Raw genomic sequence first — 110,813 nt, forward strand, 5'->3', positions numbered from 1 at the left:
GTGCACATGGCACAAGGCTCGAACGTGGTCACCAGCGTGCACTGCGCCAGGTACGCGCCTGGCCAGTTGTCCGCGGCCGTGCGCGCCAGCGTGGACTCGGCGTGGTTCACCGTGTTGATGTTGCCCTGCTCGGCCAGCACCGTCTCGCCGTCGGGCGCCACCAGCAAAGCACCAAACGGGTGCCGGCCCATGCCCGCAGCACGCACCGCCACCTCGTTGGCGCGCCGCAGATGCCGAAAAACCTGATCGGCGTTCATTCGGCTCTTCTGTGTGCCCAACCCGTGGTGTGCTTTTCAACGAAGCTGAACAGCTCGTACATGGCCATGGCCATGGCACCCACCACCAGCAAACCGCTGAAGGCCAGGCCCATCTGCATGGAGCTGCCAGCCGAAATCAGCAGGTAGCCAATGCCTTCGTTCGATGCCGTCATTTCAGACACCGTGGTGCCCACAAACGCCAGCGTGATGGCGACCTTGAGTGAGCCGAAGAAGTAGGGCATGGAGCGTGGAAGGCCCACTTTGGTGAGCACGTCCCAGCGCTTGGCGCCCAGTACCCGCAGCACGTCTTCCAGCTCCGGTTCCAGCGTGGCCAGGCCGGTGGCAATGTTGACCATGATGGGGAAGAAGCTGATCAGAAAAGCCGTGAGGATGGCCGGGCCCACGCCAATGCCGAACCACACCACCAAAATGGGCACAAACGCGGCCTTGGGCAAGGCGTTGAAGGCCGTCATGAGCGGGTACACCGCGGCATAAGCCAGGCGCGAGCTGCCAATCAAAAAGCCCAGCAGCACGCCCACCACGATCGCAATGCCAAAGCCCGCCATCGTCACCCAGTAGGTGCGCCAGGCGTGGCCCAGGATGGTGGTCTTGTGCTCCAGCGTCTGTTCCCAGATGCGCGACGGGCTGGGGAAGATGAATTCCGAAACACCAAAGCCGCGGGTGATCACTTCCCAGATCACGATGATCGCGACCAGCAGCAGAAAGGGCGACCAGCGCTCGACTTGTTTTTTGTTCATGGCGAGAGTTCCTTGAGGTATTCAACCGGGAACACCGCGGAACCGGCTTTGCCGGGCCGCTGGTGTTGCCCCCTGGGGGGGTGACGGCCAAAGGCCGGCGCGGGGGGTCATTGGTTCATTGGCGTGCCGGCTTTTCGCATGGCACCAATATGGCCACGCAACTCATGCACGATGTCGGTGAAGTGCGGCGTGTAGGTCACTTCCAGATCGCGCGTGCGCGGAATGTCGATCTCTCGCTTCACCACAAACCGCCCTGGGCTGCGGCTCATGCAATACACCGTGTCGGCCAGAAACACGCTCTCGCGCAGGTCGTGCGTCACCAGAATCACGTTGAATTTTTGCGCTTCCCACAGGTCGCGCAGCGTGCACCACAGCTCTTCGCGCGTGAACGCATCGAGCGCGCCAAACGGCTCGTCCAGCAGCAGCATCTTGGGTTCGTGGATCAGCGCGCGGCAGATACTGGCGCGCTGCTGCATACCGCCTGAAAGTTCCCAGGGAAACTTCTTTTCCATGCCGCCCAGGCCCACGCTGGCCAGCAGGCGGCTGGCACGCTCTTCAAACTCCTTGCGGCGGTCTTTGAACTGGCTGCGAAACGGCTCCACGATTTCCAGTGGCAGCAGCACGTTGTCGAGCGTGGTGCGCCAGGGCAGCAGCGAAGGCGCCTGAAATGCCATGCCCGAAATCTTGAGCGGACCCGTGACCGGCTGGCCGTCGATGGTGATCTTGCCCATGCTGGGCATCTTCAGCCCGGTGGTGAGCTTCATGAAGGTGGACTTGCCGCAGCCCGACGGGCCGACGATGGCGATGAATTCGCCCTGCCGCACCTTGAGGTTGATGTCTTCCACCGCGAAGGTGTTTTTGGCCAGCAGCTCGTCGTTGTAAGCCAGCCAGACCTGGTCGAATTCAACAAAGGGCTTGTCGCTGGTCGCGGCTGCGGTGGGGGTTTCTCGCATGGGAAAAGTCCTGAAAAAAAGACCAGCGCCCGATGAAGGGCCGCTGGCCCAGGCCAGAAAAAAGGCTTTGTGCGTGTTACTTCTTCGCAGCCGGCAACGCGTTGAGCGCAGCGGCCGGCGGCAACATCGAGCCGTCCCAGATGGCGGCCGGGTTGATGCGGGTCTTGGTGGCGTAGGCGTCAGACACCTGCGAGGCCATCAGCGAAAGGCGGCCCGGGTTGACCTGGCCGAAACCTTCCTTGCGCGCATCGGGGCTGGCCACCACGGAGTCAATGGCCAGTTGCAGGCGGCGGGTTTCCAGCGCCACGTTGATGATGCCGTCGCGCGCTTTCACGGTGGCAATGCTGCCGGCCGGGTCAGCCATCACTTCTTTGGCGCCTTTGGCGAAAGCCGCGAGGAACGCTTTCACAGCCGCCGGGTTTTCCTTGATCAGCTTGGGGCTGGCGATGATGGCGTTGCCGTAGAGTTTCACGCCGTTGTCGGCGTACGGCATCATCACCACGTCCTCGGCCTTGACGCCGCGCGCTTCCAGGTTCAGCAGCGAGGTGAAGCCGAAACCGGTGATGGCGTCGATGTCACCGCGCACCAACATGGTTTCGCGCAGCGGTGGGTCCATCGAAGTCCAGGCCACGTTGCTCACGTTGTTGGCCTTCTGGAAGATGGGGAACGCCTTGCGGCCCGCGTCAAACACGGGCGCGCCCAGCTTCTTGCCGCTCAGGTCGGCGGGCTTGGTGATACCGCTTTTCTTCAAGGCCAGCACCGCCGCAGGCGTGTTGTTGTAGACCATCATCACGGCCACGGGCTTGTTGGGCGCGTCCGGGTTGTTGGCGTGGAATTCCATCAGCGCGGCCATGTCGGCAAAGCCCAGGTCGTAGGTGCCCGAGGCCACGCGCGTCACCGTGCCGCCCGAGCCGTTGCCGGAGTCAATGGTCACGTCCAGCCCGGCGGCCTTGAAATAGCCTTTGGCTGCGGGCTGCAGAAACAAGGCGGCAGGGCCTTCAAAGCGCCAGTCGAGCTGAAACTTCAAGGCGGTTTGGGCGTGGGCACCACCAAAAGCGGCAGCGGCGGCCAGTGCGGCGGTGGTTTGCAAGAAGTGGCGCTTGTTCATGGGGTCTCCAGTGGGCTGACGGGGTGGGGTGTGGCAATGCGGCGGTTCCGCGTGTACAAAAACCACAGCAATATCGGTGCCAGCTTTTGGTTCAAGCCAGCGTTTGCTGCGGTGCGCTCCCGCAGTTTGAGCACAGAATGTGTATACACATTGTTCTTCGGCGCCAACCGGTCGTCATCATGGCTAACCCTAGATGGTGCGTTTTTGCACCGTGGCGCACCAAACATGTGCGGTGTCTGCCCGTTGCTGTGTGTGCATGCCCCATGCAAAAAGGCCCACGAGGGGCCTTTTTTAAAGAGGCAAACCCCGCTGGGGTCTGCGCGCAGGGGCTGGCGCTCAGTGCGCGTCGGCTTGTTTGGCGGCTTCAACCGCAGCCGAGGCATCGCCCTTGCCGCCGTTGAAATACAGGTTGAGCAGCACGGCGCTGAGCGACGCCAGCAAGATGCCCGACTCGATCAGCGGGTGGATGGCGTGTGGCATCCACTGCAGGTACTTGGGCGCGATCAGCGGAATCATGCCCATGCCGATGGAGATGGCGACGATGAACAGGTTGTTGCGGTTGCTCTTGTAGTCCACAGCTGCCAGGATGCGGATGCCGGTGGCGGCCACCATGCCGAACATCACCAGCCCGGCGCCGCCCAGCACAAAGGTAGGCAGCGACTCAACCAGCGCCGCCATTTTGGGCAGCAGACCCAGCACGATCAGGATCACGCCACCGGCCACGCACACCCACCGGCTCTTCACACCGGTCACGCCAACCAGACCCACGTTTTGCGAGAAGCTGGTGTAGGGGAAGGTGTTGAAGATGCCGCCGATCAGCGTGCCTAGGCCGTCGGTGCGCAGGCCGGCGGTCAGCATTTTCTGGTCGATCTTTTTGCCGGTCAGGTCGCCCAGCGCGAGGAACATGCCGGTGGACTCGATCATCACCACGATCATGACCAGCGTCATGGTCAAGATCAGGATGGGGTCAAAGATGGGGGCTGCGATCTCGAAGGGCAACACCAGATCGAACCAGCCGGCCTTGGCGACCTTGTCGAAATTCATCAGGCCAGCGGCCGTGGCCACCACACCGCCCACGATGATGCCGAGCAACACCGAGATGTTGGCAATGAAGCCCTTGGCGTACTTGGCGATCAGCAGGATGGAAGCGAGCACGATGGCGGCGATGCCGATGTGCGACAGCTGGGCGTATTTCGGGTTGGGCACCGTGCCCACGATGTTCATGCCCTGGGGCACCGGTGGCACGGCACCGCTGGCGGAAGCCTGCTTGGCCGCTTCCAGCCAGGCCAGGTGTTCCGGGCTGGGAATGCTGGGGGCGGTGGGGCCGAAGGGGTTGCCAAAGATCCAGTTGATACCGACCCGCATGAGGCTGATACCAATGACCGCAATGATGGTGCCGGTGACCACCGGCGGGAAGAACCGCAGCATGCGGCTGACGATGGGTGCGATGAGTATCGAGATGGCACCCGCACCGATGATGGCGCCAAAGATCAGGCCCGCGCCCTGCGTGCCGGGGTTGTTGTTGGCCATGGCCACCATGGGGGCGACCGACGCAAACGTCACGCCCATCATCACCGGCAGCTTGATGCCGAACCACTGCGTGGCGCCGAGCGACTGGATCAGCGTGACGATGCCGCAGCAAAACAGATCGGCCGAAATCAGCATAGCCACTTGCTCGGGACTGAGCTTGAGCGCGCGGCCCACGATCAGCGGCACCGCAACGGCGCCCGCATACATCACCAGCACATGCTGAAGGCCCAGGGCCGTGAGCTTGCCGGTGGGCAAAACCTCGTCCACAGGATGAACGGTTGTTGTCATGGGAAGTCTCCTCAAACGACGAAGCGAATGGATGGGCAGTGTTTGCGTTTAACCGTGCAGGATGCAACGGCTTCGTGTGCAAAACTGTATACAAAGTATGTGTACGATTGAATACGGGGCGCATAGGGAGAAACCCGGCAATCGCACCCTTTTATCGCGACAAGAGGTCAGCAAAAAGTAAAAAAAGGGACGCCGAAGCGTCCCTTGTGGTGCGAGGCTGAAACGACTCAGCGCAGCGCGTTGGCAGCGGCCAGCGCCGTCATGTTCAGCACCCGGCGCACCGTGGCCGCCGGCGTGAGGATGTAAGCCGTGGCGGCCGCACCCATCAGCACCGGGCCCACCGTCACGCCGCCGCTGGTGGTGGTTTTGAGCACGTTGTACAAAATGTTGGCCGAATCCAGATTGGGGCAGATCAGCAGGTTGGCCGAGCCGCTGAGTGTGGTTTCGGCCAGGTAGCTGGTGCGTATTTCTTCCTGCAGCGCGGCATCCCCATGCAGCTCGCCGTCGCACTCAATCTCGGGGTGCTGGGCGGCAAAAATGTCGCGCGCGGCCCGCATTTTCTTGGCCGACGCACGCTTGCTCGACCCATAGCTGGAATGCGACAAAAACGCCACCTTGGGCGGCAGGCCAAAGCGCTGCACTTCCTGCGCGGCCATCCAGGCAATCTCGGCCAGTTGTTCGGCGGTGGGGTCTTCGTTCACATACGTGTCGGCCACAAACAGGGCGCCACGGTCGGTCATGAGCGCATTCACCGCAGCGTAGTTGCTCACGCCCGCCTTCTTGCCCAAGATACTGTCGATACGCTCCAGGTGCGTCATGTAGCTGCCCACCAGGCCACAAATAAGCGCGTCAGCTTCACCCAACGACACCATGAGCGAACCGATGATGGTGTTGGAGCGGCGCACCGCGGCCTTGGCCACTTCGGGCGTGGCGCCGTTGCGGCCCATGAGCTTGTGGTAATGCTCCCAATACTGCCGAAAGCGCGGGTCGTCTTCGGGGTTCACGTTTTCCACGTCCACACCCAGGCGCATGCGCAAGCCCGCCTTTTCAATGCGCGCGGCAATCACCGAGGGGCGGCCGATCAAGATCGGGCGGGCCACCTGCTCGTCAATCGCCATTTGCGCGGCGCGCAGCGCGCGCTCGTCTTCACCGTCGGCATAGGCCACGCGCTTGGCTTGGGGCGGCACGGCCTTGGCGGCGTTGAAGATCGGCTGCATCAAGATGCCGGTCTGGTACACAAAACGCGACAGGGTTTGCTTGTACGCGTCCATGTCGGTGATGGGCCGCGTGGCCACCCCCGAGTCGGCCGCGGCCTGCGCCACGGCGGGCGCGATGCGCAGAATCAGGCGCGAGTCAAACGGCTTGGGAATCAAATAGTCCGGGCCAAACACCAGGTCTTGCCCGGCGTAGGCGCTGGCCACTTCGTCGCTGGTTTCGCTCTTGGCCAGGTCGGCAATCTGGCGCACGCAGGCCAGCTTCATTTCTTCGGTGATCTTGGTGGCGCCGCAGTCCAGGGCGCCACGGAAGATGTACGGGAAACACAAGACGTTGTTGACCTGGTTCGGGTAGTCGCTTCGACCGGTGGCAATGATGCAGTCGGGCCGCACCGCCTTCGCCAGCTCGGGCCGGATCTCGGGCTCGGGGTTGGCCAGCGCCAAGATGATCGGCTTGGGCGCCATGGTCTTTACCATCTCCGCCGTCATCACGCCCGGGGCCGAGCAGCCCAGGAACACGTCGGCGCCGTTCACCGCGTCGGCCAGCGTGCGCTTGTCGGTCTTCTGGGCGTAGCGCGCTTTCGATTCGTCGTAACCACCGGGGCGGCCCTCGTAAATCACGCCCTTGGAATCGCACACAAAAATGTTGGCCGGCGCCATGCCCAGGCCCACCATCACGTCCAGGCAAGCCAGCGCCGCCGCGCCTGCGCCAGACACCGCCAGCTTCACCTCGCCAATCGGCTTGTTCACCAGCTCCAGGCCGTTGAGCAGCGCAGCGGCCGAAATGATGGCCGTACCGTGCTGGTCGTCGTGAAACACCGGAATGCCCATGCGCTCGCGCAGCTTCTTCTCAATGTAGAAGCACTCCGGCGCCTTGATGTCTTCCAGGTTGATACCGCCCAGCGTGGGTTCCAGCGCGGCAATGATCTCCACCAGCTTGTCCGGGTCGCGCTCGTCCAGCTCAATGTCGAACACGTCAATGCCCGCAAACTTCTTGAACAGGCAGCCCTTGCCCTCCATCACCGGCTTGCTTGCCAGCGGGCCAATGTCGCCCAGGCCCAGCACCGCCGTGCCGTTGGTGATCACGCCCACCAGGTTGCCCCGGCTGGTGTATTCGGCCGCCAGCGTCGGGTCTTTTTCAATCGCCAGGCAGGGGTAAGCCACCCCCGGCGAATAGGCCAGCGACAGGTCGCGCTGGTTGGACAGCGGCTTGGTCGGGTTGACAGAAATCTTGCCCTTGTTGGGCGAGCGGTGGTAGTCGAGCGCGGCGTCGCGCAAAGCTTGTTCGGCGGGTGTCATGTCGGGTCTCCTTCGGGGAAATCATTTTGACATGGCACCTGCACCCTCAGGCTTGAACAAGGCCAAGCCGGGCTGCCAGCGCCATGAAGGTTTCAGGCTGCCGTTCAGGCGGGCGCCAACAAGTCCAGCAGCGTGCGCGCCACCACCTTGGTCGCCCGGCGCAGGTCTTGCAGGTCCAGGTTTTCGTCGGCGCGTTTGGCGTTGGACTCGCGTACCGTGCGCGGGCCGGCGCCGTAGATCACGCCGGGAATGCCGTGTTCGCCATAGATGCGCACATCGGTGTAGAGCGGCGTGCCCACGGCGGGAATGGCTTCGCCAAACACCGCCTGGCCATGCTTTTGAATCGCTTCAACCAGGGGCTTGTTGCCAGGCAGGGGCTTGAGCGCGCGGGCCAGCAAGATGCGCTTGACCTCCACGTTGATGGCGCTGCCACCCCGAGGCGGCTGGAAGCTGGCGGCGGCTTGCTCAATGGTGCGGCGCAGCGCGGCTTCCACCTCGGCCGGGTCTTCTTCCGGGATCATGCGGCGGTCTACTCTGAGCACCACTTTGCCTGGGATCACATTGGTGTTGGTGCCACCGCTGATCTGGCCGACGTTGAGGTAAGGGTGCGTGATGCCCTCGACGTTTGAGGTGACGTTCAGATAGTCGGCATTGAGCGCATACAGCGCGTTCAAGATGTGCACCGCGCCTTGCAGCGCGTCGGTACCGCTGTCGGGAATGGCGGCGTGCGCCATGTCACCGTGCACGGTTACTTCCAGTTGTAGGCAGCCGTTGTGGGCCACCACCACCTGGTAGCTGAAGCCTGCGGCAATCATCAGGTCGGGCTTGGTCAGGCCTTTTTTCAGCAGCCAGTCGGGGCCCACTTCGCCGCCGTATTCCTCGTCGTAGGTCACGTGCAGTTCCACGCCGCCGTTGAGCGGGGCGCCCAGCGATTCAAGCGCGCGAATGGCGAAGGTGAAGTTGGCGATGTCGCACTTGCTCACCGCCGTGGCGCGGCCGTAGATCTTGCCGTCCACAATCTCGCCGCCGTAGGGGTCGTGCGTCCAGCCTTCGCCGGGCGGCACCACGTCGCCGTGTGCGTTCAAGGCAATGGTTTTGCCGGTGCCGTAGGGGCGGCGCACGATCAGGTTGGTGATGGTTTCCAGCCCGGCGGCTTTCACCTCGGCTTCGGGCACCGCGTGTTTTTCGGCTTGCAGCCCCATGCCCGCCAGCAGCTCGGCCGTGCGCTCGGCGTGCGGTGCGTTGTTGCCGGGCGGCGTGTCGGTGGGCACGCGCACCAGTTCCTGCAAAAACGCCACTTCTTCGTCAAAGTGCGCGTCAATCCATTGGTCGAGTTGTTCGTAGTGGGTGGTCATGGTGGTCATGGTGGTGTGGTGGTGTGGTGGTGAGGGCTTCGACAGGCTCAGCCCGAACGGAAAAAAATGGCTCAGCCCGAACGTTGAAAAGGGGCTCAGTGGCCGGCGGCAAGTTGTTCCAGCAGGTGCGAAAAAGCGCGCACGCACAGGTCCATGTCTTCGCTGGTGGTGGCTTCCAGCGGGTTGTGGCTGATGCCGCTGTTGAGGCCGCGCACAAACAGCATGGCTTGCGGCATCACCTCGTGCAGCTTCATGGCGTCGTGGCCGGCGCCGCTGGGCATGCGGTGCAGTGGCACGCCCAGGGCACTCACAGCGGCTTCCCAGCGGGCTTGCCACGCGGGGGCGCTGGGCGCTGCGGCGGCGCGCATGGTTTCTTCGGTCGCAAAGCGCACGCCGCGGCGCTCGCAAATGGAGCGCAACTGCGCCAGGACGTCGCGCTCCAGCGCGTCGCGCTGCGCGTTGCTGGGCGCGCGCAGGTCCAGCGAAAACAGGCAGCGCCCGGGCACCACGTTGATGGAGCCACCGGGCACCTGCAGCATGCCCACCGTGGCCACCGAGTCGCCATCGGCCCCGGCGCGCTGCTCGGCGTACAAGGCCAGCTCGGCCACGGCGCAGGCCGCGTCGCGGCGGCGGTCCATGGGGGTGGTGCCGGCGTGGCAGGCCATGCCCACCACCTCGCACTGGTAGCGCACGCTGGCGTTGATGGAGGTCACCACGCCCAGCGGCAGGTCCAGTTCGTTCAGCACCGGGCCTTGCTCAATGTGCACCTCAACAAAGCCGAGGTACTGGGCCGGGTCGCGTTGCAGCGCTGCAATGGCTTCCAGCGTGCCCGGCAGGCCGGCGTGTTGCATGGCGGCGCGCATGGTGATGCCGTCGGCGTCTTGCTGGTCGAGCCAGGCCGGGTTGAAGTGGCCAGTGAGCGCGCCCGAGCCCAGAAAAGTGGCCTTGTAGCGCTGGCCTTCTTCTTCGGCAAAGCCCACCACTTCAATGGCAAACGGCAGGCGCCGCTGTTGCTGGTGCAGTTGCTGCACGCAGGCCATGGGCACAAAAATGCCCAGGCGCCCGTCGTACTTGCCGCCGTTGCGCACGGTGTCAAAGTGGCTGCCGGTGAGCAGGGTCTTGGCTGGCTCGTGTGCGCTGGCCGAGCCCGTGCGCTCCGTTCGGGCTGAGTCTGTCGTAGCCCTTGCGAGCCCTTCGACAGGCTCAGGGCGAACGGCATTTTGGTCGGCGCGATAAACACCCACCACATTGCCCACGGCGTCGATGTGCACCTCGTCAAACCCGCAAGCCAGCATGCCGCGCTGCAGGTCGGCCGCGCAGGCGCGGTGTGCGTCGGTCAGGTAGGTCACGGTCAGCTGGCCGTTTTCTGCAAACCCCGGGTCGCTGTGGCGGGCCAGGTCTTCGTGCCAGTCCCACACCTGGTTGCCTAGCGCGGGCTCCAGGCCCAGCTTGTCGTTCAGCCGAATCTCGGCAATGCGGTGGATGTTGCGCAGGCACTCGGCGCGCTCAAAGTCCACCGGGTTGTGCAGGCGGCGTTCAAAGGTGCTGATGATCTCGCGCTTGCTCAAGCCCGTGCCGCGCGGCCCGCGCACCGCCAGGATGAACGGGAAGCCAAAGCGGGCGTTGTAGTCGGCGTTGAGCTGCTGGATGTGCGCAAACTCTTCGGGCGTGCAGTGCGTCAGGCCTGCCTTGGTTTGCTCGTTGGTGGACTCGGCCGTCAGCGTGTTGCTCACCATCGCCTTGCCCGCCAGCTCCGGGTGGGCGCGAATAAGCGCCAGCTGCGGCTCGGTGCCGGCATCGTTGAGCACGCGCACCATGGCGTGTTTCAGCGCGGCGGGCGAGGCAAAGGGCCGCTGCAGCAGCGCCTGTTCGGCAATCCAGGGCGAGTGCTCGTACAAGCCGTCCAGCATGTGCGCGGCGTCGGCCGGTGCAGCGGTGTTGATGTGGTCCAGGGTGATGGGCATGGCAGATCTTTTAAAGAGAAACAGGGTGGGTGGCTTTCCAGTGGCGCGCAATGTCCAGGCGGCGCGCCACCCATACGTGGTCAAACGACTGCACATGGTCCAGAAAACGCTGCAGCGCGGTGATGCGACCGGGGCGCCCCAGCAGCCGGCAGTGCATGCCCACGCTCATCATCTTGGGCCGGTCCAGCCCGTTCGGGTCGCCCTCGGCATACAGCGCGTCAAACGTGTCTTTCAGGTATTGGAAGAACGGGTCGGCGTGCGAATAACCCTGGGGCAGGGCAAAGCGCATGTCGTTGCAGTCCAGCGTGTAGGGCACGATCAGCTGGTGTGCGTCGCTGCCGTCGGTCTTCTTCACTTTCATCCAGAACGGCAGGTCGTCGCCGTAGTAGTCGCTGTCGTATTCAAAGCAGCCAAAGTCCGCCACCAGCCGGCGCGTGTTGGGGCTGTCGCGGCCGGTGTACCAGCCCAGGGCGCGCTCTCCGGTGATGCGCTCGATGATCGCCATGGCCTCGGCCATGTGCGACCGCTCGGTGGCCTCGTCGATGTTTTGGTAGTGGATCCATTTCAGGCCGTGACAGGCCATGTCGTGCCCCAGCTCGCGAAAGGCAGCGGTCACGTCGGCATGCTTTTCCAGCGCCGTGGCCACGCCAAACACCGTGAGCGGCAGGCCGCGTTTTTCAAACTCACGCAAGATGCGCCACACCCCCGCCCGCGAGCCGTATTCGTAAATGCCTTCCATGCTGATGTGGCGGTCGGCAAAGGCGGGCGGGTTGAACATTTCAGACAAAAACTGCTCCGACCCCGCGTCGCCGTGCAGCACCGAGTTTTCGCCGCCTTCTTCGTAGTTCAGCACAAACTGCACCGCCACCCGGGCGCCACCCGGCCAGCGCGCATGCGGCGCGTCGCGGCCATAGCCGATCAGGTCGCGGGGGTAGGGGGCGGTGGTGTCGTAAATCGTCATGGGCAATACAAACAGTGGGCAGAGGGGCAGGGTCGTTCACCGGGAACACCGCGGAACTGGCTTTGCCAGGCCGCAGGTGTTGCCCCTTGAGGGGCGGAGCGGCTACGCGAAGCGAGCAAGCGATGGGGGTGTTCTATGAAAGTGCCATAGAGATGTCGTTGGTGGGCACCTTGCGGTCAAAGGTCAGGTTTTCTTCCACATGCATCAGGTGTTCGTTCATCAATTGCACCGCCAGCACTTCGTCTTTGGCGGCCAGCGCTTTCACAATTTCGGCGTGCTCTTCGTTCGAATGCTCGGCCGCGTGCGCGCTCTGGTACATGAGCGTGATGAGGGCGCAGCGCGAAATCAGCTCGCGCAGCAACTCGGCCAGCACCTGGTTACCCATCAGCTCGGCCATGCGCACATGAAAGTCGCCCAGCAGCTCGGTGCGGCCCGGCACGTCCTGGTTGCTCACGGCCAGTTTTTCTTGCGCCACATGCTCGCGCAGCGCCTTGATCTTGCCGGGCGTCACGACCTGCACAAAGGCGCGCGTCATTTCGGCTTCCAGCATGCGGCGCACCGCAAACACCTGCTTGGCCTCTTCCACCGAAGGCGCCGCCACAAAAGCTCCCCGCGCGGGTTCCAGCCGGATCAACCGGTTTTGCGACAACTGAAACAGCGCCTGGCGCACCAGCGTGCGCGACACGCCGAAGTGGTCGGCGAGTTTTTGCTCGGCCAGCTTGGTGCCCGGGTGCAAGCGGTGTTCCACGATGGCGCGGGTCAGCGACTCGACAATGTGGTTGGTGCTGGACGTGAGGCTGGCCGCAGTGGTTGAGGTTTCCATGGATTCATCATATCCAGAAAAACAAAAAGTGTATACACTTTCGGTCGACCATTCATTTTTGAAAGAACCCCATGGGACTGAGTACACACGTTCTGGACACCATGCACGGCTGCCCCGCTGCGGGCATGGCGGTCGAGCTTTACACCACCGAGGGCGATGCCGCCACCCTGGTGAAGCGCTTCACGCTCAACAGTGACGGCCGCAACCCCGACGGCCCGCTCTACGACAACGCCAGCCTGAAAGCCGGCACCTACCGCCTGGTGTTTGACGTAAAAGGCTATTTCGCCAGCCGCGGCGTGGCCCTGCCCGAGCCCAACTTTTTGAACCGCGTGGCGCTCGACTTTGGCGTGGCCCACACCCACGAGCACTACCACGTGCCCCTGCTGGTGAGCCCCTGGAGCTATTCCACCTACCGGGGGAGTTGAACTGGGCTGCCCCCGCGCCGCCTGCGGCGTCACCCCCCTGGGGGGCGATGCGTGTGGCCCGGCAGCCGGTTCCACCGCATCCTGGGTGGAGGCACGTGGTGCCATGGGCGTTGAAAGAGCCCTCACCCCAACCCACACAGGCGGGAGAGGGGGTAAGAAATAGATGGCGCTGGTCCATACGAAAAAAGCCCGCTGCAAGCGGGCTTTTTTCATGGGGCGGCTTGCGCGTTCAGCGCAAGCGTTGGCCTTCGGTGAGCGTGTCCAGCTGGAAGTTACCGCTCTTGTCCCACAGCCACACCTCGGTGTAGGTCACTGCGCCCAGGCGCACCGGCGCTGGAAACGGGGCCGCGGCGTGCACCGTGCGTTCAATCTCGCGCATCACGTCGGGCGCGTGCGAGGGCGCGCGCATCCAGTTCAGTTTGCGCACATTGCCGCGCCCGTCCAGGTCCACCTGCAACACGCCCACCGCGTGCATCAGCGGAGGCAGTTGGCCCTTGTGGATGCGGTGGCCGTTGTGTTTGTAGATGTGCCTGGCGCCGTCCTGGCGGTAGTCGCGGGGCGAAGCGGCGTGTGAAATCAGCGAGGGGGCGGGCGCCACTGCGGCGGGCGGTGGCGCGGGCACGGGTGCTGGCGGGGGTGGTGGTGCGGGAGCTGGTGCGGGTGGCAGCGGCGTGGCGCAGGCGGCCATCAAGGCGGCGGTGGCCACACCCAGCCAGGCCCAGCGCTGGCTGCGGGGCTCGGTCTGGTTGGTGGGGGCGCTGGCCAAAGCCGGTTGAGGAGCGGGGGTCATGTCTCTCATGGTGTTTGCCTGTGTTGCGCTGCAAGGGCCGTTTGGCCTTGCGTGGGGCGGCCATACGGACGAACGGATCGAGTGTATTGTGATTCGGGAAGCTCGATTTGCACAGCTGCCCCGATACTGGTGGCTCTTTACCGCGTTTACGTTTTTACACACATTCTTGGTGTGTTAGCCACAACCCAACGCCCTTTTTCTCATCATTTTCATGGCGCACCCCTTGAACGCGTTTTTGGCCCAGCTGAGCCGCGAGCCTGCCGTGCTGGTGACGGTGCAGCACACCCAGGGCTCGGTGCCGCGCGAGGTAGGCGCGTGGATGGCGGTGTTTGCTGCCGGTCAGTTTGGCACCATTGGCGGCGGCCACCTGGAATGGGACGCTCTGCGCCAGGCCCGCGAGCACCTGGCTGGGGCTACCAGCACCCCCGCATGGACGCAGCGCACCGTGCTCGGCCCCCGGCTGGGCCAGTGTTGTGGTGGTGCGCTCGAACTGCGGTTTGAACCTGTCAGCGCTGAACACATCGAACCGCTGGCCCAGCGCCTGCAACCGCGCCTGACCCCGCTGGCCCTGTTTGGTGGCGGGCATGTGGGCCACGCCATCGTGCAGGCGCTGGCGCCGCTGCCGTTTGCCGTGCACTGGGTCGACAGCCGCGACGACGTGTTTGCCCCTGACACGCCATTTCAGGTAAGCACCGAGCATTCCGACCCGGTGCACGCCGCCGTGCGCCACCTGGTGCCCGGCTCGCGCGTGCTGGTCATGAGCTTTTCGCATGCCGAAGATCTGGACGTGGTGGCCGCCTGCCTGCAGCGCCAGCGCGAGCGCGGCGACCTGCCGTTTGTGGGGCTCATTGGCAGCCGCACCAAATGGGCCACCTTTGGGCACCGCTTGCTGGCGCGCGGGTTCAGCCCGCAAGAGCTGGCCCACGTCACCTGTCCCATCGGCCTGCCCGGCATCACCAACAAAGCGCCCGCCGTCATTGCCGCATCGGTTGTGGCGCAGTTGTTGCTTCATACCGCAGCAGGGCCTGATTGACCGGTGCCGGCGGCATACGGGTTTGCCCGGTGTCAAGTGTCTGCAGAAACTGTATACACTTTGGCCGTACCGGTCGCAGCGGAGCGGGTGTGAAGCCACACACTCAATCGCGGCCCTCAGCCGACTCAGAGCGCCCGCGGTGGTGAGTCGCAAACCCTGACGGGCTTCCCGTTGTGTTGAGGTGCCATGGAAACCTATTTGCTGGATTGGGCCAACCTGCTGCTGCGCTGGTTGCACGTCATCGTCGCCATCGCCTGGATCGGCTCTTCGTTCTATTTCGTCTTTCTAGACAGCAGCCTCACGCCGCCTGAAGACGAGCAACTCAAAAAAGACGGCGTCAGCGGCGAGCTCTGGGCCGTGCATGGCGGGGGCTTTTACCACCCCGTCAAATTTGCCGGCGCCCCGCCCAAGCTGCCCGGCCACCTGCACTGGTTTTACTGGGAAAGCTATTCCACCTGGCTTTCCGGCTTTGCGCTGTTCTTCATCTCCTACCTCTGGAGCCCCAGCGTCTATTTGATCGACCCCAACGTGATGGCCTGGAGCCCCGCCGGCGCCATCGCCGCCGCGCTCGCCTTTTTGGTGGTGTTCTGGTTGCTGTACGACGCCATTTGCCGCACCCTTGGCCAAAGCAAAAATGGCGACGCCAAGGTGGGCGCGCTGGTGCTCGTGCTGGTGTGCATAGCCGCCTACGCAGCCACACAAATGTTTGCCGGCCGCGCCGCCTTCCTCATTGTGGGCGCCATGATCGCCACCGCCATGAGCGCCAACGTGTTCTTCTGGATCATCCCCGGCCAGCGCACCGTGGTGGCCGACATCAAGGCCGGTCGCCCGGTGGACCCCATTCACGGCAAGCGCGGCAAACAGCGCAGCGTGCACAACACCTACTTCACGCTGCCGGTGCTGTTTTCCATGCTGAGCAACCACTACAGCTTCACCTACAGCCACGAACACAACTGGGCCATCCTCATCGGCATGATGTTCGCCGGCGCCGCCATCCGCCAGTTTTTCGTGCTGCGCCACGGCTTCAAGCTTGGTCGCAACAGCCACCCCTGGCCCTACGCGGCGGTCGGCGTGTTCGTGCTGCTGGCCCTCATCGTCTGGCTGCGGCCAGCGCCCGTGCAAGCCGTGGCCGTGCCCGACACGGTGAGCTACGCCCAGCTCAAACCGGTCATCGAACAGCGCTGCGTCATGTGCCACGGCGAAGCGCTTGCGTCCAAAAACGTGCGGCTCGACTCCCCCGAGGCTGTGAAGCAACACGCCCAGACCGTTTACCAGCAAGTCGTGGTCACCAAGCTCATGCCCATGAACAACGCCACCGGCCTCACCGAAGAGGAGCGCGCCCTGTTTGCGCAGTGGTTCAAGGGCGGCGCCAAGGTGGACTGAAACAGCCTTCAGGCATGAACTTCCGCACACGTTGCATGTAACGCTGTCGATGCGTATGGTGTTGCATGTCACCCAACAGGAAGATTCAGATGGCAACCACACACGTCAATGCGCGGGTGCAAAAGTACCGCGATGCCATGCGCATGGCGGGCCTGCGCCCGGTGCAAATCTGGGTGCCCGATACCCGGCACCCAGACTTCGCTGAAGAATGCCGCCGCCAGTGCCGCATAGCCGTGCAGGCCGACATGGCCGACACCGACATGCAGCGCTTCATGGATGAGGCGCTGGCTGATGTGGACGGCTGGAACGCCTGATGCAAGGCGATTTTGTGACCGTTGCCATGCAAGGTGGCTTTGGAAGACCCCGGCCCGCCTTGGTTATCCAGGCCGATCCGTTGCAGCCGATGCGCTTCTGCCGCGCAGGCTCCTATAGATCCAGCCCGGTTTTGTCTTCACTCCCTCTCCCGCATGCGGGAGAGGGTTGGGGTGAGGGGCATTCAAACTTCACCGGGCCGGATCAATAGGTCCCGCTTTTGGTCGCATCGACCCCAATGCCATGGTGGAGGTTGAGCGCTGCTTGGTCGTCTTCTTGGGCATTGCCAAATATTGATACGATCCCATGAAGTAGAAACCGTTCGGGCTGAGCCTGTCTTTCGACAAGCTCAGGATGATCGGAATTCAGGGCTTCGACAGGCTCAGCCCGAACGGAAAAAAATGGCTCAGCCCGAACGGAAATGAAGACTTCACCGGGCCGGATCAATAAGCACCTGTAGCGACACAAAAGCCAGCAGCGGCATCTTGTTCGGCCAACGCAGTGGCCTTGCCCGTTGATCGGGTTCCGTTCAAAAATCCCAAGCCCATCGGTGTGGCCCGCTGGTGAACATGACGCGTGTGCGGGTTGCCTTGCAGTGCCAGGTTTGCTTGGTGCACTCCAGACCCACTGCGGGTTCCGAGAGGCTGTCCGGGTCGAACACCACGGCACACTTCTGGCCAGGTGCCCGCACCGACTCGTACGCCAGCCACTGAACGCCGTGGTTTTGCGCCTCAGCCGCAACCGCATGTGTGTCCGTGTAGTTGGCGCCATCCGTCCACGCGGCGCGAGCCGTAGCCCACGGGGGTGCCATCAAGTCGATGGCGCGCCCCGATAGGGCACCCTGGAAAAACGTGTGTTCGGTCAACAGTTCCTGTGCGACCAGGCCAGCGCTTTCCAAAATGAACCGGTGGCGCCAATAAGCCACCTCAGCGCACGCCGCTTCCAGCTCTTGGGCGCCATACCACTGGCCCCTGGCATGGGCTGGCCTGAAACGGCTGGTTTGTGCTGGGCGGTATCTGAACGGTGTTGCCAGCAAATAGTGCTTGGGTTGTTGTGTGAACGGCAGTTCAGGCTTGCTGCCCTCAAGCAGCTGTTCGAGCAACGCCTGTTCATCTGGTGTGTCCACCAAGCGCATGGTGGACACCACGTGCTGGGCTTCCACACCGCGCCAAGCCAGCTGTTGGCTGTGTTGGATCGAGCCCTTAAACCATGCCTTGGTCCACCCATTCATGACGGTGCGCGCATGCCGTCCAGGTAGTTGAGCGTGGCCACCAGACCCGCTGCGGTTTGCACCAGGCGCTGCGGCACACCGCCCAGCGCTCTGTTGTGCGTGGTCATCCAGGCCATGCGCTTCTGGTCATCGGTGCCCACCAGCGCGTCCAAAGAGCGAAACACGCGCACCAGCAGCATGGCCAGTTCACCTTCCTTGCTGTCGGGTGCCAGTGGCTTGTCCCCACGCACCAGCCGCGAGATGGTGGGCTCGCTCAGACCGAGCGTGCGAGCCAGAGACGCACCAGAAAGGCCAAGCATCTTGCTGGCCCGCGTGGTGGCCTTGGCCAGCACCATGCCTGTATCGGGTTTGACGACCACTTGCTCCATGTCTGTTCTCCCATTGAAAAGCGGTTTCCTAGGCTTTCTAGGTTTCTTAGGAAAGAATATAGCCTTAAAAGTAAAAAATGCAATATGGGTTGAAGGGTCCGCCTCACCCCCGGTAGCCGTTCGGGTTCCCGCTCTGCCAGCGCCAGGCGTCGGCACACATCTCATTCAGCGTGTGCCGCGCTTCCCAGCCCAGCAGCTTTTTCGCCAGCGTCGCGTCCGCGTAGCACTGCGCCACGTCGCCCGCCCGCCTTGGGGCAAACGCATATGGCACTGGCCGCCCGCTGGCCGCTTCAAACGCTTTCACCACCTCCAGCACGCTGTTGCCCCGGCCCGTGCCCAGGTTCACCGTGAAGCTTTCGCCCTGGCCCAGCAGCGCCTGCAGCGCCGCCACATGGCCTGCGGCCAGGTCTTGCACGTGTATGTAGTCGCGCACGCCGGTGCCGTCGGGTGTGGCGTAGTCGTTGCCGTATACATTCAGGCACGGCCGCTGGCCCACCGCCACCTGCGCCACATACGGCATCAGGTTGTTGGGTATGCCCGCCGGGTCTTCGCCGATGAGCCCGCTGGGGTGCGCGCCCACCGGGTTGAAATAGCGCAACACCCCCACCCGCCACACCGGGCTGGCCGTGCGCAGCGCCGCCAGCATGTCTTCAATCACCAGCTTGCTGTGGCCATACGGGTTGGTGTGGCTGCGCGGAAAGTCTTCGGTAATGGGCACCGAAGCCGGGTCGCCATACACCGTGGCGCTGCTGGAAAACACCAGCGTGGGCGCCGCCAGGGCCGTGCCGTCGGCGTGCACCGCCGCCATGGCGCGCAGCAGGCTCACCGCGCCGCCTATGTTGTTGTGAAAGTACTTCAGCGGCTGCGCCACGCTTTCGCCCACCGCCTTGTCGCCCGCAAAGTGCACTACGCCCACCGGCTGGTGGCGGCGCAGCACCGCTTCCAGCCAAGGTGTGTCCAGCACATCGCCGCGCTCCAGCAGCACCGGCTGGCCCGTTATGCGCTCCAGCCGCTCCAGCACCGCCGGGTGGCTGTTGGCAAAGTTGTCCAAAATGACGGGCTCAAACCCCGCCGCACGAAGCGCCACAAACGTGTGGCTGCCGATGTAGCCGGCACCGCCGGTGAGCAAAATTTTGGTTGGCATGACGTGATCGACGAGAGTTTGGAAAGCCTGCGAACAGGCATTGCTTCATGCCGTTCTGCAGGTTGTTATGCAGCTTTTGAAAGCGTCACAGGGTCATTTGAAGAAACTTGGAAATCCAAATGCAGTTCCAAGTTCATATCTGGAGCGGCCTCTATGTGCGCTGCTGCCTGGGCTTCTGCCTGGCTTAAGGCGGGGGCCGCTTTGGGCCACGCCACCCCGGCGCGCCAGCCTGTGCCTTCCATGGCGCGGTAAAAACTGCCATTGATCTGGCTCGTTTCCTTTAGATGGCGCACAAACTGACCCAACAACCTGGCATCGGGCTTGGCCGAGCGGGCTTCATTCCAAAAGGCGTCCAGGCTACCCTGGTAACTGAGGCCCGGTAGGTTGTAGATCGCATCACCCATGGCTTTGGTGCCCACCCCATGGCGAAGCGCTTGCAGCCCTACCGTGCTGTTGATTACTACCACACCTGTGGCATGGTCCAGCAAGGTGGGCAGGTGTTGGTCGTGTATGTAAAAACAGCGTTTGGCTAGCCCCAGTTGGCCGGCAAGCTTTGCTATGAATTGGCTGTAGTTGGTGTAACCCCGGTCCATCGGGTGGTGTTTGATCACCAGCGCTGTGTGTGGCGCAGCGCTGGCGGCAAAAGACCGCATCACCTCTTCAATAAACGGCTCAACTCCCTCGTATTGAGAATGCACATGCACCTGCGTGTCGTTGTGCACCTGCAGTGGCACCACAAAAAACCGCCCGCTGCGGTGTTGCAGCAGGTGGGGCAACACCCCGCGCTCTGTGAATCGGTACCACACCTTGCGCCACGCCGACCTGAGCCAAGGCAGCGCCTCCAATATGTTGAGCTGCCTGTGGTGTACCCGGTGCGGGAACCAGGGTTTGCCCAGCGCACCCACCGTGAAATAGCAAAACCCCCACCACACCATGTGCCAATAGGTGCTGGGTACCGGCCGCGCTTTTCTTTCTGTAGCGTCGTTTGACTCCGGCAGGGCCAGGTAATGTTGCGGGCAACGCGGCAGGTCTGAATGACCGTTTACGCCGTTGCGCTCCAGCGTGATGTGGTTAGGACGCAGGTAGCCCTCTTCAAACACACCAACTTCCACCCCCCGCGCCGTGGCAATGGGGTGTGCAGCGGCGTGCACCGGGCGGCAGTCGCCAAACAGCAGTACCACATCAATTTGCCACTGGTTCAACAGCTTGGTGAAAAAAGCCGGCCAGGCCGCCAGAGGCTGGTCAAAAGCCACTGCGCCCTGACGGTAAAAAAGCCAGTCGCCAGCGTTGAAGTTGACCTTGTAAACCTGGGCACCCACCGAGCGCAAATCTTCAGCCAAGCGGGCGAAAAAAGGCCCCACCGGCCCTTGCAGCAGCAAGACCTTCTTTCCTTTGTACCCATCAATCCCTTGTCGAAGCATGGTTCTTATTGTCGCCGTTAGGGAACCCAGCCGGCGCGCGCGGCCTTGTGGGTCAATTGGATATGTTCAAAAAACAACCGTTTTGTACTTTTTAAACCCAGGCTCCCGCGCCTGTTGCACAAGCTTTTCATCATCGAATCCAAAAAATCCCCTTGGGTTGACGCGGGTTTATACACGGCTCGTCCATGCCCGCCACAACACACCCAGCTTGCGCCCCTGGCGGCGCAGCCAGCCGGTGCGCAGGCTTTCCAGCCGGGGCCCTTGCTCCAGCGCGGTGCGCTCGGTCAGTAGCGTGTTTAGCACCGCTTCACACGTGGTGTATCCCTTCAGCGTCCAGTCCCAATACACCGGGTAATGCAGCAGCGTACCCGCCACCAGCTCGTCCAGGGTCAGCCGCCGGGTGCGCCGGGCCAGCGCGGGCGTGGGCATGCCGCCCTCGCGCGCCCGGTCATGCGTGAGGCCCCAGCCTGCGTAAAAGGGCTGGCCATAAGTCACCACTTTTTTGCCGCGCAACAGCGCGTCAAAGCCCGTCAGCGACGTCATGGTGTGCACCTCGTCACAAGACTCCAGGCAGCTCACCACCGAAGCGCTGGTTTCTACATGGTCGGCCCAGCGCATCGCCTCGGCCAGCGCCAAGCGGCCCGCGCGGTTGCCGCTCACCACGTCGGGGTGCGGCTTGTAAACCACAAACGCGCCCGGCTGCGCCAGCCGCGCCGCCTGCAGCAGGCCCACATTGGTATTGACCGTGGTGCAGCCAAAGCGGATCGAAGCATCGTCTTCCACCTGCCCTGGTACCAATACAACCCGGCGCCCGTTGCTCGCCCACTGAACCGGCTGACGTGGCTCCAGGTTGTATTTGGTCAGCCCGTTGTTCACCATGAACTGGCGCACGTATTGGGCGCGCGCCATGTCTTGCTGCGTCACGCTCTGCGTGTTCAGCAGGTTCTCCAGGTCCGACGGTTGGGTGGGGTCAAAATACAAACCCGTTTCGTCCAACACCAGCGAGTGGGGGCGAATCAGGTCCGAGCCCAGCCCCACAGAGCGCACAAAACCGTCTTCAAGGCGCACCAGCCGCGCCTGTGTGGCTCGCGCCAGCGCTGCCAGGCCAGGCGGGGGGGTGCGGCCCCAAAACACCAACCGGTCAGCTGCCCCAAGCGCCAAGCGGCTTGCCGCTTCAGCGTGCGGCACAAAGCTCACACTGGCGCTGTTGAGCGACAGCATGGGTTTCAAATTCGCCGCTTTCCAGCGCCTAAACCCCACCCCCACCGTGCGCCCCGGCGCAGCAGCAGCCATGCGCCGCTGGCGTACCAGCCAGTCGATCACGTCAAAAATGCTCCCCCGCTCGTGCGTGACCGGATTCAGGTAACGGGTGTAGTGAAAGTAAGCCGCCGCGAACAGCTCGTCCACGGTTCTCGTGCGTGTGCGCCGAGGGCAAGTTTGGCGGTCGTCCGTGGCGCCCCAGCCGGCGTACCACGGCACACCAAACACCGAAACTGGTTTGCCCGCCAGCAAAGCCTCAAACCCCATGGTCGAAGTCACCGCATACACCCGGTCCATCTGCTCAATCAGGCTCAGCGGGTTGATGGCCTGGCGCAGCACCACCGTGCGCTGCCCGCTGTCGGCCACCCCATCCTGCGTCTGCGTCAGGTAACCCCCCTTACGGCCTGAAGTTACCTCTGGGTGCGTCTTTACAAAAATGGTGGCCAGCGGGTTTTCAGTGCGGGCCGTTGCCAGCATGGCCGAAAAAGTGTCCGCATTGGCTCCACCCAGCGCCACGCTCATGTCACCCGCAGTCTGGTCAATCACCAGCACGCGCTTCACTTCGCTCCCCGCTTGCACTCCTTCCCCCCTTGGGGGAAGGCTGGGATGGGGGCTCCCCCGCTCCCCCGCCCAGTCTGGCGCATGGTTGTACTTGCTTAGCCCATGCGCCAACACCAGCGCCTTCGCCCGCGCCACGTCGCCCGCCAAGCCGTCCAACACATCTGCATCAGAAGCCAGCAGCGCCTCTAGCGCGCTCGGCCGGGTGCTGTCGTAGTAAATGCCCTGGTCATCCACCACCAACGCAAGGGGTGGGAAGTGTTGGCCTGTGCCGAAAGAGCGCAGAAAACCGTCTTCTAAATAAAGTTTAGATTGATTACCCACCCTTGCATAAAACCCCGCTAGTTTTCCGCTTCGTTTGCAGCCCCAACCCAACCAGCGCACGTTATGGGTAAAACACCAAGGAAAAAACGACGCACTCGGAACCTGTTCAAGCAGAACCCCAAGCATCGAAAGCCCTCGCAGTCCAATGCTAAATATCGGAATCTTATAAACTGTCTTCGTCCGCATAAATAATCATCTGCGCGCAAAGAAACGCGCTACGGCCCGTAATATTTGAAAGCGGGAGTCTGAAAAAAATGCCATGGGTGAAATTAAAAATTTTCGAATCTTCTTGCTCAAAGGCCGAGATACGCCTTGCTCATTATCTTTAAGCCGATTGGCTTTTTGCAAGCACTCAGCCAGCGTGGTTGTAGACTCCGCTAATCCAGAAACATCGTGTGCGCGGTAAATGTCAAACAATACGCTTTGTCGTAAATCAAAAGCATCCCTCTCTACCCTGTCATGTAGTTGTGCTGCTATTGCCTTCTCTGCCGCCATTCTCATATTTCTACCGGATGCAAAAGGGCTGCGCCAAGCCAGCTTTTCATGGTGCAAATGCAGCGCATACAGGCCGTGCCGGGCCATAAATTCACCATGTAGGCGGTGCAGAGCTCGCCAGCCTTCATAAGCCAGAGTATCGTTCAGGTTCCAGGTCTTGGTGCTCTTGAAGTTTGAAGGCAGTGCAATTTTTGAATTGTTGTACAACAAGCGAAATATGAAATCACGATCTTCGCCACCCCACCCTGCAAACCTCTCGTCATAGCCTTCTATTCGCAAAGCCAATTCCCGACTCAAGGCAATAACGCCGCTCGCTGGTGCATAATTTTCAACCACGTTATTGGTTAAGGAGCCTTTGGGGCTTTCCAGCAACAATGCGGTAACAATTTTTGTATAACTGGTATCAACACAGTTCTCCTCGAAAATACGAACGCTGGCATTCTTAGTTAGATAAACAGCAGGAACGCTTAAAAAATTAAATGGAGTTTCTGGTAGTAACGCCATTTGAGCGGCAACCGCTTGAAAAAAATCACGGCGGTACACCAGGTCTGCATCATCCATATAGACAGCAGGACTGCTTGCTTCCCGTATGCCAGCGTTGCGAGACCGCGCCAGTGAGAATGGCTTGCCTGCCGTTTCAAGCCGAAGGTATTTAAAGCACCGTTGGTCACAAAACCTTGCAATTTCAGCAGCAGCATTAGGCGGGCTTCCATCGTCAATAACGATGGTCTCAATATCGACCAAATCAAGCGCGGCGCGCAGCGCCAGCCGTTTTCGGTAAAAAGAAAAATCCGCCGCCCGTACAGGAACCAAGACAGATAGTTTTGCGGCCATTACGTCGTGCCTAGACCGGCAGGCAAACCCGGCAAGCCGGTTGTGCCGGGTGCGAGCACCTCAAACAGATCACCAGCATGGGGCTGCCGCTGCAGTTCAGTATCTGCCAAGCCGGAGCGAGCGGTGGACACAAACAAACGGTCGAAACGTGGCCCCGCAAAGCACACATTGGTCGCGTTGCTAGCCGGCACAGCAATGCGCCTTAATAGTTGCCCATCGGGTGCGAATCGGCTGATGCAGCCTGCGCCCCAGTGTGCTACCCAAAGACCGCCCTCGGCATCAAAACACATGCCGTCCGGGTAACCCTCGTCTTCAGTGAACATCTTCCAGACCCGTTTGTTGCTTAAATTGCCCGCAGCTGCATCCAGGTCAAAAGCGTAAATGGTGCGGCGCCCACTGTCGGTGTGCAGCATCAGTGTGCTGTCCGCATTGATGGCTGGGCCGTTCGCCACCGTGTAGCCAGTGTCCTTTACAGACAAGTCGCCCGCCGGCCCCAAGCGGTAAAGGCAACCTTGCGGCTGGCTCTCGTCGTTGTTGTTTAAGCTACCGGCCCACACGGCCCCTGTTGCATCGGCCTTGGCGTCGTTCAGGCGCAAAGCGGGGTTATGCGAAAACGGCTGGTGTAACCACTCAAAGTTGTGGGGAGCGGCGCTGTCAGCCAGCGCAAACCCCCCTTGCATGCCAAGTAACAATTTCCCAGCTTGCGCAGTCGGCAACACCCACCCCACGCGCTGCGGCAGTGACCAGACTTGGGGTGAAGGGCTGGACAAGTCCCAGCACCACAAGTGCATGCCGTGAATGTCTACACCCCAAAGCCGCCGGGTGCTTGTATCCCAGTGCAACCCCTCGGCTAGTTGTGCGTTAAGGATTAGACCCACTCGAGTTTGGGAGTCTGGCTTCATATCAACTAGCATTGAATGTACCTATGGGATTATCACACTTATATGGGACGGTTTACTTTCAACGTTAGTTGTTGTAGACTAGAATCCTACAATTAAACCCCGAACATAGGCAACGTCATCTGGGTTGCAAATACATTTGGTCTCAACCGCTCGTAGATAACTGTCCATTGCTGCACGTTTGTACGTGAAGAAGTTAGCCTCAATACGGGCTAGTTCTGTGTAGATTCTCAGCGCTTTTCCATATTCTTTATTTTGCGATAGTTGATTGGCTTGCTTGAACATCGCGGTCAACGTTGCCTGGTCGTGCTTTTTGACAGCAGTTCCTTTCATCAGAGTTTCGTAGTCAACTCTTTCAAATACTTCTAAAGATCCCCCGATAGTAGCGTTGTATATCTTCCTTCCAGTAGCTTCGTATACCAGCTTCGCCTGTTTATAGTTTAAAGCGACTCGATCCAGCTTCGGATCCTTCCAAGTTTTTCCTTTCCCAAAATAGTCTTTGTGAAAATGATTCTGGTCGTCGCTGTCAGACAGTAAGACATCACCAGTGCGTTTATGAGATTCAGGGATAACATAGCTGAAATCCATACCAATCAGATACACCTCCGTAAAGCCCATGAAATAGGCTAACTGGAGATTGATGTATGTAACCGACTGTCCGCAATAGAGTACTTTTGAAGCGTCAGTAGAGAAGCGAGGAACCACAAAATTAGGTGACGACTTTTCATAGAATCCACGATTCATACGAAAGAAAAGAGTATTCGGTTGCTTCGGGTGGAGAGTTTTGTAGTTGGTGGGGAAGAATTTATAAGGCGTATCAAATTTGCGAATTTCTTCAATATTTTCCTTCATCACCGAACTATCTTCTACAACATAGAAGTATGGCTTGAAGCCAGTTTCGCGCGTCTTATAATAAAAAGAATTGACGCCAAACGTATATTCGTCCTTCAGTAGCATTAAATCATGCTTGTTTAGGGAAGGTCCGTTTCCAATGATAAAGCAGCGTTTGCCCTTGAACGCATTGTATAGTTTCGCCAATTCATCTGAATCTGGCTCTGGTGTATTAGCGTACAACTCCTTTGCTGCATAGTCTGCAAGAGAGGTGAAGTCTGGTGGAAAAATTACGTTGTGGATTGTTTGCATTTTGTTATCTATACTAACTATTCCATTTATTGATATCTTAGCCGCGTGTTTGTAGAGGTTAATATCCCCAAAGCTCGATTCCCTTTCGATTTTCAATCGAAGTGTATCCGATGCGGTAGCATGATTGCATTTGGAATGTATAAAATCGAAAGGTCCAAGTGATGGCTCATATTTGCAGCCGTAGTAAGACGTAAGATGTTCATATATTTCCTTGAACCGAACGCGTGCCCCTTTATCAGCCGCATGATGTAGATGAACATACGCATGTCCTGCAATTCGAATGCGCGCTGGAGGCAAATGATTGAATAAAGTGACATCAAATGCACGATCCTCGCAGCCGTAGCCGACGTATTGTTCAAAGCCGTTGAGACTTAAATAAACTGCGCGTTTAATGATCAAAATACCACCTGAAACCGTTACCGGGTTCTTGATTTTTTTTGAATCAGTAAAAGGTTCAAGCTTGAAGTTTTTCTGAATCAGCTCCGCTTCCTCTTCGTCGCTGTAATATATATTTTGATATGGTGAAATAGCATCGTATTTATTGTGGCAGTCGATAATTTCTCGAACAAAGTTGCTGCCCGTAAGCACATCTGTATCCATTAGTGCTACGACCTCGGATGCACTGCAGAAGTGGGAAATGGCTACGTTATATCCCCATCCTCGGTTGTACTCCTTTGGATTGAAAATGAATTCATGTCTCACATAAGGTCGAGCTCCCAGTTCTTCCAAACTCAATCGCGACTCGCTGTCTTGTTCGACTAGTAGCACATCAAAAAGATCACCATAGAAATGATCAATCCAGCGTAGCAGAGTCTTCAAGTTCGTATTGCGCAGTGTATCTTCTGGCGCTAGCCGTACACCAATGATGAGTGTCGCCAAAAAACCGCTGCGATTTGCTGCAGCGAGTAATGGTCCTTTTTTGCTTGTTGTAATACGCTCTGGTGTACGCATTCCAGTAAACTCATTCACCATTCCTATTGGCTTAGCTGAGTGCCAGTTATTTGGTGTTTCTGGTACTGTTTGCGGCCCCATCTTTAGGATATTCATAATTTTGCTATAAATGTAATCACTACCAAGTTGCGTAAGGTGAAGGTTGTCGCAGGTGTAGACCTTAACTTCTTCGGTGGACCATTTTCGCAAGTCAATCACACGGCCGGCAGGCAAGCCCTCACTAAAGAGGTCGGAATATGCATGGGTAAGGTGCATATTGCTAGGACGCTGCTTCTTGTAGTCACCATTCCAGCCTTCAACAAATCGGTTGGCTGAAATAAATATTAGGTTTGGAATGGCCGCCAATCGAGGTAGCAAGCTCGATTTGGCCATATCCAATGAATACATGTTAGCTGTAGGTTCGCCCTCAAATGATACGTTTAGCGGTTGAGAAAAGTGTTTGGCCATGTTTGGCCCACCAAATACTTGATCGAAAGCTCGTTTTTTATTGTTAACGATTTTTTTTGAATAGTCTCTTGTATTTAATGACCAGTTTTCATTGTTGGCAGACAGCGGGTTGTTGTAGAGGTCTTGTTGTGCACTGCTGATACGACGAGGTGACCAATCAACGATGCCTGTATAAAGGATGACGTAATCATACTTTGCAAGCATTTCTAGTGTGTAATGCCCTATGAAGTCCACGGTTGTGGTCCACTTCATTGGACAAAGAATCAGTTCTACATTAAGTCTTGGATCGTTCGCAAGGCGTTCGGCAAAAATGGGGTAATCGAACCCTGCGGGTTTGTGTTGCCCTCTGCTATCTGTGAATATCAGTATATTCATGTTTTTTTCTGCATTGAATAAGTTGTTTTTACCGAAATATTTGAACCTATTATTTCACTCAGCTGCTTTGCAAATGACAAATAGTATTCATCTGTATAGTGAAGCGGAGCCAGCCCCCATTTGTGGTTCGCGCTGCTCCGGACTGAATCATGCCTCACTTCTATTACACCTGAAAACCGCATATTGTTTTCTAATTGATTATATAAATCATTAAGCACTTCGTTTGCTTTAATGAAATCCCAGGTGTCGCCTGCGTCTCTTGCATAAAATGCATTGTGTAAGATAATTTTCTTTCCAGCAAAGGCATGTGCGGCTGCACCAATACAAGCGCGAAATGCATCGGCGTAGCTCGCCGTGTATGGCTGTACAAAGCTCGATATCAAGTCCTTAGAATTACTGAATTTTGAATGTGCTTGTGAGTAAGTTAAAAATGCACCGCATTCAGTAATTCCTAGTGTATTCGCTCTTCAATTAAATCAATTATCCAGAAATCAATATTTTCAGACCTAATAATTATATTCTTGCTTTCTTTGTGTAGATCGTTAAAAATATTTCTTTGATAAAATTCGTGTGCGTCAGAATCTATTTTCAACGCACTCAATGTTTTAACACAGGGTATTTTTGAGAAGGCAGAAACCAAAGATTGTCGAGCGATATATGTTTGAACGACTAAGTTATTGGAAAATTCTAAGGCATCTCTGGTTACGCAGCTGCCAAAAATTCCTACATTTGAACTCATATGTATTTTTCGATGTTCCGAAGTTCGGATGTGTCAACTGATTAAGTTGCGTCTGGATCATGGAGGCAGGAGCTAATGGCGCCGTCGAATGTCAAAGTGGCACCGTTAAAAAACATGGTATCAATTTCTAACATTTTTCTTGCTGAGCTTGCCAATTCTTGTGGTGTTCCTATTGCACCACTTGGGTGACATTTGGCAAGATGCATCAGTCCAGATGGACTTCTTTCGAATCCTTTTTGCAGCATTTCTGTCGCGATTGCTGCCGGCTCGATGCAGCTAACCCTAATGCGCCCTCCTAGGTCCACAGCCAACGCCCGTGTCATGCCACTCAACGCCGCCTTACTGGTCGCATAGGCCACGAAATTTTTCTTGGTCAGCTTTGCATGGATGCTGCTGATGTTTACCACGCTGCCTTTGGCAAGTTCCAGTGCTGGCAGGAGCGCCTGGGTCCAAATGAATGGAGCGACTAGGTTCACATTGAGGGTTGTTTGCCAGTCGTTTCGCGTCAGGCTGTCGGCACCGCCCAGTATTTGAACGGCCGCGTTGTTGATGAGTGCCGCCAAGCCGACATTGCCCAGCCATGCATTGATCTTGATGAAAACCTCTTCCGCGTATACCTCGTCTGCTACGGTGCGCGCTAGGTCGGCCTGAAGGTAGTGCTGGGCCCCCAGGCCTTGGGGTGCCGGTACCAAGTCAGTGGCGATGACGGTGTAGCCGTTGGCCGCAAATTCTTGCACCAAGGCCTGCCCTATGCCACCCGCTGCGCCGGTGATGACTGCGAAGCGCTGCATGGCTGGCCCATCCGGCCCTTGGGCTTGCACCGTTTCGCTCATGCTTTCGCCAATTGCAAGAAGGCCATAAGCTTGGCAATGGCGATTTCGCTGGTGCGTGCTACTGCATCAGCGGTATTGGATGCGTTGTGCGAGCCGAATACGCAGCGAGGGTGCTGGCGCAGGCTAGAGGCGGCAGGCAATGGCTCGACTTCAAACACATCAAGTGCAGCCGAATACACCTGACCGTTTTGCAGCGCGGCTTCTAGGGCGCTTTCATTGATGATGGGGCCGCGGCCGACATTGACGACACGGACGCCCGGCTTGCACTCGGCCAGCACAGCCGCATTGAGCATGTGTCGGCTGCTTGGGGTTAACGCGCAGTTGATGACAATAAAGTCGGCTTCTTGTATGCGTTGTGGCCAAATGGCCATTTCCACCTGGGGCATGTTGGGGTCGGGCTGGGCAAATGGGTCGTAGGCGACGATGCGCATATCGGCGGCCAGTAGTCGCTTGGCCGTGTTCTTGCCGATGTCGCCATAGCCCACCAGGGCAACGGTCTTGCCTGCGAGCGAAATGCCGCGCGGCTTGGGCCACTGGCCAGCGCGCACGCCCCGGTCGATGTCGAAGGTTTCGCGAGCGAGAGCGATGACGTAGCCCACAGCAATGTCGGCCACCTCGCCACCAAACATGTTGGGGGTGTTGATGATTGGAATACCCAGGTCTTTGCAGGCTGCAAAGTCCACGTTGTCTACCCCTATGCCCCATTTGACAGCGGCCTTCAGCTGGCCTGCTTTGCCAGCTTCAAACACTTCCCGTGTGGCAGGGTCGTCGCCAATGATCCAGCCGTCATGCTGGGGCACGAGGCTTTTGAGTTCTTCAATGCTCAGTGTTTGAACCACGTTGGGCGTGGTGATTTCAACACCATATTGCGCAAACAATGGACGAAAGCTGTCAATCATGCGCAGCATGGGGGGGCAGGTAACGAGGATCTTCATGTCATTATTCCTTTGATTTCTCGTTGACTTGTACTTTGTTTTGTTCTTGCTGAAAACGAGCCGCTACAACGGCAAAGTCCCAATCAGCGGGGGTGTCGATGTCGATGGATTCAAAGAATGGGCCTTCAAACATCATGGGCTGCTTTCCAATGCGCGCTTTCGTTTTGGCAAAGCTTTCGGCAGTAAATATATAAAGGTTTGAATTCTCCTCAAACCACGGTTCGAGGTTTTGGGTGGGAATGAGGTTGTCCGGATCGTGATTGATGGGGCTGCAGTCGGCTTGGTAGAAGCGTGTTTGCACTTTGTCTACAGTGAACAATGAGTCAGCCTTGCCTGCTGCCATTGATTCTTGAAATGCTGCAACTGCTTTTCGGACTGTGTCGGCACTCATCAGCGGATTGGTTGTATGGGTCATCAAATACAGATCAGCCGGAACGTTGGCAATATCGTCAGCCAGCACCAGATTCATTGAGACATGATCGCCGCATATTTCAGGTTTACGCTCTCGAATAGCGATGCGGTCGGTATCTACCAACCCATTCTCAGCAAGAATATGTCTTGCATCCGTATTGATGATTATCTGATCGATTTCTTCAACCTCAAGCAAGGTATCCAAAATCCATCGGAACAAGGGCTTACCGCAAAACTCGCGGAAATTTTTACCCTTAACACGCACGCTATTTGCCTTCATTGGCAATAAGGCTATGAGTCTTTGTTTGGATTTTTCAGACATTTTTAACTTTAGTGTGGGTAGAAATATTTATCTTTTTCATCATGCGAAAGTTTGCGATGCTCGTGATTGCCTTTGTAGCTGCCTATGTACTGGTGGTATCTGTAAAGAAAAATTTCTTTGGCTTGTGGTATTAGAGCGCCCTCTTTTGCTGCGTGCCTCCAATCTTTCCAGACGCTGCTGACGATGTAACGTATCGCGTCAGTGACGCTCACGTGCACGTTGGGCTTTATTTGCTGGAGTGCGATGGCTTCGCGTTCGAAGCGTCGCCTTACCTGCGCCCAGTTCTCACTGTGGTGGTGATAAACTTTTGCTTCTGCGACGTATCCTACAAGGCCACCCTCTTTGGCCAGCCGCTGTGCCAACTCCATATCCTCTAAGCCGGTGAGATCTTCGTTAAAACGATGGCGGGACCATGCAGTCTTTAAAAGCGCAGAGTTGGCATTGTTGCAATAATAACCAGCTTGCGGTACTTGAGATTTCGAGGGAAAGTATTTTTCAAAAACGCGGTGCTCGCTAAAGTGGCTGTTTGATCCCCCGAGTTGCTTTCCGTAGCTGTACTGCACAGTGCCGTGCAGAAGGGGTTCACATAGTTTGTAGAGCCAGTTGGGGTCTGCTGGGACGCAATGCCCGCTGGTGATAACCAATATGTCGCCACTGGCCGCTTCGCAGCCCATATTCAGTGATCGGCCGAAAGAAAAATCGTCGCGCTTAATGTGCAAAATGCGGCAGCCGTAATGCTCAGCTATGCTCAGTGTTCTGTCAGTTGAGCCCGAGTCAACCAAAACTACTTCGCACTCCAATCCGTTGGTCTCTTGGCTGGCAATACCTTCAAGCAGGTCACCAAGATACTGGGCTTCATTCAGCGTTCGGATAATCACACTGATCTTGGCCGCTCCAACCTGTAACTTTCCCGGGCTTACAAGCAGGTTGAATGTGCAGCCCATGCGGTCGTGAATCAAGCGCATTTCTTCAGCGTATAGCCCGTGCTCTACTGTGGCGCTGCAGGCTGTGACGAGCTGCTTCACATCAAGCAATTTGGCCCAATGGAAGGCCGCGCGTGCAGTGGTGGTTTGCTGCTCAAATTTGTGGGTAGAGCCTGCTTCCGTAACTCGCCCCGCGCGAAGCGCTTCACCCACCGGGAAAAATGCCGTATGAAGCGGGCCGCATTGTTTCAGTGCATCCCGGTTGGGCGCTGAATCGTGTGATGAACTGACCAAAAGCAAGCTTCCAGCGCTTCCATGAAGAACAAAACACGTAGGCAGAACTGAATTGGCATCGGTTGTGGCGCTGTTTTTTACGGCTTGCATTCTCAGGCCAGGCGCCAGTGTTTGCGCTTCCGCGCCAACGGTGAAAAGTTTGGGCGCAGGAAGGCCAGACTTGATGAGCAATGCCGCTACATCATCAGGGGCTGCAAACCGGGTGTTTGGCCTCGTACGCGCCCATGTCGCCATAATTAATGCGTGAGCTTCATCGGTACGACCAATAAAGCACCAATCAGGCTCATGCGTTGAAGTTGCCACAACACTGGTAAGCACCGCTACGGTTGGATTGAACCAAACGGTGTGTTCACTCCATTCAAGTTGGCAAGAGCTTGGATCAATAAAATTTATCGTTACCTTCATTTTATATGGATGTATTTTGTTGCGGTGACACTCGCCTGAGCAGCGCGGCGTTGTTGCGTGCTTCAACTACCTCAAATCCATTAGCAAGTAGAAATGGCATGCCCAGCGTTCCTTTGGCCGTCCATTTACCGTCTTCTAACCACGTGTCGTCAAAACATACCAATCCCAAAGGCGATAGTTTTTTGACCACTGACTGCGCACAGTCCAAATGCATTTGATGGCATTCCATTTCATCAATTCGTGAACCAAGAAACTTCTCGTATCTACTTTGGCGCAGCTCGCTGTGCTTGCCGTGGTCAAAGTCGTAGGCATCCAAAAAAACAATGTCTAGTGCGCCACTGTAGTGGCGTAAATAGTCCTCACCCTTGCTGGTTACGGCTTGAAAGCCTGTGCTGTTCATTGCTCCAAATGTTTTGCGAGCCATCTCACTGTTGTGTGGATCCATGTCAACGGTAATGAATTCAACGTCATTCGCTTTGCAGTATTCTGCAAGTTTTCGAGTTGAGCCTTGGCCAGGAACTTCTTCTCGTGTTGTGCCTACTTCCAATAAAACAATCTTTCTGTCAGGGGCTTCAGCTTTGATAGTTCCAAGATGCTTCTTCATTGCTGAGATAAGCAAATCATGGCCGTGTGCTGTTTTTTGTTCTGCAAGCTCATGAAGTTTGTTGCTTGCGTTTTTTATTAAAGCTCGCTCTTTATCAGTCAGCATCAGCACGCCCTTACCATCCAATGCCGCATTGATATACAGAGCTTCTGCTTCAGCTGATCGGCCAAGGTTGATGAGTCGTTTTGCAATGGCTGTTAGGGACTCAACTGTGGTTTGTGTCAGTGCTTTTTGGCTTTGGTTGAGGTAGCTGAGAGCTGTTAACTTGTCACCTGACTTTGCTATTTGATCGCTTAGTTCGAGCAGGAAATCGAAAAGTTCTTTGTCCGTAAGTTTTTGAGTAACAATTATTTTCTTTGCACTTTCGTGGACATCATCGCTAACTATGCAGCTGTGCGCTAACCACGCTTTTTCGTGCTTCAGGCTTTCCTGGAAGGATTTTAATAAATCGTTTTTTTCCTTCGCATGAGCCGTTCTCTCGGCTTCGCTGGCTGCAGCAAGCGCTAAGATTTCTGTCTGAAAACCTTTTTGGGTTTCTACCAGTGCGGCATCGAATTCGGTTTTCAATTTTGCGGCGGCTTGATTCAGCACGTCTATCTGGTTTTGTCGCTCCATATTGAGCTGGGCCGCGTTGGATTCGTTTTCGGCGTAAGCCTGCACTTTGATGGCGAGTCCTTCGGCCTGCGTTTTAGCTTGCTTTAGCTGTGCCTGCAGTTGGTCCAGTTGCAATTGGCGCTCGGTGGCCAGTTTGTCAGCCGCTGCTTTGGCTTGTGTGAGGTGCTGCACTTGGGTGGCACGCTCTTCGGCTTGTTTGGTGGCGGCTGCTGTGGCGGTGGTTGCGGCTGTGGCCGTTGCCTGGGCTTCGGCGGTTCTCTGGACTTGTTGGTCCAGTTGTTGTTGCTGTTGTTTGGCCAGAACTGCGGTGTCACGCACAAAAAGGGCGTGGCCTATGTCAGGGTGGCGGCTTGTTTCTATGGCCAGGCAGCGAAAGCCGAGGGCTTGCAGGGCGGGGTGCAGTGCGTTAGCGCTGGCGGACTGGGTGAGTTCGTTGTTGTGTGTGTAACTAATGCTGTCACCGTTGCCGTGGCCTGTGTCTTGGGTGCTGCCGAGCAGCACGCGCAGGGCGATCACGTCGAAGGCGGCGAGCTGTTGGACGGCGCCCTGAAGGATGGGGAGTGCGGGCAGGCAGTCCACCAGGAGCCAGTTGGCGGGGTACTCGGTGTCTTGTTGCAGTTCGGCCAGGGTGATGGCTTGGCGGGTTTGCTGGTGGGTGGTTTTCAGGTTGGGCCAGAGGCTGCGCAAGCTCTCTGGCTCTAGCAGGCCGCTTTCTGGCTGCAGGCTGGCTGTGTAAGACAGTGTGTGTGTGCTTTCGGGTCCCACCAGGCCCGCAAGCACTTTCCAGCTGGGTTGGGCTTGTGCCACCAGTTTGAGCCTGGCAGCGGTGGTTTCGTCTGCTTCTATGAGTGTGACGTTGCGGTGGCCGGATGCCATGAGGTGTTGTACCCACGGGCTGGTGCCTCCACCGGCGCCTACCAGTAGCACTCCGTTGGGGGGGTAAAGCTGTTGCAGCAGGCCCAGCCATGGCAGCAGGGCTTGTTGTACTGGCGGGGTTGGGTCGTGGCGCTCGCTCGTTTCGAGTGGTGCAGTGTGTTGCATAGCAGGGCGGGTGTTATCCGGTTCGGTGGCGCAGCCATTCTTGGCGGGCTTTGTTCAGGGCAAAGGGCAAGGCGGGCCAACGCAAGGGGTTTTTGCCGTGTTTGATGAGTGCAGCGCCTAGGCGGTATGAAAGGTGTTGTTTCATGCGCTCGGCCTCGTAGGCGTCGCGGTATTTTTCAATGGGTAGCTGTTTGCTCGCTTTTCGCTGTGGCAGCTCACGCTTGTATTCGCGGGCCAACCCTAGCAGTGCAAATGGCATGCCCAGCCAACCACCCAGGCTGTGGCTGCGCTCAATCATCTTGCTGCCGAGCCGATAGCTCAGTTGCTGTTTTACGCGCTCTGCCGCTCCGTAGGGCGCCGGTGGTGCGGCGTGTTTGGCTGGCGCTGCCGGTTTGGCTTTCAGGCGCTGGTTTTCCAGGTAGTAGCGTTCAAGCTCCTCCTGCACCTGGTGCAACTGGACCAGCAACAGGTCGTTTTCTTGCTGCAGTTCGTTTGTTTGGCTTGCAGCTGGGCTGGGGGTATCTTGTTTAATCTTTTCCAGATCGTCTCGGGTCTGATTCAGTTGAGCTTGTTCTTGCTCCAGCTCTTGAATACGTGTTTGTGCGGCTTGGGTACGCAGGTTGCTAGCGTTCAGCTGTTGTTGCTGTTTCAGAACGCTTTGCAGTGCGCCCAATGCCTGGCCAGTTTGGTCTGCCGCTTGGTCATCGGTGGGCGCAGATTTGGGTAGTGAGGCAACAGCCTGAAGCTCTTCGTACAGGCTCAATACCTGTGGGTGCGCCGCTAGGATGTGCTGCGCAAGGTACCGGCGCAGGGCGTCTTGGGTATGTGTGGTTTCTGGTGGTGCTGGGGCAGGCTCGGTTTTGCCCTCTTTACCCAGCGGGGCGCCGATTCGCAGTTGTACCTGCTGGAGGTAGTCAGCGGCACTCTCGCGGACTTGTGCTGCGTGTACCAGCATGCAGCGCTGTGGGTTGCGGTGGTAGAAATACAGCAGCGCTTCGTTGTAGGCCTGCCAGTTGTCGACGGCGGCTTGCACGGCTTCTGGCGTACATGGGCTGGCCGGGTTGTCAAACGCACGGGCAATCAGGTCTTGCGGCGTGTCGTAAACCAGCATAAAAGCGAGCTGTGGGTCGAGGCCTTTCCAGTAGTCCAGCAGATAAACGGCCTGCGGGTCGGACCAGCCCCAGAGCTCGTGGTCGATGTTGCCCAGCAGCAGGTCAAGCGCAAGGCTTTGCCACACGGGGCCAGGCTGCAGGCTGTGTATGGCACCGTGGCTTTGCAGCGCATCAAGCGGCACGATGCGGTGGGCTTTGAGCAGAGTGGCGCCAATGTCCACCGGGCTAAGGCCTTCGCGCTGCGACGGCGCAGCGGCGTGCATGCCACAGCGGTTGAGCAGGCTTTCGACGGTTTCAAAACCTGAAAGCGGATGCCCCACCACCACAATTTTGTTGATGGGAAGCTGGGCCAAAAGCCCTGTTTGGGTCGTCTGGGTCAGTTGGGCGGGCATGCGTGTGTTCATGTGGGTGGTAGTGCTTAAAGACCAAAAACGACTTTGGCGCTGACGGCAATCTGGTAAATGATTTGCGTCATGTCTTTCCAGAACTGGCGTTTCTTTTCATCCACTTTGGGCAGCACCAGCACCTGGTCGCCGGGGCGAACGGCTGCACTGGTGTGCAGGCGGGTGGCGTCGGTTTGTTCAAAGCTGCCGTCGCGCCGGGCAATCACCACGCGGGCGTTGTCGGCCGTCTGGGTGAAGCCGCCGGCGCTGTTGATGTAGTCGGTAAGGCCCAAGCGGGTTTCAAAGGCCACGGCGTTGGGGAACAGCACCTCGCCGCTGACGAGCACCAGGCCGTCGCGCCTCGGAATGCGCAGCACATCGCCGTTTTCCAGCAGCAGGGTGTCGCGCAGGCCAGCCTGGGCGAGCACCACTTGGCCCAGCGGCTCCACTTGTTTGGCGCGGTCTACCCACTGCAGGCTGAGTTCGGCCTCTTCTTTGCGCAGGCGGGCTTCGTCGCTGCTGCCGCTGCGGGCGGTGAGCAAGGCGGCTTCCAGGCTGCGCAGGCCGGTGGCCAGCATGTCTTTTTGGCGCTGTTTCACGCTTTGGCGAAACAGTTGCACGCTTTGGGGTTCGGCGTCTGGCGTCAGCTGCACCTGGCCCAGCAGGCTGCCCAGCTGGGTGCCGTAGGGCAACACATATTCTTGCGGGCTGGTGTGTTCGCCCTCTACCCGCACGGTTATGGTGCCGGGCTTTTTGTCGGCGGTGAAGTCGAGTTCGTCGCCGTTTTGCAGCACCACGCTGCCGGCCTCGGCCAGGGGGTAATACTCGGTGTTTTTCACGGTGCCGGTGTTGCGCACCACGCGCACGTGTGTGGCCTGGGCCAGGGGTTTGGCAATTTGGGCCAGGCTGCTCACGGTGAAGGGCTGCGCGCCGGTGGGTGAGGCGGTTGTTGTGGCAAATTCAAAGCGCTTGGCGCTTTCAACCAGCCCGCCCACTTTCACGGTGCCCTGGCGCTGGGGCACAAAGATCACGTCGCCATCAGCCAGTTGCAGCAGCGGCATGGTGCCGCTGAGCAAAAAGTCATAAAGGTTGAAGGTGGCGCGCACCGTGTTACCGCGATTCACTTGCACGGCCAAAAAGCTGCCGCGCTCGGTGTCTATGCCGCCGGCTTGGTCCAGGTAGTGCAGCAGGCTGTCCATGCTGGTGCCGCCATACAGGCCGGGGCGGTTCACGTTGCCGCCCACAAACACGCGTACCGGTTGGGCTGCGGCCAGGCTGGCGTAGCTGTTCACGTTGGCCCGAAAGGTGCGGCGCACGGCGGCTTCTACGCGGCTTTGCAGCTGGGCGTTGGGCACGCCGCGCACCTGCACCGGGCCCACATGGGGCAAAAAGATGTTGCCTTGGGGGTCTACTGTTAGGGGTGCGTCAAAGGTAAAGGCGCCCCACAGGCGCACTTGCAGGGTGTCGCCGGTGGCAATCAAATAGTCAGGGTTGAACTGGGTGGCGCCACCGCTGGTAAATGCGCCGGTGAAGAGCTGGGCGCCAAACACGTCGCTGGTGGCGTTGGCGCGCTGGCTGGCCAGCAGCCCGGGCGATGGCGCGGCAGCGGTTGCAGGTGCGGCAGCAGGTGTGCGGCCTGTGGCCTGCGTGGCTGGCGGGCTGGCGTCCAGCCGCATGCCAAGCGGGTTGGCGGGGTCTTGCTGGGGCAGGGGCTGGCTGAGGGCCGTGGCCGAAGCAAATACCCAGGCGAGGGCGAGTGCTGCTGTGGTAGCCAGCCGTTGGGTTTGCGGAAACGGGAGGTGTGTCGTCATGGTTGTGGGGGGTAAACCGACAGGCCAACGCGGGCAATATGGGCGAGCAGGTCGGGGTTGTCGATGGCGTGGCGCAGAGACAGGTCGACTTTCCAGGGAAGCAACAAGTCGTCAATGCGGTTTTCCAGGGTGTATTGGCTGCTGAGGTCGAGCGCGGGCGCGGTCAGGCAGATGTCAATGTCGGAGCCAGGCCGGTAGCCGCCCATGGCCCTGGAGCCATACAGCACGGCGTGCTGTACCCGTGGCTCTTGCGCCAGCACCTGCTGCAACTGCTGCAGGGCCGTAGCGGGCAAACCGGCACGCGCGGCCAGTTCGCTTAGGGCGATTGGGTGTGCGCGCAGGGGGCGGGCGGGGATGGCTTGGGCAGGCATGGGCTGTTCCGTTCAGGCTTGCAGGCCGCTCATGCGGGCTTGAAAGTGTTTGAACAACGGGTAGTAGCGGGTGCGGATGAGTTCACAGATGGCTTGCGCTACGGCCTGGTTGTAGGTGTATGCGGTTTGGTTGCGGCTGGCGATCATGTCCATCCAGCCTTGGCCGTCGTCCAGCAGATTTTTGCTGAAAGCTTCTCGCGCAGCATCGCGTGAGCCGGTAATGGCGGTGTTGCCTTGGTAGACGAAATAGTCTTTCATCACATTCCAGGCAAGCTCGTGCGTGAATTCAAAGGCTTGAATGAGACCTTGTTTTTCGAGGTCGCTCAGCTCACGTTGCTCAGCCAGTTGCACCGCTGCCTCCAGGCTAGCCAGGGCGCGCTGGTAGTTGGAAAAGCGCTGTTTCCAGCGCGTGTCTGGGGCGTGCGGGTGCAAATGGGTGGCGGCTGTCATGGCGTTCAGTCTTGGTGGTCGCGCACGATGGCGCTGAGCAGTTGCAGCACGCCTGCGAGCAAGAAGGCGGTGAGCACGAACACCAGCAGGTTGTAAGCGCGGCGGGGTTCCAGGGGGAACTCGGGTAGGCCTGCGCTTTGCAATACCGAGACTTTTTTCAGGTTGCGTGTGGCTTCTACGCGGCCACGCTCCAGCGCGACCAACGAGGTTTTGTAAATTTCTTGAGCAAATTCGGCCTCAAGTTGCAGCCGCTGAAACTCTTCGACGGCGGTGTTGAGGGTTTTGCCCCCGGGGGCCGTGAGGCGGGCTTTTTCGGTGCCAATCTGTTTTTGCACCGCGTCAATTTGCAGGTTGAGTTCAACCACATTGGCGCTGCCGGGCTGCAAGTAGCCCAGCAGGCTGGTGCGCCGGGTTTGCAGTTCGGCCAGTTGGGCTTCCAGGCTGTTGACGATGGCAGCCACGTTTTCAGCTGTGGCCTGGGGTGAGACCAGGCCTTTGCGGTTTTGGTAAGTGAGCACCGCAGCGCGTGCGGTTTGGGCGCGCTGGCTCATGGTGTTGACCTGGCCTTCAAGAAAGTCGACTTGGTCTTGCGCCAGCGCGTGGGCCATGGCGTTCATGGTGAGCTCGCCTTCAGCCACCATAGCCGCGGCAATGGCTTGCGCCATTTCGGGGGTGAAGGCCTGCGCTTTAATCGACAGCACGCCGGCGTACTCGTCCAGTTCTACGCCCACGCGCGTGCGGAAATGTTCCAGAAACTGCTCCAGTGGGGCTTCGCCGTCCCACAGGCGCGAAAGCCAGTCGCCCTGGGTGCTGTAGTGCTCACGCAATTTCAGCTGGGCGTCGAGCTTGCGCAGCATGTCGAGCGAAAGCAGGTGGTCGCGCATGAGCAGCTGGTCGGTTCTGCCACCACCACCCGCGCCCGTGAGCAGGCCTGTGAAGTCCATGGCCTGGCCACCGGTGAGGTCAGATCGCTGGATGATGACCCGGGCTTCAGACACGTAGCGGTCAGCCGCCAGCAAGCCCCAGTAGGCCGCAGCGAGCAGGCTGGCCACCAGCGCAGCAGCAAGCAGCGGGTGGCGCTTCCAGTGCGGCTTGGGTTTATTGGGCTTGGCGTCTTGAACGCCTTCGGTGGCGCCGTTCGTAGCGGTGTCGATGGTGGAGATGGTTGTCATGCAGGAATGCTGTCTTTGTAGGCCTTGATGGCGTCGTCAATCTGGTCAAACCAGTGGGCTTGGCCCTGGTGCAGCCAGATGCCGGCGCTGCAAAATTGTTTCAGCGTGCCTTCGCTGTGCGAAACCATGATGAGTCCGGCTCGGTTGGTCAGGCCCTTGAAGGCGTCAGCGGCCTTTTTTCTAAAAGCGGCGTCGCCGGTGGCGGTGACTTCGTCGGAGATATAGACGTCGAAGTCAAAGGCGAGCGACAAGGCAAATTGCAGCCGCGATTTCATGCCGCTGGAATAGGTTTTGACGGGTTCGTCAAAGAAGCTGCCTATTTCGGCGAAGGCCTGAATTTGTTTCAGGCGGTCGGCCATGTCTTGGCTGTGGCCGTGGACGCGGCAGACAAACTTGGCGTTTTGGCGCCCGGTGAGCGAGCCTTGTAGGCCACCACCAAACCCCATGGGCCAGCTGACGCGGCAGCGGCGTTCAACGTGGCCGCGCGTGGGGTGGTCAATGCCGCCAATGATGTGCAGCAGTGTGGACTTGCCTGCACCGTTGCGGCCCACCAGGCCCACGTTGACCTTGGGCGGTATGGTGAAGTTGACGCCTTGCAACACCCATGGGCCGGGGCCGTGGTCTGTCATGTAGCGTTTGTGTACGTTGCTGACAACGATCATTGCGTGACCAGCCTTTTTGCGTAGCGGGCGTGCAGCGCCAAGCCAAAAAACACCAGCACCAGGGCGCAAACATAAAGATAAGAAAGACTGAGCTCGGGCACAGCGTGGTAGTACGGCGCAAAGCCCAGGCGCGCGGCCTCAAGGCCATGGGCCACGGGGTTGTACATGAGCCATTCGCGGTAGGGGTAGGGCACGGCGCTCAGGGGCAAGAGCACGCCTGAAATCAGATACAGGGGTGTCATGATCATGTCGAGTAGGTTGTCCAACTCGGGCACCAGTTCTTTCACGACCGAAACCACCAGACCAAAGCCCAGGCCCAGCAACCACAAGCCAAACACGGCTTCCATCACCGCCAGTGGGTCGCTGGGCATCACCTGCAGCCCCAGCAGCAGGGCGACGCCTGCCAACACCATGAGGCTCACCACCAGCATCAACAGGCCCTCGAGCAGCGCACGCACGAGCACGGTGTCGACCGGCTTGACCTGGCGGTAGGCAAACAGCGAGCGGTTGGCGCTGATGCCGTTGGCACCCTGGCTGCCGGTACGCCGAAAGAAAAAGAAGCCCAGGAAGCCAACGCTAATCCACAGCGCCGTTTCAATGCCGCCCACCTGGCGCACGCGAATAACGGTGAAGATGAACACCATGAACGCAATGTGGGTGGCGGGCTCAAGCAGCAGCCACACCCAGGCTGCACGGCGCGCAAACAGGCGGCTGAGCGATTCGCGCAGAAGCAGTGCTTGCCAGACGGCCAGGGTGATGGAGAGCGGGGAGCGGGTTCTGTTCATGCGTGTTGGGGTGGGCTCTTTCAGGTGAAAAACGAGGGCTGGCGCGTGGGCGCTTCTGTGCGCGGTCGCGGTTTTTTGGTGTGGCCCTCTTCTCCCTGAATCCGAGGCTTCTTGCCTTCGCCGAACCGCTCATTATGTCAGGTGCATCTTTGGATGTACTTCGAGGGTTTGTAACAGGCAGACTGCTGTGCGCACAGTGACCGCTTTTGTGCATTGCAGGCAACGCAGGGTTGCCCGCGCGCGCGAAGCCAGCTGGCCTGCGGCGCTGGCTGCGACGTGCCCTTTATGATCGCCAGCACGTCACAACACAACCATGGGAGTGGAACCAGATATGCATATTAAGAAAGCAGTGTTTCCAGTAGGCGGTATGGGCACCCGCTTTTTGCCAGCCACCAAGGCCATACCCAAAGAGATGCTGCCGGTGGTGGACAAGCCGCTCATTCAGTACGCGGTGGAAGAGGCTTACGCGGCCGGCATTCGCGAGATGATTTTCGTCACCGGTCGCCACAAGCGGGCCATTGAAGACCACTTTGACACGGCCTACGAGCTGGAAGCCGAGCTGGAAGCGGGCAACAAGCGCGCGCTGCTGGAGCTGGTGCATTCCATCAAGCCGGACGACATGGACTGTGTGTATGTGCGCCAGCCGCGCGCGCTGGGCCTGGGCCATGCGGTGCTGTGCGCTGAGCGGCTGGTGGGCAACGAGCCGTTTGCGGTGTTGCTGGCCGACGACTTGATGATGGGCCACAACCAGGCCGCGGGCGGTGCCACGGTGTTGCAGCAAATGGTGCAGGCCTATGAGCGCAGCCCGGGCACGGTGCTGGCGGTGCAAGACGTGCCGCGTGCCGACACGCGACGCTATGGCGTGGTGGACGTGCGCGGTGTGGGCACGCAGCTGGCCGAGGTGTTTGGCATGGTGGAAAAGCCGGCACCCGAGGTGGCGCCGTCCACCTTGGCGGTGGCGGGGCGCTACATCTTGACACCGGCTGTGTTTGAAAGCATTCGCCGCCAACCGCGCGGCGCCGGTGGCGAGATTCAGCTGACCGATGGCATTGCGGCGCTGATTGGCACAGAAAAAGTGCAAGCTTTCCGCTACGAGGGCACGCGCTACGACTGCGGCAGCAAAGAAGGTTTCCTGGAAGCCACCATTGACCTGGCCCTGGCCAACCCGGAACTGCGCGACGCGGTGATGGCGCACATCAAGCGCGTGGCCGGCTGAGCAACAGCCTGCATCGGTTTGGGTCTTAACCCCCTCTCCCGCTTGCTGTCCGCTGCGTCCGTTCGGGCTGAGCTTGCCCTTCGACAGGCTCAGGACGATCGGACTACGCAATCCCGTTCGGGCTGAGCTGGTCAAAGCCCTCACACATCGCTTGCGCTCGCTGCCCTTCGACAGGCTCAGGGTGAACGGGGTTCAAGTTCAAAGTAGTAGGGGTGGATCCACAGCCCAACCTCAGCCCCAAACCTCAAGCGTTGGCGCTGAGCCAAGCGTGCAGCTCTTTCACCGAATGGGCCACGTGCAGGGGCTTCAGCGCATGAAAGGCATCGGGCTCATGGGCACCGTAGCTCACGCCCACGCTGGCACAGCCGGCGTTCAGCGCCATTTGCAGGTCGTGGGTGGTGTCGCCAATCATCAAAGTGCGCTCGGGTTCCACACCAAACTCGGCCATCAGCTCTTCCAGCATGAGCGGGCTGGGCTTGCCGGCGGTTTCGTCGGCGGTGCGCGACGCGTCAAACATGCCCAGCAGCTCGACCGTGCGCAGCACCTCGTTGAGCCCCGTGCGGCTTTTGCCGGTGGCCACGGTGAGCCAGTGCTGCCGGCCCTTGAGCTCGGCCAGCAAGGGCAGCACGCCGTCAAACAGGCTGATGTCGTGCTGGCGGGCGGTGTAGTGGTGGCGGTAGCGCGCGCCCAGCTCGGGGTATTTGTCTTGCGGCACATCGGGCGCCGCATGGGCCAGCGCCTGCATGAGCCCCATGCCAATGACGTAGCTGGCCGATTGGTCAGAAGGCACGGTGCCGCCCACATCGGCCACAGCCGCCTGGATGGCGCGGGTGATGATGGCCGTGGAGTCAAACAGGGTGCCGTCCCAGTCGAAGGCGATGAGGTCGAATTGGCGGGGGCGCATGGTGAGAGGTGCCGTGTTCAAGCGAAAAGTGCCTGCGCGTGGTGCCGCAAATGGTCGTCCACAAAGCTGGCGATGAAGTAATAGCCGTGGTCGTAGCCGGCATGGCGGCGCAGGGTGAGAGGCTGGCCTGCTTGTGCACAGGCGGCTTCAAAGGCTTCGGGGTGCAGTTGCTCGGCCAGAAATTTGTCGGCCAGGCCTTGGTCAACCAAAATGCCGCCGGGGTAGGGCGCGCTGGCTTGCCCGGCCATGAGCCGGCTGGCGTCGTGCGCCGCCCAGGTGGATTCGTCTTGCCCCAGGTACCCGGTAAAGGCTTTGCGGCCCCATGGGCATTGGGTGGGGGCGCAAATGGGAGCCAACGCGGACACGCTGCGAAACACGCCGGGGTGGCGCAGCGCCAGGGTGAGCGCACCGTGGCCACCCATGGAATGGCCAAACAGGCCTTGCTGCTCTGCGTTGAGCTGGAATGCCGCCACCACACCCGGTAGCAACTCTTTCAGCAGGTAGCTTTCCATGCGCCAGTGGCCTGACCAGGGGGCTTGGGTGGCGTCCAGATAAAAACCGGCACCGACGCCAAAGTCCCAATGGTGGTCTTCGCTGTCTACGCCCGCGCCGCGGGGGCTGGTGTCGGGCGTGAGCAGGGCCAGGCCCAGCTGGGCGGCGCTGCGCTGGGCGCCTGCCTTGATGGCAAAGGTTTCTTCGGTGCAGGTGAGCCCGGCCAGAAAGGTGAGCAGCGGCACGCTGTGCCCGGCCAGCGCCTGCGGCGGCAGAAACAGGCCAAAACGCATGGGCAAGCCGGTTTCACGCGAGGCGTGTTTGTAAAACCGCTGCACACCGCCAAAGCAGCCGTGTTCGCTCAGAAGTTCGAGTCGGTCAAATGACGAGTCCATTGGTGGTTCCAGCCTGAATCGTGGTGTGAAGGGAAACTAAACCCAGAACCCAGAACGCCGCGGAACCGGCTGTGCCGGGCCGCCAGCGTTGCCCCTTGAGGGGCGGAGCGAAGCGACGGGGGTGGGCCAAATCCTAAAACTCGATGACGCTGCGAATGGACTCGCCGCGCTTCATCAGCTCAAAGCCTTCGTTGATGTCTTCGAGCTTGAGCTTGTGGGTGATGAGGTCGTCGATGTTGATCTTGCCGTCCATGTACCAGTCCACGATCTTTGGCACGTCGGTGCGGCCACGGGCGCCGCCAAAGGCCGAGCCTTCCCACTTGCGGCCGGTGACGAGCTGGAATGGACGGGTGCTGATCTCGGCGCCGGCTTCGGCCACGCCAATGATGATGCTGCGGCCCCAGCCTTTGTGGGTGCATTCCAGCGCGTCGCGCATCACCTTGGTGTTGCCGATGCATTCAAAGCTGTAGTCGGCGCCGCCGTCGGTCAGCTGCACGATGGCGTCAACCACGTTGGCGTGGTCTTTGGGGTTGATGAAGTGCGTCATGCCGAACTTGCGGGCCATGGCTTCGCGCTCGGGGTTGAGGTCCACGCCAATGATCTTGTCGGCGCCCACCATTTTGGCGCCCTGGATCACGTTGAGGCCAATGCCGCCCAGGCCAAACACGACCACGTTGGCGCCGGCTTCTACCTTGGCGGTGAAGATGACGGCGCCAATGCCGGTGGTGACGCCGCAGCCGATGTAGCAAACCTTGTCGAAAGGCGCGTCTTCGCGGATTTTGGCGAGCGAAATTTCAGCGGCCACGGTGTAGTTGCTGAAGGTGCTGGTGCCCATGTAGTGAAAGATGGGCTGGCCGTCGAGGCTGAAGCGGCTCGTGGCGTCGGGCATGAGGCCTTTGCCTTGTGTGCCGCGAATGAGCTGGCAGAGGTTGGTTTTGCGGCTCAGGCAGAACTTGCACTGGCGGCATTCGGGCGTGTAGAGCGGGATGACGTGGTCGCCTTTTTTGAGCGAGGTCACGCCGGGGCCCACGTCCACCACAATGCCGGCGCCTTCGTGGCCCAGGATGGCGGGGAAGATGCCTTCCGGGTCGGCGCCGCTGAGGGTGTAGTAGTCGGTGTGGCAGATGCCGGTGGCTTTGATTTCAACCAGCACTTCACCGAACTTGGGGCCTTGCAGGTCCACGGTTTCAATGGTGAGGGGCTGGCCTGCTTTCCAGGCGACGGCGGCTTTGGTTTTCATGGTGAGTTCAGTGGTTTTTTAAGAGCGATTCAGAGGTTACCGCACATTGCCGGGCGCATGGGGTGTAGGGTGGTAACAGCTCAGCGGCCCAGCAAAAACACCGCCGGTGCGTCCAGCGGCAAACCGGCCAGCGCGTCTTTGCCGCGCTTCCAGTCGGTTACCAGCGCGCTGCGAACGGTTTGGCCGGGCAGGGTGAGGGCGCAACACACCGCCAGGCGGGTGTGCGGGTGCAGTGTTTGCAGCAGCGCCTGCAGCAGGGCGGTGTTGCGGTAGGGCGTTTCAATAAAAATTTGCGTTTGCCCGGTTTTCAGGGCCAGGGCTTCCAGCTCGCGCAGGCGTTTGCTGCGCTCGGTGGCTTCTTGCGGCACATAGCCCACAAACGCGAAGCTTTGGCCGTTCAAGCCGCTCGCGGCCAGGGCCAGCATGAGCGAGACCGGGCCGGTGAGCGGCACCACGGGCAAACCCATGGCGTGGGCGGCGCGCACGATGGAGCTGCCGGGGTCGGCGATGGCCGGCATGCCGGCTTCGCTCACCAGGCCCATGTCGTGCCCCTGCAGCGCGGGCGCCAGCAGGGCGCGGGCTTGCGCATCGCCTTGGGCTTCGGGCGCATGGTCGCCTTTTTTGTGGGCGGCGCGGGGCAGTTCGGTGATGTGCTGGGATTGCAAGGGCGCGGCCAGGCCGTGGGTGGCTTCCACCCGTTTTAGAAACGCGCGGGTGCTCTTCGCGTTTTCGGTGATCCAGTGGGTGAGGCGGCTGGCGGCGCCCAGGGTTTCGGCCGGCAGCCAATGGCCTGGGGCGGCGGCGGTTTCCTGGCTGACGCCAAAGTCCAGCGGGGTGGGCACGAGGTAGAGCGTGCCGCTCTGGGCGGTGCCGGCGCTCACAGCAGTTGCACGCCAGCGGCGCGGATCATGCGGCAGGTGCGAATGAGCGGCAGGCCCACCAGGGCGGTGGGGTCGTCGTTGTCAATGCGCTCCAGCAGCGCAATGCCCAGGCCTTCGCTTTTGGCGCTGCCGGCGCAGTCGTAGGGTTGCTCGGCGCGCAGGTAGTTTTCAATTTCGGCGTCGCTCAGGTCTCTGAACACCACGCGCACAGCGGCTATTTCGCTTTGTTCAAAACCGGTTTCCAGGCACACCACCGCCAGGGCGGTTTGAAAAATGACGGTTTGCCCGCGCATGCGCTGCAGCTGGGCCACGGCGCGCTCGTGGGTGCCGGGCTTGCCCAGGGGTTCGCCGTGCAGGTCGGCCACCTGGTCGCTGCCAATCACCACCGCGTGCGGGTGGCGCTGGGCCACGTCGCGCGCTTTGGCCAGGGCCAGGCGCAGGGCCAGGGTGGCGGGGTTTTCGCCGGGCCGGGGGGTTTCGTCCACTTGCGGGCTGTCCACGTCAAACGGCACAGCCAGACGGGCGAGCAGTTCGCGCCGGTAGCGCGAGGTGGAGCCCAAGATGAGCGGGCGGGAAAGGGCGGGCGGGGTGTTGGGGCTGTGGGCGGGCATTCCGGTATTCTCCCCGCATTCTTTTACACACGGACTTGCGCAAAAGCGCCATGTCGTTTTTGCAAAGCCTTGCCGTACGGCTTGTAGTGCCCGCGGCTTTGCGCCCAGCCCTGACGGTTTTGCCCAAGTCCGATACACTTTTTCAATGAACCCGAACCCCAAAATGGCATGGAATGCCGACCGCCTGGACATACGGGCTTTTGCCCTGGCTGGCGCCAGCCTGCAGGCCGACGAGCCGCTGACCCGCTTTGCGCGGCTGCTGGAAGAAGCCCACCTGGACGACGACGCCCAGCCGGCCGCGCTGCAAGTGCACTGGCAGGCGCACGGCGAAATGCGCCCCAGCGCCAAAGGTGGCGCGCCCGCCGTGTGGCTGCACCTGGAGGCCCATGCGGCGGTGCCGCTGACGTGCCAGCGTTGCCTGGGCCCGGCCGACACGCCGCTGCTGGTGGACCGCTGGTTTCGTTTTGTGGCCGACGAAGCGGCGGCCGAAGCCGAAGACGACGACTGCGAAGAAGACCTGCTGGCGCTGGAGCCGCGCCCCAACCTGCACGAGCTGCTGGAAGACGAGTTGTTGATGGAGCTGCCGCTGGTGCCCATGCACGACGAGTGCCCGGTGCCCGTGGTGATGCACGCCGCCGACCCGGGGGTGGGCGCTGAAGGTGGCGAGCCTGAGCGCCGCAACCCGTTTGCCGAGCTGGCGCGTTTGAAAAAGTAAGCGGCGGTGGATCTGGCCCGCCGTCGTGGCTTCGCCTTCTCCAGCTTGCGGCGTTTGTAGTCAAACAGCTCAGGTAAAAAGCGCCCATGAACCCAGCAATGCCCGCCGAACCCAGCCACCCCCTGTGCAACAGCCGCGACCTGGCCGATGGTGGCCGGGCGGTTTCATTTGATGTGGTGTACGCCGGCCAGACCTGCCGCGCTTTTGCCGTGCGCTACCGCGGGCAGCCCCACGCCTACCTCAACCGCTGCAGCCATGTGGCGATGGAAATGGACTGGCAGCCCGACCGGTTTTTTGACGACACCGGCCGCTGGCTTTTGTGTGCCACCCACGGCGCCACCTACGAGCCCGACACCGGCGCCTGTGCAGGCGGGCCTTGTCGTGGTGGGCTGGTCAAAATTGAGCTGCTGGAGCACGGCGGCGTGGTGCACTGGCAGTCACAATACAACCTCAAACCTGTGGAATTCTGAGAGCCCTCCAACATGAACGACGACAACCTGGGCTTGCCCACCAGCGCCAGCAACACCCCAGGCTGGGAGCGCGCCACCCTGGAAAAGCTGGTGTTCGCCACCATCAAGGAGCAGCAGGCAGCGCGGCGCTGGAAGATGTTCATGCGGCTGGTCTGGCTCAGCATCTTCGCCGCCATCGCCTGGTTCATCTACAGCGCAGACAAAGTCAGTTCGTCCGTGAGCGCGCCGCACACCGCCGTGATTGAAATTCGGGGTGCCATTGCCTCGGACGCCGAGGCCAGCGCCAGCAACGTGGTGAGTTCATTGATTGCCGCCTTTGAAGACAAGGGCGCCCAGGCGGTCGTGCTGCTGATCGACTCCCCGGGTGGCAGCCCCGTGCAGGCGGGCATCATCAACGACGAAATCACCCGGCTCAAGGCGCTGCACAACAAAAAAGTGTATGCCGTGGTGGAGGAAACCTGCGCCTCGGCCGCGTATTACATAGCCGCCGCCGCAGACGACATTTACGTGGACAAAGCCAGCCTGGTCGGCAGCATCGGCGTGCTGATGGACGGGTTTGGCTTCACCGGCCTGATGGAGAAGCTCGGCATTGAGCGCCGGCTGATGACCGCCGGCGAAAACAAGGCCATGCTCGACCCTTTCAGCCCCCAGGACGAAGAGCAGCGGGTTTATATCCAGACCATGCTCGGTGAAATTCACAACCAGTTCATCACCGTGGTGAAACAAGGCCGCGGGGACCGCTTGAAAGAAACCCCTGAAACCTTCACCGGCCTGGTGTGGAGCGGCCAGCAAGCCGTGGCCCTGGGCCTGGCCGACGGCCTGGGAAGCCTTGACTTTGTGGCCCGTGAAATCGTCAAGGCCGAAGACATCGTGGATTACACCCAGCGCGAAAACCTGGGCCTGCGCCTGGCCAAGCGCTTCGGCGCCAGCGTAGGCGAGGGGGTGTTTTTGGCCGCCAAGGCCGCCGGTGTGCAGCTAAAGTAAGTTCTATTTTTGCTTGACCGCTGGCTTCGGGCTATAATGCTTGGCTTTGCGCTTGTACCCATTTGCACGGTGTGCGGTCGGGTCGGGCGCTTGATGGTTGCTACAGTTGGTTGATTGGGCGTTTTGGCATTTTGGCCACCCATGCATCCACCTTGTTTAGGCCACCCCGTTTCACCCCAACCGATTTCAGGAGCCCACCATGGCCGTTCAGCAAAACAAAAAGTCCCCATCGAAGCGCGGCATGCACCGTTCGCACAACGCGCTGAACGTGCCGGGCATCGCTGTGGAACCCACCACCGGCGAAATCCACCTGCGTCACCACATCAGCCCCAACGGTTTCTACCGTGGCCGCCAGGTGCTGAAAAACAAATCAGAAGCCTAAGTGACGGGCTGCCACAGGCCTCGCCGCGGTGTCGCGCTCGGGGTTTGTAGCTCTATCCAGGCACAGGCCCGCATGATCCATGCGGGCTTTTTTCATTCTTGTGGTGCCCTGAGCGCCTGCACCGGGATGTTGTCATGATCACCATCGCTGTGGATTGCATGGGGGGAGACGTTGGCCCGTCGGTGACGTTGCCAGCCTGTGCGGCCTTTTTGACCAGTCACCCCAAAGCCCAGTTGTTGCTGGTGGGCCAGCCCGCGACTTTTGCGGCCTGGCCTCAGGTGCTCAACAACGTGCGTTGCTCGGTGGTGCCCGCGACCGAGGTCGTCACCATGGACGACCCGGTGGAGGTGGCGCTGCGCCGCAAAAAAGACTCGTCCATGCGGGTGGCCATCACCCAGGTGAAAGACGGCACGGCGCACGCGATGGTGTCGGCCGGCAACACCGGTGCGCTCATGGCGATTGCGCGCTATGTGCTGAAAACGCTGGACGGCATTGACCGCCCCGCCATTGCCACTCAGTTGCCCAACGCCCGCGGTGGTGCCACCACGGTGCTCGACCTGGGCGCCAACGTGGATTGCACGGCCGAACACCTGTTGCAGTTTGCGGTGATGGGCTCGGCGCTGGTGGCCGCTGCGACCGGGCGCAAAGAACCTACGGTGGGGTTGCTCAATGTGGGTGAAGAAGTCATCAAGGGCAGCGAAGTCATCAAGCAAGCGGGTGTTTTGCTGCGAAATGCGGCCAACACCGGCGATCTGAACTTTTTTGGCAACATCGAAGGTGACGATGTTTTCAAAGGCACGACCGACATCGTGGTGTGCGACGGCTTTGTGGGCAATGTGGCCCTGAAAGCCAGCGAGGGCTTGGCCACCATGATCAGCGGCTTCATTCGCGAAGAGTTTTCGCGCAACATTTTTACAAAAATGGCTGCGATCGTGGCCTATCCGGTGCTATCTGCCTTTAAAAAACGGGTGGACCACCGGCGCTACAACGGCGCAGCCTTGCTGGGGCTGCGTGGGCTGGTGTTCAAGAGCCACGGCTCGGCCGACGCGTTTGCATTTGAGCAGGCACTGTGCCGGGCTTATGATGCGGCCCACAACAACTTGCTGGACAACGTGCGGCAACGCATCGCCCATGCAGCCCCGCTGATTGCCGGGAGCGCAGCACCCAGTGAGTTCAAAAGCATTCCGACCATTTAATACAAGCCAGCCCTTCGCATGACACGCTACGCTCGCATCACCGGCACCGGCAGCAGCCTGCCCCCTCAGCGCCTGACCAATGCCGACATGGTGAACATGTTGGCCCGGCGCGGTGTGGAGACCAGCGACGAGTGGATCGTGGAGCGCACCGGCATCAAGGCGCGGCATTTTGTGGCCGACGGTGTGTTTGCCAGCGACCTGGCCGCCGAAGCCTGCCGCCAGGCCATGGCTGCGGCCGGTGTGGAGCCGGCAGACATTGACCTGATCATTGTGGCCACGTCCACACCCGACATGGTGTTCCCGTCGACCGCCGCGATACTGCAGCACAAGCTGGGTATGGCCGGTTGCCCGGTGTTTGACGTGCAGGCGGTGTGCAGCGGTTTCATTTACGCGCTGACCGTGGCCAGCTCGCTGATCCAGACCGGCACCGCCACCAAGGCGCTGGTGGTGGGGGCTGAGGTGTTCAGTCGCATTCTGGACTTCACCGACCGCACCACCTGCGTGCTGTTTGGCGACGGCGCTGGTGCGGTGGTGCTGGAGGTCAGCGACACGCCGGGCATTTTGGCCACCGACATCCACGCCGACGGTAAGCACAGCGGTATTTTGTGCGTGCCCGGCCATGTGTCGGGTGGCAACGTGCTGGGCGACCCGCTGCTAAAAATGGACGGCCAGGCGGTGTTCAAGCTGGCGGTGGGCGTGCTGGAAGACACCGCGCGTGCAGCGCTGGCCAAGGCGGGCAAAACCGCGGCCGACATCGACTGGCTGATTCCCCACCAGGCCAACATCCGCATCATGCAAAGCACCGCCAAAAAGCTGAAGCTGCCCATGGACAAGGTGGTGGTGACAGTGGACCAGCACGGCAACACCTCGGCGGCCTCCATTCCGCTGGCGCTCGACCACGCGGTGCGCGCCGGGCAGGTGAAAAAAGGCGACACGCTCATGCTCGAAGGCGTGGGTGGCGGCTTCACCTGGGGCGCTGTGCTGCTGGACTTCTAAGCCGGTGGGTCAGCTTTTCCAGCGCACGTGTTTCTGTCCATCAAAATTTCAGAACTTCATGAAGAATTTTGCTTTTGTCTTTCCCGGTCAAGGTTCGCAGTCGGTCGGCATGCTCGACGCCTGGGGCGACCACCCCGAGGTGCTGGAAACCTTGAAAGAAGCCTCTGATGCGCTGGGCGAAGACGTGGCCAAGCTGATCAAAGAGGGCCCCAAAGAAGCGCTGGCCCTGACCACCAACACCCAGCCGGTGATGCTGGTGGCGGGCGTGGCCGCCTGGCGGGTGTGGCGGTCCGAAGGCGGCGCGCTGCCAGCCGTGGTGGCGGGGCATTCCCTGGGTGAGTATTCGGCGCTGGTGGCTTCTGGCGTGCTCACGCTGGCGCAAGCGGCGCCTTTGGTGCGCTTTCGTGCCGCGGCCATGCAAGAAGCCGTGCCGGTGGGCACAGGCGCCATGGCCGCCATCTTGGGCATGGACGCGGCGCGTGTGATCGCCGGCTGCGCTGAAGCGCAGGCCACGTTTGGGGCCGGCAGTGCCGAGGTGGTGGAGGCCGTGAACTTCAACGACCCCGCCCAAACCGTGATTGCCGGCAGCAAGGCCGCGGTTGAAAAAGCCTGCGAAATGCTCAAGGCCAGTGGTGCCAAGCGCGCGTTGCCGCTGCCGGTGTCGGCGCCGTTTCATTCCAGCCTGATGAAGCCAGCCGCTGAAAAGCTGAAAGAAAAGCTGGCGAACACCGTGTTGGCCGCGCCCCAGATTCCGGTGGTGAACAACATCGACGTGGCGGTGCAGACCGACGCGGATGCCATTCGCGACGCGTTGGTGCGCCAGGCGTTTGGTCCGGTGCGCTGGGTGGAGTGTGTGGCTGCCATCAAGGCGCATGGCGTGACCACACTGGTCGAATGCGGCCCGGGCAAGGTGCTGGCCGGCATGGTGAAACGCATCGACGCTGAGCTGACCGGCGCAGCCCTTTACGACCCGGCCACGCTGGCTGAAGCGAAGGCCTTGCTGGCCTGACCCACGGAGGACACACATGTCTGAAATCAAATTTGCAGGCCAGGTGGCCTTGGTGACTGGCGCTTCGCGCGGCATTGGCGCGGCCATTGCCCACGAACTGGTGGCGCGCGGCCTGACCGTGATTGGCACGGCCACCAGCGACGAAGGCGCCGCCAAAATTGGCGCGGTGTTGGCGGCGGTGCCCGGTGCGGCTGCGGGCTGCCGTGGCGCCCGGCTGGACGTGAACGACGCCCAGGCGGCCGAGGCGCTGATTGACGAGATTGTGAAAGCCCATGGTGGTTTGCAGGTGCTGGTGAACAACGCCGGCATTACCCGCGACATGCTGGCCATGCGCCTGAAAGACGACGACTGGGACGCCGTGCTCGACACCAACCTGAAAGCGGTGTTTCGCATGAGCCGCGCCGTGATCCGACCCATGATGAAGCAGCGCTACGGCCGCATCATCAGCATCACCAGCGTGGTGGGTGCGTCGGGCAACGCGGGCCAGGCCAACTACGCAGCCGCCAAAGCGGGCGTGGCGGGCATGACGCGGGCACTGGCCCGCGAGCTGGGTAGCCGCAACATCACCGTCAACTGCGTGGCGCCAGGTTTCATTGAAACCGACATGACCGCAGCGCTGCCCGAAGAGCAGCAAAAAGCCTTGCTGGGCCAGATCCCGCTGGGCCATCTGGGCAAGCCTGCCGACATTGCCCACGCGGTGGCCTATCTGGCCAGCCCGCAGGCCGCCTATGTGACGGGGCAAGAACTGCACGTCAACGGCGGCATGTTCATGGCCTGACCGGCCGCGTACAACACCCTGTTTCCAACGCCGCAAAAGCCGTCCGGCGGGCCGTCTAGAGATGCCTCTCTAGGCCGGCTAAAATGACGGTCTGTATTTCAACCACCCTCAGAGGGACTTATGAGCGATATCGAAGCACGTGTTAAGAAAATCATTGCCGAACAACTCGGCGTGGAAGAGGGTCAGGTCACCAGCGAAAAGGCTTTTGTGGCCGATCTGGGCGCCGACTCGCTGGACACGGTTGAACTGGTGATGGCCCTGGAAGACGAATTCGGTATCGAGATCCCGGACGAAGACGCAGAAAAGATCACCACCGTTCAAAACGCCATCGACTACGCGATGGCCCACCAGAAGGCTTAAGCCATCCATGAGCCAACGCATGGTCGCCCCGAGGGGTTTGTTTCCCTTGGGGTGTCTGTGCATTACACGCTGTAAAGAGCGTGGGGGACATCAATGAGCCGACGTCGCGTTGTCGTGACCGGTCTGGGTTGTGTCAGTCCCGTGGGTAACACGGTGTCTGAAGCCTGGGCCAATATTCTTGCCGGCAAGTCCGGCATTGACCTCATCACCCGGTTTGACGCGTCAAATTTCTCCTGCAAGATCGCGGGCGAGGTGAAGGGGTTTGATCTTGAGTCGTACATCACCGCCAAAGAAGCGCGGGCGATGGACTCATTCATTCATTACGGTATCGCCGCAGCCCACCAGGCTGTGGTGGACTCGGGCTTGCCTGTGGGCGATGCCCTGGACGAAGAAACAGCCAACCGCATCGGTTGCATCATCGGTTCGGGCATCGGCGGGTTGCCCATGATCGAAGAAACGCACGCCGAGTATGTGAGCCGCGGCCCGCGCCGCATTTCGCCATTCTTCGTGCCCGCTTCCATCATCAACATGATCGCGGGCCATGTGTCGATGCGGTTTGGCTTCAAGGGGCCCAACCTCGCGGTCGTCACGGCGTGCACCACCGGCCTGCATTGCATTGGCGAGGCTGCGCGCAAGATCGAGTACGGCGACGCCGACGTGATCGTGGCGGGCGGCTCCGAAGCCACCGTGTCGCCTCTGGGTGTGGGTGGCTTTGCGGCCATGCGCGCTTTGTCGACCCGCAACGACGACCCCACCACAGCTTCGCGGCCTTGGGACAAAGACCGCGACGGCTTTGTGTTGGGTGAGGGCGCTGGTGTGATGGTGCTGGAAGAGTACGAGCACGCCAAAGCCCGTGGTGCCAAAATTTATGCCGAGCTTTCGGGTTACGGCATGAGCGCCGACGCAGGCCATATGACGGCGCCCAGCATGGACGGCCCCCGCCGCGCCATGGTGAACGCCTTGCGCAACGCCGGCTTGAACGCCGACCAGGTGGATTACCTGAATGCGCATGGCACGTCCACGCCGCTGGGCGACGTGAACGAAACCCATGCCATCAAGGCCGCTTTGGGTGACCACGCTCAGAAGACCGTGGTGAACTCCACCAAGTCGATGACGGGTCATTTGCTGGGTGGCGCTGGCGGCATCGAGAGCGTGTTTACGGTGCTCGCGGTGCACCACCAAAAGAGCCCGCCGACCATCAACATCTTCAACCAGGACCCGGAATGCGACCTGGACTACTGCGCCAACACCGCGCGGGACATGAAGATTGACGTGGCGATGAAAAACAACTTCGGATTTGGCGGCACGAACGGCACACTGGTTTTCCGGCGCGTCTGACCTGCTCCTGAACAACGCTATTTTCAAAACAGCGCATGCGCAACGCCCCATCGGTGGTCTACCCGGTGGGGCGTTGTGCTTTTTACGCGGGTCTGCTGTGCGTGCTCGCCGGCCTGGGCCTGTTGGTGCTGCTGCGCTGGTGGTGGCCTTGGCTGGACGCAGCGGCCGAAGTGCCTTGGCTGAGCCATGTGGCCGGCGGGCTGGGGGCCGTGCTTTGGCTGGGTTGGGCCGGCTTTGCCTGGCGCAGCTGGTTGCACTCGCCTGTTGGGCAGCTGCAATGGGATGCCCTGGGGCCGCCGGTGAGCAGTGGGCTGCCCAACGGGCCAGCACGCCCCGGGGTGTGGCGCTGGCAACGCGATACCCTGGCCGATGGCGCACCGCTGCAGCAGGTGGAGCGCGTGCTCGACCTGCAAGACCGCATGTTGCTGCGGGTGCGCAATCCCGACGGGGCGCACCGCTGGCTTTGGGTAGAGCGCTCCAGCGATCCCGCCCGCTGGAACGACCTGCGCCGGGCGCTGGTGCGGGTGGCTTGAGGCATTCGGCATGAGCCGAAAAAAGCCCAGGGTGGCGCCTCAGCCATTGACATGGGTCCTGTGGGTTATATTTCCGCGCGCATGACAACTGAAGACCACACCGCCCCGCCGCCGCCCGACAGTGATGTCATGTTGGTTCAAAGAACCCTGGCTGGGGAGTCGCGCGCGTTCGACATGCTGGTCATCAAGTACCAGCGCCGGGTGGAGCGCCTCATTGGCCGGATGGTGCGCGACAGCGACCTGGTGCAGGACATTGCGCAGGAAACCTTCATTCGGGCATACCGGGCTCTGGCCCAGTTTCGGGGCGACGCGCAGTTTTATACCTGGCTGTACCGCATAGCGGTCAACACGGCCAAAAAGCAGCTTATGGAGCTCAAGCGCGACCCCCTGGTTTTTCAGTCGCAAATGAAATCTGCGGACGATGATGAAACTTCCTCGTCCGAACGCGAACTAAATTCCAACGTGGCCGACACCGAGACGCCCGAGGCGGTGTTGGCCAGCAAGGAAATTGCCCAGGCCGTGAATGCGGCCATGGACGCGTTGCCCGAAGAGCTGCGCATGGCGATCACCTTGCGGGAAATGGAGGGCTTGAGCTACGAAGAGATTGCTCAGGCGCTCGATTGCCCCATTGGCACGGTGCGGTCCCGGATTTTCCGGGCACGTGAAGCGATCTCCAGTCGCATCAAGCCGATGCTGGAACGCCAGACGGGAAAACGGTGGTAGTGCCTCGTGGTTCCACGAGCGTGCCCGTCATCGCAGTATCAGATATTTGGAAGTCAACATGAACGCCGCCAACACACACACCGACCTGCAGACAGACGCCTGGGCGGGTACATCTGCACCGGACCTGTCGCACGCCACTTTGCCAGGGCTTGAGCCGGCGAGCGCCTGGTCTGCCTTGGTGGACGGCGAGTTGTCAGATGCCGAGCTTGACCGTTTGCTGGCCGATACAGGGCCAGGCGCTGAGACCCTTGAAGCCTGGCACAGCTACCAGGTGATTGGTGATGTGCTGCGTGCTTCGGCACCCGCGGTGGCGGCCCAAACCCCGCAAGACTTTTTGGCCGGCCTGCATGCGCGGCTGCACGCCGAGAAGCCTTTGGTTCAGCCGTTGCCTGTGCAGCCCACCTTGCCCATGGCACCACCCAATGTGCTGGGCCATGTGCGTGCGCCAGCCGCCAACGACGCGGTGTTTCGCTGGAAAATGGTCGCCGGGCTGGCCTCGCTGGCCGCCGTGATGGCGGTCAGCTGGACGCTGCTGGGCTCTGCGCCGTCGGGTGCGGGTGGTGCTGGTGCGGGCGCTCAGTTGGCCTTGATGGATTCAACCCCGGGGACCATCGCACCGCGGTTGCCGGAAACCACGGCGGTGGTGGTCAACACCCCGCAAGGCGCGGTGATCCGGGATACCCAGCTCGAAGCCCTGATGGCTGAGCACCGCCAGCACGGCGGCATGTCTGCCCTGCAAATGCCTGCAGGTTTCCTGCGCAACGCCACCTACGACGCGACCGGACGCTGAACCGCCATGACGCTTGCCTTGCCTTTGCGTGTTGCTTTGATCGGACCTATGAACGCCTTGGCCCGCTGGCTGCCTGTGACGAAGCCGCAACCGTGGCGCACGGCTGCGCTGGTCGCACTGACGGCCAGCTTCTGGGCGCCGCTGCAGGCGCAAACCACTGCACCCGCCGCCAGCGAGCCGCGCAGTGTGAACGAGTGGCTGATGCGCATGCACGAAGCCTCGCGCCAGCGCGCTTACATGGGTACCTTGGTGGTGTCCGCGGGTTCGTCCATGTCGGCTTCCCGCATCTGGCATGTGTGCGATGGTGAGCAACAAATGGAACGCGTGGACACCCTCACGGGCGCGCCCCGAACCACCATCCGTCGCAACAACGAGGTGATCACGTTCGTGCCCGAAACGAAAAAAGCGTTCGTCGAGAAACGCGAGTCGTTGGGTTTGTTTCCCGAGCTGCTTCGTACGCCGAGCAACGTGATACCCGATTTTTATGCTGTGAGCGAAGCGGGTACCGAGCGTGTGGCGGGTTACCTGGCCGATGTGGTCGAGATTCAGCCCAAAGACGCTCTGCGCTTTGGCTTTCGCATCTGGTCCGAGAAAAAAACCGGCTTGGTGGTGAAGCTGCAAACGCTGGGCGAGCAGGGTGTGGTGCTTGAACAGGTGGCGTTCTCGGAACTGCAGTTGGACGCGCCTGTGAGCATGGGCAAGCTCACGCGCCTGATGAACGACACCAAGGGTTATGACGTGCAGCGACCCGTGCTAAAAAAGACCACCGCCGAGGCAGAGGGCTGGCGCTTGAAAGAGCTAGTGCCCGGTTTTCTGCCCATGAGTTGCCACACCCGCGAGTTGGGCGAGCTGGCTGCAGGTGGTGCCTCTGCACCGATGCAGTGGGTGTTTTCTGACGGGCTGGCCTCGGTGTCACTGTTCGTTGAGCCCTACGACGCGCAGCGCCATGGCAAGGAGAAGGCGGCAGTGTCAGGCGCCACGCATTCCCTGACCCGCCGTGTGGGCGCTTATTGGTTGACCGCCCTCGGTGAGGTGCCCACGGGCACACTGCGGCGTTTTGCCTACGCACTGGAACGAACGCGCTGAGCCCTGCCGGCCGCACTTGTTTCTTTTCGCGGCGGGCCCATCTCCCTATTTTTGTGTTGTCGCCCTTTTTGAAGGATCACCATGACGCTTCGCCATCTTGCCCGTAAGCCTGTTCTTGCCGTTGCGGCAGCAGCGGTGTTGGCCGCTGGCGGCACCGCCGCGCTGTTGTTGCCCCAGACCTTGTCTGCACAAACCCCGGTTGTGCCGGTCGCACCCAGTGTGCGTGGGTTGCCCGACTTCACCGACCTGGTGGATCTGGTGGGGCCTTCGGTGGTCAACATCCGTACTCTGGAGCGTGCCACTGCGCGGGCCGAACCCGGCTCAGGAGCCGACGAGCAGATGCTGGAATTTTTTCGGCGCTTTGGTATTCCGGTGCCACCCGGTGTGACGCCACGAGGCCCGCGCCCTGACCGGGGTCCGTCTGAGGAGGCTCAGCCGCGTGGCGTGGGTTCTGGTTTCATCCTCAGCGCCGACGGGCTGATCATGACCAACGCCCATGTGGTGGAAGGGGCTGACGAACTGATCGTGACCCTGCCTGACAAGCGCGAATTCAAAGCCACCGTGGTGGGTGCTGACAAGCGCACCGACGTGGCTGTGGTGAAGATTGACGCCACCGGACTGAGCGCTGTGAAGATTGGGGATGTGAACCGCCTGCGCGTGGGCGAATGGGTGATGGCCATTGGCTCGCCGTTCGGTCTGGAAAACACCGTGACCGCCGGCATCGTGAGCGCCAAGAAGCGCGACACCGGTGACTTTCTCCCGTTCATCCAGACCGATGTGGCGATCAACCCCGGTAACTCGGGCGGGCCTTTGATCAACATGCGCGGCGAAGTGGTGGGCATCAACAGCCAGATTTACTCGCGTTCTGGCGGTTTTCAGGGCATTTCGTTCGCCATTCCGATCGACGAGGCGGTGCGCGTGTCGGATCAGATCCGCACCTCAGGCCGCGTCACGCGGGGGCGCATCGGTGTGCAGATTGACCAGGTCAGCAAAGAGGTGGCCGAGTCGATCGGGCTGGGTCAGCCTAAAGGCGCGCTGGTGCGGGGCGTCGAGCCCAACTCGCCGGCGGCCAAGGCGGGCGTGGAGCCGGGCGACATCATTCTGAAATTCGACGGCAAAGAGATTGACAAGTCGGTGGACCTGCCGCGCCTGGTGGGCAACACCAAGCCTGGCAACAAAAGCTCTATGACGGTGTTTCGCCGGGGCAGCCAGCGCGAGTTGTCTGTGACCGTGGCCGAGCTGGAACCGGAACAGCCGCAAGTTCGCGCTGCTGCTCCAGAAGCACCCAAGCCCCAGGCAGCAGGCGCAGCCAAGGCACTGGGCCTGACGCTGGCCGACCTCAATGCGGCGCAGAAGAAGGAACTGGGCCTCAAAGGCGGCGTGCGGGTTGTGGCTACTGAAGGTCCCGCGGCGCGGGCCGGTCTTCGCGAGGGCGATGTGATTGTGGCCATCGCTAATGCCGACACTTCCGACGTCAAGGAGCTGGAAGCCGCCTTGACCAAGCTGGACAAAACCCGCCCGGTCAATGTGCTCTTTCGCCGTGGCGAGTGGGCGCAATATGCGGTGATCCGTCCCGGACGCTGAGGCGGTTGCACGTCTGCGTGGTATCTCAATAACCCCCCGTTTCTTCAGGAATGGGTGGTTCATTGCTGCGTTGGTGTTCGCGCCACAGTCAAGTTTCTACCCACTTTGGCGAACCCATAGTCCTCTGCGTTAGTGGACGCTAACATTGGTGGCGATGCTGTTGTCCGAATTCGATAAAATCAGGCCGGTATGGGCTGCATTGGTGGCCTGCGTTGGCTGTTTTGTTCACGATGTGGAAAGCGAGCGCTGTAGGTAGCGGTCTTCCACAAACGGCCCACAGCTTGTTCATCTTTCCTGTGAATGTGTTGTGGATAAGTTTCGTGTTGCTGCGCTGCAACAATCGGGTTCTCGGGTGTCGGGGGTGTGCATTCCAGGCTTTTTGCCTACAATGAAACCCCAACTATCGCAGTTGCCCTTGATTGTTGGTTATGGGCGCGTCAACAGCTGACGCGCCCTTTTTTATGGCCTCCCAGCACCCGATGGTGCGGGGAGGTTTTTCTGTGTTTGAGCTGGTTTCTTGATGAATCACATCCGCAATTTTTCGATCATCGCGCACATCGATCATGGCAAGTCCACCTTGGCCGATCGCATCATTTCACTCTGCGGCGGGCTGTCAGACCGTGAGATGAGCGAGCAGGTGCTCGACTCCATGGACATCGAGAAAGAGCGGGGCATCACCATCAAGGCACAGACCGCTGCGCTCAAATACAAGGCCCGCGATGGCCAGGTTTACAACCTGAACCTGATCGACACCCCCGGTCACGTGGACTTCTCTTACGAGGTGAGCCGTTCGCTGTCGGCCTGCGAAGGCGCGCTGCTGGTGGTGGACGCCAGCCAAGGCGTGGAGGCACAGACCGTGGCCAACTGCTACACCGCGCTCGACCTTGGTGTGGAGGTGGTGCCGGTGCTCAACAAGATGGATCTGCCCAACGCGGATCCAGACAATGCGAAGGCCGAGATCGAAGATGTCATCGGCATTGACGCGACCGATGCGATTCCGTGTTCAGCCAAGAGCGGCATGGGCGTGGAAGACATTCTGGAAGCTGTGGTGGCCCGCATTCCGGCGCCCAAAGGCAACCCCGATGCACCGTTGCGCGCCATGATCGTGGACAGCTGGTACGACGCCTACGTGGGCGTGGTGATGCTGGTGCGTGTGGTCGACGGGCGCCTGCTCAAGGGCGAGCGCTTCAAGATGATGGCCACGAACACGGTCTACAACGCGGACAACCTGGGTGTGTTCACGCCAGGCAATGAGCCACGCGACTCGTTGAATGCGGGTGAGGTGGGCTACATCATTGCTGGCATCAAGGAACTGCAGGCGGCCAAGGTGGGTGACACCATCACGCTGGAGAAAAAGCTGCCCAACAACCTCGGCCCCGCCACTGAGGCGCTGCCCGGCTTCAAGGAAGTGCAGCCGCAGGTGTTTGCCGGGCTGTACCCCACCGAAGCCAACCAGTACGACGGCTTGCGCGATGCGCTGGAGAAACTCAAGCTCAACGACGCCGCGCTGATGTACGAACCCGAAGTGTCGCAAGCACTGGGTTTTGGGTTCCGCTGCGGTTTCCTGGGCTTGCTGCACATGGAGATCGTGCAGGAACGTCTGGAGCGCGAGTTTGATCAGGACCTCATCACGACCGCGCCCAGCGTGGTTTACCAGGTGGTCAAACCCGACGGCGAAGTGGTCATGGTGGAGAACCCGTCCAAGATGCCGGACCAAGGCCGCATGGAAGAGATCCGTGAGCCCATCGTGACCGTGCATCTGTACATGCCGCAGGAATATGTGGGTGCCGTCATGACGCTGGCCAACCAGAAGCGCGGCATGCAGCTCAACATGTCGTACCACGGCAAGCAGGTGATGCTCACCTACGACATGCCGCTGGGCGAGATCGTGCTGGACTTCTTCGACAAGCTCAAGTCGGTCAGCCGTGGCTATGCGTCCATGGACTACGAGTTCAAGGAATACCGCCCAGCCGATGTGGTGAAGGTCGACATTCTGCTCAACGGCGAAAAGGTGGACGCTTTATCGATCATCGTGCACCGTTCGCAGTCGCAATACCGTGGGCGTGCGGTCGTGGCCAAGATGCGCGAGATCATCAGCCGGCAGATGTTTGACGTGGCGATTCAGGCGGCCATTGGTGGCAATGTGATCGCGCGTGAAACCATCAAGGCGCTGCGCAAAAACGTGCTGGCAAAATGCTACGGCGGCGACATCAGCCGCAAGCGCAAGCTCCTTGAGAAACAAAAAGCAGGCAAGAAACGCATGAAACAAATCGGTTCAGTGGAAGTGCCCCAGGAAGCCTTTCTGGCCATTTTGCAGGTGCAAGACTGATGCAGGCGGTGATGAGCACGATCACGGCAGTGGTGCTGGCGGCCATCGCAGGCTACGCGGGTGCCTGGTACATGGGCGTGGTGGAGAGCAGCTTTGCGGTGTTGCTGATGCTCGCCACCGTGGTGACGGGCATTTATTGGTTTCTGGAAAAACTGGTGTTTTGGCCCCAGCGCAAACGCGCCGCCCAAACGCTGCTGGACGAGCACAACACGCGCAAGGCGGCGTTGCTCAAACAGGGTTTCAGCAACATCGAAGGTGATGTGGAGCCCGCACGCCAAAAGCTGCTGATGCAGCCCTGGTGGCTGGACTGGACTGCGGGCCTGTTCCCGGTGATCTTGGCGGTGTTTGTGCTGCGCTCGTTCATGTTCGAGCCGTTCAAGATTCCGTCGGGCTCCATGATCCCGACCCTGCGCGTGGGCGACCTGATTTTGGTCAACAAATACCACTACGGCATTCGCCTGCCGGTGTTTCACACGAAACTGGTGGCCAACAACGATCCGCAACGCGGTGACGTGATGGTGTTCCGTTACCCGCCGCAACCGAGCCTGGACTACATCAAGCGCGTCATTGGCGTGCCGGGTGACGAAGTGGCTTACTTGAACAAGGAGCTCTCGGTCAACGGCAAACCCGTGCCCCGCGCTGCGCAGCCCGAGTTCTTTGATGGCGATTCCATGCGCTACGCGCGCCAATTCCGCGAAACGCTGGACGCCCGAAGCTACAACACGCTCAACGACGACGATCGTCCGGCGTTCATTCCCGGCACCACCGATTTTCCGAACAAGGACGCGTGCCGCTACACCGTCGAGGGCGTGGTGTGCAAGGTGCCTGAAGGCCACTATTTCATGATGGGCGACAATCGGGACAACTCGCTGGACTCGCGGTACTGGGGCTTTGTGCCCGAAGCCAATATCGTTGGCAAGGCTTTTTTTGTCTGGATGAATTTTGGTGATCTGGGGCGCATTGGCTCGTTCGAATGAACCGCTGTTGTACCCCGTCTTTCTGGAGCGAATAAAACATGAAACTGAAACAGCAACAACGCGGCCTGACCTTCATGGGCTTGCTCATTGTGGGTATCTTGCTGGCATTCACGGGCGTGATCGTGGCGCAGGTGGTTCCGACCTATATCGAATACACCGCTGTGCAAAAAGCCGTGCAAAAAGCCTCCGCTGGCACCACGGTCACCGAGGTGCGCAGCATTTTTGACAAAGCAGCCCAGATCGACGACATCAACACCATTTCGGGCAAAGACCTGGAAGTGGGTAAAGAGGGCGACCGCGTGGTGGTTTCGTTTGCCTACAGCCGTGAAATTCACCTGGCTGGCCCGGCTTACCTCACCATGAAATACGAAGGCCGCTCCAAGTGATGGGCAAGCGCGCTTGCGTGTGCCTGCACGGAGACCAGTTGCCTTGAATCCGGAATTGCTGACGCTGCAACAGCGTTTGAAACACAGTTTTGCCAATCCGCGCCTGCTTGAGCGGGCCGTCACGCACCGCAGTTTCACTTCAGACCACAACGAGCGCTTGGAGTTTCTGGGCGACTCGGTGCTCAACCTGGCCGTTTCAGGCTTGCTGTTTGAGAAATTGAGCCAGTTGCCTGAGGGCGATTTGTCGCGTGTGCGGGCCAACCTGGTGAAGCAAGAAACGCTGTTCCAGATCGCCAGCACGCTGGGCCTCGCCACCTGCTTGCGCCTGGGTGACGGCGAGAAACGCTCGGGTGGCCACAAGCGGCCATCCATATTGGCCGATGCGCTTGAAGCGATCATCGGTGCCGTGTATCTGGATGCCGGCTTTGAGGTGGCTGCTGCGCTGGTGCACCGCCTGTACAGCGGCGTCGAACTCAACGCGCAGATGAGCGCCATGGGCAAAGACCCCAAGACCGAATTGCAGGAGTGGCTGCAGGGGCGCAAAATGAAGCTGCCGGTGTACCGGGTGGTGGCCACGTTGGGTGAAGCGCACAAGCAAACCTTCGATGTCGAGTGCACGATCTCTGAAACTGGCCGCAGCGAGCGAGGCATCGGCGCCTCGCGCCGTGCCGGTGAACAGGCCGCCGCCGCCGCGATGTTGCAGCACCTGATGGCAGGCGCTTAGTTAGCACCGCCCAATAGGCGCACGGTCGGTGCGCCAACGTCAACGCCACGTTTTTCCATTTACTCGCCCCGTCCCGCACACAAGAACCCATGTCCCGAAAACCTGCTTCCCCGAACCCCGCTTCTTCGCCCGCTGCTCCTGTGGCCAATCCCGAGCTGGATGCCATGCTGGCGCGGGCGCTGCGCAAGGCAGACGTCGCTGCGCCAGCGGACATGGAACCTGACGCCCAAACGAACGAAGTGCCCGAGGTGGAAGTGATTGATCCGGCGGCGCAGCACTGTGGCTATGTGGCCATTGTGGGCAAGCCCAACGTGGGTAAGTCCACGCTGCTGAACGCGCTGGTGGGACAAAAGGTCAGCATCACGTCGCGCAAGGCGCAAACCACGCGCCACCGCATCACCGGATACCGCACGGTGGGGCCCAACCAGTTTGTGTTTGTGGACACCCCAGGCTTTCAGACCCGCCACGGCAACGCCCTGAACCGGGCTTTGAACAAAACGGTGCTGGGCGCCGTGGCCGATGTGGACCTGATTTTGTTTGTGGTAGAGGCCGGCAACTTCAACCTGGCCGATGCCAAGGTGCTCGACCTGCTGCCGCGCAACATCCCGGTGGTGCTGCTGGCGAACAAGTTTGACCTGGTGCACCGCCGCGGCGATTTGGCGCCCTGGTTGCGTTCCATGCAGGAGCGCCACCCGTTTGCCGAATTTGTGCCGATGACGGCCAAGAACGCCCGGGACATTCAGCGTCTGTTTGGCATTTGTGCGCCTTACCTGCCACAGCAACCGTGGATGCACGACCCCGAAGAGCTCACCGACCGCAGCGAGCGCTTCATGGCCAGCGAAATGGTGCGCGAAAAGCTGTTTCGCCTGACAGGTGACGAACTGCCCTACACCTCGACCGTCATCATCGACAAGTTCGAGCAAGAAGGCCAGCTCAAGCGAATCGCAGCCACCATCGTGGTGGAGCGTGAGGGCCACAAAGGCATGGTCATTGGTGACAAGGGTGAAAAACTCAAGCGCATCGGCACCGAAGCCCGCCAGGAGCTGGAAAAGCTGTGGGACTGCAAGGTGTTTCTGGAGCTGTGGGTGAAGGTGCGTTCGGGTTGGGCGGACGACGATGCACGTGTGCGCTCGTTTGGTTATGAGTGATGGCCACGCGCCGGTTTTCTGACGAGCCTGCGTTTGTCCTGCACCGCTACGACTGGAGCGAGTCGAGCCTGATTCTGGAGGTTTTCACCCGCAAGCAGGGTCGCATTGCGCTGGTGGCCAAGGGTGTGAAGCGCCCCACGTCGCAGTTTCGCCCGGTGCTCTTGCCGCTGCAGCCGCTGCAGCTCAGCTGGGGCGGTGACGCTGAAGTGCGCACCCTCAAGGCAGCCCAATGGCAGGGCGGGCATGTGATGCCCACCGGCGAAGCCTTGTTGTCGGGTAGCTACCTGAACGAATTGCTCATGCGCCTGCTGGCGCGAGACGACGCGCACCCGGCCTTGTTTGAGCATTACCGGTTTGCCGTGCAATTGCTGGCAGAGCGCGCTGACGCGCAACAGCTGATTTTGCGCACCTTTGAATTGCTGCTGCTGCGCGACGTGGGCTTGCTGCCCGACCTGGCCCGCGAGGGCGGCACCCTGGCTCAACTAGACCCGCAGGGCCTGTATGTGCTGGCGCCCGAGCATGGCCTGCGCCGGGCCCATGGTGACGACAGCCACCCGCTCACCGGTGCGCAGTGCCTGGACCTGCAAACCGCGCTGGACGACCCGGCGCCGTTCATGAGCACGCTGCGCGCCTGCGCGCCCAGCCTGCAAGCCCTGCGGCCGCAACTGCGCCACCTGCTGCACTACCATAGCGGTGTGCGGGTGTTCAAAACCCGCCAGTTGATGCTGGATGTGCAGGCCATGTCCCGGCCGCGTTACCCAGAGGTATCGCCAGCACCACCCGCCACCGCAACCCAACCCACCACACCATGACCGCGGTTTCCGACCCCCACACCCTGCACACGGCGCTGTCCGTCAACCTCAACAAGGTGGCGCTGGTGCGCAACACGCGCCACCTGGGCATTCCATCTGTGACGCGCGCGGCCACGCTGTGCCTGCAGGCCGGTGCAGCGGGCATCACAGTGCACCCGCGTCCGGATGAGCGCCACATTCGTGGCCACGACGTGTATGAGCTGGCCGAGTTGCTCAAGGCCTGGCCCGACCGCGAATACAACATTGAAGGCAACCCTTTTCACAACCTCATGGGGTTTGTGGCCGCCGTGCGGCCCCAGCAGGTGACCTTTGTGCCCGATTCCGAAGGCCAGTTCACCAGCGACCACGGCTGGAACTTCCCCGCCGATGCCGACCGTTTGCGTCCCTTGATTGCCCAAGCCCAGGCCCTGGGTGCGCGGGTGAGCTTGTTCATGGACGCTGACCCAGCCGCCATGGCGGCTGCCAAGGCGGTGGGTGCTGACCGGGTGGAGCTTTACACCGAGCCTTATGCGGCGTCCTGGAGCACCCCCCAACGCGCTGAACAACTGGAGCGTTTTCGTGCGGCGGCCCAGGCTGCGCTGGACGCTGGACTGGGCGTCAACGCGGGTCACGACCTCAACCGGGACAACCTCACAGCATTTCTGCGCACCGTGCCCGGTGTGCGCGAGGTGTCTATTGGCCACGCGCTGATTGCCGATGCGCTGGAGATGGGCTACGGCGCCACCGTGGCCGCTTACAAGCACTGCATCGCCGACGCCTTCGCCTGAACCGTATGATTTACGGCATTGGCACCGACATTTGTGACATCCGCCGCATCGAAGCCACCTGGCAGCGCCAGGGCGAGCGCTTTGTACGCAAGGTGCTGACCGATGCCGAGTTCGCGGTCTGGCAAACCCGCAGTGCCCGCTGGCCGCAACGGGGCTTGCGCTATCTGGCCACCCGGTTTTCTGCCAAGGAAGCCTTCTCCAAAGCCATTGGCCTGGGCATGCGCATGCCGATGACGTGGCGGCGCTGCGAAATCGTCAACCAGCCCAGCGGCCAGCCCGTGGTTGTGTTGCACGGTGAGTTGAAAACCTGGTTTGAAGCCCAAGGCTTGCGCGCCCATGTGACCGTGACCGACGAGACCGACTACGCCGCCAGCTTCGTGGTGGTCGAGCGCGGTTGACGGACTTTCTCCCCCTGCGAAACTTTCATTGACCATGCACCCACACGCACCCCTGATCATCGACGTGGCTGGCCACAGCCTCACAACCCCTGAACGCCAGCGCCTGGCGCACCCGCTGGTAGGGGGCGTCATTTTGTTTGGCCGCAACTGGAAAGACCGTGCGCAGCTGACCCGGCTGTGTCGTCAGATCAAGGCGGTGCGGCCCGACCTGCTGATCGCGGTGGACCACGAAGGTGGACGCGTACAGCGGTTTCGCACCGATGGTTTCACCCATCTGCCACCCATGGCCGCATTGGGTGCGCTCTGGATGGCGCCTGAACGCAAGGGCGACGTGGCGGGTGCGTCTGCGCTGCGCGCCACCAACGCAGCCGTGGCCACGGGCTTTGTGCTGGGTGCTGAGCTGCGTGCCTGTGGCGTGGACTTGAGCTTTGCCCCGGTGCTGGACCTGGACTACGGTGAAAGCTCGGTCATTGGCGACCGTTCCCTGGGGCGCGACCCGCGCATGGTGACGCTGTTGGCGCAGGCCCTGATGCTGGGTTTGCAGCAAAGTGGCATGGCCAACTGCGGAAAACACTTTCCCGGGCACGGCTTCGTGCGCGCCGACTCCCACCTGGCGATACCGGTGGACAAGCGCAGCCTGAAGGCTATCTTGGCCGAGGATGCCGCGCCCTATGGCTGGTTGTCCGCCAGCCTGCAGGCAGTGATGCCCGCGCATGTGATTTACCCGAAAGTAGACAGCCGACCCGCAGGCTTTTCACCGCGCTGGCTGCAAGAGGTGCTGCGTCATCAGCTGGGCTTCACGGGCGCCATCTTCAGCGACGACCTGAGCATGGAAGCCGCCCGCCAGATGGACGGGCGAGACCTGAGCTTTGCCGAGGCCGCACTGGCCGCGCTGGGCGCAGGTGGTGACATGGTGGTCCTGTGCAACCAGTCGGTGGTGGACGGCGGTGCGCCGATAGACGCCGCGATCAACGACTTGTCGCGCGCGGTGATTCAGGGCCAGTGGCAACCCAACCCCGCGAGCGAAGAGCGCCGCCTGGCGCTGTTGCCGCGCGGCGCAGCCATGGATTGGGATGCCCTGATGGTCAGCGAACGCTACATGCAGGCGCTCGCGCTGTTGCCCTGATCAGCGCTCCACGCCCATCCGGTCGAGCAGGTCGGAGATGAGTTCCAGCCGCACCAGCGGGTTGTCCAGCGTCATCAAGCGGTGTTTGAGTTCGGCCGGTGCGGGCAGCAGCTCGGCCCAGCGGTTGGCCACCCAGCCACAATCGTCCCAATGGTAGGGCGGCTGCAGAGGCAGCTCGTTCATCGCCTCGGGTTCGCGCTCCAGCAGGTTGTTCAACAAGCGTTGCAGCGCATCGCGTGTGCTGGCCAGGTCAGCAGGCACCGGTACCACGGGCTCTGCCTCGTCCAGCTGCACATCGCCCACCCACAGGCCGTGGGGTAACTGCTGGCTGGCCGTGACGTGAAAGCGCTGCAGTCCCCGGCAATGGATCATCAGCAGCCCGGGCTGCGGCCGTTCCAGCCGCTCAATGTGGGCGAGCGTGCCCACTGGGTAAAAAACCTCTTTGGCAAAGGCATCGCCGCTGGGCGGCGCGTTGGGGTCGATACGCCGCACCTCGCTGCCTTCGCGCAGACACACCACGCCAAACGGCGCGCCCGCCTTGTGGCAGCGGTTGATCATGTCCAGGTAGCGCACCTCGAAGATGCGCAGCGGCATCCAGCCGCCCGGGAACAACACCGTTTGCAGCGGAAACAGCGGCAGCTGTGACAGCGTGAGCATCCCGGCGTCGGATTCGGAGGTCAATCGCTGACCACCGCGTCGGCGCTCTGGCGCTGCAGCATGGCCAGGGTGTTGGCCACGGTGGAGCGCAGTTCGCGCCGGTCGCAAATGAAGTCCACCGCGCCCTTGGTTTGCAGAAATTCAGCGCGCTGAAAGCCCTCGGGCAGCTTCACACGCACGGTGTTTTCAATCACACGCGGGCCGGCAAAACCGATCAGCGCCTTGGGCTCGGCGATCACCACGTCGCCCACGAAAGCGAAACCGGCCGACACGCCGCCCATGGTCGGGTCGGTCAGCACGCTGATGTAGGGCAGGCCTTTTTTGGCCAGGCGCGTGAGTGCCGCGTTGGTCTTGGCCATTTGCATCAGCGACAGCAAGCCTTCTTGCATGCGTGCGCCGCCGGTGGCGGTGAAGCACAGAAAGGGCACTTTCTGGGCGATGGCTTCTTCGACACCGCGCACAAAGCGCTCGCCGACCACCGAGCCCATGGAGCCGCCCATGAAGTCAAATTCAAAGCAGGCCACCACCAGGCTGATGCCCTGCACAGCGCCACCCATGACGACCAGCGCATCGGTCTCGCCGGTGTTTTCCAGCGCCTCTTTCAAGCGCTCGGGGTACTTGCGGCTGTCCTTGAACTTCAGCGCATCCACCGGCAGCACTTCCTGACCGAGTTCGTAGCGGCCTTCGGCGTCCATGAAGGCGTTGAGGCGCGCACGGGCACCGATGCGGTGGTGGTGGCTGCAATGTGGACACACGTTCTGGTTTTTCTCCAGATCGTTTTTGTACAGCACGGCTTCGCAGCTGGGGCATTTGATCCACAAGCCTTCGGGCACGCTGCGGCGCTCGGTCGGGTCGGTGTGCGTGATCTTGGGTGGCAGCAGTTTTTCTAGCCAGGACATGGTGTGTTCTCCAAATATGAACGCGCTTGCAGCGCTTGGCGCCGCCCCATGAAGGGTTGGCCAGAGCAGCAGTGCGACAAAGCCGGTGCCGCATAGGCTGGGGTCGATTCGGCGCGGCGCGGTGTGCGTCTTTTGCTTGTCTGGGCGAATTAAAACACGGTCGGTCAGGCGTCCAAAGCCTTGCGGATGCCGCGCAGGAAATTGGACGCCACGGCCACCACCTTTTCGTGCGGCTCGTTTTCGATCAGCTGGATGATCTTGCTGCCAATCACCACGGCGTCGGCGCTGCGGCCGATGGCGCGGGCGGTTTCGGCATCCCGAATGCCAAAACCCACGCCCACCGGCACGTTCACATGGGCCCGGATGCGCGGCAGCATGGCTTCCACCTGGCCCACGTCCAGCGTGCCCGCGCCCGTCACGCCCTTGAGCGACACGTAGTACACATAGCCGCTGGCCACGCGCGCCACCTGCGCCATGCGCTCGTCGGTGGACGTGGGGGCCAGCAAGAAGATCAGGTCCATATTGTTCGCGCGCAGCGCGGCGGCGAAGGCTTCGCATTCTTCCGGCGGGTAGTCCACGATCAGCATGCCGTCCACGCCCGAGGCACTGGCGTCGCGCACAAAGCTGCCCTCGCCGTGCTTCTGGTCGTAGCGTTCCACGGGGTTGGCGTAACCCATCAGCACCACCGGCGTGGTGTTGTTCCGTTCGCGGAAGGTTTTCACCATGGCCAGCACCTGCACCAGGCCAATGCCCAGAGCCAGGGCGCGGTCGCCAGCTTTTTGTATCACCGGGCCATCGGCCGACGGGTCGGAAAACGGTACGCCGAGTTCGATCACATCGGCACCGGCTTCCACCATGCCGTGCATCAGGTCGGGGGTGATGTTGGCAAAAGGGAAACCTGCGGTGACGAACGGAATCAGGGCCTTGCGGTTCTGGGCTTTCAGCGCGCCCAGCGCTTGATCAATGCGGCTCATTTGGCGAATGCGATAGGAGAGGTTTCGGTACCGCCCTTGACCGACTGGCCACGGCAGCTGGGACGGCAATAGAAGTCGGCCTTGGACAGGTCGGCCACGGTGCCAATGTCCTTGTCGCCCCGGCCCGAGAGGTTGACCAGAATCGACTGGTCAGCGCGCATGGTTTTGGCCAGCTTCATGGCGTAGGCCACGGCATGGCTCGATTCGAGCGCCGGGATGATGCCTTCGGTGCGGCACAGGTAGTGGAAGGCTTCCAGCGCCTCGGTGTCGGTGATGCCCACGTATTCGGCACGGCCGATGTCTTTCAGGAACGCGTGTTCGGGACCCACACCAGGGTAGTCCAGACCGGCGCTCACGCTGTGCGTTTCGGTGACCTGGCCGTTGTCGTCCTGCAGCACATAGGTGCGGTTGCCATGCAGCACGCCAGGGCTGCCTTTTTGCAGCGAGGCCGAGTGCTTGCCGCTTTCCATGCCTTCACCGGCGGCTTCCACGCCGATCAGGCGCGTGGCCGCGTGGTTGATGTAGGGGTAGAAAATGCCCATGGCATTACTGCCGCCGCCCACGCAGGCCACCACGGCGTCGGGTTGCTCGCTGGTGCAGCCGGCGGCTTTGAGCATCTCGGGCATCTGCACCAGGCACTCTTCACCGATCACGCTTTGAAAGTCGCGCACCATCATCGGGTAGGGGTGCGGGCCGGCCACGGTGCCGATGATGTAGAAGGTGTTGTCCACGTTGGCCACCCAGTCGCGCATGGCTTCGTTGAGCGCGTCTTTCAGGGTGCGGCTGCCGCTTTCCACGGGCACCACGGTGGCACCCAGCAGCTTCATGCGGTACACGTTGGGGCTCTGGCGCTTCACGTCTTCACTGCCCATGTAAACCACACATTCCAGGCCGTAGCGGGCACAAATGGTGGCGGTGGCCACGCCGTGCTGGCCGGCGCCGGTTTCGGCAATGATGCGCGGCTTGCCCATGCGCTTGGCGAGCATGGCCTGGCCGATGGTGTTGTTGATCTTGTGCGCGCCGGTGTGGTTGAGGTCTTCGCGCTTCAAGAAAATTTGCGCACCGCCTTGCTCACGGCTCATGCGCGCCGCATGGTACACGGGCGAAGGACGGCCGACGAAATGGGCCAGCTCGCTTTGGAATTCGGCCAGAAACTCGGGGTCGTTCTGGTACTTGGCGTAGGCCGCCTTGAGCTCGTTGATGGCGTGCGTGAGCGTTTCGCTCACAAAACTGCCACCGTAGATGCCGAAATGGCCGCGCGCGTCGGGTTGCTGGTAGGTTTGCATGGGGTGTCTCGGGTCAGAGTGCCCGGCCAGGCCCCAGGGTAGTGGGCTCAGGCGGGGCGGCGGTGAATGGCTGCGTCGGCCGTTCGGACGGCAGCCACAAAGGCTTGCATCTTGTCCGGGTCCTTGACGCCTTTGCTGGCCTCAACCCCGGAACTCACGTCAACGGCCCAGGGCCGTACGCGGTTGATGCCATCGATCACGTTTGCAGGCGTGAGTCCACCAGACAAAACGAGGCGAGAGCTGGCGTTTAGAAGCGGATGTGACCAATTGAAAGCTGTCCAGTCGAAGGATTGACCGCCGCCGCCATACCCCTCGACATGTGCGTCGAGCAGCACGGCCTGTGAGGCTGCGAAGTCTTGCGCGTATTTTAGAAGATCAAAGCCCGCACCTGCGGCGCCTGCGGGAATACGGGCGGCGCGGATGTAAGGGCGTCCGGCTGCGGCGCAGTCGGCGGGCGTTTCGTCGCCATGAAACTGCACCAAGGCGTTGGGTACGGCCTCCAGCCCCAGGCGGATGTGCTCGGGGCTGGCGTTCACGAACAGCAGCACCGGTGTGACAAACGGCGGCAGGCGCCGGGCCAGCTCGCCCGCCCGCTCGGGCGTGACGTGGCGCGCGCTTTTGGCATAGAGCACAAAGCCCACGGCATCGGCTCCGGCGTGTGCGGCGGCGTCCACGTCGGTCTCGCGGGTGAGGCCACAAATTTTGATGCGTGTGTGGTGCACGGGGTTGGCGGTGTGCAGGGTTGTCGAGGTCATCCGGGTAACCAGTCGAAAGCGGCGGTTTGGGTGGGGATGCCCAGCGACTCGTCGTACAGCGGACCCAGGAAGTACAGGCCGTCGGGCGAAAACGTGGGTGCTGCGGCATCGCGGCTGCGGGCGTGTAGCACCTCGGTCATCCAGCTTGCCGGGTGGTTGCCGTTCCCGATGGCGATCAGGCAGCCCATGATGTTGCGGATCATGTGGTGCAGAAACGCTGACGCTTCAAATTCAAAGCGCCAGTAGGCGCCGCGGCGGGTGATGCTGATGCGCCGAAGTTGCTTCACAGGCGAGTGGGCTTGGCACTGGGCTGCGCGAAAGGATGAAAAGTCGTGCTCACCCAACAAGGCTTGGGCGGCTTCCTGCATGGGCTCCAGCGCCATGGGGCGAAACACCCAGCCCACCCGGCCGGCGTCGACGCTGGGGCGCACCGGTGATTCGAGCAGCACATAGGCATAGCGGCGGGCCACGGCGTTGGCGCGTGCGTGAAAATGGGGGGGCACCTGGCGGGCCCAGTGCACGGCAATGTCGTGCGGCAAAAAACGGTTGGTGCCGCGCATCCAGGCATGGTCTGGGCGGGTCACCGGGCTGTCAAAGTGGACCACCTGCATCAGCCCATGCACACCCGCATCGGTGCGGCCAGCGCACAGGGTTCTGATGGGGCCATGCGCGATGAACTGCGTCAGGGCGCGTTCCAGTTCGTCCTGCACCGTGCGCCCGCTGAGCTGGCTCTGCCAGCCATCGTAGGCACTGCCGTTGTAGCTCACGCCCAGCGCCATGCGCGTGGTGGCCACTTCCTGGGCGCTGTCGCGCGCTGATGCTTGCAAGAGACTTGTCCGCTCGGGCTCGCTGCTTCAGCTGAGATCGGCCAGGAACGTGCGGGCCTTGGTCTTGAGCGCGCCTGTGGCTTCGGCCAAGACTTCTTCAGCCAGTGAGCGAGCGCCTTCCAAGTCGCCAATGGCACGAAACTCTTCGGCCAGCGACAGCTTGGTGTCCAGCGGGTTCTCTTCGGTCAATTGGTCGCCTGGCTCGTCATCGGCCTCGCCGCCGCGGTGTTCCAGGTCCAGACTGATGTCGTTCAGGTCGAAGGACAACAGCTCGGCTTCTGCCGGACTTGCTTCAGCGGTCAGCGGCAATGGCTGGGGCTCATCGGCATCTTCGGCGGGGAGGTCAAACGCTTGTGGTTCGTCCAGGGCGAAGTCAGGTAAGACCTCACTGTCGTCAAACGTGGGATTGGACTCGACTGCAAGGCTTGGCGCGTCGCTGGTCTCGGCCTTGTCTCCCGCATTCAGCGCGGCGGGCTCGGAAGGGAAGTCCAGGTCGAAGTCCATCGACATGGAGGGCGGACCCGATTTGCTGTCGGCCGCGCTGGTGAGGGCGTCGGTGCTGTTGAGGTCGTCCATGCCTGACATGGCTGCGTCGCTGGGTGCCTGCAGGCTGGCTGGCATGGACGGTTCGTCCATGTTGAAGTCCAGGTCCAGATCCAGGTCGGTGTTGTCCACACCGGTGCCTGGGCCACTGTTTTGGGCCAGCGTGCTGCTGCCAAAGGGCATCGTGTTCATGGCGCCACCGGCCATAGCACCCGCCACAGCGCCAGCTTTGGCTGGCGGCGCGCCACCGGGCTGGTACAGCGCGTTGGTGGCATCGAGTTCCCGGCCCAACTCGCAGGCCTGTTCCCATTCCAAGCCCTGGCCCTGGGTCAGCCCATAAGCCTCCGTGGCCACGACTTCAAAGGCCTTTGCATCGCGCCGCTTGGCATAAATTTCGAGCAGCTTGTTGTGGATGGCCACCCGCTGTGGCGTGCTGCGCATGGCTTCTTTGAGAATCTCCTCGGCCTGCAGGTCACGGCCATAGGCCAGGTACACGTCGGCTTCTGCCACCGGGTCCACGTCGCCGGCCGCGTCGAGCTGGCTGGGGGAATAGACCATGGACGAGCCCGAGGCGCTGGCCTCGGCTGTGTCGATACGCTGACCACCGCTGGACCCAAAGAAAGAATCGGGCTGCAGTCGACTTTCCAGGAACGAGCTGTCAACGCCATTGCCTTTTTTGCGCTGACGGAACCGGTAAAACGCAAAACCGCCCAACAAAGCCAGCAGGCCACCCGCGGCGGGCAACACCAAGGGGTTGTCACGCAGCCCATCGATCAGGGAGGGCTCGTCGGGCAGCGGTGCCGGCATGGGCACAGGTGCTGCGACCGGTGGAACAGCCGGGGTCACGGCGGTGGTTTCTGTGGCCGCAGTCGGTGCGGTCTCGGTGTTGGAGGTCACGCTGTCGGTCGCACTTGCGAGCGCAGTCGAGGTGCTGGTGGTCACTTCGGTGGCCGTGGCCAACGGGGCTGTGGTGGGCACCGTCAGCGCTGGTGCAGGCAGCGCGGTGCTGGGGGTTGCGGTGGCGGGCGCTGTGGGCGCAACCGCGGCGGTACTGGTGCCGAGCTTGGCCAGCTCCTCGATGTTTTTGGACAGTTCAGCCACCCGGGTGGCGGCTTCTTTGGCTTGACGCTCCTGCGCAATTTTCTCTTCTGCGGCGGTCTGCGCAGGCGTGGCGCCTTTGGACAATGTCAGCTTGTCCTGGGCTGGCGCGACGGGTTTTTTGTCTTCCACCTCGGTCTGGATCCGGCCAGTGGCTTGGCGGTCAGCGGCGGCGACCGAGGCGGCGAGCACGGTACCTGCGAGGCGCCGACGGAACTCGTTGAAGTCCCGGCTTTGCGCCGCAATGATCTGGCGCGCTTCCCCGGGTGCCACGGTGCCTGCGTCGTTTTCGCCGGGCAGGTCAATCACCGAACCGGCTTTGATGCGGTTCACGTTGCCAGCGATGAAGGCGTTGGGGTTGGCGCGCAGCATGGCCACCAACATTTGGTCCAGCGATACGTTGGCCGGCCGGTTGGCTGCCGCAATGCGGCCAGCGGTGTCGCCAGCACGGACACGAACCTGACCACCAGGGGCTTCCTGTCGAGGTGCAGGTGCCGGTGCAGGACGAGCAGCGGGTGGTGCCGTGGGGCGTTCACGCACAACGGGCGGTGCCTGGGTGGCGGGGGCCACTGGGGCCAGTGGCGGCGTAGGCCTGGCCACGGGTGGCTGTGCCGGGGGCGCGGGCTGTGTGGCAACCGCTGCCGGCAAGGGGGCCACTGGCGTTGCGGTGCGCAAGTTGGGTGGGTCCAGCAGCAGTGTGTAGTCGCGCACGATGCGGCCCGAAGCCCAGTTGGCCTCCACGATCATGTCCACAAAGGGTTCGTTGACTGGGCGGCTGCTGGTGAGCCGCAAAAAGGCCGTGCCGTTGGCGCGGCGCTGCAGGCTGATTTGCAGGCTGCTGAGCGCGGGGTTGAAGTCCATGCCGGCAGCTCGGAAGGCCTCGCCCGAGGCCAGGCCAACGCGCAAGCTGGCCGCTTCGTCTGCATTGATGTCCGGCACATCGATTTCGGCCCGCAGCGGCTCACCCAGAGCCGACTGCACCACGATGCGACCGAGCGCAAGCGCTTGCGCTTCGCCAACCTGCGCCAGTCCGGTGCACAGCACCACCGCAGCAGCGATGGCATGTAACCGCGCAAAACCGCGTGAACCGGCTCCCCCGGAGTGGGTTGGAGCCTGGTGAGATGGGGTATGGCGGGAGTTGGATGGCACGTGGACCTCGACGTAAAAAACCGAGAATTGACCTTAACATCAACGGATTACAGTGACAAGCTGAGACTCCGCTTGAGTTTCAATGCCTACCTTCTGTCGCCGCAGGCCCGGTGTTCACGTTGCGATCTTGCAACGTGAACAAATGGGCACTTTGGAAGCCGCGCTGACGCGACGTTGGCTGTCAGGCGTCCAGCAAGATGCGCAGCATGCGGCGCAGCGGTTCGGCAGCGCCCCAGAGCAGCTGGTCGCCGATGGTGAAGGCGCCCACGTACTCTGGACCCATGGCCAGCTTGCGCACACGGCCCACCGGGATGGTCATGGTGCCGGTCACGGCCACTGGCGTGAGATCCTTGATGGTGGCTTCACGCGTGTTGGGCACCACTTTCACCCAGGCGTTGTCGGCCGCGATCATGGCTTCGATGTCAGCCACGGGCACATCCTTCTTGAGCTTGAAGGTCAGGGCCTGGCTGTGGCAGCGCATGGCGCCCACCCGCACGCAAAAACCGTCCACCGGAATGGCGGTTGAGCCAAAACCCTCGCCCATGCCGAGGATCTTGTTGGTTTCGGCCATGCCCTTCCACTCTTCTTTGGACATCCCGTTGCCCAGGTCCTTGTCGATCCAGGGAATCAGCGAGCCGCCCAGCGGTACACCGAAGTTGGCCGTCTCGGCGCTGCTCAGACTGCGCTGCTTGGCGATCACTTTGCGGTCGATTTCCAGGATGGCGCTCTTGGGGTCGTCCAGCAGCGACTTCACCTCGGCGTTGAGCGTGCCGTACTGCGTGAGCAATTCGCGCATGTGCTGGGCACCACCACCCGAAGCGGCCTGGTAGGTCTGGGTGCTCATCCACTCGACCAGACCCGCTTTGTACAGTGCGCCTACGCCCATGAGCATGCAGCTCACGGTGCAGTTGCCACCCACCCAGTTCTTGCCACCGTTGGCCAGCGCGTCTTTGATGACAGGCATGTTGACCGGGTCGAGAATGATGACGGCGTCCTGCTCCATGCGCAGGGTGGAGGCAGCATCGATCCAGTGTCCGTTCCAGCCCGCGGCGCGCAGTTTGGGGAACACCTCGCTGGTGTAGTCGCCACCCTGGGCGGTGATGACAATGTCACAGCGCTTGAGCGCGTCGATGTTGTACGCGTCTTGCAGCGTGGTTTCGTTTTTCGCCATCGCCGGGGCTTTGCCGCCGGCGTTGGAGGTGGAGAAAAACAGCGGTTCGATCAGGTCGAAGTCTTTTTCTTCAACCATGCGGTCCATCAGCACGGAGCCGACCATGCCGCGCCAGCCCACCAGTCCTACGAGTTTCGTCATTGCATTGCCCTTTCGAAGATAAAAAATCTCTGTATCCGCCCGGCTCGTCGTGCCGGGGGAGGGCGTGACGAACCGGAGCTGATTCAGCCCTTGGTAATGGTTTTGGTGATGGCCGCCACGACAGCGTCACCCATTTCCCGGGTGCCGACCTTGGTGGTGCCTTCAGACCAGATGTCCACCGTGCGCAAACCGGACGCGAGCACGTCCTGGACCGCAGATTCAATGCGATCAGCGGCTTGCGGCTGGTTGAGTGAGAAGCGGAGCATCATGGCAGCGGACAGTATTGTAGCCAGCGGGTTTGCAATACCCTTACCAGCGATGTCCGGCGCACTGCCGTGGCTGGGCTCATACAGACCCTGGTTTTTCGCGTTCAGCGATGCCGAAGGCAGCATGCCGATGGAGCCGGTGAGCATGGACGCCTCGTCGCTCAGGATGTCGCCAAACATGTTGCCGGTGACCACCACGTCAAATTTCTTGGGCGCACGCACCAGCTGCATGGCGGCGTTGTCCACATACATGTGCTCCAGCTCCACGTCGGGGTACTCGGCATGCACTTCGGTGACCACGTCTTTCCAGAACTGGAAGGTTTCCAGCACGTTGGCCTTGTCCACGCTGGTGACCTTTTTGCTGCGCTTGCGCGCCGCTTGGAACGCCACATGGGCAATGCGCTCGATCTCTGGACGGCTGTAGCGCATGGTGTCAAAGGCTTCCTCGGCGCCAGGAAAATGGCCGTCGGTGGCCACGCGGCGGCCGCGCGGCTGGCCAAAGTAGATGTCGCCGGTGAGCTCGCGGATGATCAGAATGTCCAGGCCCGAAATGATCTCGGGCTTGAGGCTGGAGGCACCTACCAGCTGTTCGTAGCAAATGGCCGGACGGAAGTTGGCAAACAGGCCGAGGTTTTTGCGCAGGCCCAGAATGGCTTGCTCAGGACGCAGCGGACGGTCCAGCGTGTCGTATTTCCAGTCACCCACGGCGCCAAACAAGATGGCGTCGGCAGCCTTGGCCAGGTTCAGCGTGGATTCGGGCAATGGGTGACCGTGGGCCTCAAAGGCGGCACCGCCTACCAGAGCGGACTCCATCTCGAACGGCAAGTCGAGCACGTTGAGGACTTTGACCGCTTCGGCGACGATTTCGGTGCCGATGCCGTCACCTGGAAGAACTGCGATTTTCATGGGTTGTCTGTCTGGGGTTGAGTGGGCGTCCGATCAGGACACCATCGTGTGGGCGAGCCACGGTTTCGTGGCAAGGCGCGCCGCTTCGAACGCAGCAATCTTGTCTTTGTGGCGCAGCGTCAGGCCGATATCGTCCAGCCCGTTGAGCAGGCAGTATTTGCGAAACGCCTGGACATCAAAGGGAATTTCATCACCCTGCGGTTTCACGATCACCTGGCGTTCCAGATCGATCGTGAGGCTGTAGCCGGGGAACGCAAACACCTCGTCAAACAACTGCGCCACCGTGGCTTCGGGCAACACGATCGGCAACAGGCCGTTCTTGAAGCAGTTGTTGAAAAAAATGTCGGCGTAGCTGGGCGCGATGATGGCGCGAAAGCCGTACTGGTCGATGGCCCAGGGGGCGTGTTCCCGGCTGGAACCGCAACCAAAGTTTTTGCGCGTCAGCAGCACCGATGCACCAGCGTAGCGTGGCTGGTTCAGCACGAAATCGGGGTTGGCTTTGCGGCTGGCCGGGTCTTGGCCGGGCTCACCCTTGTCCAGGTAGCGCCACTCGTCAAACAGGTTCGGGCCAAAGCCCGTCTTGCGAATCGACTTTAGGAACTGCTTGGGAATGATCGCGTCGGTGTCGACGTTTTCGCGGTCCATCGGGGCCACCAGGCCCTTGTGTACGGTGAATTTGTTCATTTACTTCTTCTTGGCGGCGTCTTCAAGCACCTGACCGGCTTTTTGCACGTCTTGGCCAACGCCTTGCACGGTGTTGCAGCCGGCCAGCGCCAGCGCAAAGGTCACGGACAACAGGGTTGCAATCAATTTCATGGTGTTTCCTTTCAGGCGAATTGACGAACATCGACGAAATGGCCATGCACGGCCGCAGCAGCGGCCATGGCGGGTGACACCAGGTGGGTGCGCCCACCGTTGCCCTGGCGGCCTTCAAAGTTGCGGTTGCTGGTGGACGCGCAGCGCTCGCCGGGCTCCAGCCGGTCGGCGTTCATGGCCAGGCACATCGAGCAACCGGGCTCGCGCCATTCAAAACCCGCTGCCTTGAAGATCTCGTGCAGGCCCTCGCGCTCGGCCTGCTCTTTCACCAAGCCAGAGCCCGGCACCACCATGGCCAGCTTGATGTTTTTGGCCACTTTTTGGCCGAGCTTCTTCACCACCGCAGCCGCCTCGCGCATGTCTTCAATGCGGCTGTTGGTGCAGGAGCCGATAAACACCTTGTCCACAAAAATGTCGTTCAGCGCTTTGCCAGGCTGCAGGTCCATGTAGACCAGCGCGCGCTCAATGGCGCCGCGTTTGTTGGCGTCTTTTTCCTTTTCAGGATCGGGCACCGAACCGTCAATGCCCAGCACCATTTCGGGCGAGGTGCCCCAGGTGACCTGCGGCAGGATCTGGGTGGCGTCGAGCTCGACCACGGTGTCAAACACCGCGTCGGCGTCGGATTGCAAGGTCTTCCAATAGGCCACGGCCAGGTCCCATTCCAAGCCGGTGGGCGAGAGCGGGCGGCCCTTGACGTACTCAATGGTTTTTTCGTCCACCGCCACCAGGCCTGCGCGTGCGCCGCCTTCAATGGCCATGTTGCACAACGTCATGCGGCCTTCAATCGACAGGGCGCGGATGGCCGAGCCGCCGAATTCGATGGTGTAGCCCGTGCCACCGGCGGTGCCGATTTTGCCGATGATGGCCAGCACGATGTCCTTGGCGGTCACGCCTTTGGTGAGCGCGCCTTCCACCTTCACAAGCATGTTTTTGGCTTTTTTGGCCAGCAGCGTCTGCGTTGCCATGACGTGCTCGACCTCGCTGGTGCCGATGCCGTGTGCCAGCGCGCCGAAAGCACCGTGCGTGGAGGTGTGGCTGTCGCCACACACCACCGTCATGCCGGGCAGGGTGGCGCCGTTTTCAGGGCCAATCACATGCACGATGCCCTGGCGCTTGGACATGAAAGGGAAGAAGGCCGCAGCGCCAAATTCAGCAATGTTGCTGTTCAGCGTGGTGATCTGCTCTTTGCTGATCGGGTCGGTGATGCCGTCGTAACCCAGCTCCCAGCCCGTGGTGGGGGTGTTGTGGTCGGCGGTGGCGACGATGGAACTCACGCGCCAGACCTTGCGACCGGCCTGGCGCAGGCCTTCAAAGGCCTGCGGGCTGGTGACTTCGTGCACCAGATGGCGGTCAATGTAGAGCACGGCGGTGCCGTCTTCTTCGGTATGGACGACGTGTTCGTCCCAGATTTTGTCGTAGAGCGTGCGTCCCATGAATGTCCTGTGAGGGTCTTCGGAACCCATTATTTTAAGTGTTGCGCAAACAAAACGCCCGCAGCGCTGTCAGCGTGCGGGCGTGCGGTCGATGCCAGCGGCCCAGGGGCCACGGCATGGGTGAATCAACGCTCGTTGACGGGCTTCACGTTGCGCGTGGTCGAGCCGGTGAACAGCTGGCGGGGACGGCCAATTTTGTACTCGGGGTCGCTGATCATTTCGTTCAACTGGGCGATCCAGCCCACGGTGCGGGCCAGAGCAAAGATACCGGTGAACAGGTTCACAGGAATACCAATGGCGCGCTGCACGATGCCAGAGTAGAAGTCCACGTTGGGGTAGAGCTTGCGGCTGACGAAGTACTCGTCTTCCAGCGCGATCTTTTCCAGCTCTTTGGCCAGCTTGAACAGCGGGTCGTTTTCCAGGCCCAGCTCGGCCAGCACTTCATTGCAGGTTTCCTGCATCAGCTTGGCGCGTGGGTCGTAGTTTTTGTACACGCGGTGGCCAAAACCCATCAGCTTGACGCCGGAGTTTTTGTCCTTGACCTTTTCCATGAACTCGCCGACCTTGCTCACGCCGCCCTGGCGCTGGATGTCTTCCAGCATGTTCAGGCAGGCTTCGTTGGCGCCGCCGTGAGCGGGGCCCCACAGGCAGGCCACGCCCGCGGCAATGGCCGCAAACGGGTTGGTGCCCGACGAGCCGCACAGGCGCACGGTGGAGGTGGAGGCGTTTTGTTCGTGGTCGGCGTGCAAGATGAAGATGCGATCCAGCGCGCGTTCCAGCACAGGGTTGACCACGTACTCTTCGCAAGGCGTGCCAAACATCATGCGCAAGAAGTTGCCCGAGTAGCTCAGGTCGTTGCGCGGGTACATGTAAGGCTGGCCGATGCCGTACTTGTAGGCCATGGCCACCAGCGTGGGCATCTTGGCGATCAGGCGGATCGCGGCGATCTCGCGGTGCTTCGGGTTGTTGATGTCCGTGCTGTCGTGGTAGAAGGCCGAGAGACCGCCCACCAGACCGGTGAGCACTGCCATGGGGTGTGCGTCACGGCGGAAACCGCGCATGAAGAACTGCATCTGCTCGTTCACCATGGTGTGGTTGATCACGAGCTTGTGAAAGTCGCTGCGTTGCGTTTCGTTGGGCAGTTCGCCATTGAGCAGCAGGTAGCAGGTGTCGAGGTAATCGCACTGCGTGGCGAGCTGCTCGATGGGGTAGCCGCGGTACAGCAACTCGCCTTTGTCGCCGTCGATGTAGGTGATGGCCGACTGGCAGGACGCGGTGGACAGAAAGCCGGGATCGTAGGTGAACATGCCGGTCTGGCCGTACAGCTTGCGGATGTCGATCACGTCCGGGCCAACCGTGCCGGCATAGACCGGCAGTTCGACGCTGGGGCTGCCGTTGGAGAACGACAAGGTGGCTTTGTTGTCTACGAGTTTCATGCGGTTTCCTTTTAAGGGAGTCTTAAACGGGTTGCCGGGCTGCGCGAAGCATGCCCAGTACAAGGAGGACATCGCCGTGGCTGACGGTGTCACTGGCCAAATCGCCCTGGGGAGGTTTGCGGCCGAGCAACAGATCGAGAAGATCGTTGTCGGACAAATCCATTAGAACCCCCAGAGCTTCAGCCTGCCTGACAGTCAAGCCAGAAGCGTGCCTGGCGAAGAGCTTTTCGATGAACAGGTCGTTCTCAAGCAGGCCGCGCCGGCAGCGCCAGCGCAGTTTGCTCAATCCGCGTTCGTCGAGCAGCGCGTCGCTGGTGGTACTGGCGTCCATGGTGTGTCGGATGATGTGCTCAGATCGAGCGCATCACCATCATTTCCTTGATCTTGCCAATGGCCTTGGTGGGGTTCAGGCCCTTTGGGCACACGTCCACGCAGTTCATGATGGTGTGGCAACGGAACAGGCGGTACGGATCTTCCAGATTGTCCAGCCGCTCGGCAGTGGCCTGGTCGCGGCTGTCCGCGATGAAGCGGTAGGCCTGCAGCAAACCGGCAGGGCCTACGAACTTGTCGGGGTTCCACCAGAAGCTGGGGCAGCTGGTGGAGCAGCTGGCGCACAAAATGCACTCATACAAACCGTTCAGCTCGTCGCGCTCTTCAGGGCTCTGCAGGCGCTCGGTCTGGGGTGGTGGCGTGTCGTTGATCAGGTAGGGCTTGATGCTGTTGTACTGCTTGAAGAACAGCGTCATGTCGACGATCAGGTCGCGCACCACAGGCAGGCCAGGCAGCGGCTTCAACGTGATCACACCGGGCAGCGTGTTCATGTTGGTCAGGCAGGCCAGACCATTTTTGCCGTTGATGTTCATGGCGTCTGAGCCGCAAACACCTTCGCGGCAAGAGCGACGGAAGGAGATCGTGGGATCTACCTTCTTGAGTTTCATCAGCGCGTCGAGCAGCATGCGCTCGTGGCCGTCGAGTTCGACCTCGATGGTCTGCATGTACGGCTTGGCGTCCTTTTCCGGGTCGTAGCGGTAGATCTTGAATGTGCGAAGTGCCATGGTGTTTTTCTCCGGGCTTTTTCAGTTCGGGACGCGCGCTTAGAAGGTCCGCACTTTGGGCGGGACCGAGGCCACGGTCAGCGGCTTCAAGTTGACGGGTTTGTACGACAGGCCGTTCGTGGCGCTGTCCCACAGCGTGTGCTTCATCCACTCGGCGTCGTTGCGCCCCAGCGGGAACTGCGCGTCGTCGGCTGGGCGCTCGTAGTCGTTCACGGTGTGGGCGCCACGGCATTCGTGGCGGGCGGCGGCAGACGTCATGGTGGCCTGTGCGGCTTCCATCAGGTTGTCCACTTCCAGCGCTTCGATACGGGCGGTGTTGAACACCTTGGACTTGTCGCCCAGGGTGATGTTGGCCACACGCGAACGCAGGGCGTTGATCTTGGCCACGCCTTCGTCCATGGACGCCTGGGTGCGGAACACGCCGGCGTGCTGCTGCATGATGGCGCGCATGTCGTTGGCAACGTCCTGGGCGTATTCACCGCTGGTCGTATTGTCCAGGCGCGCCAGGCGGGCCAGGGTTTTGTCAGCGGCGTCGGCTGGCAGCGGCTTGTGGGTCTTGTTCTTGTCGTTGAATTCGACAATGTGGTTGCCAGCGGCGCGACCAAACACCAGCAGGTCCAGCAGCGAATTGGTACCCAGGCGGTTGGCGCCGTGCACCGAAACGCAAGCGCATTCGCCCACGGCATACAGACCGTTGACGATTTTCTGCGAGCCGTCGTCGGCGGGTGCGACCACCTGGCCGTGGATGTTGGTCGGGATGCCGCCCATCTGGTAGTGGATGGTGGGCACGACCGGGATTGGTTCGCGGGTGATGTCCACGTTGGCAAAGTTCACGCCAATTTCGTACACCGAAGGCAGGCGCTTGTGAATCGTCTCGGCACCGAGGTGGTCGAGCTTCATCAGCACGTAGTCTTTGTTGGGACCACAGCCACGGCCTTCCTTGATCTCCTGGTCCATGCAGCGCGACACAAAGTCGCGCGGTGCCAGATCTTTCAAGGTGGGCGCATAGCGCTCCATGAAGCGCTCGCCTTCGCTGTTCAACAAAATGGCGCCTTCACCACGGCAACCTTCGGTCAGCAGCACGCCCGCGCCGGCCACGCCGGTGGGGTGGAACTGCCAAAACTCCATGTCTTGCAGTGGCACACCCGCACGAGCGGCCATACCCAGGCCGTCGCCGGTGTTGATGAACGCGTTGGTGGAAGCCGCAAAGATGCGACCAGCACCGCCGGTGGCCAGCAAGGTGGTTTTGGCTTCAAGAATATAGGTCTCACCCGTTTCCATTTCCAGCGCCGTTACGCCCACCACGTCGCCGTCGGCATCGCGGATCAGGTCCAGCGCCATCCATTCGACAAAGAAAGTGGTCCGGGCGGCGACGTTTTGCTGGTACAGCGTGTGCAGCATGGCGTGGCCAGTGCGGTCGGCCGCGGCACAGGCGCGCTGCACCGGCTTTTCGCCGTAGTTGGCGGTGTGGCCGCCAAACGGGCGCTGATAAATGGTGCCGTCGGGGTTGCGGTCGAATGGCATGCCGAAGTGTTCGAGCTCGTAAACCACTTTCGGGGCTTCGCGGCACATGAACTCGATGGCGTCCTGGTCGCCCAGCCAGTCGGAGCCCTTGATCGTGTCGTAGAAGTGGTAGTGCCAGTTGTCTTCGCTCATGTTGCCCAGCGAGGCCGACACGCCACCCTGCGCCGCCACGGTGTGCGAGCGGGTGGGGAACACTTTGGACAGCACGGCCACTTTCAGGCCGGCGCGCGCGAGTTGCAGCGAGGCGCGCATGCCGGAGCCGCCGGCTCCAACAATCACGACGTCAAATTGGCGCTTGGGAAGATTTGCAGTTGCGGTCATGGCTTTAGAGCCTCCAGAGAACTTGAACAGCCCAGCCCAGACAGGCCACGAGCCAGACGATGGTGAAGACGTGCAGCACGAGGCGAACGCCTGCGGGCTTGACATAGTCCATCCAGATGTCGCGCATGCCGATCCACACGTGGTAGGCCAGGGCGACGAAGATCACGAAGGTGAGGGCTTTCATCCACTGAGCGGCAAAAATGCCCGCCCAGGTTTCGTAGCCGATGGGGCCACTGGTGAAGACCACCTGCGCCAGCACCAGCAGGGTGAACAGCGCCATGAGGGCGGCGGTAACGCGCTGCGCCAGCCAGTCGCGCAGGCCGTAGTGGGCGCCGGTGACGACGCGGTGAGAACCGAAATTGACAGACATGTTGTTATTTCCTCGCGGTGGATCAGTACAGGCCAAACAGCTTGGCACCCAGCACCACCGTCAAGCCGATGCTCAGCACCAGGGTGACGATGGCCGACGACTTGCCAAATTCCTTGCTCACCGCATGGCGCGCGTCCATGTAAAGGTGGCGCACACCGGCGATGAGGTGGTGCAGATAAGCCCAGATGATGGCGAGAACCACCAGCTTGAAGAACCAGCCCGGCACGAAGCCCAGACCCACCGAGAAAGCAGCGCTGAAACGCTCGAACGACAGTTCGGACGACACCGAGGTGTCAAACAGCCAGACGATCAGCGGCAGCAGGATGAACATCAGGCCTCCGCTGGCGCGGTGCAGGATCGACACCCAGCCTGCCGGGGGCAGGCGGTACGTGGTGAGGTCCTTGAATGCGTTGATGTTGCGGAACTCGGGCCGCTTCTTGGTCAACTCGGTCATGGTGGGGGCTTTCTTCCGGGGAGGACAGGGGGTTTGGAAGGGGGATGTAACTCGTTGGTAACTTAAACCACGGGCTTGCAAATTCTATTGCAACGCAGCATACCGGAGGCTGACACTCGGATGTTCGCTCTGATTTTCATGGCACTGGTGCGCGCGTGGCTTAGCTCAATTCGTTGCGGTAGTGGCGCGATTCGGTGCGGTACAGACCGCGGCGCAGTTCCATGGGCACGTCGTTGTAGGTGTAAGCCAGGCGCTCCACGCTCAGCAGTGGGTGGCCCTCGGGCACGCCCAGCAGTTGCGCGGCGTCGGCGTCGGCACTCACCGCCTTGATCTTTTCGGTGGCGCGCACCATGCGCACGCCAAACTGCGTTTCAAACAACGCATACATCGCCCCTTTGTCCTCAGACAAGGTTTCCAGCGTCAGCCCTTTGAAGGGGCCACCAGGCAACCACAGGTCCTCCAGGATGGCGGGCGAGCCGGCAAAGGCCAGCACGCGCTTCACTTGCAGGATCGGGTCGCCTGTTCGCAGCGCGAGCTGGCGCGCCACCTCGGCGCTGGCGCGCAGGCGGCGGCATTCGATGATGCGGCGCTCGGCCGGGCCCTGGCCAGCAAGGTCACCGGTGTCGGGCAGCAGGCGCAAAAAACGGTATTGGGTGTGCTGCTCGGCATGGGTGGCCACATAAGTGCCCTTGCCCTGGCGGCGCACCAGCAGGTTGTCGGTGGCCAGCTCGTCTATGGCCTTGCGCACCGTGCCCTGGCTGACACGAAAGCGCGCTGCCAGGTCGAACTCGCTCGGGATCATGTCGCCCGGCTTCCATTCACCCGCCTGCAAGCTGCGCAGGATCAGCGTTTTGATTTGCTGGTACAGCGGGCTGAAGGCCGGCGCACCGTGGCTCACCGGGCCCGCGCCATCGGCTGGCGCGCCGCCTTCGGCCGCAGGGCGGCTGTCTTGCGGGGGCTGATCAGGGGAGGATGCGGGTAGGGTGGCCATGGGTTCTGTGGACTCTGCGGTACCGCTGGGTCTGCGCAATCATATCTTATATAAGACATAAGACAAATTGACGTATCAGGGTTTGCGAGGGTACACTCTGCGCCAGACCTTGGTGCTGGAGCTGCGGGTTTACCCCATGGTTTTCGGTGTTTCAGGGATCGCACCGCGCCCCTCATTTTTATTTTTCCAACGTCCTTTTATGGAGTTTTCACCATGAGCAAGAAGCCCGTTCGTGTTGCCGTTACCGGTGCCGCTGGTCAGATTGGTTACGCCCTGCTGTTCCGTATCGCTTCCGGCGAGATGCTGGGCAAAGACCAGCCCGTGATCCTGCAATTGCTGGAAATCCCCGACGAGCGCGCCCAGAAAGCGCTCAAGGGCGTGATGATGGAAATTGAAGATTGCGCGTTCCCGCTGCTGGCTGGCATGGAAGCCCACAGCGACCCGATGACCGCCTTCAAGGACACCGACTACGCGCTGCTGGTCGGCTCGCGTCCCCGTGGCCCAGGTATGGAGCGCGCCGAGCTGCTCGCCATCAACGGCGCCATCTTCACCGCCCAGGGCAAGGCTCTGAACGCCGTGGCCAGCCGCGACGTCAAGGTGCTGGTGGTCGGCAACCCTGCCAACACCAACGCCTACATCGCCATGAAGTCGGCCCCCGATCTCAAGCCCGGCAATTTCACCGCCATGCTGCGTCTGGACCACAACCGCGCTGCCAGCCAGCTGGCTGCCAAGACCGGCAAGGCCGTGTCCTCCATCAAGAAGCTGGCCGTGTGGGGCAACCACTCGCCCACCATGTACGCCGACTACCGTTTCGCCACCATCGACGGCGCTTCGGTCAAGGACATGATCAACGACCAGGAATGGAACGCCAACGTGTTCCTGCCCACCGTGGGCAAGCGTGGCGCCGCCATCATTGAAGCGCGCGGCCTGTCCAGCGCTGCCTCGGCCGCCAACGCCGCCATCGACCACATGCGCGACTGGGCGCTGGGCACCAACGGCGAGTGGGTCACCATGGGCATCCCTTCGCAGGGCTGGTACGGTATTCCGAAGGAAGTCATGTTCGGCTTCCCCGTCACCTGCGCCAACGGTGAATACACCGTGGTTGAAGGCCTGGAGATCGATGCGTTCTCGCAAGAGTGCATCAACAAGACCCTGGCCGAGCTGGAAGGCGAAAAAGACGGCGTGAAGCACCTGCTGTAACCGCTTGGTAACTCCGCTGTGAACGCCCATCCGCGCAACATCCTTGCAGGGGCCCAGGCCGGCGCGTTTGCGCTGCCGGTCTGTGACCACTACAGCGGGGTGGAAGCGCGCATGCGCAAGAGCCTGCAACTGCAGACCGAGATGACCGACGAGTTCGGTGCGTGCGTTTTTGACGTCACGCTCGACTGCGAAGACGGCGCTCCAGTGGGTGGCGAAGCCGAGCATGCCGCGCTGGTGGCCGAGTTGGCCCTGGCGGCCAGCCCGCAAGCCCGCGTGGCAGTGCGCGTGCACCCGGTAGACCATGCGCATTTTGATGCCGACGTGGCCGCGATTGCCGGCCTGGCAGCCGCGCGCCTCACGCACCTCATGGTGCCCAAGGTGGAGTCGGTGGCCGACGTGCAACGCGCTGTGGACGCCCTGGACGCTGTGGGCGCCAGCACCTTGCCTTTGCATGTGCTCATCGAATCGCCCGCAGCGGTGCACCGGGCGTTTGACATCGCGGCACATCCCCGGGTGCAAAGCCTGAGTTTTGGTTTGATGGACTTTGTCTCGGCCCACGGCGGCGCCATTCCAGCGAGCGCCATGGGTGTGGCGGGCCAGTTCAGCCACCCGCTGGTGCTGCGCGCCAAGCTGGACATGGCTTCTGCGTGTCACGCCCACGGCAAAGTGCCCTCGCACTGCGTGGTCACCGAGTTCAAAGACCTGGCGGCGCTACAAGCTGCGGCGCGCAAGGCCGCGAACGAACTGGGCTACACCCGCATGTGGAGCATCCACCCCGACCAGATCCGCACCATCGTGGCGGCTTTTGCGCCAGATGAGGGCGAGGTGCAGGACGCAGCCGCCATCATCGAACGCGCCGCCATCGCCGGCTGGGCGCCGGTGCAGTTTGAAGGGCGCCTGCACGACCGCGCCAGCTACCGCTATTACTGGCAGTTGCTGGAACGCGCGCACCACACCGGGGTGCAGCTCCCCGAACCGGTGCAACGCTATTTCGTTTCGACCGCCGCCGGGGCCCGCCCTGGGCGGCATTGAGCTTGCTTGCAGCCTGACGATTGCTTTTTTCAAGACCCACGAACACTTCCCCTTTATTCCTGGAGAACGCCATGTCCGCAACCTTCCTGACCGACTACCGCGCCCACGCCGCCGAACGCGCTGCGCTGGGCATTCCTCCGCTGGCGCTTGACGCCAAGCAGGTCGCCGCCCTGATCGAACTGATCAAGGCCCCGCCCGCTGGCGAAGACGCCTTCTTGATGGATCTGCTGACCCACCGCGTGCCCCCGGGCGTGGACGACGCGGCCAAGGTCAAGGCCAGTTTCCTGGCCGCTGTGGCTCACGGTGAAGTGCAGGTGGGCCTGATTTCCAAGGCCAAAGCCACCGAGCTGCTGGGCACCATGGTGGGCGGCTACAACGTGCACCCGCTGATTGAGCTGCTGGACGATGCCGACGTGGCCGCCGTGGCTGGTGCCGCGCTGAAGAAAACACTGCTGATGTTCGACTTCTTCAACGACGTGGCCGAAAAAGCCAAGGCCGGCAACGCTGTGGCCAAAGAAGTCATGCAAAGCTGGGCCGACGGTGAGTGGTTCACCAGCCGCCCCGAAGTCGAGAAAAAGATCACCGTCACCGTGTTCAAGGTGCCGGGCGAGACCAACACCGACGACCTGTCGCCCGCCCCGGACGCCACCACGCGTCCGGACATCCCCATGCACTACCTCGCGATGCTGAAGAACACCCGCCCCGACGCGGCCTTCAAGCCCGAGGAAGACGGCAAGCGCGGCCCGATGCAGTTCATTGAAGACCTGAAGAAAAAAGGCAACCTCGTGGCCTACGTGGGCGACGTGGTCGGCACCGGCTCCAGCCGCAAGTCGGCCACCAACTCGGTCGTCTGGGCCACCGGCCAGGACATTCCGTTTGTGCCCAACAAGCGCTTTGGCGGCGTCACCCTGGGCGGCAAGATCGCTCCCATCTTTTTCAACACGCAAGAAGACTCCGGCTCGCTGCCGATCGAAGTGGACGTTTCCAAGCTCGAAATGGGCGACGTGGTGGACGTATTGCCCTACGACGGCAAGCTGGTGAAGAACGGCGAAACCGTGGCCGAGTTCAAGCTCAAGAGCGACGTGCTGTTTGACGAAGTGCGCGCCGGTGGCCGTATCAACCTGATCATTGGCCGCAGCCTGACCGCCAAGGCCCGCGAATTCCTGGGCTTGCCAGCGTCCACGCTGTTCCGCCTGCCCAGCACCCCCGTGGCCACCAACGCCGGCTTCACACTGGCGCAAAAAATGGTCGGCCGCGCCGTTGGCCTGCCAGAAGGCCAGGGCGTGCGCCCCGGTACCTACTGCGAGCCCAAGATGACCACCGTGGGCAGCCAGGACACCACCGGCCCCATGACCCGCGACGAGCTGAAAGACCTGGCCTGCCTGGGTTTCAGCGCCGACCTGGTGATGCAGTCTTTCTGCCACACCGCCGCCTACCCCAAGCCGGTGGACGTGAAAACCCACCGCGAACTGCCCGCCTTCATCAGCAGCCGCGGCGGCGTGGCCCTGCGCCCCGGTGACGGCGTGATCCACAGCTGGCTCAACCGCCTGCTGCTGCCCGACACCGTGGGCACTGGTGGCGACAGCCACACCCGCTTCCCCATCGGCATTTCCTTCCCCGCCGGCTCCGGTCTGGTGGCCTTCGGTGCCGCCACCGGCGTGATGCCGTTGGACATGCCCGAGTCGGTGCTGGTGCGCTTCAAAGGCGAAATGCAACCTGGCGTGACCCTGCGCGATCTGGTGCACGCGATTCCGCTGTACGCCATCAAGCAAGGTTTGTTGACCGTGGCCAAGGCCGGCAAGATCAACGAATTCTCCGGTCGCATTCTGGAAATTGAAGGCCTGCCCAACCTCAAGGTCGAGCAAGCGTTTGAACTGTCTGACGCGTCCGCCGAGCGCTCGGCTGCCGGCTGCACCATCAAGCTCAACCCCGAGCCGATCAAGGAATACCTCACCAGCAACATCGTGCTGATGAAGAACATGATCGCCGACGGCTACGAAGACAAACGCACCCTGCAGCGCCGCATCGAAAAGGTGGAAGCCTGGTTGGCCAACCCCAACCTGCTCGAAGCCGACAAAGACGCCGAATACGCGCACGTCATCGAGATCGACCTGGCCGACATCAAGGAACCCATCCTGTGCTGCCCGAACGATCCGGACGACGCCAAGTTCCTGTCTGACGTGGCCGGCACCAAGATCGACGAAGCCTTCATCGGCTCGTGCATGACCAACATTGGCCACTTCCGCGCCGCCGCCAAGCTGCTGGGTGGCCAGCGCGACATCCCCGTCAAGCTGTGGGTGGCACCGCCCACCAAGATGGACGAGAGCGAGCTGATCAAGGAAGGCCACTACGCCAGCTTCGGCGCAGCCGGTGCCCGCACCGAAATGCCGGGCTGCTCGCTGTGCATGGGTAACCAGGCGCAGGTGCGCGAAGGCGCCACCGTGGTGTCCACCAGCACCCGCAATTTCCCCAACCGTCTGGGTAAGAACACCAACGTGTACCTGGCCTCGGCTGAGCTGGCGGCCATTGCGTCCAAGCTGGGTCACATCCCCACCGTGGCCGAGTACCACGAAGCCATGGGCATCGTGAACAAGGACGGCGCGGCGATCTACAAGTACCTGAACTTCGATCAGATTGAAGAGTACGCAGAGACCGCCAAAGGCGTGACGGCGTAAGCCTTTTGCACCCCAAAAAAGCGGCCTTCGGGCCGCTTTTTTTTATGGGTCGCTAAAGTCCGGTCAACCGACGCCAGCCCGGCCAGGTGTCTCGCGCAATGGCGAACTTGCGGGTGCTGGCGCTGAAGCTCTCGCCGTTGGCCATGGCGTCAGCGAAGGCGATCGGGTTCGTCACGCGTGTGCCACCGAGCAGCGTCACGCCACGCTCGAACAGCGCGTCGGGCCATAGCCCTGCCGAAGGGCCGATGACGGCGAAGCGTGTCGCCTGTGGCGCAGACGCCAGCATCTCGTCCAGCGTGTCGTTGAGCAGCATGGTGGAGGTGCCGACCACCAGGTTGCAGGTGCCCAGCAGTGTGCGGTCCAGGCCAATGTTCACGTCCGGGTAGCGCCCGCGCTGGAGCGCGACCATCTCGGCGTTCATCTCCACCACACTCAGGCGGCCACCAGCCTCGGCCACACGCCTGACCAGGGGCGGAAAGAACCCGATCATGCCCAGGTGGTCCTGGGGCGTGAGCTCAATATCGCCCAGCGAGTTGCCGGCCGGCGGTGGCTCGTAGCCCACTTGGCGCCAGACCGAATCGGTGAGGGCATTGATCGCGGCCAGCGCGATGGCGCGTTCGACCGCACGGCCATGCTGAAGCGCCTGGGCCAGTGCCAACGGGTCGGCACCTGCCAGTGGCCGGGAACCACCGCCATGGCTGGCCAGGAGTGCATTCAGTGTGTCGCCCAGCAGCACGTAAGACAGACCAAAGGCGCCGTCCTCCAGCTCGATGGCGCAGAACTCGGCATCGTGTTCGCCGGTTGTGTCTGGGCGCCGCGGCACATGCAGTTGCGCCACGCGGGGCGGCGCAAAGTGGTTCCCCAACAGGGTGAGCTGATCGAGCAACGACTGGGCAATGGGGTGTGTTGTCATGGCGGTGCCATTGTCCCGCAGGCTGGTCTTTCAGCTCAGGGCCATGGGTTCGGTTGTCTTGCCATGTTCTGTGTCTTCATGGTGCTCGTTCACCAGCGCCATGGCCTGGCGCTCGGCGCCGTTCAACACGTCCATGGCAACGGCGCTGCCCGGGTTGACGGTGATCACGCCCAGGCCCACCTGAGGCACAAACGCCTGGTAAGTCTCTGCCTCATCCACCACGGCCACGGGTTGGGTGGCCATGGACTTCAGGCGGTCCACCGTTTCGCCGGCCGGCGCGGCGTGTTTGTCGGTGGGCAGCACCACCACAAAACAGCGCGGGTGGTAGAGCCCCACCACGCAGCGAAACCCGGCCGCGCGGCGAATGCGGGCGGCCATGGTGGCCAGAATCTGGTGCTCGGCGCCGTGGCCGGAAGGTTCGGCCATTTCGTACAGGTTGCTCAGGTAGAGGCACACCACCGTGCACTCGCCCTGGCGGCGTGCCGTGCGCCAAAACACATGTTCCACTTGCGACAGCAATGCCGAACCCGTGACCAGGCCAGTGGCTGGCTCGGCCCCGGCTTGTAGCCGAGAGAGGCGGGCAAGCTGCCGGTTTTGCTGGTTGCGGATGAACACCAGCACCGTGGAAACGATAAAAAACGCCACCGTGAACACAGCGGTCAGCACCCAGGTGAACAGGCCGAAGCCCGGTACCTGTAAGCCGCGCAGGTAAATGCCGCACACCGTGGCCGCCAGGCAGGCCACCGCCAGGCCCATCCAGCGCGCCAATGGGTCGCCCAACCGGGCCGCTCGCCACACCGCCAGCGCGGCCAGCAGCACCGGCACCATGTTGACCGCCGCAGCCACCAGCAGCAGCGAAGTGAAATGGGTCGCTTCCGTCTGGCTGCCCACCACCGCCAGCACCAGCGCAGCCAGCAACACCAGCGCACCGCCCCAGGCCGTGAGCCGGTGCACCAGGTTGTCTTCACGCACACCGCCCAGCCAGTTGCCCAGAAAGTACAGGGCCATGGCGCCCGCCAAGGGTCCCAGGCTGGCTTTCAGCACCATCAGCAAGCGCGCTGGCAGGTGGGGGAAAAACACCTCGGGCAGACCCGTAACCGGCACGCAGCTGGCCCCCGTGATCACCACAAACACCAGGTTGCGTACCGAACCGACCGTGCGGTTTCCAAGGGCGTCCACCAGCGACAGGGCCAGCAGTGTCAGCAAGCCGCCCAGCATGGCCGACCAGACCGCAATTTCAGAAATAAGCATGCGGCGATTATGGTGGTGCATCCACAACGTTCTTGAGGCTTAAATCACATGCGCGGTGGGCAGGTTGCATCCAAATGTTGCAGGTAGCGTGTGGGTACCGGCGAAGTCACCCGCGCAAAACAACAGCCTGTCAGCCTATCATGGCCACATGTGGACTCAACGCCCCTGGCAAGTACTGCGCAGCCAACCGATAGCGGTTCAGGTGATCTGGGCGGTGCTGCTGGTCGAATGTTGCGTGGCGCTGTGGGAACGCCAGTGGCCCCTGGCCGGCGTGGCCGCCGCCACTTTTTTGCTCACGCTGCTGCCTCTGCTGCTGGTCAACCGCATGGGCATACGCCTGCCCACGGCTTTTCTGGTGGGCATCACCTTCTTTGTGTTCGCCACCATTTTTCTGGGCGAGGCGTTTGACTTTTACAACCGCTACTGGTGGTGGGACATGGTGCTGCACGGCGGCTCGGCCATGGCGTTTGGCCTGCTCGGTTTTCTTTTTGTGTTCATGCTGTTCGAAGGCGACCGCTACGCTGCACCCGCCTGGGCTTTGGCGCTCATCGCATTCAGCTTTGCCGTCACCATCGGCGCGCTGTGGGAGATTTTTGAATTCGGCATGGACCAGCTCTTTGGCATGAACATGCAGAAGTCGGGCCTGATGGACACCATGTTTGACCTGATCGTGGATGTGATCGGCGCCAGCGTGGGCGCGCTGGCCGGCTATCTGTACTTGACGGGCCGCAACATGGGCGGTTTCACCGGTGTGCTGCACGACTTTGTGGACCGCAACCGCAAGCACTTTGGCAAGCGCGACCGCTGACGCGCGCTTTGGCTGCCAGGCTTATGGCACGGCCACACCCAGGCGCCACAGCGAGGTCACTTCGGCCGAGCGCGCGCTGTGCAGCGGGTCGCTGGCGTTGCTGGCTTTGCTGTGGCGGGGCTTGGCGTCCAGACGGCCCAGCACCTGCAGGCCGGCTTGCGCGATCCAGCCCATCAGCTCGGCGCGGCTGCGCAGGCCCAGGTGCTCGGCCAGGTCGGACAAGATGAGCCAGCCTTCGCCCCCGGGCGCCAGGTGTGCGGCCAGGCCGTTCAAATAGCCCTGCAGCATGCGGCTGCCTTCGTCGTACACCGCATGTTCCACCGGCGAGCTGGCGCGGGCTGGCAGCCACGGCGGGTTGCACACCACCAGCGAGGCCTGGCCGGGCGGAAACAAATCGGTTTGTAATAAGGTCACGCGCTCGCTCACCCCCAGTTGCGTCAGGTTGTCTTGTGCGCAGGCCAGGGCGCGTGGGTCCAGGTCGGTGGCGGTGATGGGGCCCACGCCACGGCGCGCCAACACAGCCGACAACACGCCCGTGCCGGTACCAATGTCAAACACCGGTTGCGCAGCACCTTCGGCCGCTCGCGGCAGCGGTGCCTGGGCCACCAGGTCGATGTATTCGCCCCGTGCCGGTGAAAAAACGCCGTAATGCGGAAACACCCGGTTGAGGGGTGGCGCGCCCAGCGCGGGAATTTCCACTCCCACGCGGCGCCATTCTTCGGCGCTGGTGAAGCCCAGCAGTTCGCGCAAAGAAGCCACCGAGTCCATGGCGCCCGGCTCGGCGGCGCCCCAGGCGTGGGTGCAGGCCTGTTGCACGTCGGGCGCGCGGCGCAGTTTCAGGGTGTGGTCGGGCTCAAAGCGCAGCAGCACCATGCCGAGCGTGCGGGCCCGCTGTGCTTGCGCTTGGCGGTGTTTGTGAAAGGCTTCCGCGCCAGCGGGACTGGCGCTGTCAGCAGCCGCAGGCTTGGCGGCCTTGCGTTGTTTGCGGGCCGGCGTGGCGTCGCAGCGGCGCGCCATGGCCTGCAGCAGCTGGCGGGCGTTGTGAAAGTCGCCACACCACAGCAGGGCGGTGCCGGCGCAGGCCAGCCGGTAGGCAGCGTCGGCGGTGGTGGTGTCGTCGGCCATCACCACCCGCTGCGGCGCCGGTGCACCCCGTTCGGAGCGCCAACGCGCTGACGCGGCCACGCCGTCGGGCGTGGTCCAGTGAATCAGGGGGTGAGAGGCGGGCAGGCTGGGCGATTCAGCGCACGCAGGAGCGGAAAGCAGCGGCATGGTGAGCGGCCAGAGTGGAAACCGAGATTGTCCACCAAACCCTGGTGGACCCGCCTGAGCCGTTCAGTCACAAAACGCTTGCGTCAGGCTCCTGGCCCAGGGGCTGCCCGCGCTGCGCATACATTCGACGCATGCGCCCTTGCTCCCCACGTTGTTTCGTCCTCACCGGCCTGGCCGCATGAGCCACGCTGTTTCGCGTTTGCGCACTGTGCGCCTGGCCGCCAGCACCAAGCCCTTTGTGGCCCGGGGCTCGGGTGGCGGGCGCTGCGCCGGTTGCCGCCTGGCGGCCAGCCACTGTGTGTGCGCGCTGCGCCCGCAGGTGGCTGTGCGGGCCGGTGTGTGCCTCATCATGGGCGACATTGAAGCGCTCAAGCCCAGCAACACCGGCTGGCTGATTGCCGATCTGGTGGCCGACACCTTTGCCTTTGGCTGGTCTCGCACCGCGGTGGACCCCGCTCTTCTGGCTTTGCTGGCCGACCCGCAGTGGCAGCCCTACCTGGTGTTTCCGGGGGAATATGTTGAAGCGCAGCGCGTGGTGACTGAGCTGGCACCCTGCAGCCACCCCGCCACTGGCGATGCGCCGGGCGGCAAGCGACCGCTGTTTGTGTTGCTGGACGGCACCTGGTCGGAAGCGCGCAAAATGTTTCGCAAAAGCCCTTACCTGGACGCCTTGCCCGTGCTCAGCCTGCACCCGGGCCAGGCGTCCAGCTACCGGCTGCGCCGGTCGTCACGCGAAGACCAGTTTTGCACCGCCGAAGTGGCCGCCCTGTGTCTGGCCATGGCTGGTGAAATGCATGCAGCACACACGCTCACTGCCTGGCTCGACGTGTTCAGCGCCCACTACCTCAGCGCCAAACGCAACCTGCCCCTGGACCGCGCCAGCGAGGCGCACCAGCGTTTGCTTGCGCTGGCGGTGGTGCCGGCCTGAGCGCCTGCGCGCGAACGCTCAGCCCGGTATTTCAGCTTCCACCAGCAGCGCCAGCAGTTGTAGCGACTGCTGCCAGCCCAGGTAACAAGCCTCCACCGGAATCATGGCCGGAATGCCTTCTTGAACCGTCGTCAGCTCGGTGCCCACAGACACCGCCTTGAATGTGACTGTGGTGCGCATTTCCCCAGGCAGGTTGGTGTCGTCAAACACGTCGGTGTTCACAATGCGCTCGTTGGGCACCAGCTCCAGGTACATACCGCCAAACGCGTGGCTTTGGCCGTTGCCCAGGTTGGTGAACTGCATGCGGTAACGCCCGCCCACGCGGGCGTCGATCTCCAGCACCTTGCCGGTAAAACCATGTGGCGGTAGCCACTTGGCCATGGCGTCGGGGTCCAGAAAGGCGCGGTAAACCCGCTCGGGCGGGGCGGTGAAAACGCGGTGCAGGGTGACGGTGCCGGCGGTCATGTCGGGGCCTTTCAGAGGGTGTCAACGGGCAACCATGATGGAGCAGGCGGTGTGCCCGTGTCCACTGGTTCAGCGCACATGCTTCGCTGCATCGGCCACCTCAACGCACTCGACCTCGATCACGCCCTCAAACAAGTCCATGGCGGTGGCCGCCACCTTCGCTGTGTCGATGTAAGCGTAGGCACCCACGCCCACCGCACCCACAATTGGCAGCCAGCGCGCCATGCCTTTGCCCACGGTGCGCCGGGCCAGCTGGGTGCCAATGCGCCGGGTGATGGCGCCCACCAGGCGGGGCGACGCTCGGCGCACCAGCGTGCGCTGGCCCACCCGCACCACCAGGTCGCGCACGCCTTGCCCAGCCGAATGCTGGAACAGGCAATAGACAACCTGCTCTGGCGTCAGCGTCGATTGTTTGCCGTACAGCGCGGCGATGTCGGCCACCAGCTGGCGCTGCATCTTCCACACACCCACCATTTCGGGCAACAGCGTGAGCCATCCCAGCGCACCCGGCGGCAGGGCCAGCGCGCCGGCAGCCAGCGCCGCCTGGGCCGCCGCCGAGTTGGCGTGGCGGCGAGCGTCTTCCTGGGGTTTTTCGCTTTTGCGAAGTTTCGATGTGGGCACCTTGCCAAACAGCGGCAGCACGGCGCGGGCAAACACCGACGTGTCCTGGTCGTCGGTGGGTGTCTTGGCAGAGGGCTTGGCTTCGGTGGGCATGGAGACTCCTGGTTCGATGGCCGTGGCTGCAATGTCTCTCAGCGCTGCGCCACCGTGAACGTGGCCCGCAAGAACGGTTGGTGGTGTGGGGTGCCGAAAGCTTGGCCCTGGAACCGCCACCCCCACCCTCAGCAGCATCACACGCATGGCTGTTTCAGCTTGGGGCGACCCAGGCGGGGCCCGCACCATAATCTATCCGCATATCCACCCATGCCTTGTTGGTTACCCGTGACGCAACCTTTTTTTTACCCCATCGGCACCCCCGGCCAGCCTTGGAACCCTGCAGACGTGGCCGCCTGGCGCGCGCAGCAAGTGCGCCGGCGCAGCTACGCCGACGACGTGCTCTGCGCCCTGCAGCCCCTGCGCGCGCGCTTTGAGGTGTTTCCCTACGGCGAGGTGGTCTACAGCGAAACGCCTGCCACACCTGAGCGCTACCCGCTGTACGCCGTCAGCCCCGGTGCGTGGCAGCCGGGCTTGCCTGGGGTGCTGGTCACCGGCGGTGTGCACGGCTATGAAACCAGTGGCGTGCACGGCGCGCTGCAGTTTTTAGAGCAGCACGCCCAGGCCTACGTGGGCCGGGTCAACCTGCTGGTGGTGCCTTGTGTCAGCCCGTGGGCCTATGAGCGCATTCACCGCTGGAACTTTGACGCCGTGGACCCCAACCGCTCGTTCAAGGCAACCGGCCTTGCACAGGAGGCCGACGCGCTCATGCGCCTGGTGGCGCCGCTGCAAGGGCAGTTTGCAGCCCACATTGACCTGCACGAAACCACCGACACCGACGAGTCCGAGTACCGCCCCGCCAAGGCCGCGCGCGACGGTGAGCCCTTCGAGCCCGGCACCATTCCCGACGGCTTTTACCTGGTGGACGACACCGACAACCCCCAGCCCGCGTTTCAGCGCGCCATCATCAACGCGGTGGAGCGCGTCACGCACATTGCGCCCACCGACGACAAGGGCGAAATCATCGGCTCGCCTGCCGTGGACCGGGGCGTGATCCGCTACGCGCTGCGCGAGCTGGGCCTGTGCGCCGGCATCACCGGCGCGCGCTACACCAGCACCACCGAGGTCTACCCCGACAGCCCGCGCGCCACACCCGAGCAGTGCAACACCGCCCAGGCCACCGCGGTGTGCGCCGCGCTCGACTTCGTGCTCGCGCTGGGCTGAGCCGCACCACCCAACGCCCCGGCGCGCATGTGCACCAACTACAACCCGCCCAACTCGCGCACCGTGCGCGACATGCCCGGCCTGGGCGGCGTGCAGATGCCCACGCAAGACTGGCCACCCGAGACCTTTCCCGGATACGGCGCGCCCATCATCACCCGGGCTGAGCCAGGGCTGGGGCAGGGCGGCGCGGGCCTGGTGTGCGCGGTGGCGCGTTTTGGGCTGGTGCCGCGCTGGAGCCGCAACACCCAGCACGGCAACGAGCTGAGCCGCCGCACCTACAACGCACGCAGTGAAACCGTGGCAGACAAGCCCAGTTACCGCAGCCCCTGGCGCGAGCGGCGTTTTGCGCTCGTGCCCATGCTCAATTACTTCGAACCCTGCTGGGAAAGCGGGCGTGCGCTGCGCTGGCGCATCGCCCAGGCCAGCGGCGAACCCTTTGCCGTGGCCGGCCTGCACGAGCGCTTCACCGACCGCGAAACGGGCGAAACCCTGCACAGCTTCACCCTGCTCACCGTCAACGCTGACCACCACCCGCTCATGGGCCGCATGCACCGCCCGGGTGACGAAAAACGCATGCTCGTGATCGTGCCGCCCACACACTACGCCCACTGGCTCAACGCCTCGCCCGAGCAAGCTGTGCAATGCCTTCAAACACCGTGGGACGTGCCGCTGGCCGGTGAGGCCGCGCCCCGCACCGTGCGGGCCACCAGCGCCCCGCCCGCACCGGCGCAGGGTGCTCTGGACTTTTAATCATCTGCCCGCACCCGCAGGACCCGTGCCCGCGGCGCTTGTTCAGCTGGCCAGCACCGTACCGTCTTTGGCCCGGTCGCGCGCCAGTGCCTCGCGCACGCTCATGCGGCGGAAGAACACCGTCACGATGCTGGAGGTGATCACGATGAAGAGCGAGTACAGCACCGGAATCAGCAGCACCTCTTGCTGCATGGGGCCGGTGAAGGTCAGCGTCACGATCAGCACCGCCAGCGGACCGTTTTGAATGCCCGTCTCCATCGCGATCGTGCGGCTGCGGTTTGGGTCTTGCTTGAGCAGGCGGGCCAGCCCGTAGCCCAAGCCCATGCCGAAAATGCCCAGGCCGATGGCGGCGAAGAACACATACCAGGGCGTGATGGCCAGTAGCGTGTGGTTGCGCGGAATCCAGGTGAACACCAGGAACAGAATCACCGCCACCCCCAGCATGCCGCCCAGCAGCTCGATGGTGGCCCCGATGTTGGGGTTGAGCTTGCGCAGCACCATGCCGATGACGGTGGGCACCAGCAGCACAAACAGCACCTGCGCCACGTTGCCCGCCGGGATCTTGAAGTCGCCGCTCAGCCCGGCCAGCTGCGAATAAAACTCCAGCAGCGCCGGCACCATGCCCAGGGCCACCAGCGACGACACCGACGTCATCATGATGGAGAGCGCCAGCACCGCTTTACTGAAGTAGGTGAAGATGTTGGACGTGGTGCCGCCCGGCATGCAGGCCATGAGGATGAGGCCCACCGTGAGGCCCGGTGACAGGTCCAGCGCCTGCGCCAGCAAAAAGCCCAGCAGCGGCATGATGCCGTACTGGCACAGCAGACCCACCAGCACGCCTTTGGGCTTGCGAAAGGCGATGCGGAAGTCGCGCCAGGTGAGCGACGCGCCCATGCCGAGCATGATGACGATCATCATGATGCCCAGCAGCTTGGTCTCGAATTCGGAGATCATGTTGAAGTTCTCTCTTTAGGGTGAAGGGGTGGCGCTCAACCGCGGTTCAGTTCTTTGGTCACATCCTGGCGCAGGTCTTTGCGCAGCACCTTGCCAATGGGGCTCTTGGGCAGGTCGTCGCGTACCACCACCAGCCGGGGCACCTTGTAGGCGGCCAGGTGCTGCTTGCAGTGGGCGATCACGTCGGCCGGCATCACCTCTTTGGTGTGCTCGGGGTTTTGCACCACATAGGCCCGCACCGATTCGCCCGTCTTGTCATCGGGCACGCCAATCACCGCCACTTCCAGCACGTGGTCCATGTCAGCGATCACGTCCTCCACCTCGTTGGGGTACACGTTGAAACCCGACACCAGAATCATGTCCTTCTTGCGGTCCACGATGCGCATGAAACCGGTCTCGTCCATCACCGCCACGTCGCCGGTGGCAAACCAGCCGTTGTTCATCACCTGGGCGGTTTCTTCTTCGGCGTTCCAGTAACCCTGCATCACCTGCGGCCCGCGCACCCAGATCTCACCGGGCGTGCCGGGGGCCACGTCTTGTCCGTCGTCGTTCACCAGGCGCACGTCGGTGCCCGGCGCCGGAATGCCGATGCTGCCATCGCGCGGCGTGCCGGTGAGCGGGTTGAAGCTCACCACCGGCGCGGTTTCGGTCAGCCCGTAGCCCTCGGCGATCGGGGTTTTGGTCAGCTCGCGCCAGCGCTGCGCCACGGCGGTGTGCAGCGCCGTGCCGCCCGAAATCGAGGCCTTCAGCGTTTTGGGCGGAAAGGCCACAAACCACTCTTCGTTCAGCAGGCCGTTGAACAGCGTGTTGACCCCCGTCATCCAGGTGATGGGGAAGTTTTCCATGGCCCGCTGCAGGCTCTGCACCGGCCGCGGGTTGGGTATCAGCACGTTGTGCCCGCCAATGGCCAGGAAGCCCAGCAGGTTGGTTGTGAACGCGAAGATGTGGTACAGCGGCAGGGCCGTGAGCACACACTCTTGCCCCGGTGCCATGTGGCTCTGGCCCATGGCGCGGGTCTGCTGAATGTTGCTCAGCAGGTTGCCGTGTGTCAGCATGGCGCCCTTGCTCACGCCGGTGGTGCCACCGGTGTATTGCAGCAAGGCCAGATCGTTGCGGCCCACGTCTTTCCAGTAGGTGCGCGCGGGTGTTTTGGCCAGCGTGGCGCGGCCCTGGGCCAGCGCGTCTTTCAGCCGCACATGCGGCACCGTCACTGGCGGCAACACGCGGTTCCAGTAGCGCTGCACGCCCCGCACAATGGCGCCCGGAACGGCAGGGAAAAACTCCGACACCGCCGCCAGCACCACCTGTTTGATGCTGGTTTTGGCCAGCACGCCCGGCAGCTTGTCGGCAAACATGTCCACCATCACCAGCACCTGCGCGCCGGCGTTGTTGAACTGGTGCACCATTTCCGTTTCGGTGTAGAGCGGGTTGGTGTTCACCAGCACGCAGCCGGCCTTGAACACGCCCAGCGCCGCCACCGGGTAGCCCAGGCTGTTGGGCAGCTGCACCGCCACACGCGCGCCGGCCTCCAGCTTCAGCACCCCCCGCAAATACCCGGCAAAGGCGTCAGACGCTTCGTCCACCTGCGCAAAGCTCAGCCGGCCGTTCATGCCGTTGGGCACCACGCAGCTGAAAGCGGCCTTCACCTGGCTTTGCGTTTGCCACTTCTTGCAGCTCTCAAAGGCCAGCTCGGCCAAGTTGCTGTAGGGCAGTTGTTCCAGTTCCTGGGCAATGCCCACTTGCTGGTACGACGCATGCCAGGGGCGCGCAGTGGAATCGGTCATGGGCGGTTCCGAAAAGAGTTGAATAAAAGAACGGTCGTTCGATTTTTGTTGCGCCGATCTTAGTCGGTCAGGCGCGTGTTTCTTGGGGGCCTCAGCCCGATTCGTGTTGGGGTATACCCTCAGAAGCGCTTGGCCGCCCAGGCGCTGTCTGGGCAGCCGCTCCCGTGCCCAAAACCCAGGCCCGCGGCAGGCCCGTGCTTGTTATAGATCCGGCCCAGTGAAGTCTTAAAGTCCGTTCGGGTTGAGCTTGTCGAAACCTTCCTCAGACATGGCACCAGCCCTTCGACAGGCTCAGGGCGAACGGTTGATACCTCATAGAGCCGAATCAATAGCCAGCTTGCGCTACGGTGGGGTGGCTCGCGGGCATTGTTGCGGCCCGGGTCAACCGCCTTGTCGCGACGGCAGTGTGTCCAGCACCGTGGGCAGGTCAACCATCACCGGTTGGCCCGGCACCGTGCAGCCGGTGTCGCAGCATTTGCCGGGCTGCCGGTTTTTGGTGATGGCGCGCGTCGGGTCGTGCGGCGCGGCGGCGGGGCTGCCGTCGGCGGCAATGCCGCGTTCCAGCAAGCGTTCCACCAGCTCCACCTTGCTGCCCACCGGGTAGTTGCGCCATATCTCTTGCTTCATGGCGGCCGGCGAGCCACCGCCGTGCAGGCTGATCACGCTGTACCAGCCGCCCTGGTAGCCTGCGGTCAGGTCTTCAATGAAGCGTGCCGTTTGTATCCGCTGCTCATACGGCACATCGGGGTTGGCGCGCAGCACCTCGCTGAGCTTGGCGCCGGTTTCGGGGTTGTGGTCTTCGTCCGGGCCGGGCAGGGTGACGATGAGGCCGCCGCTCACGTAGTGCGCTATGCGGTGCATGTCGTAAATCTTCGTGGCCAGCAGCAGCTTGCCAATGTTGGCAAACACCGGGTCGGGCATGAAAACTGGGCAGTGCGCGTCGGCCTTGCCATACACGCTGGCCGCCACGCCGCAGGCATAAAAGCCCTCGGTGATGGTGATCAGCTCCACCATCTGTTCGCGCAGGTGGGTTTCCTGCCCGGGGTCAAAGCCATTGGCTTCGCACATCAGCGCGCCCGCGCCAATCAGCAGGTCGCCAAAGCCGGCGCGCGCGCCGATGCAGGTCTGGCGGTGGTGGGTGGCGTAGCTGTAGGTCAGGTGCCCCGAGTGCTCCCATTCGCCGGCAAAAAACACGCTGTCCCACGGCACAAACACCCGGTCAAACAGGCACACCCCCGTGCTCTGGCCGTACTTGCGGCTGAACAGCGCGTCGCCATGCTCCAGCTTTTCGCCAGGGCGCCCCGCCGGGCGTGCCACGATGGTCAGGCCCGGCGCGTCTATGGGCACCGCGCAGCAGACCGCAAAGTCGGCGTCTTCCTGGCCCATGTTGCGGCAAGGCATCACCAGCAGTTCGTGCATGTAGGGCGCGCCGGTCACGATGGCTTTGGTGCCGCTGATGACGATGCCGCGCACGCCGTTGTGCACCGCGTTGCGCTCGACCACATGCACATAGCTGTCCACGTTGGCCTGCTCGTGCGGGCGGCGGCTGCGGTCGCCTTTGGCGTCGGTCATGGCCACACCCAGGGTCAGGTCCTGGTCCTGAATGCGGTGCAGGTAGTTCAGAAAGCGCGCGGTGTGCTCGGTGGTGCCGCGTGCGTCGTCAATGCGCGCGCTCACCTGCGCGATCGCATTCACCGCGTCGTGCGTCAGGTAGCGCTGGGCGCATCCCGTTTCCTGGCAAATCAGGCGCACGGCCTCCAGCTTGTTGAGCAGGTCGCCGCTGCTGGTGTTCAAGTGGCTGAGCCGGTTGACGGTGCGGCCGCTGGTGTGCTGAACCGCCGTCATCAGAGGGGCATACGCCGGCTTCAGGGCGAAGTCGTAGGTGAGGGCCACGGCATTGATGCCGGGCTGAAACGCGCGCTCGTCCGCCACACTGTCCACCCGGCGCCCGTCCACGAAAACCCGGGGTTGGTAGCGGCGCAGCGACTCCCGGTAGTCTTGCCCGCTCATGAGCGTGGGGGTGTCGGGTGTGTCGGGTGTGGCGTTCATGGTTCGGGCCTCGCGTGGTGGGGGGCGTGGTTTCAAAAACAGGTGCGTCTGCCATTGGAGCACCATTCAAATGGGCTTGCACCCACGTGAGCGACAACCCAGGCGGTGCGTCACCCGTGCTCCATCGGCCACCCTGAAAGCCCGCCCGGCGTTCGCGGTATCTTCAGTGTGCAGCGCTGCGAAAAAGCGATACTGGCGCCCGTTGCCCGGTGTTTCGCCGCGTAGGTTGCTCAATTTTCAGCACCGCCCGCAGCCGCCAACCTGCACCCACTTTGCCCAGGAAAACCACCATGAAGTTCAAGAGCATGGCCCTCGTCGGGCTTGTCGCCGTTGCCGCCGCTGGCACCGCAGGCTGGCTGAGCCTGGACAAAGAAACCCGGGGTTTCCTGGCCGCGTTCCCCACCAACCGCGACCTGCTGTTCTGGAGCACGCCGCAGCGCGATGCGGCGTTTCGCGCCCTGGACCGCTTGCCCTTTCTGGCCAAACACCGTGCGGTGCCCGCCGGCACCACGCCGTCCCCGTTGCCACCCGGCCCACCGCTCGCGCTGCCGCTGGACGTGGACGCCTACATGCAAGGCCAGCGCAGCGCCGCGCTCATGGTGCTGCACAACGGCCAGGTGCGGCTGGAGCGCTACGGGCTCGACTTTGACAGCCAGGGCCGATGGACCAGTTTTTCCGTGGCCAAGTCCTTCACCTCGACCCTGCTGGGTGCGGCCGTGCGTGACGGCCACATCAAAAGCATGGACGACAAGGTCAGTGACTACATCGCCGAAATGAAGGGCTCGGCCTACGACGACGTCAGCATCCGCCAGCTGCTCACCATGACATCGGGCGTGGCCTGGAACGAAGACTACGACGACCCGAACTCGGACGTGGCCCAGTTCAACAACCACAAGCCCGACGACGGTGTGGACGCCGTGGTGAGCTACCTGCGCAAGCTGCCGCGCGCCGTGCCGGCCGGCACCCGCTGGCTTTACAGCACCGGTGAAACCAATCTGGTGGGCGTGCTGGTGTCGCGGGCCACGCAGAAACCCTTGTCGAGCTATTTGTCCGAAAAAATCTGGGTGCCCATTGGCATGGAACAGCAAGCCACCTGGATTCTCAGCAAAACCGGGCAAGAAATCAGCGGCTGCTGCCTGCAAGCCGCCACGCGCGACTTTGCCCGCTTCGGGCAGTTCATCTTGAATGGCGCGGTGGTCAACGGCCAGCCCACCGTGCCCGGCGGCTGGCTACAAGAAGCCACCACCGCCCGCACCGGCATAGGCCAGCCCGGGCGTGGCTACGGCTACCAGTGGTGGACGTACGACGACGGCAGCTTTGCCGCCCGTGGCATCTTCGGCCAGGGCATTTTTGTGGACCCGGCGCGCCAGCTGGTGATTGCATCCAACGCCAACTGGGCCAACAACGCCACCGACCCGGTGGCCAGCGCCGCACGCGAAGCGTTTTACGTGGCGGTGCAGCAGGCCGTGGACGCCGAGGCCAAGCAGTAGCACCCCGCAGCGCAGCGCAGCGCAACGCGTGCGCTTAACGCGGCATTTGCGGGGTTTTTCGGCGGCTTTTGTGCGCTTGGCCGCAGAGCCATGGCCCGTACCCTGTGGGGATCACCCCAATGGAGCAAGGCCACATGAGCACCCCGCTGCACGACGCTGACGAGCGCACCAACCTCACGGGCAACAACAAGTTTGAACTGCTGTTGTTTCGCCTGGGCGAGGCGCCGGGCACCGACCGGCGCGAGCTGTTCGGCATCAACGTTTTCAAGGTACGTGAAATCCTGGTCATGCCCACCATCACCGCCATGGCCAATGCGCCGGCCCATGTGCTCGGGGTGGCCAACATTCGCGGGCAAATCATCCCCGTGATCGACCTGCCCGCCGTGGTGGGCTGTGTGCCCAAACGCGGCCTCACCATTTTGATGGTGACCGAATTTGCCCGCACCACCCAGGCCTTCGCGGTGGAAGAGGTGGACGAAATCGTGCGGCTGGAATGGAGCAATGTGCTGGCCTCAGAAGGCAACGGCGGCAACCTCGTCACCAGTATTGCCAAGCTCGACGGCGACGCCGAAAAAAGCCGCCTGGCCCAGGTGCTGGACGTGGAGCAAATCTTGCGCAACGTGATGCCGCCGCCCAAGGAAGACATCACGCCCAAGTCGGTGGGCGCGGCCGTGAGCCTGCCCGAAGGCGCCATCATCCTCGCCGCAGACGACTCCCCCGTGGCGCGCATGATGATCGAACAAGGCCTGAACGCCATGGGCACGCCCTACGTCATGACCAAGACCGGCAAGGAAGCCTGGGAGCGCCTGCAGGCCATTGAAACCGAGGCCCGCGCCGAAGGCAAAACCGCCCAGGACAAAGTGGCGCTGGTGCTGACCGACCTGGAAATGCCCGAAATGGACGGCTTCACGCTCACCCGAAACATCAAGCAAGACCAGCGCTTCAAGTCGATCCCGGTGGTGATCCATTCGTCGCTCACCGGCACCGCCAACGAAGCCCATGTGAGCTCGGTGGGGGCCGACGGCTATGTGGCCAAATTTGTGGCCGCCGAACTCGCCGCCACCATCCGGCAAGTGCTGCGGCACTGAGGTTGCCGAAGCGCGCCTAGTGCGACAGCGTCACCCGCAGTGAGCGCCCGTCGGCCAGGGTGGCGCAGGCGCCTTGGGGCAGGGGCGTGAGCCGCTCCACCACTGCGGGTAGCGGCTTCAGGTCGGCCAGTTCGGTCCATTGGCCCGGGGCGTCCCAGCGCAGCGCGTGCAGGGCGCGGCGCGTCATGTCGGGCACCACAATGGTGGGCCGCTGGCCTGGCTGCTGCACGATCACCGCCAGGTCTTGCTCCAGCGCGCCCATGCGGTGGTTGGACACATCGATGGCCCGCGCAAACGGCACCAACGCCGGCGGCCGGTAGTGCAGCAGCTGCAGCACACCGCCAATGTGCGGCGTGACCACGCTGGCCAGGTCCAGCTGGCCGTCGCCATCAAAATCGGCCACACCCACCGGGTTGAGCCAGCGAAAGGTGGAGCCCGCAAACGGCCCGCGCGCGCGCTCCACCAGGCGCGGGCCTTCGGGGGCGTGGTCCACACCCAGCACCACCAGCGCGGCACCGCGCAGGGTGTCGGCCTCAATCAACACCATTTCCTCGCGCCCGTCGCGGTCCAGGTCAACAATGCGCGGCACCCGGTCTTCGTACACCCGGTTCAGCGGCAGCACCAAAGCCACCGTTTCCCAGCCGCCCGCGCGGGTCTTCACCAGCGCGTGCACACTGCCCGCATGCACCGGCGAGCCCAGCGCACCGTGCGGGTAGCGCCGGGTAGGCGAGCCCAGCCAGGCCCAGGCCAGGTCGTGCCGCCCGGTCACCGCTTGGCTGTCGGGCAAGCGACTGTTGGCCGCTGCCGGCAAGGGCTGCAGCGGCTGGGCGCTGCGCTGCACAGGGCTGCAAGCGTGCGTTTGCGGCGTAACCGTGAGGCCCATGGCCTGTGCAGCGGGCGTGTGCAAGCCCAGGCTGGCCACCAAGGTGGTCAGTGCGGTGAGTGAGGCGAGTGCGGTCAGCGAGCGAGTGCGGGCGGGGTGGGGGCGGGGAGCAAAGGGCATGCGGTCAGTCGTGTGGGGCTGCGGTTCCTTACAACAGCGGCGGCCCCAGGCGCTGCAAACATTGGCCCAGCGGCTTACGATGCAGGGCCGTGGGCAGCGCCGCCCCTGTTGGCGCCGCTTCCTCCTCTTTTTTCCTGGCTGCCATCAGCCCAACCCAACCCACCCCATGAGCGAAAAAACCCCTTACACACCGCCCGCCGTCTGGACCTGGGACCAGGCCAGCGGTGGCAAATTTGCCAACATCAACCGCCCCATTGCCGGCCCCACGCAAGACAAAGACCTGCCCGTGGGCCAGCACCCGCTGCAGCTGTATTCCATGGCCACGCCCAACGGCGTGAAGGTCACCGTGATGCTGGAAGAGCTGCTGGCCCTGGGTCACAGCGGCGCCGAATACGACGCCTGGCTCATCAAAATCAGCGACGGCGATCAGTTCACCAGCGGCTTTGTGGACGTCAACCCCAACTCCAAAATCCCGGCCCTGCTTGACCGCAGCACCGAGCCACCCACGCGTGTGTTTGAGTCCGGTGCCATCTTGTTGTACCTGGCTGAAAAGTTTGGCGCCTTGCTGCCCAAAGCCCACGGGCCGCGCACCGAAGCGCTCAACTGGCTGTTCTGGCAAATGGGTTCGGCGCCTTACCTCGGCGGCGGCTTCGGGCACTTTTACGCCTACGCGCCCGAGAAGTTTGAATACCCCATCAACCGCTTCGCCATGGAAGTGAAGCGCCAGCTCGACGTGCTCGACCGCCACCTGGCCACGCACACCTACATGGCCGGCGACGAATACAGCATTGCCGACATTGCCATCTACCCCTGGTACGGCGGGCTGGTAGAAGGCAAGTTGTACGAGGCCGGCAAATTTTTGTCGGTGCACGAATACAGCCACGTGCAACGCTGGGCCGCAGCTATTGGCGAGCGCCCGCCCGTGCAGCGCGGGCGCCGCATCAACCGCGTGTGGGGCGACGAAGCGGGGCAGGTACCCGAGCGGCACTGAGGCGGTGCCCGTACCCGGTCCAGCTCAGTCCTTCAGGCTGGCGGCAACAGCTTGCGCAGTGAACGGATCTTTTGCCAGAGCACGGCCTT

General features: G+C 61.9%; 107 protein-coding genes (2 of these 107 running past the window's edge). 40 read left to right on the forward strand and 67 right to left on the reverse strand.

Annotated features, from left to right (window positions below):
* The 10 genes from AC4QBL_RS03500 to AC4QBL_RS03545 form a co-directional block, all read right to left on the reverse strand.
* On the reverse strand, positions 1-257 hold the 5' portion of the coding sequence (locus AC4QBL_RS03500; RefSeq protein ID WP_472899551.1) for a nucleoside deaminase. The gene continues 220 nt to the left of window position 1, outside the view; only the first 257 of its 477 coding nucleotides appear in the window; the start codon lies at positions 255-257; its stop codon lies off the left edge, out of view.
* The gene (locus AC4QBL_RS03505) at positions 254-1,015 is read right to left on the reverse strand and encodes an ABC transporter permease (RefSeq protein WP_472899550.1); all 762 of its coding nucleotides are present in this window, start codon (positions 1,013-1,015) and stop codon (positions 254-256) included. The genes AC4QBL_RS03500 and AC4QBL_RS03505 overlap by 4 nt, the downstream gene beginning before the upstream one ends.
* A 107-nt stretch (positions 1,016-1,122) precedes the next feature.
* Positions 1,123-1,968 (reverse strand): ABC transporter ATP-binding protein, encoded by an 846-nt coding sequence (locus AC4QBL_RS03510; protein ID WP_472906500.1) that lies wholly within the window; start codon positions 1,966-1,968, stop codon positions 1,123-1,125.
* A gap of 76 nt (positions 1,969-2,044) precedes the next feature.
* Positions 2,045-3,076 carry an ABC transporter substrate-binding protein gene (locus AC4QBL_RS03515; RefSeq protein ID WP_472906501.1) on the reverse strand — a complete coding sequence of 344 codons (1,032 nt, stop codon included), beginning with the start codon at positions 3,074-3,076 and terminating at the stop codon, positions 2,045-2,047.
* A gap of 336 nt (positions 3,077-3,412) precedes the next feature.
* Complete coding sequence (locus tag AC4QBL_RS03520) at positions 3,413-4,894, reverse strand: nucleobase:cation symporter-2 family protein (protein WP_472906502.1); 1,482 nt, start codon at positions 4,892-4,894, stop codon at positions 3,413-3,415.
* A gap of 227 nt (positions 4,895-5,121) precedes the next feature.
* Positions 5,122-7,407, reverse strand: a complete 2,286-nt coding sequence (locus AC4QBL_RS03525; protein WP_472906503.1) for an NADP-dependent malic enzyme — start codon at positions 7,405-7,407, stop codon at positions 5,122-5,124.
* Positions 7,408-7,511: 104 nt separating this feature from the next.
* Positions 7,512-8,762, reverse strand: a complete 1,251-nt coding sequence (locus AC4QBL_RS03530; RefSeq protein ID WP_472906687.1) for a M20 family metallopeptidase — start codon at positions 8,760-8,762, stop codon at positions 7,512-7,514.
* Positions 8,763-8,857: 95 nt separating this feature from the next.
* Positions 8,858-10,726, reverse strand: a complete 1,869-nt coding sequence (gene uraD / locus AC4QBL_RS03535) for a 2-oxo-4-hydroxy-4-carboxy-5-ureidoimidazoline decarboxylase (RefSeq protein WP_472906504.1) — start codon at positions 10,724-10,726, stop codon at positions 8,858-8,860.
* 10 nt (positions 10,727-10,736) lie between these two features.
* The gene (gene puuE, locus AC4QBL_RS03540; protein ID WP_472906505.1) at positions 10,737-11,687 is read right to left on the reverse strand and encodes an allantoinase PuuE; all 951 of its coding nucleotides are present in this window, start codon (positions 11,685-11,687) and stop codon (positions 10,737-10,739) included.
* Between the two features lie 133 nt (positions 11,688-11,820).
* Positions 11,821-12,510 carry a GntR family transcriptional regulator gene (locus AC4QBL_RS03545; protein WP_472906506.1) on the reverse strand — a complete coding sequence of 230 codons (690 nt, stop codon included), beginning with the start codon at positions 12,508-12,510 and terminating at the stop codon, positions 11,821-11,823.
* A gap of 71 nt (positions 12,511-12,581) precedes the next feature.
* Here AC4QBL_RS03545 and uraH point away from each other — a divergent pair, with 71 nt between their 5' ends.
* The gene (gene uraH / locus AC4QBL_RS03550) at positions 12,582-12,935 is read left to right on the forward strand and encodes a hydroxyisourate hydrolase (protein WP_472899542.1); all 354 of its coding nucleotides are present in this window, start codon (positions 12,582-12,584) and stop codon (positions 12,933-12,935) included.
* Positions 12,936-13,164: 229 nt separating this feature from the next.
* Here uraH and AC4QBL_RS03555 read toward each other — a convergent pair whose 3' ends face one another.
* On the reverse strand, positions 13,165-13,734 hold the full coding sequence (locus AC4QBL_RS03555; RefSeq protein ID WP_472906507.1) for a hypothetical protein: 570 nt from the start codon (positions 13,732-13,734) through the stop codon (positions 13,165-13,167).
* Positions 13,735-13,936: 202 nt separating this feature from the next.
* On the opposite strand from AC4QBL_RS03555, the gene xdhC reads away from it, so the two are divergent.
* The 3 genes from xdhC to AC4QBL_RS03570 all read left to right on the forward strand — a co-directional run bounded on the left by xdhC (position 13,937) and on the right by AC4QBL_RS03570 (position 16,455).
* Positions 13,937-14,758, forward strand: coding sequence for a xanthine dehydrogenase accessory protein XdhC (xdhC, locus tag AC4QBL_RS03560; RefSeq protein ID WP_472906508.1), 822 nt, complete (start codon positions 13,937-13,939; stop codon positions 14,756-14,758).
* 186 nt (positions 14,759-14,944) lie between these two features.
* Positions 14,945-16,141: a urate hydroxylase PuuD gene (locus AC4QBL_RS03565; protein WP_472906509.1), complete on the forward strand. Its 1,197-nt coding sequence runs from the start codon at positions 14,945-14,947 to the stop codon at positions 16,139-16,141.
* Between the two features lie 89 nt (positions 16,142-16,230).
* Positions 16,231-16,455, forward strand: a complete 225-nt coding sequence (locus AC4QBL_RS03570) for an antitoxin MazE family protein (protein WP_472906510.1) — start codon at positions 16,231-16,233, stop codon at positions 16,453-16,455.
* A gap of 527 nt (positions 16,456-16,982) precedes the next feature.
* Here AC4QBL_RS03570 and AC4QBL_RS03575 read toward each other — a convergent pair.
* From AC4QBL_RS03575 to AC4QBL_RS03590, 4 genes are all read right to left on the reverse strand, one after another.
* Positions 16,983-17,684, reverse strand: coding sequence for an RES family NAD+ phosphorylase (locus AC4QBL_RS03575; protein WP_472906511.1), 702 nt, complete (start codon positions 17,682-17,684; stop codon positions 16,983-16,985).
* On the reverse strand, positions 17,681-18,052 hold the full coding sequence (locus AC4QBL_RS03580) for an antitoxin Xre/MbcA/ParS toxin-binding domain-containing protein (RefSeq protein WP_472906512.1): 372 nt from the start codon (positions 18,050-18,052) through the stop codon (positions 17,681-17,683). The genes AC4QBL_RS03575 and AC4QBL_RS03580 overlap by 4 nt, the downstream gene beginning before the upstream one ends.
* Positions 18,053-18,155: 103 nt before the next feature.
* Positions 18,156-19,196 (reverse strand): UDP-glucose 4-epimerase GalE, encoded by a 1,041-nt coding sequence (gene galE / locus AC4QBL_RS03585; protein ID WP_472906513.1) that lies wholly within the window; start codon positions 19,194-19,196, stop codon positions 18,156-18,158.
* Positions 19,197-19,261: 65 nt separating this feature from the next.
* The gene (locus tag AC4QBL_RS03590) at positions 19,262-20,347 is read right to left on the reverse strand and encodes a capsular biosynthesis protein (protein WP_472906688.1); all 1,086 of its coding nucleotides are present in this window, start codon (positions 20,345-20,347) and stop codon (positions 19,262-19,264) included.
* On the opposite strand from AC4QBL_RS03590, the gene AC4QBL_RS03595 reads away from it, so the two are divergent.
* A complete protein-coding gene (locus tag AC4QBL_RS03595; protein ID WP_472906698.1) occupies positions 20,231-20,638 on the forward strand; it encodes a hypothetical protein in 408 nt (135 codons plus the stop codon). The two genes, AC4QBL_RS03590 and AC4QBL_RS03595, sit on opposite strands and share 117 nt — an antisense overlap.
* Positions 20,639-20,785: 147 nt before the next feature.
* Here AC4QBL_RS03595 and AC4QBL_RS03600 read toward each other — a convergent pair whose 3' ends face one another.
* The 18 genes from AC4QBL_RS03600 to AC4QBL_RS03685 form a co-directional block, all read right to left on the reverse strand.
* A complete protein-coding gene (locus AC4QBL_RS03600) occupies positions 20,786-22,945 on the reverse strand; it encodes a capsule polysaccharide biogenesis protein (RefSeq protein ID WP_472906514.1) in 2,160 nt (719 codons plus the stop codon).
* A gap of 6 nt (positions 22,946-22,951) precedes the next feature.
* Positions 22,952-24,088 carry a galactosyltransferase-related protein gene (locus tag AC4QBL_RS03605; protein ID WP_472906515.1) on the reverse strand — a complete coding sequence of 379 codons (1,137 nt, stop codon included), beginning with the start codon at positions 24,086-24,088 and terminating at the stop codon, positions 22,952-22,954.
* The gene (locus tag AC4QBL_RS03610) at positions 24,088-25,002 is read right to left on the reverse strand and encodes an SMP-30/gluconolactonase/LRE family protein (protein WP_472906516.1); all 915 of its coding nucleotides are present in this window, start codon (positions 25,000-25,002) and stop codon (positions 24,088-24,090) included. Before AC4QBL_RS03610 ends, AC4QBL_RS03605 begins: the two co-directional genes overlap by 1 nt.
* Before the next feature lie 66 nt (positions 25,003-25,068).
* Positions 25,069-27,903: a 6-hydroxymethylpterin diphosphokinase MptE-like protein gene (locus tag AC4QBL_RS03615; protein WP_472906517.1), complete on the reverse strand. Its 2,835-nt coding sequence runs from the start codon at positions 27,901-27,903 to the stop codon at positions 25,069-25,071.
* Positions 27,900-28,286: a DUF6270 domain-containing protein gene (locus tag AC4QBL_RS03620; RefSeq protein ID WP_492131629.1), complete on the reverse strand. Its 387-nt coding sequence runs from the start codon at positions 28,284-28,286 to the stop codon at positions 27,900-27,902. Before AC4QBL_RS03620 ends, AC4QBL_RS03615 begins: the two co-directional genes overlap by 4 nt.
* A 68-nt stretch (positions 28,287-28,354) precedes the next feature.
* Positions 28,355-28,642, reverse strand: a complete 288-nt coding sequence (locus AC4QBL_RS03625) for a DUF6270 domain-containing protein (RefSeq protein ID WP_472906518.1) — start codon at positions 28,640-28,642, stop codon at positions 28,355-28,357.
* A 41-nt stretch (positions 28,643-28,683) separates the two neighbouring features.
* Positions 28,684-29,475: an SDR family oxidoreductase gene (locus AC4QBL_RS03630; RefSeq protein ID WP_472906519.1), complete on the reverse strand. Its 792-nt coding sequence runs from the start codon at positions 29,473-29,475 to the stop codon at positions 28,684-28,686.
* The gene (locus AC4QBL_RS03635; protein WP_472906520.1) at positions 29,472-30,410 is read right to left on the reverse strand and encodes a phosphoglycerate dehydrogenase; all 939 of its coding nucleotides are present in this window, start codon (positions 30,408-30,410) and stop codon (positions 29,472-29,474) included. The genes AC4QBL_RS03630 and AC4QBL_RS03635 overlap by 4 nt, the downstream gene beginning before the upstream one ends.
* 4 nt (positions 30,411-30,414) lie before the next feature.
* Positions 30,415-31,143, reverse strand: a complete 729-nt coding sequence (locus AC4QBL_RS03640; protein ID WP_472906521.1) for an acylneuraminate cytidylyltransferase family protein — start codon at positions 31,141-31,143, stop codon at positions 30,415-30,417.
* An 8-nt stretch (positions 31,144-31,151) separates the two neighbouring features.
* Positions 31,152-32,831 carry a glycosyltransferase family 2 protein gene (locus AC4QBL_RS03645; RefSeq protein ID WP_472906522.1) on the reverse strand — a complete coding sequence of 560 codons (1,680 nt, stop codon included), beginning with the start codon at positions 32,829-32,831 and terminating at the stop codon, positions 31,152-31,154.
* Positions 32,767-35,025, reverse strand: a complete 2,259-nt coding sequence (locus AC4QBL_RS03650; protein WP_472906523.1) for an O-methyltransferase — start codon at positions 35,023-35,025, stop codon at positions 32,767-32,769. The genes AC4QBL_RS03645 and AC4QBL_RS03650 overlap by 65 nt, the downstream gene beginning before the upstream one ends.
* Before the next feature lie 13 nt (positions 35,026-35,038).
* Positions 35,039-36,529: a DUF8374 domain-containing protein gene (locus tag AC4QBL_RS03655; protein ID WP_472906524.1), complete on the reverse strand. Its 1,491-nt coding sequence runs from the start codon at positions 36,527-36,529 to the stop codon at positions 35,039-35,041.
* Between the two features lie 26 nt (positions 36,530-36,555).
* A complete protein-coding gene (locus AC4QBL_RS03660; protein WP_472906525.1) occupies positions 36,556-38,331 on the reverse strand; it encodes a polysaccharide biosynthesis/export family protein in 1,776 nt (591 codons plus the stop codon).
* The gene (locus AC4QBL_RS03665; RefSeq protein WP_472906526.1) at positions 38,328-38,702 is read right to left on the reverse strand and encodes a nucleotidyltransferase domain-containing protein; all 375 of its coding nucleotides are present in this window, start codon (positions 38,700-38,702) and stop codon (positions 38,328-38,330) included. The genes AC4QBL_RS03660 and AC4QBL_RS03665 overlap by 4 nt, the downstream gene beginning before the upstream one ends.
* Positions 38,703-38,714: 12 nt before the next feature.
* Complete coding sequence (locus AC4QBL_RS03670) at positions 38,715-39,152, reverse strand: nucleotidyltransferase substrate binding protein (RefSeq protein WP_472906527.1); 438 nt, start codon at positions 39,150-39,152, stop codon at positions 38,715-38,717.
* Positions 39,153-39,157: 5 nt separating this feature from the next.
* Positions 39,158-40,324, reverse strand: a complete 1,167-nt coding sequence (locus AC4QBL_RS03675) for a KpsE/RkpR family capsule polysaccharide export protein (RefSeq protein WP_472906528.1) — start codon at positions 40,322-40,324, stop codon at positions 39,158-39,160.
* Positions 40,321-40,986 carry an ABC transporter ATP-binding protein gene (locus AC4QBL_RS03680; protein ID WP_472906529.1) on the reverse strand — a complete coding sequence of 222 codons (666 nt, stop codon included), beginning with the start codon at positions 40,984-40,986 and terminating at the stop codon, positions 40,321-40,323. The genes AC4QBL_RS03675 and AC4QBL_RS03680 overlap by 4 nt, the downstream gene beginning before the upstream one ends.
* A complete protein-coding gene (locus AC4QBL_RS03685; RefSeq protein WP_472906530.1) occupies positions 40,983-41,771 on the reverse strand; it encodes an ABC transporter permease in 789 nt (262 codons plus the stop codon). Before AC4QBL_RS03685 ends, AC4QBL_RS03680 begins: the two co-directional genes overlap by 4 nt.
* A gap of 331 nt (positions 41,772-42,102) precedes the next feature.
* Here AC4QBL_RS03685 and galU point away from each other — a divergent pair, with 331 nt between their 5' ends.
* Positions 42,103-42,987 (forward strand): UTP--glucose-1-phosphate uridylyltransferase GalU, encoded by an 885-nt coding sequence (gene galU, locus AC4QBL_RS03690; RefSeq protein WP_472906531.1) that lies wholly within the window; start codon positions 42,103-42,105, stop codon positions 42,985-42,987.
* Between the two features lie 244 nt (positions 42,988-43,231).
* On the opposite strand, the gene AC4QBL_RS03695 is transcribed toward galU, so the two are convergent.
* The 5 genes from AC4QBL_RS03695 to AC4QBL_RS03715 all read right to left on the reverse strand — a co-directional run bounded on the left by AC4QBL_RS03695 (position 43,232) and on the right by AC4QBL_RS03715 (position 47,510).
* The gene (locus AC4QBL_RS03695) at positions 43,232-43,891 is read right to left on the reverse strand and encodes an HAD family hydrolase (RefSeq protein ID WP_472906532.1); all 660 of its coding nucleotides are present in this window, start codon (positions 43,889-43,891) and stop codon (positions 43,232-43,234) included.
* 17 nt (positions 43,892-43,908) lie between these two features.
* Positions 43,909-44,778 (reverse strand): S-formylglutathione hydrolase, encoded by an 870-nt coding sequence (fghA, locus tag AC4QBL_RS03700; protein WP_472906533.1) that lies wholly within the window; start codon positions 44,776-44,778, stop codon positions 43,909-43,911.
* A gap of 133 nt (positions 44,779-44,911) precedes the next feature.
* The gene (locus tag AC4QBL_RS03705; protein WP_472899506.1) at positions 44,912-46,018 is read right to left on the reverse strand and encodes an S-(hydroxymethyl)glutathione dehydrogenase/class III alcohol dehydrogenase; all 1,107 of its coding nucleotides are present in this window, start codon (positions 46,016-46,018) and stop codon (positions 44,912-44,914) included.
* An 80-nt stretch (positions 46,019-46,098) separates the two neighbouring features.
* Positions 46,099-46,899 carry an SAM-dependent methyltransferase gene (locus AC4QBL_RS03710; protein ID WP_472906534.1) on the reverse strand — a complete coding sequence of 267 codons (801 nt, stop codon included), beginning with the start codon at positions 46,897-46,899 and terminating at the stop codon, positions 46,099-46,101.
* Positions 46,896-47,510, reverse strand: coding sequence for a Maf family nucleotide pyrophosphatase (locus AC4QBL_RS03715; protein ID WP_472906535.1), 615 nt, complete (start codon positions 47,508-47,510; stop codon positions 46,896-46,898). Before AC4QBL_RS03715 ends, AC4QBL_RS03710 begins: the two co-directional genes overlap by 4 nt.
* 145 nt (positions 47,511-47,655) lie before the next feature.
* Here AC4QBL_RS03715 and AC4QBL_RS03720 point away from each other — a divergent pair, with 145 nt between their 5' ends.
* The 24 genes from AC4QBL_RS03720 (at position 47,656) to nagZ (ending at position 69,121) form a co-directional block, all read left to right on the forward strand.
* Positions 47,656-48,225 (forward strand): YceD family protein, encoded by a 570-nt coding sequence (locus AC4QBL_RS03720; protein ID WP_472899503.1) that lies wholly within the window; start codon positions 47,656-47,658, stop codon positions 48,223-48,225.
* An 86-nt stretch (positions 48,226-48,311) separates the two neighbouring features.
* Positions 48,312-48,695 carry a Rieske (2Fe-2S) protein gene (locus AC4QBL_RS03725; RefSeq protein WP_472906536.1) on the forward strand — a complete coding sequence of 128 codons (384 nt, stop codon included), beginning with the start codon at positions 48,312-48,314 and terminating at the stop codon, positions 48,693-48,695.
* 12 nt (positions 48,696-48,707) lie between these two features.
* Entirely contained in the window at positions 48,708-49,679 is a 972-nt protein-coding gene (locus AC4QBL_RS03730) for a S49 family peptidase (protein ID WP_472906537.1), read from the forward strand.
* A 199-nt stretch (positions 49,680-49,878) separates the two neighbouring features.
* Positions 49,879-50,061: a 50S ribosomal protein L32 gene (gene rpmF, locus AC4QBL_RS03735; RefSeq protein WP_019575026.1), complete on the forward strand. Its 183-nt coding sequence runs from the start codon at positions 49,879-49,881 to the stop codon at positions 50,059-50,061.
* Positions 50,062-50,195: 134 nt separating this feature from the next.
* A complete protein-coding gene (gene plsX, locus AC4QBL_RS03740; protein ID WP_472899500.1) occupies positions 50,196-51,257 on the forward strand; it encodes a phosphate acyltransferase PlsX in 1,062 nt (353 codons plus the stop codon).
* An 18-nt stretch (positions 51,258-51,275) separates the two neighbouring features.
* Positions 51,276-52,253, forward strand: a complete 978-nt coding sequence (locus AC4QBL_RS03745; protein ID WP_472906538.1) for a beta-ketoacyl-ACP synthase III — start codon at positions 51,276-51,278, stop codon at positions 52,251-52,253.
* Positions 52,254-52,311: 58 nt separating this feature from the next.
* The gene (gene fabD, locus AC4QBL_RS03750; protein ID WP_472906539.1) at positions 52,312-53,262 is read left to right on the forward strand and encodes an ACP S-malonyltransferase; all 951 of its coding nucleotides are present in this window, start codon (positions 52,312-52,314) and stop codon (positions 53,260-53,262) included.
* Between the two features lie 16 nt (positions 53,263-53,278).
* Entirely contained in the window at positions 53,279-54,040 is a 762-nt protein-coding gene (gene fabG / locus AC4QBL_RS03755) for a 3-oxoacyl-ACP reductase FabG (protein ID WP_472906540.1), read from the forward strand.
* A 120-nt stretch (positions 54,041-54,160) separates the two neighbouring features.
* Positions 54,161-54,400, forward strand: a complete 240-nt coding sequence (gene acpP, locus AC4QBL_RS03760; RefSeq protein WP_304823557.1) for an acyl carrier protein — start codon at positions 54,161-54,163, stop codon at positions 54,398-54,400.
* A gap of 93 nt (positions 54,401-54,493) precedes the next feature.
* The gene (gene fabF / locus AC4QBL_RS03765) at positions 54,494-55,738 is read left to right on the forward strand and encodes a beta-ketoacyl-ACP synthase II (protein ID WP_472899496.1); all 1,245 of its coding nucleotides are present in this window, start codon (positions 54,494-54,496) and stop codon (positions 55,736-55,738) included.
* A gap of 35 nt (positions 55,739-55,773) precedes the next feature.
* On the forward strand, positions 55,774-56,271 hold the full coding sequence (locus AC4QBL_RS03770) for a hypothetical protein (RefSeq protein WP_472906541.1): 498 nt from the start codon (positions 55,774-55,776) through the stop codon (positions 56,269-56,271).
* Between the two features lie 81 nt (positions 56,272-56,352).
* Positions 56,353-56,994 (forward strand): RNA polymerase sigma factor RpoE, encoded by a 642-nt coding sequence (rpoE, locus tag AC4QBL_RS03775; protein WP_472899494.1) that lies wholly within the window; start codon positions 56,353-56,355, stop codon positions 56,992-56,994.
* A 58-nt stretch (positions 56,995-57,052) separates the two neighbouring features.
* Positions 57,053-57,784: a sigma-E factor negative regulatory protein gene (locus AC4QBL_RS03780; RefSeq protein ID WP_472899493.1), complete on the forward strand. Its 732-nt coding sequence runs from the start codon at positions 57,053-57,055 to the stop codon at positions 57,782-57,784.
* A 48-nt stretch (positions 57,785-57,832) separates the two neighbouring features.
* Positions 57,833-58,870: a MucB/RseB C-terminal domain-containing protein gene (locus tag AC4QBL_RS03785; RefSeq protein WP_472906542.1), complete on the forward strand. Its 1,038-nt coding sequence runs from the start codon at positions 57,833-57,835 to the stop codon at positions 58,868-58,870.
* Positions 58,871-58,951: 81 nt separating this feature from the next.
* On the forward strand, positions 58,952-60,454 hold the full coding sequence (locus AC4QBL_RS03790) for a Do family serine endopeptidase (protein ID WP_472899491.1): 1,503 nt from the start codon (positions 58,952-58,954) through the stop codon (positions 60,452-60,454).
* 520 nt (positions 60,455-60,974) lie between these two features.
* Positions 60,975-62,783, forward strand: a complete 1,809-nt coding sequence (lepA, locus tag AC4QBL_RS03795; RefSeq protein WP_472899490.1) for a translation elongation factor 4 — start codon at positions 60,975-60,977, stop codon at positions 62,781-62,783.
* Positions 62,783-63,760, forward strand: a complete 978-nt coding sequence (gene lepB, locus AC4QBL_RS03800) for a signal peptidase I (RefSeq protein ID WP_472899489.1) — start codon at positions 62,783-62,785, stop codon at positions 63,758-63,760. Before lepA ends, lepB begins: the two co-directional genes overlap by 1 nt.
* Before the next feature lie 38 nt (positions 63,761-63,798).
* Positions 63,799-64,146, forward strand: coding sequence for a DUF4845 domain-containing protein (locus AC4QBL_RS03805; RefSeq protein ID WP_472899488.1), 348 nt, complete (start codon positions 63,799-63,801; stop codon positions 64,144-64,146).
* A 43-nt stretch (positions 64,147-64,189) separates the two neighbouring features.
* Entirely contained in the window at positions 64,190-64,870 is a 681-nt protein-coding gene (rnc, locus tag AC4QBL_RS03810; protein ID WP_472906543.1) for a ribonuclease III, read from the forward strand.
* Between the two features lie 89 nt (positions 64,871-64,959).
* Complete coding sequence (era, locus tag AC4QBL_RS03815; RefSeq protein ID WP_472906544.1) at positions 64,960-66,018, forward strand: GTPase Era; 1,059 nt, start codon at positions 64,960-64,962, stop codon at positions 66,016-66,018.
* Positions 66,018-66,830 carry a DNA repair protein RecO gene (recO, locus tag AC4QBL_RS03820; RefSeq protein WP_472906545.1) on the forward strand — a complete coding sequence of 271 codons (813 nt, stop codon included), beginning with the start codon at positions 66,018-66,020 and terminating at the stop codon, positions 66,828-66,830. The genes era and recO overlap by 1 nt, the downstream gene beginning before the upstream one ends.
* Positions 66,827-67,597 carry a pyridoxine 5'-phosphate synthase gene (locus AC4QBL_RS03825; protein WP_472906546.1) on the forward strand — a complete coding sequence of 257 codons (771 nt, stop codon included), beginning with the start codon at positions 66,827-66,829 and terminating at the stop codon, positions 67,595-67,597. Before recO ends, AC4QBL_RS03825 begins: the two co-directional genes overlap by 4 nt.
* Positions 67,598-67,602: 5 nt before the next feature.
* A complete protein-coding gene (acpS, locus tag AC4QBL_RS03830; protein ID WP_472906547.1) occupies positions 67,603-67,995 on the forward strand; it encodes a holo-ACP synthase in 393 nt (130 codons plus the stop codon).
* 34 nt (positions 67,996-68,029) lie between these two features.
* The gene (nagZ, locus tag AC4QBL_RS03835) at positions 68,030-69,121 is read left to right on the forward strand and encodes a beta-N-acetylhexosaminidase (RefSeq protein ID WP_472906548.1); all 1,092 of its coding nucleotides are present in this window, start codon (positions 68,030-68,032) and stop codon (positions 69,119-69,121) included.
* Here the strand turns inward: nagZ and AC4QBL_RS03840 are convergent, their stop codons facing one another.
* The 19 genes from AC4QBL_RS03840 to AC4QBL_RS03930 all read right to left on the reverse strand — a co-directional run bounded on the left by AC4QBL_RS03840 (position 69,122) and on the right by AC4QBL_RS03930 (position 88,193).
* Positions 69,122-69,778: an LON peptidase substrate-binding domain-containing protein gene (locus AC4QBL_RS03840; protein ID WP_472906690.1), complete on the reverse strand. Its 657-nt coding sequence runs from the start codon at positions 69,776-69,778 to the stop codon at positions 69,122-69,124. It abuts the gene before it with no gap.
* Positions 69,779-69,798: 20 nt separating this feature from the next.
* Positions 69,799-70,677, reverse strand: a complete 879-nt coding sequence (gene accD, locus AC4QBL_RS03845) for an acetyl-CoA carboxylase, carboxyltransferase subunit beta (RefSeq protein ID WP_472899481.1) — start codon at positions 70,675-70,677, stop codon at positions 69,799-69,801.
* Between the two features lie 164 nt (positions 70,678-70,841).
* Positions 70,842-71,651: a tryptophan synthase subunit alpha gene (trpA, locus tag AC4QBL_RS03850; protein WP_472899480.1), complete on the reverse strand. Its 810-nt coding sequence runs from the start codon at positions 71,649-71,651 to the stop codon at positions 70,842-70,844.
* Entirely contained in the window at positions 71,648-72,937 is a 1,290-nt protein-coding gene (gene trpB, locus AC4QBL_RS03855; protein ID WP_472899479.1) for a tryptophan synthase subunit beta, read from the reverse strand. Before trpB ends, trpA begins: the two co-directional genes overlap by 4 nt.
* A 47-nt stretch (positions 72,938-72,984) precedes the next feature.
* Positions 72,985-73,692 (reverse strand): phosphoribosylanthranilate isomerase, encoded by a 708-nt coding sequence (locus AC4QBL_RS03860; RefSeq protein WP_472906549.1) that lies wholly within the window; start codon positions 73,690-73,692, stop codon positions 72,985-72,987.
* Entirely contained in the window at positions 73,689-74,471 is a 783-nt protein-coding gene (truA, locus tag AC4QBL_RS03865) for a tRNA pseudouridine(38-40) synthase TruA (RefSeq protein ID WP_472899623.1), read from the reverse strand. Before truA ends, AC4QBL_RS03860 begins: the two co-directional genes overlap by 4 nt.
* Before the next feature lie 75 nt (positions 74,472-74,546).
* A complete protein-coding gene (locus AC4QBL_RS03870; protein ID WP_472906550.1) occupies positions 74,547-77,207 on the reverse strand; it encodes a FimV/HubP family polar landmark protein in 2,661 nt (886 codons plus the stop codon).
* Positions 77,208-77,490: 283 nt separating this feature from the next.
* Entirely contained in the window at positions 77,491-78,621 is a 1,131-nt protein-coding gene (gene asd, locus AC4QBL_RS03875) for an aspartate-semialdehyde dehydrogenase (RefSeq protein ID WP_472899476.1), read from the reverse strand.
* An 83-nt stretch (positions 78,622-78,704) separates the two neighbouring features.
* Positions 78,705-79,793, reverse strand: a complete 1,089-nt coding sequence (gene leuB / locus AC4QBL_RS03880; RefSeq protein ID WP_439114434.1) for a 3-isopropylmalate dehydrogenase — start codon at positions 79,791-79,793, stop codon at positions 78,705-78,707.
* A gap of 33 nt (positions 79,794-79,826) precedes the next feature.
* Positions 79,827-80,477 carry a 3-isopropylmalate dehydratase small subunit gene (gene leuD, locus AC4QBL_RS03885; protein ID WP_472906551.1) on the reverse strand — a complete coding sequence of 217 codons (651 nt, stop codon included), beginning with the start codon at positions 80,475-80,477 and terminating at the stop codon, positions 79,827-79,829.
* Positions 80,478-80,609, reverse strand: coding sequence for an entericidin A/B family lipoprotein (locus AC4QBL_RS03890; protein ID WP_472899474.1), 132 nt, complete (start codon positions 80,607-80,609; stop codon positions 80,478-80,480). It abuts the gene before it with no gap.
* 11 nt (positions 80,610-80,620) lie between these two features.
* Entirely contained in the window at positions 80,621-82,042 is a 1,422-nt protein-coding gene (gene leuC, locus AC4QBL_RS03895; protein WP_472906552.1) for a 3-isopropylmalate dehydratase large subunit, read from the reverse strand.
* A 125-nt stretch (positions 82,043-82,167) separates the two neighbouring features.
* The gene (locus tag AC4QBL_RS03900; RefSeq protein ID WP_472899472.1) at positions 82,168-83,478 is read right to left on the reverse strand and encodes a citrate synthase; all 1,311 of its coding nucleotides are present in this window, start codon (positions 83,476-83,478) and stop codon (positions 82,168-82,170) included.
* A 22-nt stretch (positions 83,479-83,500) separates the two neighbouring features.
* Entirely contained in the window at positions 83,501-83,809 is a 309-nt protein-coding gene (locus tag AC4QBL_RS03905; protein WP_472906553.1) for an FAD assembly factor SdhE, read from the reverse strand.
* Positions 83,810-83,828: 19 nt separating this feature from the next.
* A complete protein-coding gene (locus AC4QBL_RS03910) occupies positions 83,829-84,533 on the reverse strand; it encodes a succinate dehydrogenase iron-sulfur subunit (RefSeq protein WP_322304660.1) in 705 nt (234 codons plus the stop codon).
* Positions 84,534-84,572: 39 nt separating this feature from the next.
* Positions 84,573-86,378, reverse strand: coding sequence for a succinate dehydrogenase flavoprotein subunit (gene sdhA, locus AC4QBL_RS03915; protein WP_472906554.1), 1,806 nt, complete (start codon positions 86,376-86,378; stop codon positions 84,573-84,575).
* A gap of 4 nt (positions 86,379-86,382) precedes the next feature.
* Positions 86,383-86,748 (reverse strand): succinate dehydrogenase, hydrophobic membrane anchor protein, encoded by a 366-nt coding sequence (gene sdhD / locus AC4QBL_RS03920; protein ID WP_472899469.1) that lies wholly within the window; start codon positions 86,746-86,748, stop codon positions 86,383-86,385.
* Positions 86,749-86,770: 22 nt separating this feature from the next.
* Complete coding sequence (gene sdhC, locus AC4QBL_RS03925; protein ID WP_472899468.1) at positions 86,771-87,202, reverse strand: succinate dehydrogenase, cytochrome b556 subunit; 432 nt, start codon at positions 87,200-87,202, stop codon at positions 86,771-86,773.
* 160 nt (positions 87,203-87,362) lie between these two features.
* Positions 87,363-88,193, reverse strand: coding sequence for a GntR family transcriptional regulator (locus tag AC4QBL_RS03930; protein ID WP_472906555.1), 831 nt, complete (start codon positions 88,191-88,193; stop codon positions 87,363-87,365).
* A gap of 213 nt (positions 88,194-88,406) precedes the next feature.
* Between AC4QBL_RS03930 and AC4QBL_RS03935 the strand changes: the two genes are divergently transcribed.
* From AC4QBL_RS03935 to acnB, 3 genes are all read left to right on the forward strand, one after another.
* A complete protein-coding gene (locus AC4QBL_RS03935) occupies positions 88,407-89,393 on the forward strand; it encodes a malate dehydrogenase (RefSeq protein ID WP_472906556.1) in 987 nt (328 codons plus the stop codon).
* Between the two features lie 18 nt (positions 89,394-89,411).
* Complete coding sequence (locus tag AC4QBL_RS03940; RefSeq protein ID WP_472906557.1) at positions 89,412-90,425, forward strand: HpcH/HpaI aldolase/citrate lyase family protein; 1,014 nt, start codon at positions 89,412-89,414, stop codon at positions 90,423-90,425.
* A 71-nt stretch (positions 90,426-90,496) separates the two neighbouring features.
* Positions 90,497-93,100, forward strand: coding sequence for a bifunctional aconitate hydratase 2/2-methylisocitrate dehydratase (gene acnB, locus AC4QBL_RS03945; protein WP_472906558.1), 2,604 nt, complete (start codon positions 90,497-90,499; stop codon positions 93,098-93,100).
* Positions 93,101-93,152: 52 nt separating this feature from the next.
* On the opposite strand, the gene AC4QBL_RS03950 is transcribed toward acnB, so the two are convergent.
* On the reverse strand, positions 93,153-94,013 hold the full coding sequence (locus AC4QBL_RS03950; protein ID WP_472906559.1) for a Rossmann-like domain-containing protein: 861 nt from the start codon (positions 94,011-94,013) through the stop codon (positions 93,153-93,155).
* Positions 94,014-94,043: 30 nt separating this feature from the next.
* Positions 94,044-95,264 carry a hypothetical protein gene (locus AC4QBL_RS03955; protein ID WP_472906560.1) on the reverse strand — a complete coding sequence of 407 codons (1,221 nt, stop codon included), beginning with the start codon at positions 95,262-95,264 and terminating at the stop codon, positions 94,044-94,046.
* Between the two features lie 148 nt (positions 95,265-95,412).
* Between AC4QBL_RS03955 and AC4QBL_RS03960 the strand changes: the two genes are divergently transcribed.
* Positions 95,413-96,072 (forward strand): DUF2238 domain-containing protein, encoded by a 660-nt coding sequence (locus tag AC4QBL_RS03960; protein WP_472899461.1) that lies wholly within the window; start codon positions 95,413-95,415, stop codon positions 96,070-96,072.
* Between the two features lie 21 nt (positions 96,073-96,093).
* Here AC4QBL_RS03960 and AC4QBL_RS03965 read toward each other — a convergent pair whose 3' ends face one another.
* Entirely contained in the window at positions 96,094-97,344 is a 1,251-nt protein-coding gene (locus AC4QBL_RS03965) for a methyltransferase (RefSeq protein ID WP_472906561.1), read from the reverse strand.
* Positions 97,345-97,522: 178 nt separating this feature from the next.
* Between AC4QBL_RS03965 and AC4QBL_RS03970 the strand changes: the two genes are divergently transcribed.
* Positions 97,523-98,272, forward strand: coding sequence for a tRNA-uridine aminocarboxypropyltransferase (locus AC4QBL_RS03970; RefSeq protein WP_472906562.1), 750 nt, complete (start codon positions 97,523-97,525; stop codon positions 98,270-98,272).
* Positions 98,273-98,290: 18 nt separating this feature from the next.
* Here AC4QBL_RS03970 and AC4QBL_RS03975 read toward each other — a convergent pair whose 3' ends face one another.
* Positions 98,291-98,737, reverse strand: a complete 447-nt coding sequence (locus AC4QBL_RS03975) for an SRPBCC family protein (protein ID WP_472906563.1) — start codon at positions 98,735-98,737, stop codon at positions 98,291-98,293.
* A 69-nt stretch (positions 98,738-98,806) separates the two neighbouring features.
* The gene (locus AC4QBL_RS03980; protein ID WP_472906564.1) at positions 98,807-99,451 is read right to left on the reverse strand and encodes a hypothetical protein; all 645 of its coding nucleotides are present in this window, start codon (positions 99,449-99,451) and stop codon (positions 98,807-98,809) included.
* Between the two features lie 228 nt (positions 99,452-99,679).
* Between AC4QBL_RS03980 and AC4QBL_RS03985 the strand changes: the two genes are divergently transcribed.
* A complete protein-coding gene (locus AC4QBL_RS03985) occupies positions 99,680-100,615 on the forward strand; it encodes a M14 family metallopeptidase (protein ID WP_472906565.1) in 936 nt (311 codons plus the stop codon).
* A gap of 27 nt (positions 100,616-100,642) precedes the next feature.
* Positions 100,643-101,365: an SOS response-associated peptidase gene (locus AC4QBL_RS03990; RefSeq protein WP_472906566.1), complete on the forward strand. Its 723-nt coding sequence runs from the start codon at positions 100,643-100,645 to the stop codon at positions 101,363-101,365.
* Positions 101,366-101,407: 42 nt separating this feature from the next.
* Here AC4QBL_RS03990 and AC4QBL_RS03995 read toward each other — a convergent pair whose 3' ends face one another.
* The 3 genes from AC4QBL_RS03995 to AC4QBL_RS04005 all read right to left on the reverse strand — a co-directional run bounded on the left by AC4QBL_RS03995 (position 101,408) and on the right by AC4QBL_RS04005 (position 106,152).
* The gene (locus AC4QBL_RS03995) at positions 101,408-102,319 is read right to left on the reverse strand and encodes a bile acid:sodium symporter family protein (protein ID WP_472899454.1); all 912 of its coding nucleotides are present in this window, start codon (positions 102,317-102,319) and stop codon (positions 101,408-101,410) included.
* Between the two features lie 35 nt (positions 102,320-102,354).
* Positions 102,355-104,103, reverse strand: coding sequence for an AMP-binding protein (locus tag AC4QBL_RS04000; RefSeq protein ID WP_472906567.1), 1,749 nt, complete (start codon positions 104,101-104,103; stop codon positions 102,355-102,357).
* A 381-nt stretch (positions 104,104-104,484) separates the two neighbouring features.
* Positions 104,485-106,152, reverse strand: a complete 1,668-nt coding sequence (locus AC4QBL_RS04005; RefSeq protein WP_472899452.1) for a 4-hydroxyphenylacetate 3-hydroxylase family protein — start codon at positions 106,150-106,152, stop codon at positions 104,485-104,487.
* Between the two features lie 290 nt (positions 106,153-106,442).
* Here AC4QBL_RS04005 and AC4QBL_RS04010 point away from each other — a divergent pair, with 290 nt between their 5' ends.
* Both AC4QBL_RS04010 and AC4QBL_RS04015 read left to right on the forward strand, forming a co-directional pair.
* Entirely contained in the window at positions 106,443-107,642 is a 1,200-nt protein-coding gene (locus AC4QBL_RS04010) for a serine hydrolase domain-containing protein (RefSeq protein WP_472906568.1), read from the forward strand.
* Between the two features lie 134 nt (positions 107,643-107,776).
* Entirely contained in the window at positions 107,777-108,730 is a 954-nt protein-coding gene (locus tag AC4QBL_RS04015) for a chemotaxis protein (protein WP_472899450.1), read from the forward strand.
* 16 nt (positions 108,731-108,746) lie between these two features.
* On the opposite strand, the gene AC4QBL_RS04020 is transcribed toward AC4QBL_RS04015, so the two are convergent.
* Positions 108,747-109,733, reverse strand: a complete 987-nt coding sequence (locus AC4QBL_RS04020; protein WP_472906569.1) for an FG-GAP repeat domain-containing protein — start codon at positions 109,731-109,733, stop codon at positions 108,747-108,749.
* 166 nt (positions 109,734-109,899) lie between these two features.
* On the opposite strand from AC4QBL_RS04020, the gene yghU reads away from it, so the two are divergent.
* Positions 109,900-110,724 carry a glutathione-dependent disulfide-bond oxidoreductase gene (yghU, locus tag AC4QBL_RS04025; protein ID WP_472906570.1) on the forward strand — a complete coding sequence of 275 codons (825 nt, stop codon included), beginning with the start codon at positions 109,900-109,902 and terminating at the stop codon, positions 110,722-110,724.
* A gap of 32 nt (positions 110,725-110,756) precedes the next feature.
* On the opposite strand, the gene AC4QBL_RS04030 is transcribed toward yghU, so the two are convergent.
* Positions 110,757-110,813: the end of a nucleotidyl transferase AbiEii/AbiGii toxin family protein gene (locus tag AC4QBL_RS04030; RefSeq protein ID WP_472906571.1), read on the reverse strand. The gene runs 618 nt beyond the window's last position; 57 of the gene's 675 nt are visible here — the last part of the coding sequence; its start codon lies beyond the right edge, outside the window; its stop codon occupies positions 110,757-110,759.

The sequence above is a fragment of the Hydrogenophaga sp. L99 genome, from assembly GCF_058731905.1.

What these genes read in the sequence shown, in the direction of transcription:
- AC4QBL_RS03505 (WP_472899550.1), bottom strand. Translation starts at nt 1,015, where the DNA reads ATGAACAAAAAACAAGTCGAGCGCTGGTCGCCCTTTCTGCTGCTGGTC.
- AC4QBL_RS03510 (WP_472906500.1), bottom strand. Translation starts at nt 1,968, where the DNA reads ATGCGAGAAACCCCCACCGCAGCCGCGACCAGCGACAAGCCCTTTGTT.
- AC4QBL_RS03515 (WP_472906501.1), bottom strand. Translation starts at nt 3,076, where the DNA reads ATGAACAAGCGCCACTTCTTGCAAACCACCGCCGCACTGGCCGCCGCT.
- AC4QBL_RS03520 (WP_472906502.1), bottom strand. Translation starts at nt 4,894, where the DNA reads ATGACAACAACCGTTCATCCTGTGGACGAGGTTTTGCCCACCGGCAAG.
- AC4QBL_RS03525 (WP_472906503.1), bottom strand. Translation starts at nt 7,407, where the DNA reads ATGACACCCGCCGAACAAGCTTTGCGCGACGCCGCGCTCGACTACCAC.
- AC4QBL_RS03530 (WP_472906687.1), bottom strand. Translation starts at nt 8,762, where the DNA reads ATGACCACCCACTACGAACAACTCGACCAATGGATTGACGCGCACTTT.
- uraD (WP_472906504.1), bottom strand. Translation starts at nt 10,726, where the DNA reads ATGCCCATCACCCTGGACCACATCAACACCGCTGCACCGGCCGACGCC.
- puuE (WP_472906505.1), bottom strand. Translation starts at nt 11,687, where the DNA reads ATGACGATTTACGACACCACCGCCCCCTACCCCCGCGACCTGATCGGC.
- AC4QBL_RS03545 (WP_472906506.1), bottom strand. Translation starts at nt 12,510, where the DNA reads ATGGAAACCTCAACCACTGCGGCCAGCCTCACGTCCAGCACCAACCAC.
- uraH (WP_472899542.1), top strand. Translation starts at nt 12,582, where the DNA reads ATGGGACTGAGTACACACGTTCTGGACACCATGCACGGCTGCCCCGCT.
- AC4QBL_RS03555 (WP_472906507.1), bottom strand. Translation starts at nt 13,734, where the DNA reads ATGAGAGACATGACCCCCGCTCCTCAACCGGCTTTGGCCAGCGCCCCC.
- xdhC (WP_472906508.1), top strand. Translation starts at nt 13,937, where the DNA reads ATGGCGCACCCCTTGAACGCGTTTTTGGCCCAGCTGAGCCGCGAGCCT.
- AC4QBL_RS03565 (WP_472906509.1), top strand. Translation starts at nt 14,945, where the DNA reads ATGGAAACCTATTTGCTGGATTGGGCCAACCTGCTGCTGCGCTGGTTG.
- AC4QBL_RS03570 (WP_472906510.1), top strand. Translation starts at nt 16,231, where the DNA reads ATGGCAACCACACACGTCAATGCGCGGGTGCAAAAGTACCGCGATGCC.
- AC4QBL_RS03575 (WP_472906511.1), bottom strand. Translation starts at nt 17,684, where the DNA reads ATGAATGGGTGGACCAAGGCATGGTTTAAGGGCTCGATCCAACACAGC.
- AC4QBL_RS03580 (WP_472906512.1), bottom strand. Translation starts at nt 18,052, where the DNA reads ATGGAGCAAGTGGTCGTCAAACCCGATACAGGCATGGTGCTGGCCAAG.
- galE (WP_472906513.1), bottom strand. Translation starts at nt 19,196, where the DNA reads ATGCCAACCAAAATTTTGCTCACCGGCGGTGCCGGCTACATCGGCAGC.
- AC4QBL_RS03595 (WP_472906698.1), top strand. Translation starts at nt 20,231, where the DNA reads ATGACCGTTTACGCCGTTGCGCTCCAGCGTGATGTGGTTAGGACGCAG.
- AC4QBL_RS03600 (WP_472906514.1), bottom strand. Translation starts at nt 22,945, where the DNA reads ATGCGGACGAAGACAGTTTATAAGATTCCGATATTTAGCATTGGACTG.
- AC4QBL_RS03605 (WP_472906515.1), bottom strand. Translation starts at nt 24,088, where the DNA reads ATGGCCGCAAAACTATCTGTCTTGGTTCCTGTACGGGCGGCGGATTTT.
- AC4QBL_RS03610 (WP_472906516.1), bottom strand. Translation starts at nt 25,002, where the DNA reads ATGCTAGTTGATATGAAGCCAGACTCCCAAACTCGAGTGGGTCTAATC.
- AC4QBL_RS03615 (WP_472906517.1), bottom strand. Translation starts at nt 27,903, where the DNA reads ATGAATATACTGATATTCACAGATAGCAGAGGGCAACACAAACCCGCA.
- AC4QBL_RS03625 (WP_472906518.1), bottom strand. Translation starts at nt 28,642, where the DNA reads ATGAGTTCAAATGTAGGAATTTTTGGCAGCTGCGTAACCAGAGATGCC.
- AC4QBL_RS03630 (WP_472906519.1), bottom strand. Translation starts at nt 29,475, where the DNA reads ATGAGCGAAACGGTGCAAGCCCAAGGGCCGGATGGGCCAGCCATGCAG.
- AC4QBL_RS03635 (WP_472906520.1), bottom strand. Translation starts at nt 30,410, where the DNA reads ATGAAGATCCTCGTTACCTGCCCCCCCATGCTGCGCATGATTGACAGC.
- AC4QBL_RS03640 (WP_472906521.1), bottom strand. Translation starts at nt 31,143, where the DNA reads ATGTCTGAAAAATCCAAACAAAGACTCATAGCCTTATTGCCAATGAAG.
- AC4QBL_RS03650 (WP_472906523.1), bottom strand. Translation starts at nt 35,025, where the DNA reads ATGCAACACACTGCACCACTCGAAACGAGCGAGCGCCACGACCCAACC.
- AC4QBL_RS03655 (WP_472906524.1), bottom strand. Translation starts at nt 36,529, where the DNA reads ATGCCCGCCCAACTGACCCAGACGACCCAAACAGGGCTTTTGGCCCAG.
- AC4QBL_RS03660 (WP_472906525.1), bottom strand. Translation starts at nt 38,331, where the DNA reads ATGACGACACACCTCCCGTTTCCGCAAACCCAACGGCTGGCTACCACA.
- AC4QBL_RS03665 (WP_472906526.1), bottom strand. Translation starts at nt 38,702, where the DNA reads ATGCCTGCCCAAGCCATCCCCGCCCGCCCCCTGCGCGCACACCCAATC.
- AC4QBL_RS03670 (WP_472906527.1), bottom strand. Translation starts at nt 39,152, where the DNA reads ATGACAGCCGCCACCCATTTGCACCCGCACGCCCCAGACACGCGCTGG.
- AC4QBL_RS03675 (WP_472906528.1), bottom strand. Translation starts at nt 40,324, where the DNA reads ATGACAACCATCTCCACCATCGACACCGCTACGAACGGCGCCACCGAA.
- AC4QBL_RS03680 (WP_472906529.1), bottom strand. Translation starts at nt 40,986, where the DNA reads ATGATCGTTGTCAGCAACGTACACAAACGCTACATGACAGACCACGGC.
- AC4QBL_RS03685 (WP_472906530.1), bottom strand. Translation starts at nt 41,771, where the DNA reads ATGAACAGAACCCGCTCCCCGCTCTCCATCACCCTGGCCGTCTGGCAA.
- galU (WP_472906531.1), top strand. Translation starts at nt 42,103, where the DNA reads ATGCATATTAAGAAAGCAGTGTTTCCAGTAGGCGGTATGGGCACCCGC.
- AC4QBL_RS03695 (WP_472906532.1), bottom strand. Translation starts at nt 43,891, where the DNA reads ATGCGCCCCCGCCAATTCGACCTCATCGCCTTCGACTGGGACGGCACC.
- fghA (WP_472906533.1), bottom strand. Translation starts at nt 44,778, where the DNA reads ATGGACTCGTCATTTGACCGACTCGAACTTCTGAGCGAACACGGCTGC.
- AC4QBL_RS03705 (WP_472899506.1), bottom strand. Translation starts at nt 46,018, where the DNA reads ATGAAAACCAAAGCCGCCGTCGCCTGGAAAGCAGGCCAGCCCCTCACC.
- AC4QBL_RS03715 (WP_472906535.1), bottom strand. Translation starts at nt 47,510, where the DNA reads ATGCCCGCCCACAGCCCCAACACCCCGCCCGCCCTTTCCCGCCCGCTC.
- AC4QBL_RS03720 (WP_472899503.1), top strand. Translation starts at nt 47,656, where the DNA reads ATGAACCCGAACCCCAAAATGGCATGGAATGCCGACCGCCTGGACATA.
- AC4QBL_RS03725 (WP_472906536.1), top strand. Translation starts at nt 48,312, where the DNA reads ATGAACCCAGCAATGCCCGCCGAACCCAGCCACCCCCTGTGCAACAGC.
- AC4QBL_RS03730 (WP_472906537.1), top strand. Translation starts at nt 48,708, where the DNA reads ATGAACGACGACAACCTGGGCTTGCCCACCAGCGCCAGCAACACCCCA.
- rpmF (WP_019575026.1), top strand. Translation starts at nt 49,879, where the DNA reads ATGGCCGTTCAGCAAAACAAAAAGTCCCCATCGAAGCGCGGCATGCAC.
- plsX (WP_472899500.1), top strand. Translation starts at nt 50,196, where the DNA reads ATGATCACCATCGCTGTGGATTGCATGGGGGGAGACGTTGGCCCGTCG.
- AC4QBL_RS03745 (WP_472906538.1), top strand. Translation starts at nt 51,276, where the DNA reads ATGACACGCTACGCTCGCATCACCGGCACCGGCAGCAGCCTGCCCCCT.
- fabD (WP_472906539.1), top strand. Translation starts at nt 52,312, where the DNA reads ATGAAGAATTTTGCTTTTGTCTTTCCCGGTCAAGGTTCGCAGTCGGTC.
- fabG (WP_472906540.1), top strand. Translation starts at nt 53,279, where the DNA reads ATGTCTGAAATCAAATTTGCAGGCCAGGTGGCCTTGGTGACTGGCGCT.
- acpP (WP_304823557.1), top strand. Translation starts at nt 54,161, where the DNA reads ATGAGCGATATCGAAGCACGTGTTAAGAAAATCATTGCCGAACAACTC.
- fabF (WP_472899496.1), top strand. Translation starts at nt 54,494, where the DNA reads ATGAGCCGACGTCGCGTTGTCGTGACCGGTCTGGGTTGTGTCAGTCCC.
- AC4QBL_RS03770 (WP_472906541.1), top strand. Translation starts at nt 55,774, where the DNA reads ATGCGCAACGCCCCATCGGTGGTCTACCCGGTGGGGCGTTGTGCTTTT.
- rpoE (WP_472899494.1), top strand. Translation starts at nt 56,353, where the DNA reads ATGACAACTGAAGACCACACCGCCCCGCCGCCGCCCGACAGTGATGTC.
- AC4QBL_RS03780 (WP_472899493.1), top strand. Translation starts at nt 57,053, where the DNA reads ATGAACGCCGCCAACACACACACCGACCTGCAGACAGACGCCTGGGCG.
- AC4QBL_RS03785 (WP_472906542.1), top strand. Translation starts at nt 57,833, where the DNA reads ATGAACGCCTTGGCCCGCTGGCTGCCTGTGACGAAGCCGCAACCGTGG.
- AC4QBL_RS03790 (WP_472899491.1), top strand. Translation starts at nt 58,952, where the DNA reads ATGACGCTTCGCCATCTTGCCCGTAAGCCTGTTCTTGCCGTTGCGGCA.
- lepA (WP_472899490.1), top strand. Translation starts at nt 60,975, where the DNA reads ATGAATCACATCCGCAATTTTTCGATCATCGCGCACATCGATCATGGC.
- lepB (WP_472899489.1), top strand. Translation starts at nt 62,783, where the DNA reads ATGCAGGCGGTGATGAGCACGATCACGGCAGTGGTGCTGGCGGCCATC.
- AC4QBL_RS03805 (WP_472899488.1), top strand. Translation starts at nt 63,799, where the DNA reads ATGAAACTGAAACAGCAACAACGCGGCCTGACCTTCATGGGCTTGCTC.
- era (WP_472906544.1), top strand. Translation starts at nt 64,960, where the DNA reads ATGTCCCGAAAACCTGCTTCCCCGAACCCCGCTTCTTCGCCCGCTGCT.
- recO (WP_472906545.1), top strand. Translation starts at nt 66,018, where the DNA reads ATGGCCACGCGCCGGTTTTCTGACGAGCCTGCGTTTGTCCTGCACCGC.
- AC4QBL_RS03825 (WP_472906546.1), top strand. Translation starts at nt 66,827, where the DNA reads ATGACCGCGGTTTCCGACCCCCACACCCTGCACACGGCGCTGTCCGTC.
- acpS (WP_472906547.1), top strand. Translation starts at nt 67,603, where the DNA reads ATGATTTACGGCATTGGCACCGACATTTGTGACATCCGCCGCATCGAA.
- nagZ (WP_472906548.1), top strand. Translation starts at nt 68,030, where the DNA reads ATGCACCCACACGCACCCCTGATCATCGACGTGGCTGGCCACAGCCTC.
- AC4QBL_RS03840 (WP_472906690.1), bottom strand. Translation starts at nt 69,778, where the DNA reads ATGCTCACGCTGTCACAGCTGCCGCTGTTTCCGCTGCAAACGGTGTTG.
- accD (WP_472899481.1), bottom strand. Translation starts at nt 70,677, where the DNA reads ATGTCCTGGCTAGAAAAACTGCTGCCACCCAAGATCACGCACACCGAC.
- trpA (WP_472899480.1), bottom strand. Translation starts at nt 71,651, where the DNA reads ATGAGCCGCATTGATCAAGCGCTGGGCGCGCTGAAAGCCCAGAACCGC.
- trpB (WP_472899479.1), bottom strand. Translation starts at nt 72,937, where the DNA reads ATGCAAACCTACCAGCAACCCGACGCGCGCGGCCATTTCGGCATCTAC.
- AC4QBL_RS03860 (WP_472906549.1), bottom strand. Translation starts at nt 73,692, where the DNA reads ATGACCTCGACAACCCTGCACACCGCCAACCCCGTGCACCACACACGC.
- truA (WP_472899623.1), bottom strand. Translation starts at nt 74,471, where the DNA reads ATGGCGCTGGGCGTGAGCTACAACGGCAGTGCCTACGATGGCTGGCAG.
- asd (WP_472899476.1), bottom strand. Translation starts at nt 78,621, where the DNA reads ATGACGAAACTCGTAGGACTGGTGGGCTGGCGCGGCATGGTCGGCTCC.
- leuB (WP_439114434.1), bottom strand. Translation starts at nt 79,793, where the DNA reads ATGAAAATCGCAGTTCTTCCAGGTGACGGCATCGGCACCGAAATCGTC.
- leuD (WP_472906551.1), bottom strand. Translation starts at nt 80,477, where the DNA reads ATGAACAAATTCACCGTACACAAGGGCCTGGTGGCCCCGATGGACCGC.
- AC4QBL_RS03890 (WP_472899474.1), bottom strand. Translation starts at nt 80,609, where the DNA reads ATGAAATTGATTGCAACCCTGTTGTCCGTGACCTTTGCGCTGGCGCTG.
- leuC (WP_472906552.1), bottom strand. Translation starts at nt 82,042, where the DNA reads ATGGGACGCACGCTCTACGACAAAATCTGGGACGAACACGTCGTCCAT.
- AC4QBL_RS03900 (WP_472899472.1), bottom strand. Translation starts at nt 83,478, where the DNA reads ATGAAACTCGTAGACAACAAAGCCACCTTGTCGTTCTCCAACGGCAGC.
- AC4QBL_RS03905 (WP_472906553.1), bottom strand. Translation starts at nt 83,809, where the DNA reads ATGGACGCCAGTACCACCAGCGACGCGCTGCTCGACGAACGCGGATTG.
- AC4QBL_RS03910 (WP_322304660.1), bottom strand. Translation starts at nt 84,533, where the DNA reads ATGGCACTTCGCACATTCAAGATCTACCGCTACGACCCGGAAAAGGAC.
- sdhA (WP_472906554.1), bottom strand. Translation starts at nt 86,378, where the DNA reads ATGACCGCAACTGCAAATCTTCCCAAGCGCCAATTTGACGTCGTGATT.
- sdhD (WP_472899469.1), bottom strand. Translation starts at nt 86,748, where the DNA reads ATGTCTGTCAATTTCGGTTCTCACCGCGTCGTCACCGGCGCCCACTAC.
- sdhC (WP_472899468.1), bottom strand. Translation starts at nt 87,202, where the DNA reads ATGACCGAGTTGACCAAGAAGCGGCCCGAGTTCCGCAACATCAACGCA.
- AC4QBL_RS03930 (WP_472906555.1), bottom strand. Translation starts at nt 88,193, where the DNA reads ATGGCCACCCTACCCGCATCCTCCCCTGATCAGCCCCCGCAAGACAGC.
- AC4QBL_RS03935 (WP_472906556.1), top strand. Translation starts at nt 88,407, where the DNA reads ATGAGCAAGAAGCCCGTTCGTGTTGCCGTTACCGGTGCCGCTGGTCAG.
- acnB (WP_472906558.1), top strand. Translation starts at nt 90,497, where the DNA reads ATGTCCGCAACCTTCCTGACCGACTACCGCGCCCACGCCGCCGAACGC.
- AC4QBL_RS03950 (WP_472906559.1), bottom strand. Translation starts at nt 94,013, where the DNA reads ATGACAACACACCCCATTGCCCAGTCGTTGCTCGATCAGCTCACCCTG.
- AC4QBL_RS03955 (WP_472906560.1), bottom strand. Translation starts at nt 95,264, where the DNA reads ATGCTTATTTCTGAAATTGCGGTCTGGTCGGCCATGCTGGGCGGCTTG.
- AC4QBL_RS03960 (WP_472899461.1), top strand. Translation starts at nt 95,413, where the DNA reads ATGTGGACTCAACGCCCCTGGCAAGTACTGCGCAGCCAACCGATAGCG.
- AC4QBL_RS03965 (WP_472906561.1), bottom strand. Translation starts at nt 97,344, where the DNA reads ATGCCGCTGCTTTCCGCTCCTGCGTGCGCTGAATCGCCCAGCCTGCCC.
- AC4QBL_RS03970 (WP_472906562.1), top strand. Translation starts at nt 97,523, where the DNA reads ATGAGCCACGCTGTTTCGCGTTTGCGCACTGTGCGCCTGGCCGCCAGC.
- AC4QBL_RS03975 (WP_472906563.1), bottom strand. Translation starts at nt 98,737, where the DNA reads ATGACCGCCGGCACCGTCACCCTGCACCGCGTTTTCACCGCCCCGCCC.
- AC4QBL_RS03980 (WP_472906564.1), bottom strand. Translation starts at nt 99,451, where the DNA reads ATGCCCACCGAAGCCAAGCCCTCTGCCAAGACACCCACCGACGACCAG.
- AC4QBL_RS03990 (WP_472906566.1), top strand. Translation starts at nt 100,643, where the DNA reads ATGTGCACCAACTACAACCCGCCCAACTCGCGCACCGTGCGCGACATG.
- AC4QBL_RS03995 (WP_472899454.1), bottom strand. Translation starts at nt 102,319, where the DNA reads ATGATCTCCGAATTCGAGACCAAGCTGCTGGGCATCATGATGATCGTC.
- AC4QBL_RS04000 (WP_472906567.1), bottom strand. Translation starts at nt 104,103, where the DNA reads ATGACCGATTCCACTGCGCGCCCCTGGCATGCGTCGTACCAGCAAGTG.
- AC4QBL_RS04005 (WP_472899452.1), bottom strand. Translation starts at nt 106,152, where the DNA reads ATGAACGCCACACCCGACACACCCGACACCCCCACGCTCATGAGCGGG.
- AC4QBL_RS04010 (WP_472906568.1), top strand. Translation starts at nt 106,443, where the DNA reads ATGAAGTTCAAGAGCATGGCCCTCGTCGGGCTTGTCGCCGTTGCCGCC.
- AC4QBL_RS04015 (WP_472899450.1), top strand. Translation starts at nt 107,777, where the DNA reads ATGAGCACCCCGCTGCACGACGCTGACGAGCGCACCAACCTCACGGGC.
- AC4QBL_RS04020 (WP_472906569.1), bottom strand. Translation starts at nt 109,733, where the DNA reads ATGCCCTTTGCTCCCCGCCCCCACCCCGCCCGCACTCGCTCGCTGACC.
- yghU (WP_472906570.1), top strand. Translation starts at nt 109,900, where the DNA reads ATGAGCGAAAAAACCCCTTACACACCGCCCGCCGTCTGGACCTGGGAC.